113 protein-coding genes, 3 tRNA genes, 1 pseudogene and 1 riboswitch (2 of these 118 running past the window's edge) are annotated in these 113,826 nt (G+C 54.9%); of the genes and pseudogenes, 56 read left to right on the forward strand and 61 right to left on the reverse strand.

Features of this window, described 5'->3' with window-relative positions:
- The 4 genes from QOT07_RS16050 to QOT07_RS16065 all read right to left on the reverse strand — a co-directional run.
- Positions 1-1,171 carry the 5' portion of an amino acid aminotransferase gene (locus tag QOT07_RS16050; RefSeq protein WP_099064755.1) on the reverse strand. Its footprint begins 17 nt before the window's first position, so the window shows 1,171 of its 1,188 coding nt (coding positions 1-1,171); the start codon lies at positions 1,169-1,171; its stop codon lies beyond the left edge, outside the window.
- A gap of 61 nt (positions 1,172-1,232) precedes the next feature.
- Positions 1,233-1,604, reverse strand: a complete 372-nt coding sequence (locus QOT07_RS16055) for a RidA family protein (protein WP_085117432.1) — start codon at positions 1,602-1,604, stop codon at positions 1,233-1,235.
- 3 nt (positions 1,605-1,607) lie between these two features.
- The gene (locus QOT07_RS16060; protein WP_283603533.1) at positions 1,608-2,402 is read right to left on the reverse strand and encodes an alpha/beta hydrolase; all 795 of its coding nucleotides are present in this window, start codon (positions 2,400-2,402) and stop codon (positions 1,608-1,610) included.
- A 155-nt stretch (positions 2,403-2,557) separates the two neighbouring features.
- Positions 2,558-3,463: a LysR family transcriptional regulator gene (locus QOT07_RS16065; protein ID WP_283603535.1), complete on the reverse strand. Its 906-nt coding sequence runs from the start codon at positions 3,461-3,463 to the stop codon at positions 2,558-2,560.
- A 98-nt stretch (positions 3,464-3,561) separates the two neighbouring features.
- Between QOT07_RS16065 and QOT07_RS16070 the strand changes: the two genes are divergently transcribed.
- Together QOT07_RS16070 and QOT07_RS16075 are read left to right on the forward strand one after the other, a co-directional pair.
- A complete protein-coding gene (locus QOT07_RS16070) occupies positions 3,562-4,179 on the forward strand; it encodes a glutathione S-transferase (RefSeq protein WP_283603536.1) in 618 nt (205 codons plus the stop codon).
- 5 nt (positions 4,180-4,184) lie between these two features.
- A complete protein-coding gene (locus QOT07_RS16075) occupies positions 4,185-5,099 on the forward strand; it encodes a pyridoxamine 5'-phosphate oxidase family protein (protein ID WP_283603537.1) in 915 nt (304 codons plus the stop codon).
- A 35-nt stretch (positions 5,100-5,134) separates the two neighbouring features.
- Here QOT07_RS16075 and QOT07_RS16080 read toward each other — a convergent pair whose 3' ends face one another.
- On the reverse strand, positions 5,135-5,347 hold the full coding sequence (locus QOT07_RS16080; RefSeq protein ID WP_283603539.1) for a glycogen synthesis protein: 213 nt from the start codon (positions 5,345-5,347) through the stop codon (positions 5,135-5,137).
- Between the two features lie 217 nt (positions 5,348-5,564).
- Here QOT07_RS16080 and gabD point away from each other — a divergent pair, with 217 nt between their 5' ends.
- The gene (gene gabD, locus QOT07_RS16085; RefSeq protein ID WP_283603540.1) at positions 5,565-7,040 is read left to right on the forward strand and encodes an NADP-dependent succinate-semialdehyde dehydrogenase; all 1,476 of its coding nucleotides are present in this window, start codon (positions 5,565-5,567) and stop codon (positions 7,038-7,040) included.
- Positions 7,041-7,101: 61 nt separating this feature from the next.
- Here the strand turns inward: gabD and QOT07_RS16090 are convergent, their stop codons facing one another.
- Both QOT07_RS16090 and QOT07_RS16095 read right to left on the reverse strand, forming a co-directional pair.
- On the reverse strand, positions 7,102-7,497 hold the full coding sequence (locus QOT07_RS16090) for a (R)-mandelonitrile lyase (protein WP_085117480.1): 396 nt from the start codon (positions 7,495-7,497) through the stop codon (positions 7,102-7,104).
- Positions 7,498-7,582: 85 nt separating this feature from the next.
- On the reverse strand, positions 7,583-8,365 hold the full coding sequence (locus QOT07_RS16095; RefSeq protein WP_283603541.1) for a carboxymuconolactone decarboxylase family protein: 783 nt from the start codon (positions 8,363-8,365) through the stop codon (positions 7,583-7,585).
- 171 nt (positions 8,366-8,536) lie between these two features.
- Here QOT07_RS16095 and QOT07_RS16100 point away from each other — a divergent pair, with 171 nt between their 5' ends.
- The 3 genes from QOT07_RS16100 to QOT07_RS16110 all read left to right on the forward strand — a co-directional run bounded on the left by QOT07_RS16100 (position 8,537) and on the right by QOT07_RS16110 (position 12,688).
- Positions 8,537-9,436 carry a LysR family transcriptional regulator gene (locus tag QOT07_RS16100; RefSeq protein WP_283603542.1) on the forward strand — a complete coding sequence of 300 codons (900 nt, stop codon included), beginning with the start codon at positions 8,537-8,539 and terminating at the stop codon, positions 9,434-9,436.
- Between the two features lie 370 nt (positions 9,437-9,806).
- Positions 9,807-12,182, forward strand: coding sequence for a glucose/quinate/shikimate family membrane-bound PQQ-dependent dehydrogenase (locus QOT07_RS16105; protein ID WP_112349524.1), 2,376 nt, complete (start codon positions 9,807-9,809; stop codon positions 12,180-12,182).
- 311 nt (positions 12,183-12,493) lie between these two features.
- Positions 12,494-12,688, forward strand: a complete 195-nt coding sequence (locus QOT07_RS16110; RefSeq protein ID WP_099064764.1) for a hypothetical protein — start codon at positions 12,494-12,496, stop codon at positions 12,686-12,688.
- Here QOT07_RS16110 and QOT07_RS16115 read toward each other — a convergent pair whose 3' ends face one another.
- Positions 12,689-13,945 carry an MFS transporter gene (locus QOT07_RS16115; protein ID WP_151415425.1) on the reverse strand — a complete coding sequence of 419 codons (1,257 nt, stop codon included), beginning with the start codon at positions 13,943-13,945 and terminating at the stop codon, positions 12,689-12,691.
- Positions 13,946-14,025: 80 nt separating this feature from the next.
- Entirely contained in the window at positions 14,026-15,333 is a 1,308-nt protein-coding gene (melA, locus tag QOT07_RS16120; RefSeq protein WP_112349521.1) for an alpha-glucosidase/alpha-galactosidase, read from the reverse strand.
- Positions 15,334-15,533: 200 nt separating this feature from the next.
- Here melA and QOT07_RS16125 point away from each other — a divergent pair, with 200 nt between their 5' ends.
- Positions 15,534-16,376: an AraC family transcriptional regulator gene (locus QOT07_RS16125; RefSeq protein WP_283603545.1), complete on the forward strand. Its 843-nt coding sequence runs from the start codon at positions 15,534-15,536 to the stop codon at positions 16,374-16,376.
- Here QOT07_RS16125 and QOT07_RS16130 read toward each other — a convergent pair whose 3' ends face one another.
- The 4 genes from QOT07_RS16130 to QOT07_RS16145 form a co-directional block, all read right to left on the reverse strand.
- Complete coding sequence (locus QOT07_RS16130; RefSeq protein WP_219016618.1) at positions 16,377-17,828, reverse strand: EmmdR/YeeO family multidrug/toxin efflux MATE transporter; 1,452 nt, start codon at positions 17,826-17,828, stop codon at positions 16,377-16,379.
- Positions 17,829-17,976: 148 nt separating this feature from the next.
- Positions 17,977-18,375 carry a type II secretion system pilot lipoprotein GspS gene (gene gspS, locus QOT07_RS16135; RefSeq protein WP_283603546.1) on the reverse strand — a complete coding sequence of 133 codons (399 nt, stop codon included), beginning with the start codon at positions 18,373-18,375 and terminating at the stop codon, positions 17,977-17,979.
- A 190-nt stretch (positions 18,376-18,565) separates the two neighbouring features.
- Positions 18,566-18,925 carry a diacylglycerol kinase gene (locus QOT07_RS16140; protein ID WP_262260204.1) on the reverse strand — a complete coding sequence of 120 codons (360 nt, stop codon included), beginning with the start codon at positions 18,923-18,925 and terminating at the stop codon, positions 18,566-18,568.
- Positions 18,926-19,152: 227 nt separating this feature from the next.
- On the reverse strand, positions 19,153-20,277 hold the full coding sequence (locus QOT07_RS16145) for an N-acetyltransferase (RefSeq protein WP_283603547.1): 1,125 nt from the start codon (positions 20,275-20,277) through the stop codon (positions 19,153-19,155).
- A 419-nt stretch (positions 20,278-20,696) separates the two neighbouring features.
- Between QOT07_RS16145 and QOT07_RS16150 the strand changes: the two genes are divergently transcribed.
- The 5 genes from QOT07_RS16150 to spt all read left to right on the forward strand — a co-directional run bounded on the left by QOT07_RS16150 (position 20,697) and on the right by spt (position 25,163).
- A complete protein-coding gene (locus tag QOT07_RS16150) occupies positions 20,697-20,855 on the forward strand; it encodes a hypothetical protein (RefSeq protein ID WP_261426265.1) in 159 nt (52 codons plus the stop codon).
- Positions 20,856-21,061: 206 nt separating this feature from the next.
- Positions 21,062-22,801, forward strand: coding sequence for a fatty acyl-AMP ligase (locus QOT07_RS16155; protein ID WP_283603548.1), 1,740 nt, complete (start codon positions 21,062-21,064; stop codon positions 22,799-22,801).
- Positions 22,798-23,712: an NAD-dependent epimerase/dehydratase family protein gene (locus tag QOT07_RS16160; protein ID WP_283603549.1), complete on the forward strand. Its 915-nt coding sequence runs from the start codon at positions 22,798-22,800 to the stop codon at positions 23,710-23,712. The genes QOT07_RS16155 and QOT07_RS16160 overlap by 4 nt, the downstream gene beginning before the upstream one ends.
- 31 nt (positions 23,713-23,743) lie before the next feature.
- The gene (locus tag QOT07_RS16165) at positions 23,744-24,004 is read left to right on the forward strand and encodes an acyl carrier protein (protein ID WP_099064773.1); all 261 of its coding nucleotides are present in this window, start codon (positions 23,744-23,746) and stop codon (positions 24,002-24,004) included.
- Positions 23,991-25,163 (forward strand): serine palmitoyltransferase, encoded by a 1,173-nt coding sequence (gene spt / locus QOT07_RS16170; protein ID WP_099064774.1) that lies wholly within the window; start codon positions 23,991-23,993, stop codon positions 25,161-25,163. Before QOT07_RS16165 ends, spt begins: the two co-directional genes overlap by 14 nt.
- Positions 25,164-25,282: 119 nt before the next feature.
- Here the strand turns inward: spt and QOT07_RS16175 are convergent, their stop codons facing one another.
- Positions 25,283-26,014 carry a dTMP kinase gene (locus QOT07_RS16175; RefSeq protein ID WP_283603550.1) on the reverse strand — a complete coding sequence of 244 codons (732 nt, stop codon included), beginning with the start codon at positions 26,012-26,014 and terminating at the stop codon, positions 25,283-25,285.
- A gap of 356 nt (positions 26,015-26,370) precedes the next feature.
- On the opposite strand from QOT07_RS16175, the gene QOT07_RS16180 reads away from it, so the two are divergent.
- The 7 genes from QOT07_RS16180 to lptG all read left to right on the forward strand — a co-directional run bounded on the left by QOT07_RS16180 (position 26,371) and on the right by lptG (position 32,994).
- Complete coding sequence (locus tag QOT07_RS16180; protein ID WP_112349511.1) at positions 26,371-27,096, forward strand: nucleoside/nucleotide kinase family protein; 726 nt, start codon at positions 26,371-26,373, stop codon at positions 27,094-27,096.
- Positions 27,097-27,126: 30 nt separating this feature from the next.
- Complete coding sequence (locus QOT07_RS16185; protein WP_207978487.1) at positions 27,127-27,882, forward strand: nucleoside/nucleotide kinase family protein; 756 nt, start codon at positions 27,127-27,129, stop codon at positions 27,880-27,882.
- Between the two features lie 89 nt (positions 27,883-27,971).
- Complete coding sequence (locus tag QOT07_RS16190; RefSeq protein WP_099064777.1) at positions 27,972-29,309, forward strand: lipopolysaccharide biosynthesis protein; 1,338 nt, start codon at positions 27,972-27,974, stop codon at positions 29,307-29,309.
- Positions 29,306-30,148, forward strand: coding sequence for a hypothetical protein (locus QOT07_RS16195; RefSeq protein WP_283603551.1), 843 nt, complete (start codon positions 29,306-29,308; stop codon positions 30,146-30,148). The genes QOT07_RS16190 and QOT07_RS16195 overlap by 4 nt, the downstream gene beginning before the upstream one ends.
- Before the next feature lie 62 nt (positions 30,149-30,210).
- Positions 30,211-30,777 (forward strand): YtfJ family protein, encoded by a 567-nt coding sequence (locus tag QOT07_RS16200; protein WP_283603552.1) that lies wholly within the window; start codon positions 30,211-30,213, stop codon positions 30,775-30,777.
- Positions 30,778-30,847: 70 nt separating this feature from the next.
- On the forward strand, positions 30,848-31,918 hold the full coding sequence (gene lptF, locus QOT07_RS16205; protein ID WP_283603554.1) for an LPS export ABC transporter permease LptF: 1,071 nt from the start codon (positions 30,848-30,850) through the stop codon (positions 31,916-31,918).
- Entirely contained in the window at positions 31,915-32,994 is a 1,080-nt protein-coding gene (gene lptG / locus QOT07_RS16210) for an LPS export ABC transporter permease LptG (RefSeq protein ID WP_283603555.1), read from the forward strand. Before lptF ends, lptG begins: the two co-directional genes overlap by 4 nt.
- 152 nt (positions 32,995-33,146) lie before the next feature.
- Here lptG and QOT07_RS16215 read toward each other — a convergent pair.
- Positions 33,147-33,236 (reverse strand) — tRNA-Ser (locus tag QOT07_RS16215).
- Positions 33,237-33,328: 92 nt separating this feature from the next.
- Between QOT07_RS16215 and mtfA the strand changes: the two genes are divergently transcribed.
- Together mtfA and QOT07_RS16225 are read left to right on the forward strand one after the other, a co-directional pair.
- A complete protein-coding gene (mtfA, locus tag QOT07_RS16220) occupies positions 33,329-34,117 on the forward strand; it encodes a DgsA anti-repressor MtfA (protein ID WP_219016626.1) in 789 nt (262 codons plus the stop codon).
- A 102-nt stretch (positions 34,118-34,219) separates the two neighbouring features.
- A tRNA-Asn gene (locus tag QOT07_RS16225) sits at positions 34,220-34,295 on the forward strand.
- 49 nt (positions 34,296-34,344) lie between these two features.
- Here QOT07_RS16225 and QOT07_RS16230 read toward each other — a convergent pair.
- On the reverse strand, positions 34,345-35,397 hold the full coding sequence (locus tag QOT07_RS16230; RefSeq protein ID WP_413501813.1) for a LacI family DNA-binding transcriptional regulator: 1,053 nt from the start codon (positions 35,395-35,397) through the stop codon (positions 34,345-34,347).
- A 207-nt stretch (positions 35,398-35,604) separates the two neighbouring features.
- Here QOT07_RS16230 and QOT07_RS16235 point away from each other — a divergent pair, with 207 nt between their 5' ends.
- From QOT07_RS16235 to QOT07_RS16250, 4 genes are all read left to right on the forward strand, one after another.
- A complete protein-coding gene (locus tag QOT07_RS16235) occupies positions 35,605-36,633 on the forward strand; it encodes an ABC transporter substrate-binding protein (RefSeq protein ID WP_085117452.1) in 1,029 nt (342 codons plus the stop codon).
- A gap of 107 nt (positions 36,634-36,740) precedes the next feature.
- Complete coding sequence (locus QOT07_RS16240; protein ID WP_283603556.1) at positions 36,741-38,966, forward strand: ABC transporter permease; 2,226 nt, start codon at positions 36,741-36,743, stop codon at positions 38,964-38,966.
- On the forward strand, positions 38,963-40,024 hold the full coding sequence (locus QOT07_RS16245) for an ABC transporter ATP-binding protein (protein ID WP_219016628.1): 1,062 nt from the start codon (positions 38,963-38,965) through the stop codon (positions 40,022-40,024). The genes QOT07_RS16240 and QOT07_RS16245 overlap by 4 nt, the downstream gene beginning before the upstream one ends.
- A gap of 24 nt (positions 40,025-40,048) precedes the next feature.
- A complete protein-coding gene (locus QOT07_RS16250; RefSeq protein ID WP_283603557.1) occupies positions 40,049-40,837 on the forward strand; it encodes an inositol monophosphatase family protein in 789 nt (262 codons plus the stop codon).
- Positions 40,838-40,886: 49 nt separating this feature from the next.
- Here the strand turns inward: QOT07_RS16250 and gap are convergent, their stop codons facing one another.
- The 3 genes from gap to QOT07_RS16265 all read right to left on the reverse strand — a co-directional run bounded on the left by gap (position 40,887) and on the right by QOT07_RS16265 (position 44,051).
- Complete coding sequence (gene gap, locus QOT07_RS16255) at positions 40,887-41,897, reverse strand: type I glyceraldehyde-3-phosphate dehydrogenase (protein ID WP_099064789.1); 1,011 nt, start codon at positions 41,895-41,897, stop codon at positions 40,887-40,889.
- Positions 41,898-41,976: 79 nt separating this feature from the next.
- Positions 41,977-42,951 carry a GlxA family transcriptional regulator gene (locus QOT07_RS16260; protein WP_283603558.1) on the reverse strand — a complete coding sequence of 325 codons (975 nt, stop codon included), beginning with the start codon at positions 42,949-42,951 and terminating at the stop codon, positions 41,977-41,979.
- 77 nt (positions 42,952-43,028) lie between these two features.
- The gene (locus QOT07_RS16265) at positions 43,029-44,051 is read right to left on the reverse strand and encodes an LLM class flavin-dependent oxidoreductase (RefSeq protein ID WP_283603559.1); all 1,023 of its coding nucleotides are present in this window, start codon (positions 44,049-44,051) and stop codon (positions 43,029-43,031) included.
- A 180-nt stretch (positions 44,052-44,231) separates the two neighbouring features.
- Positions 44,232-44,334, forward strand: a riboswitch (TPP riboswitch).
- Between the two features lie 63 nt (positions 44,335-44,397).
- On the opposite strand from QOT07_RS16265, the gene QOT07_RS16270 reads away from it, so the two are divergent.
- From QOT07_RS16270 to QOT07_RS16285, 4 genes are read left to right on the forward strand one after another with little or no spacing between them, the layout of a single operon-like run.
- On the forward strand, positions 44,398-45,078 hold the full coding sequence (locus QOT07_RS16270; protein ID WP_207978266.1) for a TenA family protein: 681 nt from the start codon (positions 44,398-44,400) through the stop codon (positions 45,076-45,078).
- Entirely contained in the window at positions 45,075-45,830 is a 756-nt protein-coding gene (locus QOT07_RS16275; protein ID WP_207978264.1) for an ABC transporter ATP-binding protein, read from the forward strand. Before QOT07_RS16270 ends, QOT07_RS16275 begins: the two co-directional genes overlap by 4 nt.
- Positions 45,827-46,594 (forward strand): ABC transporter permease, encoded by a 768-nt coding sequence (locus QOT07_RS16280; protein ID WP_085117461.1) that lies wholly within the window; start codon positions 45,827-45,829, stop codon positions 46,592-46,594. Before QOT07_RS16275 ends, QOT07_RS16280 begins: the two co-directional genes overlap by 4 nt.
- Positions 46,595-46,610: 16 nt before the next feature.
- On the forward strand, positions 46,611-47,546 hold the full coding sequence (locus tag QOT07_RS16285; protein ID WP_283604375.1) for an ABC transporter substrate-binding protein: 936 nt from the start codon (positions 46,611-46,613) through the stop codon (positions 47,544-47,546).
- Between the two features lie 65 nt (positions 47,547-47,611).
- On the opposite strand, the gene QOT07_RS16290 is transcribed toward QOT07_RS16285, so the two are convergent.
- Positions 47,612-48,343, reverse strand: coding sequence for a transporter substrate-binding domain-containing protein (locus QOT07_RS16290; RefSeq protein WP_283603561.1), 732 nt, complete (start codon positions 48,341-48,343; stop codon positions 47,612-47,614).
- Positions 48,344-48,634: 291 nt separating this feature from the next.
- Here QOT07_RS16290 and opgB point away from each other — a divergent pair, with 291 nt between their 5' ends.
- The gene (gene opgB / locus QOT07_RS16295; protein WP_283603562.1) at positions 48,635-50,938 is read left to right on the forward strand and encodes a phosphatidylglycerol--membrane-oligosaccharide glycerophosphotransferase; all 2,304 of its coding nucleotides are present in this window, start codon (positions 48,635-48,637) and stop codon (positions 50,936-50,938) included.
- A gap of 197 nt (positions 50,939-51,135) precedes the next feature.
- Positions 51,136-52,596 carry an AMP nucleosidase gene (locus QOT07_RS16300; RefSeq protein WP_261416621.1) on the forward strand — a complete coding sequence of 487 codons (1,461 nt, stop codon included), beginning with the start codon at positions 51,136-51,138 and terminating at the stop codon, positions 52,594-52,596.
- 25 nt (positions 52,597-52,621) lie between these two features.
- Here the strand turns inward: QOT07_RS16300 and QOT07_RS16305 are convergent, their stop codons facing one another.
- The 13 genes from QOT07_RS16305 to QOT07_RS16365 form a co-directional block, all read right to left on the reverse strand.
- Complete coding sequence (locus QOT07_RS16305) at positions 52,622-53,875, reverse strand: FKBP-type peptidyl-prolyl cis-trans isomerase N-terminal domain-containing protein (RefSeq protein WP_099064797.1); 1,254 nt, start codon at positions 53,873-53,875, stop codon at positions 52,622-52,624.
- Positions 53,872-54,351: a hypothetical protein gene (locus QOT07_RS16310; RefSeq protein WP_157765467.1), complete on the reverse strand. Its 480-nt coding sequence runs from the start codon at positions 54,349-54,351 to the stop codon at positions 53,872-53,874. The genes QOT07_RS16305 and QOT07_RS16310 overlap by 4 nt, the downstream gene beginning before the upstream one ends.
- Positions 54,352-54,384: 33 nt before the next feature.
- A complete protein-coding gene (locus QOT07_RS16315) occupies positions 54,385-55,152 on the reverse strand; it encodes a helix-turn-helix domain-containing protein (protein WP_283603563.1) in 768 nt (255 codons plus the stop codon).
- 78 nt (positions 55,153-55,230) lie between these two features.
- The gene (locus tag QOT07_RS25945) at positions 55,231-55,608 is read right to left on the reverse strand and encodes a fimbrial protein (protein ID WP_283603564.1); all 378 of its coding nucleotides are present in this window, start codon (positions 55,606-55,608) and stop codon (positions 55,231-55,233) included.
- Between the two features lie 705 nt (positions 55,609-56,313).
- Positions 56,314-56,871, reverse strand: coding sequence for a fimbrial protein (locus QOT07_RS16325; protein WP_283603566.1), 558 nt, complete (start codon positions 56,869-56,871; stop codon positions 56,314-56,316).
- Complete coding sequence (locus QOT07_RS16330; protein WP_283603567.1) at positions 56,868-57,362, reverse strand: fimbrial protein; 495 nt, start codon at positions 57,360-57,362, stop codon at positions 56,868-56,870. The genes QOT07_RS16325 and QOT07_RS16330 overlap by 4 nt, the downstream gene beginning before the upstream one ends.
- A gap of 10 nt (positions 57,363-57,372) precedes the next feature.
- Complete coding sequence (locus QOT07_RS16335) at positions 57,373-57,897, reverse strand: fimbrial protein (RefSeq protein ID WP_283603568.1); 525 nt, start codon at positions 57,895-57,897, stop codon at positions 57,373-57,375.
- 7 nt (positions 57,898-57,904) lie between these two features.
- Positions 57,905-58,501 (reverse strand): fimbrial protein, encoded by a 597-nt coding sequence (locus QOT07_RS16340; RefSeq protein WP_283603569.1) that lies wholly within the window; start codon positions 58,499-58,501, stop codon positions 57,905-57,907.
- Between the two features lie 38 nt (positions 58,502-58,539).
- On the reverse strand, positions 58,540-59,283 hold the full coding sequence (locus tag QOT07_RS16345) for a fimbria/pilus periplasmic chaperone (protein ID WP_283603570.1): 744 nt from the start codon (positions 59,281-59,283) through the stop codon (positions 58,540-58,542).
- Positions 59,284-59,320: 37 nt separating this feature from the next.
- Entirely contained in the window at positions 59,321-61,888 is a 2,568-nt protein-coding gene (locus QOT07_RS16350) for an outer membrane usher protein (protein ID WP_283603571.1), read from the reverse strand.
- A complete protein-coding gene (locus tag QOT07_RS16355) occupies positions 61,888-62,328 on the reverse strand; it encodes a fimbrial protein (protein ID WP_232519128.1) in 441 nt (146 codons plus the stop codon). The genes QOT07_RS16350 and QOT07_RS16355 overlap by 1 nt, the downstream gene beginning before the upstream one ends.
- Positions 62,329-62,493: 165 nt before the next feature.
- Positions 62,494-63,072 (reverse strand): fimbrial protein, encoded by a 579-nt coding sequence (locus tag QOT07_RS16360; protein ID WP_207978242.1) that lies wholly within the window; start codon positions 63,070-63,072, stop codon positions 62,494-62,496.
- 489 nt (positions 63,073-63,561) lie between these two features.
- Complete coding sequence (locus QOT07_RS16365) at positions 63,562-64,155, reverse strand: tyrosine-type DNA invertase (RefSeq protein WP_099064819.1); 594 nt, start codon at positions 64,153-64,155, stop codon at positions 63,562-63,564.
- Between the two features lie 348 nt (positions 64,156-64,503).
- On the opposite strand from QOT07_RS16365, the gene QOT07_RS16370 reads away from it, so the two are divergent.
- Positions 64,504-65,421, forward strand: a complete 918-nt coding sequence (locus tag QOT07_RS16370; protein ID WP_283603572.1) for a bestrophin family protein — start codon at positions 64,504-64,506, stop codon at positions 65,419-65,421.
- Positions 65,422-65,472: 51 nt separating this feature from the next.
- Here QOT07_RS16370 and QOT07_RS16375 read toward each other — a convergent pair whose 3' ends face one another.
- From QOT07_RS16375 to QOT07_RS16385, 3 genes are read right to left on the reverse strand one after another with little or no spacing between them, the layout of a single operon-like run.
- On the reverse strand, positions 65,473-66,879 hold the full coding sequence (locus QOT07_RS16375; protein WP_219016636.1) for an efflux transporter outer membrane subunit: 1,407 nt from the start codon (positions 66,877-66,879) through the stop codon (positions 65,473-65,475).
- Positions 66,876-70,049 (reverse strand): efflux RND transporter permease subunit, encoded by a 3,174-nt coding sequence (locus QOT07_RS16380; protein WP_283603573.1) that lies wholly within the window; start codon positions 70,047-70,049, stop codon positions 66,876-66,878. The genes QOT07_RS16375 and QOT07_RS16380 overlap by 4 nt, the downstream gene beginning before the upstream one ends.
- On the reverse strand, positions 70,042-71,247 hold the full coding sequence (locus QOT07_RS16385) for an efflux RND transporter periplasmic adaptor subunit (protein ID WP_207978235.1): 1,206 nt from the start codon (positions 71,245-71,247) through the stop codon (positions 70,042-70,044). Before QOT07_RS16385 ends, QOT07_RS16380 begins: the two co-directional genes overlap by 8 nt.
- Before the next feature lie 288 nt (positions 71,248-71,535).
- Between QOT07_RS16385 and QOT07_RS16390 the strand changes: the two genes are divergently transcribed.
- A complete protein-coding gene (locus QOT07_RS16390) occupies positions 71,536-72,243 on the forward strand; it encodes a heavy metal response regulator transcription factor (protein WP_099064535.1) in 708 nt (235 codons plus the stop codon).
- Positions 72,243-73,697, forward strand: a complete 1,455-nt coding sequence (locus QOT07_RS16395; RefSeq protein WP_283603574.1) for a heavy metal sensor histidine kinase — start codon at positions 72,243-72,245, stop codon at positions 73,695-73,697. Before QOT07_RS16390 ends, QOT07_RS16395 begins: the two co-directional genes overlap by 1 nt.
- A 1-nt stretch (position 73,698) precedes the next feature.
- On the opposite strand, the gene nac is transcribed toward QOT07_RS16395, so the two are convergent.
- On the reverse strand, positions 73,699-74,622 hold the full coding sequence (gene nac, locus QOT07_RS16400) for a nitrogen assimilation transcriptional regulator NAC (protein WP_112349491.1): 924 nt from the start codon (positions 74,620-74,622) through the stop codon (positions 73,699-73,701).
- A 348-nt stretch (positions 74,623-74,970) separates the two neighbouring features.
- Here nac and QOT07_RS16405 point away from each other — a divergent pair.
- The 5 genes from QOT07_RS16405 (at position 74,971) to QOT07_RS16425 (ending at position 79,751) form a co-directional block, all read left to right on the forward strand.
- Positions 74,971-75,046: transfer RNA gene (locus QOT07_RS16405), tRNA-Asn, on the forward strand.
- 290 nt (positions 75,047-75,336) lie between these two features.
- Complete coding sequence (locus QOT07_RS16410) at positions 75,337-76,245, forward strand: LysR family transcriptional regulator (protein WP_283603576.1); 909 nt, start codon at positions 75,337-75,339, stop codon at positions 76,243-76,245.
- A gap of 162 nt (positions 76,246-76,407) precedes the next feature.
- Entirely contained in the window at positions 76,408-77,436 is a 1,029-nt protein-coding gene (locus tag QOT07_RS16415; RefSeq protein ID WP_283603577.1) for an aldo/keto reductase, read from the forward strand.
- A gap of 80 nt (positions 77,437-77,516) precedes the next feature.
- Positions 77,517-78,503 carry an aldo/keto reductase gene (locus tag QOT07_RS16420; RefSeq protein ID WP_219016243.1) on the forward strand — a complete coding sequence of 329 codons (987 nt, stop codon included), beginning with the start codon at positions 77,517-77,519 and terminating at the stop codon, positions 78,501-78,503.
- Between the two features lie 261 nt (positions 78,504-78,764).
- On the forward strand, positions 78,765-79,751 hold the full coding sequence (locus QOT07_RS16425; RefSeq protein WP_261427524.1) for an aldo/keto reductase: 987 nt from the start codon (positions 78,765-78,767) through the stop codon (positions 79,749-79,751).
- A gap of 48 nt (positions 79,752-79,799) precedes the next feature.
- Here QOT07_RS16425 and QOT07_RS16430 read toward each other — a convergent pair whose 3' ends face one another.
- On the reverse strand, positions 79,800-80,699 hold the full coding sequence (locus tag QOT07_RS16430; protein WP_283603578.1) for a LysR family transcriptional regulator: 900 nt from the start codon (positions 80,697-80,699) through the stop codon (positions 79,800-79,802).
- A gap of 141 nt (positions 80,700-80,840) precedes the next feature.
- Between QOT07_RS16430 and QOT07_RS16435 the strand changes: the two genes are divergently transcribed.
- The 8 genes and pseudogenes from QOT07_RS16435 (at position 80,841) to QOT07_RS16470 (ending at position 86,370) form a co-directional block, all read left to right on the forward strand.
- Positions 80,841-81,164: a superoxide dismutase gene (locus QOT07_RS16435; protein WP_099064542.1), complete on the forward strand. Its 324-nt coding sequence runs from the start codon at positions 80,841-80,843 to the stop codon at positions 81,162-81,164.
- Positions 81,161-81,850 carry a type 1 glutamine amidotransferase domain-containing protein gene (locus QOT07_RS16440; RefSeq protein WP_283603580.1) on the forward strand — a complete coding sequence of 230 codons (690 nt, stop codon included), beginning with the start codon at positions 81,161-81,163 and terminating at the stop codon, positions 81,848-81,850. Before QOT07_RS16435 ends, QOT07_RS16440 begins: the two co-directional genes overlap by 4 nt.
- Before the next feature lie 90 nt (positions 81,851-81,940).
- Positions 81,941-82,888, forward strand: coding sequence for an aldo/keto reductase (locus tag QOT07_RS16445; protein WP_283603581.1), 948 nt, complete (start codon positions 81,941-81,943; stop codon positions 82,886-82,888).
- A gap of 84 nt (positions 82,889-82,972) precedes the next feature.
- Positions 82,973-84,007 (forward strand): amidohydrolase family protein, encoded by a 1,035-nt coding sequence (locus tag QOT07_RS16450; RefSeq protein WP_283603582.1) that lies wholly within the window; start codon positions 82,973-82,975, stop codon positions 84,005-84,007.
- A 148-nt stretch (positions 84,008-84,155) separates the two neighbouring features.
- On the forward strand, positions 84,156-84,731 hold the full coding sequence (locus tag QOT07_RS16455) for an NAD(P)H-dependent oxidoreductase (RefSeq protein WP_283603583.1): 576 nt from the start codon (positions 84,156-84,158) through the stop codon (positions 84,729-84,731).
- Positions 84,732-84,833: 102 nt separating this feature from the next.
- Positions 84,834-85,262 (forward strand): DUF1330 domain-containing protein, encoded by a 429-nt coding sequence (locus tag QOT07_RS16460; protein ID WP_260329244.1) that lies wholly within the window; start codon positions 84,834-84,836, stop codon positions 85,260-85,262.
- Between the two features lie 144 nt (positions 85,263-85,406).
- A pseudogene (locus tag QOT07_RS16465) lies at positions 85,407-85,607 on the forward strand (NAD(P)H-dependent oxidoreductase); the annotation flags it as partial.
- A gap of 46 nt (positions 85,608-85,653) precedes the next feature.
- Positions 85,654-86,370 (forward strand): antibiotic biosynthesis monooxygenase, encoded by a 717-nt coding sequence (locus QOT07_RS16470; protein WP_099064548.1) that lies wholly within the window; start codon positions 85,654-85,656, stop codon positions 86,368-86,370.
- A 202-nt stretch (positions 86,371-86,572) separates the two neighbouring features.
- On the opposite strand, the gene QOT07_RS16475 is transcribed toward QOT07_RS16470, so the two are convergent.
- From QOT07_RS16475 to QOT07_RS16495, 5 genes are all read right to left on the reverse strand, one after another.
- Positions 86,573-87,190 (reverse strand): dTMP kinase, encoded by a 618-nt coding sequence (locus QOT07_RS16475; protein ID WP_099064549.1) that lies wholly within the window; start codon positions 87,188-87,190, stop codon positions 86,573-86,575.
- A 164-nt stretch (positions 87,191-87,354) separates the two neighbouring features.
- Positions 87,355-87,753 (reverse strand): fosfomycin resistance glutathione transferase, encoded by a 399-nt coding sequence (fos, locus tag QOT07_RS16480; protein ID WP_099064550.1) that lies wholly within the window; start codon positions 87,751-87,753, stop codon positions 87,355-87,357.
- A gap of 35 nt (positions 87,754-87,788) precedes the next feature.
- Entirely contained in the window at positions 87,789-88,244 is a 456-nt protein-coding gene (locus QOT07_RS16485) for a GNAT family N-acetyltransferase (RefSeq protein ID WP_283603584.1), read from the reverse strand.
- A 166-nt stretch (positions 88,245-88,410) separates the two neighbouring features.
- On the reverse strand, positions 88,411-89,127 hold the full coding sequence (locus QOT07_RS16490) for an HNH endonuclease (protein WP_122096917.1): 717 nt from the start codon (positions 89,125-89,127) through the stop codon (positions 88,411-88,413).
- A 177-nt stretch (positions 89,128-89,304) separates the two neighbouring features.
- Complete coding sequence (locus tag QOT07_RS16495) at positions 89,305-89,679, reverse strand: winged helix-turn-helix transcriptional regulator (protein WP_099064553.1); 375 nt, start codon at positions 89,677-89,679, stop codon at positions 89,305-89,307.
- 103 nt (positions 89,680-89,782) lie between these two features.
- Between QOT07_RS16495 and QOT07_RS16500 the strand changes: the two genes are divergently transcribed.
- Positions 89,783-90,901, forward strand: a complete 1,119-nt coding sequence (locus tag QOT07_RS16500; protein WP_099064554.1) for an NADH:flavin oxidoreductase — start codon at positions 89,783-89,785, stop codon at positions 90,899-90,901.
- A gap of 328 nt (positions 90,902-91,229) precedes the next feature.
- Positions 91,230-91,829, forward strand: a complete 600-nt coding sequence (locus QOT07_RS16505; RefSeq protein ID WP_261416665.1) for a hypothetical protein — start codon at positions 91,230-91,232, stop codon at positions 91,827-91,829.
- Positions 91,830-91,841: 12 nt separating this feature from the next.
- Here the strand turns inward: QOT07_RS16505 and QOT07_RS16510 are convergent, their stop codons facing one another.
- Positions 91,842-92,774: a LysR family transcriptional regulator gene (locus QOT07_RS16510; protein WP_261416666.1), complete on the reverse strand. Its 933-nt coding sequence runs from the start codon at positions 92,772-92,774 to the stop codon at positions 91,842-91,844.
- Positions 92,775-92,918: 144 nt separating this feature from the next.
- Here QOT07_RS16510 and QOT07_RS16515 point away from each other — a divergent pair, with 144 nt between their 5' ends.
- The gene (locus QOT07_RS16515; RefSeq protein ID WP_261416667.1) at positions 92,919-93,809 is read left to right on the forward strand and encodes an SDR family oxidoreductase; all 891 of its coding nucleotides are present in this window, start codon (positions 92,919-92,921) and stop codon (positions 93,807-93,809) included.
- Positions 93,810-93,870: 61 nt separating this feature from the next.
- Here QOT07_RS16515 and QOT07_RS16520 read toward each other — a convergent pair whose 3' ends face one another.
- A complete protein-coding gene (locus tag QOT07_RS16520; protein WP_099064557.1) occupies positions 93,871-94,314 on the reverse strand; it encodes a DMT family transporter in 444 nt (147 codons plus the stop codon).
- A 22-nt stretch (positions 94,315-94,336) separates the two neighbouring features.
- A complete protein-coding gene (locus QOT07_RS16525; protein WP_207978216.1) occupies positions 94,337-94,858 on the reverse strand; it encodes a GNAT family N-acetyltransferase in 522 nt (173 codons plus the stop codon).
- A gap of 39 nt (positions 94,859-94,897) precedes the next feature.
- On the opposite strand from QOT07_RS16525, the gene QOT07_RS16530 reads away from it, so the two are divergent.
- A complete protein-coding gene (locus QOT07_RS16530) occupies positions 94,898-95,467 on the forward strand; it encodes a helix-turn-helix domain-containing protein (protein ID WP_283603585.1) in 570 nt (189 codons plus the stop codon).
- Positions 95,468-95,494: 27 nt separating this feature from the next.
- Here the strand turns inward: QOT07_RS16530 and QOT07_RS16535 are convergent, their stop codons facing one another.
- From QOT07_RS16535 to QOT07_RS16545, 3 genes are all read right to left on the reverse strand, one after another.
- Positions 95,495-95,788 carry a DUF2623 family protein gene (locus tag QOT07_RS16535; RefSeq protein WP_099064560.1) on the reverse strand — a complete coding sequence of 98 codons (294 nt, stop codon included), beginning with the start codon at positions 95,786-95,788 and terminating at the stop codon, positions 95,495-95,497.
- A 155-nt stretch (positions 95,789-95,943) separates the two neighbouring features.
- On the reverse strand, positions 95,944-96,531 hold the full coding sequence (locus QOT07_RS16540) for a nitroreductase family protein (RefSeq protein WP_283603586.1): 588 nt from the start codon (positions 96,529-96,531) through the stop codon (positions 95,944-95,946).
- Positions 96,532-96,617: 86 nt separating this feature from the next.
- Positions 96,618-97,499, reverse strand: a complete 882-nt coding sequence (locus QOT07_RS16545; RefSeq protein ID WP_283603587.1) for a LysR substrate-binding domain-containing protein — start codon at positions 97,497-97,499, stop codon at positions 96,618-96,620.
- 120 nt (positions 97,500-97,619) lie between these two features.
- Here QOT07_RS16545 and QOT07_RS16550 point away from each other — a divergent pair, with 120 nt between their 5' ends.
- Together QOT07_RS16550 and QOT07_RS16555 are read left to right on the forward strand one after the other, a co-directional pair.
- Positions 97,620-98,255, forward strand: a complete 636-nt coding sequence (locus QOT07_RS16550) for a flavodoxin family protein (protein ID WP_112348978.1) — start codon at positions 97,620-97,622, stop codon at positions 98,253-98,255.
- Between the two features lie 145 nt (positions 98,256-98,400).
- Positions 98,401-99,510 (forward strand): glycosyltransferase family 9 protein, encoded by a 1,110-nt coding sequence (locus QOT07_RS16555; protein ID WP_283603588.1) that lies wholly within the window; start codon positions 98,401-98,403, stop codon positions 99,508-99,510.
- Here QOT07_RS16555 and QOT07_RS16560 read toward each other — a convergent pair.
- The 8 genes from QOT07_RS16560 to QOT07_RS16595 all read right to left on the reverse strand — a co-directional run bounded on the left by QOT07_RS16560 (position 99,507) and on the right by QOT07_RS16595 (position 109,046).
- Positions 99,507-100,673, reverse strand: coding sequence for an O-antigen ligase family protein (locus QOT07_RS16560; protein WP_283603589.1), 1,167 nt, complete (start codon positions 100,671-100,673; stop codon positions 99,507-99,509). The two genes, QOT07_RS16555 and QOT07_RS16560, sit on opposite strands and share 4 nt — an antisense overlap.
- Positions 100,651-101,559, reverse strand: a complete 909-nt coding sequence (locus QOT07_RS16565) for a sugar glycosyltransferase (protein WP_283603590.1) — start codon at positions 101,557-101,559, stop codon at positions 100,651-100,653. Before QOT07_RS16565 ends, QOT07_RS16560 begins: the two co-directional genes overlap by 23 nt.
- 264 nt (positions 101,560-101,823) lie before the next feature.
- Positions 101,824-102,942, reverse strand: a complete 1,119-nt coding sequence (locus tag QOT07_RS16570) for an alkylhydroperoxidase domain protein (RefSeq protein ID WP_283603591.1) — start codon at positions 102,940-102,942, stop codon at positions 101,824-101,826.
- Complete coding sequence (locus QOT07_RS16575) at positions 102,939-103,985, reverse strand: putative FMN-dependent luciferase-like monooxygenase (protein ID WP_283603592.1); 1,047 nt, start codon at positions 103,983-103,985, stop codon at positions 102,939-102,941. Before QOT07_RS16575 ends, QOT07_RS16570 begins: the two co-directional genes overlap by 4 nt.
- Positions 103,975-105,648, reverse strand: a complete 1,674-nt coding sequence (locus QOT07_RS16580) for a dipeptide ABC transporter ATP-binding protein (RefSeq protein WP_283603593.1) — start codon at positions 105,646-105,648, stop codon at positions 103,975-103,977. The genes QOT07_RS16575 and QOT07_RS16580 overlap by 11 nt, the downstream gene beginning before the upstream one ends.
- On the reverse strand, positions 105,645-106,535 hold the full coding sequence (locus QOT07_RS16585) for an ABC transporter permease (RefSeq protein WP_283603594.1): 891 nt from the start codon (positions 106,533-106,535) through the stop codon (positions 105,645-105,647). Before QOT07_RS16585 ends, QOT07_RS16580 begins: the two co-directional genes overlap by 4 nt.
- Entirely contained in the window at positions 106,532-107,476 is a 945-nt protein-coding gene (locus QOT07_RS16590) for an ABC transporter permease (RefSeq protein WP_099064569.1), read from the reverse strand. The genes QOT07_RS16585 and QOT07_RS16590 overlap by 4 nt, the downstream gene beginning before the upstream one ends.
- A 10-nt stretch (positions 107,477-107,486) precedes the next feature.
- On the reverse strand, positions 107,487-109,046 hold the full coding sequence (locus tag QOT07_RS16595) for a TIGR04028 family ABC transporter substrate-binding protein (RefSeq protein ID WP_283604378.1): 1,560 nt from the start codon (positions 109,044-109,046) through the stop codon (positions 107,487-107,489).
- Between the two features lie 241 nt (positions 109,047-109,287).
- On the opposite strand from QOT07_RS16595, the gene QOT07_RS16600 reads away from it, so the two are divergent.
- Positions 109,288-109,536, forward strand: coding sequence for a hypothetical protein (locus QOT07_RS16600; protein WP_219016263.1), 249 nt, complete (start codon positions 109,288-109,290; stop codon positions 109,534-109,536).
- A 17-nt stretch (positions 109,537-109,553) separates the two neighbouring features.
- Here QOT07_RS16600 and QOT07_RS16605 read toward each other — a convergent pair whose 3' ends face one another.
- Positions 109,554-110,183, reverse strand: a complete 630-nt coding sequence (locus QOT07_RS16605) for an alanyl-tRNA editing protein (RefSeq protein WP_283603595.1) — start codon at positions 110,181-110,183, stop codon at positions 109,554-109,556.
- Between the two features lie 84 nt (positions 110,184-110,267).
- On the opposite strand from QOT07_RS16605, the gene QOT07_RS16610 reads away from it, so the two are divergent.
- Complete coding sequence (locus QOT07_RS16610; protein ID WP_283603596.1) at positions 110,268-111,203, forward strand: LysR family transcriptional regulator; 936 nt, start codon at positions 110,268-110,270, stop codon at positions 111,201-111,203.
- Here the strand turns inward: QOT07_RS16610 and alkB are convergent.
- Positions 111,186-111,833 (reverse strand): DNA oxidative demethylase AlkB, encoded by a 648-nt coding sequence (gene alkB, locus QOT07_RS16615; protein ID WP_176979563.1) that lies wholly within the window; start codon positions 111,831-111,833, stop codon positions 111,186-111,188. The genes QOT07_RS16610 and alkB overlap by 18 nt on opposite strands.
- A gap of 140 nt (positions 111,834-111,973) precedes the next feature.
- Between alkB and rarD the strand changes: the two genes are divergently transcribed.
- A complete protein-coding gene (gene rarD / locus QOT07_RS16620; protein ID WP_283603597.1) occupies positions 111,974-112,867 on the forward strand; it encodes an EamA family transporter RarD in 894 nt (297 codons plus the stop codon).
- Between the two features lie 25 nt (positions 112,868-112,892).
- On the opposite strand, the gene QOT07_RS16625 is transcribed toward rarD, so the two are convergent.
- Positions 112,893-113,588, reverse strand: coding sequence for a 4'-phosphopantetheinyl transferase family protein (locus tag QOT07_RS16625; RefSeq protein ID WP_283603598.1), 696 nt, complete (start codon positions 113,586-113,588; stop codon positions 112,893-112,895).
- 103 nt (positions 113,589-113,691) lie between these two features.
- Positions 113,692-113,826 carry the end of a bifunctional glucose-1-phosphatase/inositol phosphatase gene (gene agp, locus QOT07_RS16630; RefSeq protein WP_261255970.1) on the reverse strand. Its footprint extends 1,095 nt past the window's final position, so the window shows 135 of its 1,230 coding nt (coding positions 1,096-1,230); its start codon lies off the right edge, out of view; its stop codon occupies positions 113,692-113,694.

Raw genomic sequence — 113,826 nt, forward strand, 5'->3', positions numbered from 1 at the left:
CATCCAGGATGGCGGCAGTAACGTAGTCGACATTATTTTGGTTCAGGCCAGGCAGACACATGCGGCCGGGGGCCACCAGATAGATGGCGTAATCTTGCCGCAGCCGCTCGAGCTGTTGCGGGTTCAGTCCGGTGTAACTGAACATGCCCTTCTGGTCGCGAATGCGACGGTAGTCCAACGGCGAACCGCCCTTTTCCAGCCCGTTAGCCAGGACTTGGCGCATCTGTTTGATGCGTTGACGCATGCCGGCCAATTCGCTCTCCCACTGCTGCCGCAGGCCGGCGTCTGCCAACAGGGTTTCCACAATCTGGCTGCCGTGGGTCGGCGGGCAGGAGTAGCTGCGGCGGATCAAGGTTTTCAGCGCCCCCTTGACGTTTGCCGCACTCTCCGGGGTGGCACCGCGTACCGAAAGCCCACCCAGTCGCTGGCCATACAGCGCGACATTTTTCGAAAACGAATTGGCGACCAAAAATTCCACATCGGTTTTCAGCGCTTCACGCAGTACGAAACAGTCCTCGTCCAGACCGTCGCCAAAACCCTGATAGGCAATATCGAACAACGGCAGCAGGCGACGACGCTGGACCACCTCAAGGGTGGCACGCCACTGTGCCTGGCTGAGATCGGTACCGGTCGGGTTATGACAGCAAGGGTGCAGCAGCACTACGCTGCCTTCCGGCAGGCTGTCCAGCGTATCCAGCATGGCGTCAAACCGCAGACCGCCGCTGGCCTCATCAAAATACGGATAGGTATGGACGTTCAGCCCGGCGCCCTCAAAGATCGCCCAATGGTTGGCCCAGGTCGGATCAGACACCCAGATGTCACGGCGGGACAGGTAGTGATGGATAAAATCGGCTGCCAGCTTCAGGGCACCGGAACCGCCGACGGTCTGTACCGTGCAAATGGACGGTAACGCCGCCGCGCCGAACAACAAAGTCTGTACCTGTTGAGCGAACAGTGCCGACCCTTCGATCGGCGGATAGCCGTGCGGGCGACGCTGCTCGAGCAACTGCCGCTCGGCCGCCTCAACCGCCTGCATCAGCGGGATCTTGCCCTGCTGATCGTAATAAAGACCAATACCCAGATTCACTTTCTGCGTATTTTCATCCTGTAAATAAGCTTCCATCAACGACATAATAGGATCGGCCGCCGAGCGGCCAATGTGATTAAACATAGCGATTCCTTAATTCATTATTTAATGAATTTGCAGGTGGGTGTTCTGGTTATATAAAGTTTTAGGCCGTAGCGCTGACGGTAATCTCTATTTTCATTCCCGGCACTACCAATTTATCAACGATCACCGTTGAACGATTGGGGTAAGGATAATTAAAGTATTTCTTGTAAATTTCATCGAGTAATTTAACGTCATTCACATCGGTAAGATAAATAATGACCTGCAAGACATTGTCGCTGTGGCTATTTGCCGCTTTTAACGTCTGGGCCAGGTTATCAAAGGTCAGGGTAATCTGCTTTTCCGGCGCGCCGGTTTCAATGCTGCCGTCGGGTCTGACCGGGCCATGAGCAGTGAATAGCATACCGCCGCCTTTAGTTGCCCAGGAAAAGGGTTGTCCAATTTCCGGCAGGCCGGTATCGATGATCGTGCGCATGGTTTACTTCCCCGTAGTGGTTAACTGGTGGATCAGCGCTCCGCCTTTGGCGAACAGCGAATCCAGCACGTTGTAATGGTTGGCACCGTCGACCGCGACCAGGCTGACGGGCAGGTGTTTGGCTTTAAGCGCGGCATAGTAATACTGCGACTGGCCAATCAGCTCCGGCAGCTCGGCATCACCGTAAAATAGCGTCATCGGTTTGATATGCTCAGGGATATTCCGCACCGGGCTCAACTGGGTTATTTGCTGCGGGGTCAACTGCAATTGCCGGTTAACGTAGCTGGTTAACAAGGGATCCAGTTCGAAAATACCGCTGATCGGTAACACCGCGTCGACCACCGCATGATGCTGCCAATAACTGGCCAGATGCCCACCGGCAGAATGGCCACACAGGTAAACCGGCGCAGACTTGTTTGGCGCAAGCCGTTGTTGAATGGCACTCAGCGCCGCGCCGGTTTGCCGACAAATATCGTCCAGATTGGCCTGAGGGGCCAACGTATATTCCAGAAGCACCACGTCAAAACCCAATGACAATGGCACGGCGGCAATAAAGGCAAAATCGTCCTTGCTGCAAAATTGCCAATAGCCGCCGTGAATAAATATTAACGTGCCTTTGGGTTGGCCGTCAGAATATAACCAATCAAAAACTTCCCGGGGAGAATCGCCATAGGGAATATTGCGTTCACTGCGAACTTGCTGATAAACGGCCAGGCTGCGGGTTTGGAATGAGGTCAGGATCTGATCTTCATTGTCCACCGTCGAACCGTTATCGTAACTCCCCGCTAAAAGTTTCATATATTAAACTTCGTTTATTATTTAAGATATGCGTTAACTATTAGCACCGGGAATAATATTGTCAAGAAGGGAACAACAGCAATGCGTGCAGGGTAATATAAATCTTTTCCAAGGCTCAATAAGTTTAACCAGTGAAACTTATTGAGCCCTAATGGCTATTTTATTCCCGGCTGAATTTGCGCTAATTGACTTAATTCTTGCCAGGCATAATCCCAAAAGGTCCTTACCTTTAGCGGCATGCGTTGGATGTTCTGCGCCACCAATTGCACCGGCATTGGCAAAGGTTCAAACGCCGGAAGCAGGCGCACCAGCGTCCCCGCCGCCAAATCCTCTGCCACCTGATATGACAACAATCGGGCGATGCCCTTACCCGCTCGCGCCGCCAGCAGTTGGGTTTCGACTTCATTAAGCAGCAGGCGTGGTGTCAGCCTTACCCTGTCACCGTTCTCCTGCGGGCCAAAACGCCATTCGCGCAGCGACGCCCGTTGGGTGCCGACAATGGTGTCATGATCGGCCAGTTGCGCCGGTTGTTTTGGCTCGCCGCGCAGTGCCAGATAGGCCGGGCTGGCGACCGTCACCCGCGAGACCTGCCCCAACCGCCGCGCCACGCGGGAAGAGTCCTGCAAATGACCGATACGCACCGCCACGTCCAGCCCCTCGTCAATCAAATCCAGGTTGCGATCGTTGAGCACTATTTCAATTTGCATCTGCGGATAGAGATCGAGAAACGCCATCACTACCGGCGCCACGTGCTTGCGCCCGAACTGCACCGGCGAGGTGATACGCAGCAGGCCACTGAGCTGGGTATCCGCCGTGTCCAGCACCGCCGACTGATATTCATGCAGCAGCAAGTGCGCACGCTCCGCCAACCGCAGCCCGGCCTCGGTCGGAGCTAACCTCCGGGTGGTGCGTTCAACCAGTCGGGCACCAAAACGCTGTTCCAGCGAGGCGATAGCCCGGGTCACTGCCGGGGCGGAACGCCGCAGTTTGCGACCGGCGGCGGCCAGACTGCCGTGCTGGATCACCGTCACAAAAATCTCCAGTTCGTCCAACCGATCCATAGACTGTTCCATAAAGTGAAATTATCAATTTCCAGATTGCCGGATTTCGCCTACTGACCGCAAGAGTATGCTAATGAAAATCCTTCAGGAGTGTGAGCATGCAAAAGCTAAAACTGTACGGTACCCCACTTTCCGGCCACGTCCACCGCGTGGCGTTGCTGTTGCGGATGCTCGAGCTGCCGTATGAATTTATCGAAGCGCCTGCCGAGGTACGCCAAAGCGAAGCCTTTCTGGCGCTGAACCCTTTTGGTCAGATCCCGTTGCTGGTCGATGGCGAGCTGACGCTGGCCGACAGTAACGCCATTTTGCTGTATCTGGTCAAACGCTACGCGCCGGGCAGCCATTGGTTACTCGAAGACCCGGCAGCCGCGGCACAGGTGCAAGCATGGTTGTCCAGAGCGGCGGGAGAAGTCCGCTATGGGCCGGCTTCCGCTCGTTTGATCGCCCAGTTTGGGGTGGCGGAGGATTATCAGGCCGCGCTGGCGATAAGCGCCCGCTTCCTGCCGCAGATGGAGCAACATCTGACCGACCGTTCGTTTCTGGCAACGCAACAGGCCACCATTGGCGATCTGGCCTGCTACAGCTATGTGGCGGTAGCTCCGGAAGGGGGCATTTCGCTGGCACCCTACCCGGCAATCCAACGTTGGGTGGCGCGCATCGCGGCACTGCCTGGCTTCTTTGCCATGCCGTCGCTGCCGCATCCCACCGGGAGGTAAATCCGATGATCCCGCAGATGTTCCACCCCGATGAACTGCGTGCCCAGACCCTGGCCGGATTTGACCAGGTGGGCGGCGGCATTTTCCCCAACATGCCCGACCAGCACCGCAAGTTTTTCGAGGCACTGCCTTACCTGTTTGTCGCCACGCTGGACGAGCAAGGTTGGCCGGTGGCGACCCTGTTCAGCGGCCCGCCCGGATTTTTGCGCACGCCGGACAGCACACACCTGCGCATCAGCACGCCCCGCCGTAGCGATGATCCGGCACAGGCAGCCTTGCAATCCGGCAAGCCGGTGGGAGTATTGGGCCTGGACTTCAGCAATCGGCGGCGTAACCGTGCCAACGGTGTGATCGGGCGTACCGACAAAAACCGCATTGAGATCGACGTCAGGCAAAGCTTTGGCAACTGTCCGCAGTATATTCAGCGGCGCGAGCTGTACCCGGCCCCCGCCAACCCCACACCGATTGAGCATCTCACTACGCTGGACGCAGCGGCACAGGCGTTGATTCGCAACGCGGATACCTGTTTCGTCGCCAGTGCTGCCCATACCCAGCTGGCGCAAGGCGGCGTGGATATCTCGCACCGGGGCGGAAAACCGGGGTTTATCCATCTGGAGGGAAACAGCCTGTGGATACCGGATTTTCGCGGTAACCGTTATATGAATACCTTGGGTAACCTGCTGGCGGAACCGCGTGCGGCGTTGCTGTTTATTGATTTTGAAAACGGGAGTATTTTGCACCTGCAGGGGGAAACGCAGATCCTCTGGCAAGCGGAGGTGGGCCAAGGTGTGGCGGGTGCGGAACGTTACTGGCGCTTCGATATACACAGCGCATGGCGCTTTTCACAGACCCTGCCGTGGCGCGGCCGCAATCTTGAGTTCTCCCCGGCAACGCTGAACACCGGCGTGTGGACAGTATAAAAAACCCCGCGTTGGCGGGGTCAGTTGATTGGGTTTTATACGCTGTGTTCCACCGTGGTGGCCGCCTGATAAAGTTGGCGGAAATAGCTCAGGCGTTCAAAGAACAAGCGGCTTTGCGGCTCCGACATATTGCCGGCCACTTTGCCGGCATCAACCGCCCTTCCCTGCCATTCCATCAGCGCAATGCTCGACGCCAGAAAATCCATTTCACCGTCGCCATAGAGATGTCTGTCCACTGATTTCATCATTTGCACACTCCTTTTAATCGCATCGAAAAGGGTCATATGCCTGCTGACTTCAGTATCGTCCCGACTGCGGGTGCTTTTTGTACAGAAGGTGCGCATCACAGCAAATTGATTGGTTGCCACGGATCGGGCAAATGAAGGCGGAAAAGTTTGCTAGGGTAAAGGGGTGCCGTTTGGGATAGGTCACCCTGTGTTGAATTCTGAAAAAGGAAGATAACCAATGAGCAATCACTTCTCTGCCACCCTCAAAGATCCTGCTCTGTTCCGCGAGGCTAACTATATCGACGGGCAATGGCTGCCGATCAAAGGCGACCAGAGCATCAAAGTCCACAATCCCGCCACCGGCGAACTGGTCGGCCAGGTCCCGGCGTTGGGTGCCAAAGAAACCGCCCAGGCGATTGCCGCCGCCAAGAAGGCCCAGCCCGCCTGGCGTGCACTGACCGCCAAAGAGCGCGCCGGCAAACTGCGCCGCCTGTTCGAGTTGATGATGGAAAACCAGGACGATCTGGCGCTGATCATGACCGCAGAACAGGGCAAGCCACTGGCTGAAAGCCGGGGTGAGATTGCCTACGCGGCGTCCTTTATCGAGTGGTTTGCCGAAGAAGGCAAACGTGTCTACGGCGATACCATTCCGCAGCCCCAGGCCGGTCGGCGCATCATCGTGCAGAAAGAACCGATTGGGGTATTTGCTGCCATTACACCGTGGAACTTCCCGGCGGCAATGATCACCCGCAAAGCCGGCCCCGGCTGGGCGGCGGGCTGCACCGGGGTGATCCGCCCCGCCAGCCAGACACCGTTCTCAGCATTGGCGCTCGCCGTGCTGGCCGAGCGAGCGGGCTTACCGGCCGGTGTTTGCAACGTGATTACCGGCCCGAGCCAGGCCATCGGCGCAGAACTGACCGCCAACCCGGACGTACGCAAGCTGTCGTTTACCGGCAGCACCGAGGTGGGTGCGCAACTGCTGGCGCAGTGTGCCCCAACCATCAAAAAGACCAGTATGGAACTGGGCGGCAACGCACCGTTTATTGTGTTTGATGATGCCGATCTGGACGCCGCGGTGATCGGTGCCGTGGCCTCCAAATACCGCAACGCGGGCCAGACCTGCGTGTGCACCAACCGTTTTCTGGTGCAGGACGGCATCTACGACGCCTTTGCCGAAAAGCTGAAAGCGGCGGTGGAGAAATTGAAAGTGGGCAACGGCCTGGACGACGGCGTGACTATCGGCCCGTTGATTAACCCGGCCGCGGTGGAAAAAGTCAGCGAGCATATCGCCGACGCGGTGCAACGCGGCGCATCAATTCTGCTGGGAGGCAAACCTCATGCCTTGGGCAATAACTTCTTCACGCCGACCATTCTGACCGACGTACCACGGCAGGCCAAAATCTTCCATGAGGAAACCTTTGGCCCGGTAGCGCCGCTGATCCGTTTCAATAGTGAAGCCGAGGCCATTGAGCTGGCAAATGATACGCCGTTTGGCCTGGCCTCGTATTTCTACAGCCGGGATATTGGCCGGGTAATGCGCGTCGCCGAAGCGTTGGAATATGGCATCGTCGGCATAAATGAAGGGCTAATCTCCACCGAGGTTGCCCCGTTCGGCGGGGTTAAAAACTCCGGGTTGGGCCGTGAAGGGTCGAAGTACGGTATCGAAGATTATCTTGAGATTAAGTACCTGTGCCTCGGCGGCCTCGGAAGCTAACCGCCCGACCCCAGCAGACGGCCCGCACTGCGCGGGCCGTGATCCGCTAGCCCCGCAGGCATTACTTTTGGTACTGAGCGTCGCTGACCTGCTCCATCCAGTCCACCGGGCTGCCGTTCAGTGACTCGGCGATAGCGATGTGAGTCATGGCGGTGTCCGGCGTCGCGCCGTGCCAGTGTTTGACGTCCTCCGGGATCCAGACAATATCACCCTGGTTCATTTCCTGGATCTCATCGCCCCACACCTGGATCCAACCGCGCCCCTGGGTGACGATCAACGTCTGGCCAAGCGGATGGGTATGCCAGGCAGTACGGGCGCCGGGCTCAAAGGTCACGGTAGCACCGCCTACGCGAGCCGGTTCGCTGCCGGCAAAAGGCGCATCAATTCGCACCTTACCGGTAAAATAATCTTCTGGGCCCGGACGGGAAGGCTGGGAACCGCTGCGTTGAATTTTCACTTGTTTCTCCGTTTCGGCCAATGCGGCCGGGGCTAACATGGACAGAATAATTGTAGTGGCTGCAAGTAATTTCACTGGATAACTCCTAACGGGTGACGGAGGAGACAGAGGAACGTTTGGCAAACACCTCTTTGGCGACCGGAACGGCGGACATGGCGTTGGGCCAACCGACATAGAACGCCAAATGAGCCATCACCTCGCCCGCCTGTTGCTGGGTCAGGCCGTTGTCCATCGCCTTGTTGAGATGGAAGGTGATTTGCGCCACTTGTCCGTTAGCCACCAGCGCACTCACCGTGACCAAACTGCGATCGCGGGGTGCCAGTGCCGGCCGTAGCCAAAGGTCGTGAAAAAGTACGTCGGTGGTATAGGCCACCAGCCCAGGGAATTGCTCACTGCCGACCGCGTTTTCCACCGCACTGACCCGTAACCCTTCCGCCACCTCGTCCAGCGGCAACCGTTGAGGATCCGCCACAGGCAATTCGGCAGCGCTGATGCCACGCTGTTGATAAACCTCTCGCGCTGCCGCCACCGCCGCCATGGCGTTACCCCAACCGGTATAGAAAGCCAGATGAGTGATGATCTCCGACAGCTCGGCGGCGGTTACGCCGTTGTCCAATGCCAGGTTAAATTGCTCAGTCATCAGCGCCGTTTGGTTGCGGGCGATGACTGCGGCGACGGTGATCACGCTACGGTCGCGCGACGAAAGCGCCGGACGCTGCCAAAGATCGCCCTGTAAAGTGTCGCGTTGAAATTTCGCCAATGCCGGTGAGACGCTTTTAACCCGCTCTTCCGACTCAGGGGTTTCTGCCCCGGCGCTGCCAGATATCGCCATCGACAAAGAAAGGGCCGTTGCTGCAAAGTATTTCATTCATCTATCTCCCGATAAAAATGACACGTTAGACAAAAGATAGCGTCACGCCCGCATCACGACTAGATAGCAAAATGCGCAAGGAGCTATGAGCTGAATTCATTAATTGTCTATGGCCGTGGCAAGCGACTAGAATATCGCCATTAATTCAGCCCACACGGCGAGGCCGGGATGTTAAAAGAAAACTTTAACGATTTGATTTCGTTTCTGATGGTGGCCCGCGAACGCAGCTTCACCAGGGCGGCGGCAAAACTTGGCGTTTCCCAATCGGCCCTGAGCCATGCCATCAGGGGGCTGGAAGAGCGGCTGGAACTGCGTTTATTAACCCGCACCACCCGCAGCGTGGCGCCTACCGAGGCCGGTGAAAGACTGTTGAACAGCATCGGTCCGCGCTTTGCTGAAATTGAAAATGAGCTGGATGCCTTAAGTGAAATGCGCGAGCGACCGGCGGGTAATATCCGCATCACCGCCGGCGAACATGCCGTCGATTCGGTGCTGTGGCCGGTGTTGAAGTCATTTCTGGCGGACTACCCGGATATCAATGTCGAAATCACGGTGGATAATACCCTGACCGACATTGTCGCCGGCCGTTTTGATGCCGGAATTCGCCTGGGTGAGCAGGTTGCCAAGGACATGATTGCCGTGCGCATCGCACCGGACATGCGCATGATCCCCATCGCCTCCCCCGCCTATTTTGAGCAAAACGGCACGCCGGACACCCCGCAGGAATTGCAAAACCATCGCTGCATCAATATGCGCTTACCGACCATGGGCGGTCTCTACGCCTGGGAGTTTGAAAAAGACGGCCGCGAGATCAAGGTGCGTGTCGAGGGGCAGCTAACCTTTAACAGCCTGCGCCAACGCATTGATGCGGCGCTGCTGGGCTTTGGCATCGCCTTTGTCCCGGAAGATGCCGTCACCCAGGAGTTGACCGACGGCCGTTTAGTGCAGGTGCTCGACGAATGGTGCCCGCACTTCCCCGGCTATTACCTCTATTATCCCAGCCGCAGGCAGCACACCACCGCCTTTGCGCTGTTTATTGAGGCACTGCGTTACCCGCGTCAAACCTGAACGGTTAGGTTACATGCATAAAACCAACAAATAATCGAAAAAACAGCACAAGCTACGTAATAAAATAATAACAATTAGAGTAACCTGCCCGCGCTTCAGCCGGAGCTGTCTCGCCCGTTGGCGATCATTTCAACGACGACGCAGAAAGCCAGGTCTGACTCAGTCCTTTTTTGCTTTCGCCCCAATGACAGAGATTATTCAATAGCCCAAAACCAACCTCGCCACTTTTAGCGGCCACGGCCTTTTAGCCCTGGCGATGGAGAGGATTTGCCGAACACACGGGATGGATTTTTAGGGAGAAACCGCGTGTTTTTTTGGATATGGCTTAATCTCTAAATCGGGGACTTTTCATTTTGGTAAGGATAATACTATGCAAAATAAAGCATCATTGTCGCCGCTCATCATCATCACGGCGCTGTTTGCCGCGTTGAGCGGACTCTATCTGCTGGGAGGCGGCATCTGGCTGGCCAAGCTCGGTGGTTCACTGTATTACATCATTGCCGGCCTGGTGCTGTTAGTGACGGCCTGGCTGCTGGTTCGCCGCCGTGCGACCGCACTGCTGCTGTACGCGGTGTTTTTACTCGGTACCACGGTGTGGGCGCTGTGGGAAGTCGGCCCGGACTTCTGGGCGCTGACGCCGCGGTTGGATGTCACCTTCTTCTTCGGCCTGTGGCTGGTGTTGCCCTTTATCTATCGCAAGCTTAACGCCCATGGCAAGTTGGCCTACAGCGCACTGAGCCTGGCACTGGTGGTCACCGTGGTGGCACTGGCCTATGCGGTGTTTAACGATCCGCAAGAGATCAACGGCACCCTTGAACCGGCACAGGCCAAGGTTACCCCTCAGGCGTCGGACGCTGACTGGCCGGCCTATGGCCGTACTCAGGAAGGCACGCGCTATTCCCCCCTGAGCCAGATCAATGACAAAAACGTCGGCCAGCTCAAAGAAGCCTGGACCTTCCAGACCGGCGATCTGAAAACCGCCAACGATCCGGGGGAAATCACCAACGAAGTGACCCCGATTAAAATCCGCGACACGCTCTATCTGTGTACCCCACACCAGAAGCTGTTCGCGCTGGATGCGGCCACCGGTAAACAGAAGTGGACGTTTGATCCTCAGTTGAAGTTCAACCCGACCTTCCAGCACATCACCTGCCGTGGCGTCTCTTATCATGAGACCCCTGCCGCCGCGGGTACCGCCACCGACACCTCTCCGGCACAGTGCGCACGCCGCATTATTCTGCCGGTGAATGACGGCCGCCTGTTTGCGCTGGATGCAGAGACCGGCAAGCCTTGCGCCGACTTCGCCAATAACGGTGAACTCAACCTGCAAAGCAATATGCCGTATGCCACCCCGGGCCATTACGAGCCGACCTCACCGCCGGTGATCACCGACAAGGTGATTGTCATTGCCGGTGCGGTGACCGACAACTACTCCAATCGCGAACCTTCGGGCGTGATCCGCGGTTTTGACGTTAACAGTGGCAAACTGCTGTGGGCGTTTGATCCGGGTGCAGATGAACCCAACGCCATCCCGGCGGATGAGCATCACTTCACGCCGAATTCGCCTAACTCCTGGGCACCTTCCGCCTACGATGCCAAGCTGGATATCGTTTACCTGCCAATGGGCGTCACCACGCCGGATATCTGGGGTGGCGATCGCACGCCGAACATGGAGCGCTACGCCAGCGGCCTGCTGGCGCTGAACGCGTCTACCGGTAAGCTGGTGTGGTTCTATCAAACGGTGCACCATGATCTGTGGGATATGGACGTACCGGCCCAGCCAACGCTGGCGGACATTACCGACAAGAGTGGCAACAAGGTGCCGGTGATTTATGTGCCGACCAAGACCGGTAACATCTTCGTACTGAACCGCACCAACGGCGAGCTGGTGGTACCGGCGCCGGAAAAACCGGTTCCGCAGGGCCCGGCCAAGGGCGACCGCCTGTCACCGACTCAGCCTTTCTCTGAACTGACTTTCCGCCCGGAGAAAAAACTGACCGGCGCGGATATGTGGGGCGCCACCATTTATGACCAACTGGTTTGCCGGGTGATGTTCCACAGCCTGCGTTATGAAGGCACCTTCACCCCGCCTTCCGAACAAGGTACGTTGGTATTCCCAGGTAACCTCGGTATGTTCGAATGGGGTGGCCTGTCTGTCGATACTGACCGTCAGGTGGCCATCGCCAACCCTATCGCGCTGCCGTTTGTGTCAAAACTGATCCCACGCGGTCCGGGCAACCCTATCGAGCCCCCGGTCGGCGATAAAGGCGGCAGCGGTACCGAAGCCGGTGTGCAACCACAGTACGGTGTGCCATTCGGCGTGACCCTGAACCCGTTCCTGTCACCGCTTGGCCTGCCGTGTAAACAGCCGGCCTGGGGTTATATTTCCGCGGTGGATCTGAAAACCAACGACATCGTGTGGAAAAAACGCATCGGTACCGTGCGCGACAGCTCTCCGCTGCCGTTACCGTTCAAAATGGGTATGCCGATGTTGGGCGGACCGGTCTCTACCGCCGGGAATGTGTTCTTTATTGGCGCAACGGCGGACAACTATCTGCGAGCCTTCAGCGTGACCAACGGTGAAAAACTGTGGGAAGCGCGGTTGCCGGCCGGTGGCCAGGCGACACCAATGACCTATGAGGTCAACGGCAAGCAGTACGTAGTGATTTCCGCAGGCGGTCATGGCTCATTCGGCACCAAGTTGGGCGACTATATTGTCGCTTACGCCTTGCCAGATGAGAAATAATCGTCGAGGATAGCCCTATCACAGAGCACGCCACCCGGCGTGCTCTGTCTCCACAAAATACCCGCCAGATCCTTTCCTGCCTGATCGCACCAACCGCACAATAAATTTCACCTTACATATTGATAATGATTATCATTCGCAATATTATACCCACGTAGGCCCCGGCAGTGGCCGACAATCATCTCTATATCACAGGCAGTAAACTGGCGGCCGCCTTCGGGCGGCCCTATTCGGAGGCACATGACCAAACAGCGCAGCAGGCAAACAACCCCTATCACCCCAGCTATCCACACCGGCGCGGAGGATCTCATATGAGCCAACAACCCCTGACCGCCATGTTGATGCTGATTTATCTGCTGCTGATGGTACCGGCGCTGTTCGCTATCGATAACCGCCTGAGCACCACCCGCTGGGGCCAGGGCCGCCTGGTTCGCAAAACGCTGCAAACCGGGTTTATCATTGCCCTGACCCTGCTGTTCTTCGGCCTCATGACGTTATTGTATTGATTAATTCGCCGCCACCGGCAGCACGGCTTCCTGTTTTACCACCGCAACCTTGCCGCTCAGCGCGAAGGCCGAGATCAGGGTAAACAGCAAGGCAATGCAGCCGAGGATCAGATACGAGGTTTTGAAGCCGTAGTTGACGTACATCAGGCCCGCGGCATAGGACATGCCGATAGCCGACAGCTGCTTGAAGAAACAGAAGCCCCACAGGTAAATTGATGCCGAGAGGTTAACGTTAAACTGGGTGGTAATGTATTTGAAAATGCCCACCAGCAGGAACGGCACTTCAAACATATGCAGGGTTTTGAGGAAGATCACCGCGGTCACCGAATCTGCCTGCGAAGAACCGATAATCCGCACCGACATAATCACCCCGGCAATCAGCAGCGCGTTCTTGCCGCCAATACGGTTGATGATCAACGGCGCAAAGAACATGATAAAAGCGTTAAGAAACTCGCCCAGCGTGGTCACATAGCCAAACGCCTGGGTCCCCGCATGTCGGTCGCTGAAAAACGAAGTGAAGAAGTTGGCGAACTGCTGATCGAACACGTCGTACACGCAGGCTACCCCAACGATATACATCACCAGGCACCAAAATTTGCGCATTTTCAGCAGGCTCAGCGCCGCTTTCAACTTGACGGGTTTATGGTTCAGCGCTAATCCGTCCGCCACCGCCAGCGTGTTATTTTGCTCCGGTTTGAACATATACAGCAGACCGGCCAGTACCAGTGCAAAGCTCGACGCCAGCCAAAAAGCGAACTGGTTGTTAATCGTAAACATATAGCCGACGATCGAGGCGCAAATCGCCCAGCCAATACAGCCAAACAGGCGCGCCCGGCCATACTCAAATTGACTGCGGCGGCTCACCTTCTCGATATAAGCTTCAATCGCCGGCGAACCCCCGCTGCACACCAGTCCCAGATAAATACCGCACAGCAGCGCCCCGAGCACAAAGTTGGTTTTCAGCAACGGCGAGAACACATAAATAAACAGCGGCGCCAGAAACAGCAGCAGGAAAATGATCATCCACAGCAGGTGTTTCTTCAGGCCAAACTTATCGGTGACAAAACCAAAGATCGGCTGGAACACCAGGGCAAATAGCGCCATGCTGGCGAATACCAGGCCGGTTTGCTGCTGATCGAGCTGATTGACGTCATGCAACCAAATCGGAAAGAACGGCAGCACCGCGCCCATGATAAAGAAATAGAAAAAACAGAAGGCACCGAAGATCCAAAAGTTCTTGTTTCTTAAATAAAACATGGCTCACCATCCCATTTATGACGGCGCAGGAAGCCCCGCGCCTTGTGCGTTTTGAGGAGGTAATACAGTCAGTTCAGCGATCAACGGTAGGCGGGAAGCCAGTTACCGTGAGCCTCAATCAGTTCATCGCAAAGCTTGCGAATATCATCAATCGAAAGCTCGGCAGACGTATGCGGATCCAACAGCGCCGCGTGGTATATGGCCTCACGTTTATGGGTTACCGCTGCTTCAATCGTCAGCAGTTGGGTATTGATATTGGTGCGGTTGAGCGCAGCCAGTTGCTCCGGTAAATGCCCGACATAGCATGGCGAGATCCCCTGCCCATCCACCAGGCAAGGCACTTCGACACAGGCCTCGGCAGGCAAGTTGGTAATTAAACCGGTATTGAGCACATTGCCGCCAATCTTGTACGGGCGATCGGTTTCCATCGCTTCGATAATATAGGACGCATACTCGTGCGTACGGGTATGCGTCAGGTTAGCGTCATTCGTCAACGCCAGCTTGCGCTGTTGCCATTGGTCGATCTGTTCAATGCAGCGGCGCGGATACTCATCCAGTGGAATATTGAAGCGCTCAATCAATTCCGGATAATTGCGCTTAATCCAGTAAGGCATGTACTCGGCATTATGCTCGGAAGACTCAGTGACGTAATAGCCAAAGGTTTTCATGATTTCATGGCGCACCATATCATCATGCTTGCCCTGCAGCGCGTTGGCGCGGCGCTTGATTTCCGGGTACAGATCCTCGCCATGACGGCGAACATCCAGCAGCCAGGCCATATGGTTGATGCCCGCGATATGGAACTGCACGTCATCGGTAGGCATATCCACGCTTTTCAGCAGCGTCTCCGCGCAGACCTGAACGCTGTGACATAACCCCACGGTTTTCACGCCGGTATGACGCAGCATGCCGCCGGTTAAAGCTGCCATCGGGTTGGTGTAGTTCAGCAGCCAGGCATCCGGGCATACCGCTTCAATATCCCGGGCGAAATCAAACATCACCGGCAGGGTGCGCAGTGCGCGGAAGATCCCGCCTATCCCCAGAGTATCGGCAATGGTCTGTTGCAGGCCGTACTTTTTGGCAATGGTGAAATCTGTGATGGTGCAAGGATCGTAACCGCCGACCTGGATGGCATTCACCACATAATTGGCATTTTTCAATGCCGTGCGGCGATTTTCCACCCCGAGATAAGGGGTGATTTTCGCCCTGCCGGCGTTAATATTGCGGTTGATATTGCTCAGCATGGCGAAAGATTCGTTGAGACGGGCGCTGTCTATGTCGTACAGCGCGATATCCACTTCTTTCAATGCCGGGGTCGCCATGATATCGCCGAGGACGTTCTTGGCGAAGATGGTGCTGCCCGCGCCCATAAAAGTTACTTTAATCATCGTATTTCTCCGCTGCACTGGTTTTCGATAGGCTGAAATTACCCTGCAATGCCGAAGCGAGATATGGATGAATGTGACCTCATTATGGCGAAAAATGACGCAGCGCAAAAACTGTGAGCCAGGTCTGGATTTGGTGGTACCCCAACCCTTATACGGCAACTACACTGCTACAGTGGGTAAGAAAACCAGGACAATAACTGATGCACAAGAGTTTTACCCTAAACCGCACCGACAATATTGAGCTAAACCTGTACCAATATGGTGAGGAGAACTGTGACAAAGGGCATAGCTTTGGCCCCGCCGTACGCCAGCACTATTTATTTCATTATGTGATAAGCGGCACCGGGGTGCTGCACAGCGAATACGGTGCATTTCCGGTGGTGGCCGGAGAAGGTTTTTTGATCCACCCGCACGACGTGACCACCTATTGCGCCGATAAAAAAGATCCCTGGCATTACATGTGGCTGGAAGTCGACGGGCTGATGGCCGGCAAGCTTTTCGAAGAGTGCCACCTGAGTCGCCAGTTCCCGATTTATCGCGCCCGCCCCTCGGATGAGACGCCCCAGGCCCTGCGCTACCTGCGGCGACTGGTCACTCATGACGATGAACACCGCCTGAAAACGCTCGGCCTGAGCTACCTGTTTTTTTCGGCGCTGATCGACCATAGATTACAGGGCAGCGACGAACACCCCAGTGACAAGGCGCAGCATCTGCACAAAGCGGTCAAACTGATTGAAAACCGCTACCACGAACAGCTGACCATTGCGCGCCTGGCCGCCTACTGCAATATCAACCGCAGTTATCTGTGCCGCTTGTTCAAAGGGGCATACGGTATTGGGCCAAAGGAATATTTGCTTAACTTCCGCATGACGCTCGCCACCAGTCTGTTACGCAACAGCCAGACGGCGATCAAAGTGGTGGGAATTTCGGTCGGTTATGAAAACCAGCTGCACTTTTCCAAAGCCTTCAAGCAGGTCCACGGTATCTCACCGGCCAAATGGCGGCAGGAGAACTGCCCGCTAACGCCGGTGGACGCGGAATGATCACTTCACCCGATCCTTTTCCTCAGCGACTTTCGATTTTATCCGCGGGTACTTCCACAGCCAGCGCCCGCTGACCATTCGCCAGTAGAACAACGCACCGCGCACCGCCCAATCCATAAACATGCCCAGCCAGACGCCGACCACGCCCATTCCCAGCAGGATACCCAGCGTATAGCCGGCCACCACGCGGCAGCCCCACATACCCAGCATCGACACCCACATGGCGAACCGGGCGTCACGCGCGCCTTTCAAACCGGCGGGCAGCACCCATGAGGCGGCCCAAATGGGCATAAAGGCGGCGTTGAGCCAGACCAGCACCTTCACCACTTCCTTCACGTCATCTTGCTGGCTATAAAATGAGGCGAACACCCCAGCCAGCGGTGCGGTACCCCAGGCGAGCGCCGTCAGGCCAATGGTCGCCAACCAGAAGATATGACGCAACTGCCTTTCCGCCTGGGCTATCTGCCCTTTCCCCAGACGTTTGCCGACAATAATGGTCGACGCCGACCCCAGGGCGTTGCCCGGCAGGTTAATCAAGGAGGCAATAGAGAAAGCGATAAAATTGCCGGCGATAACGTTGGTGCCCATGCCGGCGACAAACATTTGCGTCAGCAATTTACCGCCGTTGAACAACACCGACTCGATGCTGGCGGGAATGCCGATCCCCAGCACTTCCCACAGGATCGTCAGCTTTAACGGGCTAAAATAACTTTTCAGCGTGATGTGCAACGCCGGGTTAAAGCCGATCATCAGCACATAAATAATCGCTATCGCACCGATATAGCGGGAAATGGTCAGCCCCAGTCCAGCCCCGACAAAGCCCAGGCCATGCCAGCCCAACATGCCGTAAATCAGGATGCTGCTGATGATGATATTCAGGATATTCATGCCGCCGTTGATCAACAGCGGGATTTTGGTATTCCCGGCACCGCGCAGCGCCCCACTGCCAATCAGTGCAATGGCTGCCGCCGGGTAGCTCCAGACCGTGGTTTGCAGGTAAGAAAGCGCCAGCGCCTTCACCTCCGGCGTGGCGGCACCGGCAATCACATTAATAATCTGCTCGCCCGCCAAATGGATGCCCACAGCCAGCACCAGAGCCACCAGCGTCATCAACACCAGCGACTGACGGGCCGCCGAACGGGCTCTTTTGCGATCCCGCTTGCCGAGGCTGAAGGCCACCACCACCGTGGTGCCCAGATCCACCGCGGCAAAGAAAGAGATAATCACCATGTTGAAGCTGTCTGCCAGCCCCACTCCGGCCATCGCCTCCTTGCCAATCCAGCTCACCAGAAAAGTACTCAGCACCCCCATCAGCAGGACGCAGGCGTTCTCCATAAAAATCGGCACCGCCAGCGGTGTGATCTCACGCCAAAACAGGACGCGGTAGCTTTTGCGTTTGGGGTACCAGGGCGTGTTTTCCACACGCTGACGCAGGGCAGCATATAAGTTCAAGATCGGCTCATGGGATAAAAGTGAAACAACATTTCAAATAATGAGTGACAGATGCTTATCCTGCAAAGAATTTTTTGCCAATGCGCTGCGGATTAGGAAAATGGCTGGGGCAGAGCTGTATGCAGCGCCCACCTCAGCCAGGCATAGACTACTCCATGTAGTCTTCCTGATCGGACTTGGCTGCGGCAATAAAGTTTGCGGTGCGATTGTTCATCACGGCACATTTGTCCGTCAGCAACTGACGATCCTCCAACACGGCCAGGTAGCGTGCCTGAGCCAGTGCCGGCAACTGCTGATAGCCCGCCGCCTTTGTATCCCAGCCGCGATGCTCTGCCACGCGCATCGCGGTGCGTTGCAGTTTGACATCATCTGGAATATCCGCACGACCACAGTTTTGCCGCAGGAAATGGCTGCCCGCCAACAGGGTAGAAAGCTGATCCAGCTGCGCTTGCAGTGCCGGTGGTGGCTTATGCGCCGTTTGCTGGCAACCCACGAGAAAGACCAGGGCCATAGCGCCCCAAACTGAAGTACCTAACACCCTAAGCATAGCGATTACCCTTAAATAAAAGATGGTTAACATCAGCTTAGGCGAGCGATGAAATACTGCAAGCCGACGGATAACGGGCGTCTTGGATAGCAATTCAAATCAACGGCAAAGAACACTTTTCGTTGTTGGTACGGTCTTTCAAATTCTTGCATGTTGCGCAGGGAATATCGGCGCACGGTGCGATTGGTGATCAAAATAACACGACTAGCCAAAGGGCTATTGTCATAATAACCGTGACCAACTGTGCCGCACCGCCTAAATCCTTGGCTCGCTTCGATAAGGGATGTATATCCAGAGAAATGCGATCGACGACGCTCTCAATCGCAGTGTTGAGCAACTCAACAACCAGTAAAAGGAAGCAACTTGAAATCAATAACAGCCTTTCCATTTTTGTAATATCTATAAGAAATGTAACTATCAGTAAAATTAAGTTAATAATGAGTAACTGACGAAAAGCGTCCTCTGTGATAACGGCATCAACAAAACCGTCCAATGAGTTTTTTATGCTACTGGTTAAGCGTCTTATTCCTTTTTTCTTTTCAAATGACATGCATTTACTCTTATAAAAATCAGGGTGATTTATAAAACCAATAAATAACGCACCGGTAGTTATTGGTTAAATGATTAATAAAATAAAACAATCACCCTGGTAACAGGGTTAATCCGGCAACGTTGAGTCACAAACGACAAAAAAGGAATTTCGGCCATGGGTGTCCTCTGACCACAGCACGTATTGCATCATCTTGCGCGCACCTTAAGTGCCCTCTATCAGACGAGTTAGAGTTGCTTTTCGTATAAACGATAACGCTTGTAAGGCACTGCCCCAATTCGCTCCAGGATCGTACGCATACCGCTATTGGACTCCAGGATCCATGACATCTCTAATGCATCGATATTGCGCTTCGCAAAAGGGTCACGTAACGCCTCAATAAGTAACAACGCGATAATCGGCCCTATCCGGCTAAATTGATACTCTTGGCGAACCCCCATCAGAGGGACTCTGGCAGTACGTACGCCACTCACTTTCAGACGCCATAACAGCTTCGCCCAGCCAAAGGGCAATAAACGCCCGTTCAGATCGGCTATAGCCTCATTGATATTGGGCAGCCCCACAATGAAGGCACAAGGGACTGAATCTACTTCAGCAATATAAATCATGTCGTCAGGGACCAGAAACTTCAACTGGTCCCCCATGGTGGCGAACTCATGCTCGGTAAAGGGGACAAAGCCCCAGTTATCTTGCCAACCCGAGTTAAAAATTTCGCGAAGTACCTGCATTTCCTCGTTAAAACGTTTGCGATTGAGGCGGCGAAGGGTCACCTTTTTACCTGCCTGCGCCATCATTTTGGTTAATGAAGGCGAGAAATTCAGGTCAGTTCGTTTCATCCAATAAGCCAATAAATCTATGCCTTGTGTATATCCCTGGCGCTCTAAATTGGTGGCATAGTAAGGTTTGGCGTGTGTCATCAGGGCTGACGGCGGAGTATCAAATCCTTCAACCAATAAGCCGCTTTCCTGATTGATATTAAGGCTAAATGGCCCGGTGATTTTTAATGCACCTTTTGACTTCAACCAATCTTCCGCTGCAGTAAATAACGCTCTAAAAACCTCCGGATCATCGATAGCATCGATCATGCCAAAATGGCCGGTATCTTCGCCATAGCGTTCGCGGTGTAAGGAATCAATTTGAGCGGTTATCCGCCCGACGACCTTCCCCTCTTTTTTGGCTACCCATGCCTGCCATTCTATATGTTCAGTGCCAGGGTTCTTCTTGGAAAGATGCTCTTCACGCTCTACATACAAGGGAGTAATCCAGCTAGGATCATTGCGATAGAGTGAGGAGGGAAAATCGATAAATACCTTAAGATCACGCTTATCCAGGACAGTCTCAATGCGAATCATAAATAACCTTAAAATTTAATAACATAATCAAATGAAATCACTATTACGCCAGTGATATTTTCTGACCGGGGATCCATTATTGACGATGTCTTATTCCTATAAGAGATAAGAAAATTTAATTAATGTCTAAAGTCAAAAAAGATGTTACCCGGCCAGAGTTTACCCTGGCTGTTGCTGTTCTTTATCCAAAGAGCTACCTGACAGGGACGTGCAAACGCTAAGGAAACCACTCCTTTTATTATTTAGTGCTATTTCTGGCGAGAAAAAACTTACCGTTTTTAGTTTACTAATTCTAGTCTGGGGAAGCATTGTCATATTTTACCATTAAATGCTCTTTCTATCCTTCCGACTAAATGAGGCTTTCACTTTTCGACGTCTTCCGGATACTGTTTATGATATGTTTAAGTACGGAGATAACCATGCGCAAGGTCAGATCATATAAACCGGCGATTATTCCCATCCAAAAATGTGTCGACGACAGGCATTGGATGAAGGTTGTCGACCAAAGGGCCATGATATCCGGAGCCAATGATAACAGCCCGTACATCCACCGTTCGCTGGGCATGATCCTCACGTGAAATAGACATGGAATATCGACAACCAATCTCTCATCTTTAGTTCAGAGTAGACATGGTGGTTATTAACCATCGCATGCGCTATTTGTAGAATGAAAGAAAATGATTGAATAACAGATATATTCAAAGCATTTTCATTGTAAAACGCTAACTCTCACGCCAATAGTCTTTTGTCTTTTTGGTGATTTTAATCTATGGCTAATTTGTCTATGTCTGAAACAAGCTCAACTGATTCTCTTCCCATGCGTTATGCAGATTTCCCCACGTTGGTGGAGGCTTTAGATTATGCAGCGCAGGGCAGTACAGGAATGAATTTTTACGATCGTCGTAATCAGCTCGTGGCCGTACTGGAATATCGTACGCTGAAACAGCGGGCGGCAGCGGGTGCACGACGTCTGTTATCACTGAATCTCAACAAAGGCGATCGCGTTGCGCTTATCGCGGAAACCAGTGCGGGTTTCGTCGAGGCGTTCTTTGCCTGCCAATATGCCGGCCTGGTTGCCGTACCCCTGGCCATTCCTATGGGGGTCGGACAGCGTGAGTCCTATACCATCAAGCTTCAGGGTCTGATCAATAGCTGTAAACCTGCAGCCATTATCAGCGGTGAAGAATGGGTGCCGTTGATTAGCTCGGCGGCTCTGGATACACCACCGGCACATATTCTTAGCAACGCAGATTTTAACGCATTACCTGAGCGGGATATTGAACTGCAAGCGCCGTCATCCGACGACATTGCCTATCTCCAATATACATCGGGCAGCACTCGCTTTCCGCGCGGAGTCATAATTACCCAACGTGCCGTTATGGCTAACCTGCGTGCTATCAGTCATGACGGCATCAAATTACGTGCAGGCGATCGCTGCGTCTCCTGGTTGCCCTTCTATCACGATATGGGGTTGGTCGGTTTCCTGCTCACCCCCGTGGCAACCCAGTTGTCGGTTGACTATCTGCGCACGCAAGATTTTGCAATGCGCCCAATGCAATGGTTAAAACTGATTGCCAAAAATCGCGGTACCGTGTCCGTCGCCCCCCCATTTGGTTACGATTTGTGCTTACGTTACAGCCACAACAAAGAGCTGACCGGGTTGGATCTTTCCAGTTGGCGGGTTGCTGGCGTGGGGGCGGAGCCTATTCCGGCAGAGTTACTTAATCAGTTTGGTGAGCACTTTAGCCACCTCAACTTTGACAGCAAGGCACTCATGCCCTGTTATGGTTTGGCCGAGAATACCCTTGCGGTAAGTTTTTATGACGAAGCCTCTGGCGCACCAATCAACGCAGTCGACCGCGAGATTTTGGAATACGAGGGCAAAGCGGTAGCTCCGGGCAAAAAAACGCGTGCCACATCAACGTTTGTCAATTGCGGCAAGGCGCTTCCAGGCCATCGTATCGAAATTAGAAATGAAACCGGGCTCCCCCAGCCAGAGCGGCAGGTCGGCCGTATTTTTATCTCCGGCCCCAGCCTGATGAATGGATATTTTCGTGATGATGCATCGCAGCAAAAAATTCAGGCGACGGGTTGGATGGATACCGGTGACCTGGGGTATTTGCTGGATGGGTATCTTTACGTCACCGGCCGCAAGAAGGATCTGATCATTATTCGGGGCCGTAATATTTGGCCTCAGGATATTGAATATGTCGCGGAATCCGAGCCTGAAATCCGCTCAGGTGATGCCATTGCCTTCGTCACGGAAGAGCACGCTGACGGCGCCAGAATTATTCTGCAAATCCAGTGCCGGGTCAGTGCGGAAGAGCGGCGGGAACAAATCGTCCATACGCTGAGCGCACGCATACAAAGCGAATTCGGCATTGCGGTGGATATTGAACTGCTGCCACCCCATAGCATTCCTCGTACATCTTCGGGGAAACCGGCCCGCGCCGAAGCCAAGAAGCGTTGGCTAAGCGCATCAATCTGTCCGCCGATGCATCAGTTGGCAGGTTTTGCGCAATGATCGGCACCGTTGCCATTACTGGCGCCACGGGTTTTATTGGCCAACACGTCGTGCAGAACCTGCTTTCGCAGGGTTTTACCGTGCGGGCCCTAACCCGGCGTACCGGTAAAACGTCGACCGATAACCTGACCTGGATCCAGGGGGCTCTGGAAGATCGAGACTCTCTCAGCGAGTTGGTTAGTAACGCGGAATTTGTGGTTCACTGTGCGGGACAGGTCCGTGGGCAGACCGAAGAAACCTTTACCCATTGCAACGTTAGCGGCAGCCTGCACCTGATGCAGGCGGCGAGACAAAGTGGCAGTTGTAAGCGTTTCTTGTTTATCTCTTCCCTTGCTGCCCGCCATCCTGAGCTGTCTTGGTACGCGAATTCAAAACATATTGCCGAACAACGGTTAATGACCATGGCCACGGACATTTCACTGGGCATTTTTCGTCCGACCGCAGTTTACGGGCCCGGTGATAAAGAGCTTAAACCGATATTTAGCTGGCTGCTACGCGGCGTCCTCCCCCGGTTGGGTTCGCCGGAAGCCAAGCTGACTTTCCTGCATGTGAGCGATTTAGCTGAAGCAGTGAGTCAATGGTTATTAACCGAACGTCCCCAGGCGCAGACTTATGAATTATGCGATGGGATAGCCGGTGGTTATAGCTGGCGGCGCTTACGGGAAATAGGTGCCGCGGTGCGTAATGGCCCCGTACGGCTACTGGGGATCCCGCTGCCTCTGCTGAATATCATGGCAGACATCAGCATTTTGTTGAGCCGTTTGGCAAAGAAAGAACCCATGCTGACGCACAACAAAATACGTGAATTAACCTATCCGGACTGGTCTGCGAGCAATCATCGCTTATCCGAGAGTATTAATTGGTTTCCCAAGGTCAGTTTGGAGCGCGCGCTGCGTGAAGGTCTATTTTAATTATCTTAATTAGAGGTTTGCCAAAGTTCTTATGCTAAATCGCGACGCTGTAATGGATTATATTCTTACTTGCTTACAAGGTCTCGTCGAAGGCGGATTAGAAATCAAACCTGATAGTGATCTCGTCAATGATCTTGGCCTGGAGTCCATCAGGGTCCTGGATCTGCTGATGATGTTAGAAGATGAATTGGATATTTCTATTCCTATCAATATATTACTTGATGTCAGAACGCCAGAGCAGTTGCTGAACGCACTACTCCCTCGCCTGGAGGCAACGAATGGGCCTGTATGATAAATTTTCACGGCTTGCCAACGATCGTGAGCAATTCCAGACTTCTGGCCTAAATCCCTTTGGTACCTGCATTGACGAGATTTACTCCGCGACCGAAGGACGGATTGGTAACCAGAAAATTGTCCTGGCAGGGACAAATAACTACCTTGGCCTGACTTTCGATGCGCAGGCGATTGCCGATGGGCAGGCTGCGTTAGCCGCCCAGGGCACCGGTACAACGGGTTCGCGCATGGCGAATGGTAGCTACAGTGCTCACTTAATGTTAGAGCAAGAACTGACTGCTTTCTTTGACCGCCCTACCGCCATTGTATTTCCCACTGGGTATACCGCAAACCTCGGGGTAATCAGCACGTTAGCGGGCCCTGGCTCAGTGGTGCTGATAGACGCAGACAGCCACGCGAGTATTTATGATGCCTGTGCCTTGGGCGGTGCTGAAATCATTCGTTTCCGCCACAATGATGCGAAAGATCTGGAGCGCCGTATGGTGCGCCTCGGCGAGCGTGCTCGAGAGGCAATCATAATCGTTGAAGGCATTTACAGCATGCTGGGTGACGTTGCTCCGCTGGTCGAAATCGTCGACATCAAACGGCGTCTTGGCGGTTATCTGTTGGTAGACGAAGCTCACTCATTTGGCGTGATGGGGGCTAACGGACGCGGTCTTGCAGAAGCGCTGGGTGTTGAGCAAGATGTTGATATTGTTCTGGGCACATTCAGTAAAAGCCTGGCCTCTATCGGTGGCTTTGCCGTCGGCAGCAAGGCAATGGAGGTGCTGCGCTACAGCAGTCGCCCCTATATTTTTACCGCCTCACCTTCACCATCAAGTATCGCTTCGGTGCGCTCATCTTTGAAAAAGATCGCACAGCATCCTGAACTGCGGGAAAAACTCTGGAGCAACGCGCATCGGCTTTATCAGGGTCTTGCCACGCTGGGCTATGAGCTGGGCCCGCGTATCAGCCCGGTCGTTCCGGTCATGATTGGTTCGAAAGAAGATGGCCTGCGTTTCTGGCGCGACCTGATCGCAAAGGGTGTTTATGTCAATCTGGTATTACCACCGGCAGCGCCGTCAGGAATGACGCTTCTGCGTTGCAGCGTTAATGCTGCACACAGTGAAGAAGAGATTGATACGATCATTCAGGCTTTTGCCGCACTGAAAAAGTAATTGCCTTCATATTGCCCATGAGAGAGTCATGGTTAATATTCAAAGAGACGATGCCCTTCTCTTGGTATTACAGATTATACCGGCCTTTCTTAATTGTCTGGCAGAAAGGCCGGTGATAATTAGTAGGTTACGACTGAATCATTTTCGACAGCATAGCGATATCCATGCGCTTCCATAAATTCATCAATGGCTTTTTCAGCGTCAGATAACACTTCATCAAGCGACTTATTAGCATCAATATTTGCAATTTCCGCGGCTTCAAAAGTGAGTAGCGGTGTCAAGGCAACCTTTTTTTCCAATGACTCTTTCTGATGATCAGGCTTACGCGCACAAGCGACATCAATATCAACATTTAACTTTATGACCAAGTCCGGTTTATGATCTGCCATCCATTGGAAAGCTGCGCGCTCACGTCCCGCCAACCATTTGACAAAGCGGCTGCCTTTTACATTTACGGGAAATACGGTGCCATCATATCCGCCAGGGATTTGCACCTGTGGGAAACGGTCGGTTAATACGATGAGCCCTTGCCGACGAAAAGCCAACATTCGGCGAAAACGTATCAATCGACGTAAAACGAAAGTGATAATGACCAGTGCCGGCAATAAACCAAGCCTGGCCTTGGTGGATTTGACTTTTTTTGTATTACGTTCAATGGCCTTGCCAAAAAAACTCCCCATGAGTGGGAATTGTGAGACAGCACGTCCGACATTTCCTGCCTGCTTGCCCAGATGAACCCTTACTGCCGGGCCGTATTTTTTTACATGAACGATAAGAGATTCACAGACAGTAGACTTACCAGAGCCATCACTGCCAATAACCGCAATCAGCGGCGGTAATTTTGAATTCATAATAAGACTCGCTTTTAAGACACCTGATAAAATGTACCATTTCGCAAGAAAAAAGTCGCTTAAAGCCGTGACCAGCCCGACAAGAAATAAACATCCTTAATCCAATGAGATTTCACACAAAATATTAAGAAAATAATGAAACACTCGTTCCTTCCCCCGTCACTGTGATATCTCATTAGCAATAAGAGCCATAGGGTAAATCTCGGTAACAATTAGCACAAAAAAACAAGACTGCCATGGTGAAATGTAATTAACGGCAAAAATAAATTTGATAATTATCGAGATAGAGCACAATAAATACCTTGAACCCAAGACTGATTACAATACAATGGTTTCTTTGTATTGGACCCATTACTGTGAGTCAACAGACAATATCCATTGCTAATCATCCCCCTGTGCGCGTAATAGCAATAACGGGTTGTGATGGTTCAGGAAAATCGACTTTGGCTGCCAGTCTGGTCAATCATCTATCAGCGCAAGAGCCGACGGAATTACTTTATCTCGGCCAGTCTTCGGGACGTATAGGAGAATGGATCAGCGGCTTGCCCATTATTGGTGCACCCTTTGGTCGTTATTTACTGGCGAAGTCTGATCGTGTTCATGAGCACCCTTCAACACCTCCTGGCAATGTAACGGCGCTGGTGATCTTTTTATTGTCATATTGGCGAGTTTATAAGTTTCGCAGAATGTTGGCGAAAAGTCGCAAGGGGCAATTGCTGGTGACGGATCGTTACCCACAAGCGGAAGTGGCGGGTTTTCGTTTCGATGGTCCGCAACTTGCAAAAACGGTTGGCGGTAATCGTTGGGTACAAAGGTTGAGAAAACATGAGCAAAAGCTGTATCAGTGGATGGCGTCTTATCCACCTTTCTTATTGATTCGTCTCGATATTGATGAAAAAACCGCGTACTCACGTAAACCCGATCATAAGCTTTCGGCTCTGCGTGAAAAGATTGCCGTCATCCCTCACCTTACGTTTAATGGCGCAAAGATACTGGATTTAGATGGGCGCGAGCCGGCGAGTAAAATTCTCGATGAGTCACTGCGTGCAATTCGAACCTCACTGACGACGTCAGAGGTTTAGTCTTTTGATGACCTTTTCATGCTGAAAAAAATGCAAAAAAATAAATCAAATACACAAAACGATCCCTCATCTGCATGCATTACCGGCCTTATTGCGGTGGTAGGCAGCGACGGCACTGGAAAGTCCACGCTTACCGCCGATTTGGTCAAAAATCTGCAAAAATACCGGACAACCCAGCGTCGTTATTTAGGGCTTATCTCCGGGGAGGATGGCGATAAAATTAAGCGCCTGCCTTTCATTGGCGTATGGCTTGAACGGCGCCTGGCCGCCAAATCTGACAAGACTCAGCGCATGAGCAATAAACCACCGGCACTCTGGGCGGCATTGATTATGTACGGTTTTTCATTGTGGCGCGCGGCCAATTTACGCAAAGTACAGCGTCTGGCACAGAGTGGGGTATTGGTGATCAGCGATCGTTTTCCACAGGCAGAAATTTCCGGTTTTTACTATGACGGACCGGGCATTGGTGTGGAGCGCGCAAAGGGCTGGCTAATGACTCGTTTAGCGGCTCGTGAACGACGACTGTATCAGCGGATGGCTTTATGCCGCCCCGAACTTATCATTCGTCTTGATATTGATGTCGATACCGCCTTTTCACGTAAACCCGACCACAGTTATGAAGAACTGAAGGACAAAATTTCAGCCATGGTTCGGCTAGAGTATAATGGCTCCAGAATTATCGAGTTGGATGCCAAAGCCCCCTACGATGAAGTACTGGAAAAAGCACTGAATGCGATAACTTCAGTTTCAATGCTTCCATCGCGTACCCATTCCACTCTCGGCTAGCGAAATCACTCTTATATGCCGGGATCCCAACAATATTACTCATTCTCAAGTCAGAGTGGGTACATGTGGTTAGTATGGCTGGTTTGACTATGAAGCATTGGTTTTCCGATGGTGCTTTTCGCTCCATCTTACGTAACGCCGCCTATTTAGGCTCCGGCAGTGTGGCTAGTGCATTGCTTGGGTTACTTGCGCTTTCTTGTGCCGGTAAAGGCATGTCGCCCGAAATGTTTGGTGTACTTGTAATCATTCAGGCTTATACAAAAGCGATCAGTGATTTTATCAAGTTTCAGACATGGCAATTCGTTGTTCAATTTGGCACTCCCGCATTAGAACGCCAAAACATTCAACGCTTTCGTGACGTCATTTCATTTTCATTCGGTCTGGATATCGCGAGCGGAACCATTGCCGTGCTTGGCGGTATGTTATTACTCCCCTTCCTCTCTCACGCCTTAGGCTTGGATGAGGAAAGTTTTTGGCTCGCCATTCTTTACTGCACATTAATCCCGTCCATGACGTCGTCAACCCCTACGGGGATTTTGCGGGCGTTTGACCGCTTCGATCTGATTGCCGTTCAGCAGGCTATAAAACCCTTTTTGCAGGCGATCGGAAGTGTCCTGTCTTATTATTTTGACCTGGGATTTCCGGGTTTTATCATCACATGGTATGCCTCCAACTTAATCGGAGGAACCCTGTTTTGGTGGTTTGCCGCGCGTGAATTACGCCGCAGGGATATTCATAATGCGCTGAAACCACGGCTATTTAAGACCGCACGCCGCATTGAGGGCGCCTGGAATTTCGTATGGACAACCAATTTTGCACATACGATTTGGGCTACGCGTAACTCGTGCAGTACCGTTTTAGTTGGCGTCGTTTTGGGTCCGGCAGCGGCTGGGTTGTTCAAAATTGCAATGACCTTCTTTGATGCCACAGGCACCCCGGCCAAGTTGCTGGAAAAGAGCTTCTATCCTGAGATCATGCGCCTGGATCCTCGCACGACAAAACCCTGGCTACTGGGCCTCCGATCGGCATTGTTAGCCGGAGGTATTGGCCTCGCCGTGGCCCTTCTGGTGATCGTCGTTGGTAAGCCATTAATTTCAGTTGTTTTCGGTTACCAGTACTTGCAAGCCTATGATTTAATCCAAATCATGCTGGGTGCCATTATCGTGTCCATGCTGGGCTTTCCTCAGGAGTCCCTATTGTTTATGGCAGGTAAACAGCGGGCTTTCTTGATAGTGCAAACCATCGCCGCAGTCTCATACATTGGGCTCTTAATCGTCATGTCTCATATCTTTGGTGTGCAAGGCGCGGCATTCGCTTATTTGGCAGGCCAATGTCTAGACGTTTTGTTGACGCTAATTCCGACTATAAGTGCTTACCGTAATCGCTATTTACTGGGATTCAATGTATCCAGAGAGAGTAATCAATGACTAATAGCAGCAACAGGAAAAAATTCTCAACAGAAACGATCCAATTACTGTTTACTGCGGTAGAGACAGATGACATCGTTGAGGCGGATATCCATTTACCTCAGCATATTGACTTGCAATGTTCCTATGAGAGCATTCAGGATAATTATGCCTTGTGTCTGCAGTTTTGGCAGGACGGTTTCACCCGACAGGAGCTATTACGCTTAGTCAATGATTTTCTTAAAGATGTAGAATTATCTGCGGCAACGCGTATGCGCTATAAGTATATTCGTGCGCGTTATAAACATTTACGCTTTGCTCAGCGCCTTTACAGCAAGCAGCATAATTCCAGTCATCTTTTTCACTTAACAACCGTAGTTCTTGGGCATTTTCAGGATGCTTTTCGCAACGGCAATAAAGAGAACCTTAAACTCTACGGTAATATTCTCCGGATCCTCCTCAGCAAGCCGATTTGGTCGCTGGTGAATTATGCTTTGCGTCATATTCACTTAGAAACCGAGAGCAATTTTATTGCGTATCGCCAGGAGCAAATGCGCGAACTTCAGAGGCTAATTGCTGATCCACAGCTCACTGGAAAGCAGTTCCACGATGTGCGGAAAATTATTAGCCAACAAGTCTCATTTTACGACACGCTGAGATCTATAGATCCCAGCAACCGGGAAGCCCGTCAGATTTCCAGATTTTTGGCCGCTATTAATGGGTTAATGGGAGATCGGCATGATGTGATGGTGGCGGATAAACTGGCCGGTGGGAAATCCTATGATGAGCCAACGATGCTGGATGTCGATATTCGCCAACGTCTGGAGTTACTTCTCGAGCGATATCCTATGCAACTTTAGCCGCAATGGGAGATTACCACCCTCCTCTGCAGCCACAATTTCTATACATTATGGTTATTTTCATGACGTTATGTAGATTACTGACAATTTCGCTGCTGCTGTTCCCACTGGTCACATCAGCGCATAATTTTGTTCAGGGTGAACCTGTCGCACCGGTAGTCATAGCCGATCGCGGAGAGTTACTGCTTGAAAATGACAATTTTCGCTATAAGAAATGGGGTAGTTCAGAACTGACAGGAAAAGTTCGCGTCATCCAGTGCATCGCCGGCCGCACCTCTGCCAAGAAGAAAAACTCGATGCTGATTACCGCCGTCAAGGAAGCGAATTTTCCGAACGACCGTTTTCAGCCGACCACTATCGTCAATACTGACGATGCAATTCCGGGCTCGGGCTTCTTCGTGCGCAGTAAAATTGAGAAAAACAAAAGGCATTATCCCTGGGCACAATTCATTGTCGATAGTCATGGGCTGGTCCATAACGCCTGGAAGCTGCCAGAAGAAAGTTCAACAATTGTAGTACTGGATAAAGCAGGACGCGTCCAATGGGCAAAAGATGGAGCTCTGACCCCGGATGAGGTTAATCAGGTGATCGCCCTGCTGCGAAAGCTGATTGCCAATGATAAATCATGAAGAAAAACGTGCTGGAAGCGGGCCTTTTCTCAGCAAACATGCGTTTGATATTAAGGGATATAACTAGCTTATGGCTTTGATTGAGCGCTATATCATGGTTGAAATCCGCCGATTAGTGATGATCATCGTGGGTTTTCTCATCTTTATGTTTGCCAGCTACTCAGCCCAACGGTATCTCACAGAAGCTGCCAATGGGACATTGGCTCTGCAAATCGTATTTGATGTCGTTTGTTATAAGATATTGATTGCATTGGAGATGCTTCTACCAGTAGGCCTTTATGTTGCCGTCGCGGTTGCGCTGGGCCAGCTCTACAGCGATTCTGAAATAACCGCCATTCACGCCTCTGGCGCCAGCCCGTGGCGGCTATACAAAGCGGTATTGGTACTTGCCATTCCTCTGGCCCTGTTAGTAACACTTCTTTCTCTGTACGGCAGGCCCTGGGCTTACGCCAATATTTATCAGTTGGAACAACAGTCACAATCCGTGCTGGACGTGAGTCATCTGCAGGCGAATAAGTTTAACGTTAATGGCAGCGGCAGAATGATCCTCGCCTCTCGTATTGACCCAACGTCAAATCATCTTACAGACGCATTGATTTATTCACGCTCGACCAACAACACCAGTTTATATCGGGCTCATTCGGTTGAAGTTATAGACCCTTCACCTTCAAGCCCCTCCGTGATGCTAAAATCCGGAACCGCCTATGTGTTAGATCGCCAAGGCACAGATGATAACATGCAGAATTATAATAATTTAAAAATATCGCTTAAACCTTTTATTGAAAGCATAGAAGTCAAGCGGAAATCAGCATCATTGGCAGCGTTATCACGCTCCACTGACCCTGCGGACAGGGCGGAATTACAATGGCGGGAAAGTCGTGGTATCAGCACCCTACTGATGGTGTTATTGGCGATTCCATTAAGCCGCATAAAACCTCGCCAGGGTCGCTATACAACACTGCTCCCCCTCACGCTCTTATTTACCGCTATTTTTTATGGTGGGAATATCTGCCGTACGTTGGTGGCTAACGGTACTCTTCCCATTACTCCAGGTGTCTGGTTAGTCCCGCTATTAATGTCCATTGGCCTGTTAATTCTAATTGCACGTGATTTCTCACTGCTACGGAAACCATTTCGATGAATATCTTCAGTCGTTATTTGATCCGTAATCTCTTTATCGGATTTGCAGCCGCTGCCGGATTGTTAATTCCATTATTTACCACCTTTAATCTGATCAACGAGCTAGAGGACGTCACTCCCAATGGATACCACTGGACTCAGGCTCTGTTAGTTGTGTTAATGACATTACCCAGAAGCCTCGTTGATCTCGGCCCGTTTATCGCCTTGCTGGGTGGCATCGTCGGACTTGGACAACTGTCAAAAACGCTTGAATTGACGGCGATGCGTACCGCTGGCTTTTCAATATTCAAAATTGCTTTGGTGACTCTTTATGCCGGCCTTTTTATCAATCTGTCATTAGGTGCTCTCGACGAGTGGGTAGCCTCACCGATGCAGCAACAGGCCCAGGAACTTAAAGACACCGCCCTGGCTAAAACCAATAATACCGCTGACTCCGGCAATGCCTTGTGGGCCAGAAGTGGCAATGAATTTGTTACCGTAAAATCCCTGGATAAGCAAAACCAACCCGTCGGGATTGAGATATTTCGCTACCAATCCGACCTCGCCCTTGAATCCTACGTTTACGCTGAAAAGGCTACCACCGCCAATAACGGACTGTGGACCTTGCATCAAGTCATGCAAAAACAATGGAAAAACAAGAAAGAAGTCGTACAAACCTATGATGATTTACCCTGGCAATCTCTATTTGCCGGGATGAACCTGAAAGGCCTGACCATGCCTGTTGATAGCTTCTCTACCAAACAACTGAAGCAGTACATTCATTATCTGCAAAATTCAGAACAACCCAGTAATGAATATCAGATCGCTTTATGGCAAAAACTAGGCCGACCAATTTTAGTCTTGGCCATGATTTTATTAGCCATCCCATTCACCTTCAGTATTCCACGTGCGCCAGGGTTGGGTAGCCGTTTAGCCATTGGTGTCATTGTTGGGCTGCTTACGTATATCATATACCAGATAATTCTTAACCTTGGATTGCTGTTTTCTCTCAACGTTCAATTAACGACCCTTGCCCCACCTATTTTATTGTTGATGGTATCTTTAGCGCTGGTTCATCGATTTAATAAGCAACATTAAAATATATCCCAATCGCGGATTGTTGTTAAACAACCGATAGGTAATATCCCAAGGTTTGAATAGATAAAAATGTTAATCCAGAGTCTGGTCTGGATGAAGATGCTATGTGTGACGGGGATCGTTGAAAGAATTTTAGCTAAGTGCTTGAATAATGGCGGAGAGAGGGGGATTTGAACCCCCGGTAGAGTTGCCCCTACTCCAGTTTTCGAGACTGGTCCGTTCAGCCGCTCCGGCATCTCTCCTTCAAGTGCTTGCTATCATGCCCCTTTTTGCGGCATTTTTACAGGGTTAGCCTCCTGCCGAATGTTCAAGTGACGACTTAACGAGCAATGCGATGATTAAATGGCCGTGGAAAACGCATCAACCGCAGGCGGAAACGCTTGCCCAGTGGCAAGACGCGCTGGCTATTCCCCTGCTCTCTCCACTGGATGAGCAGGAACAACAGCGGCTGATTGCCGTTGCCGGGCAAATTTTACAACTAAAACGCATTGTCCCCTTGCAGGGGCTGGTGCTGACCTCACAAATGCAGGCACGTATTGCCCTGCTGTTCGCTTTGCCGGTGCTGGAACTGGGGGCCGAGTGCCTCGACGGTTTCAATGAGATCCTGCTCTACCCTACGCCGTTCGTGGTGGAGGACGAATGGCAGGACGACTTCGGCCTGGTTCACTCCGGGCCGGTGGTGCAGTCCGGTCAAAGCTGGGAACAGGGGCCTATCGTGCTTAACTGGCAGGATGTGCAGGACTCTTTTGATCTCTCCGGCTTTAACCTGGTGATCCACGAAGCGGTGCACAAGCTGGATATGCGCAACGGCGGCAGCGCCACCGGCATCCCACCGATTCCGCTGCGCGATATCGCTGCCTGGGAACATGACCTACATGCCGCGATGGAAAACCTGCAGGATGAGATCGACATGGTCGGCGAAGAGGCCGCCAGCATGGACGCCTACGCCGCCACCGATCCGGCCGAATGTTTTGCGGTACTGTCGGAGTATTTTTTCAGTGCGCCCGAGCTGCTGGCCAACCGTTTCCCACTGCTGTACCAGCATTTCTGCCGCTTCTATAAACAGGATCCGCTGGCACGCTTGCAGCGGTTGCAGGCCGAAGATGGCGCAGAATTGCCATAAGCCGACCCGCATTGCTCATATGCTGAGCAGTCGCACCGAATCGGCGATTTTAGCGTTGACACATTCTGGGTGGCTGGATATGATGCGCCCCGTTCAGACAATTCCTCTGTAGTTCAGTCGGTAGAACGGCGGACTGTTAATCCGTATGTCACTGGTTCGAGTCCAGTCAGAGGAGCCAAATTCGAAAGACCCGCTTAAGGAAACTTAGGCGGGTCTTTTGCTATGGGTCATCCTCCCCGGATGGTCTCGCGCCAGACAAAATCGGCATGGTACAGCCGGGTTTCACCCGGCATCTCGTGGCCCAGCGCCGGCATCATACTCTCCTCTTTCTTCTCTTCCGCCATCAGCCAGGCAACCGAATCCTGAGCAAATAACGCCACCGGCTGGGTAAAGGTGGTGAGGTTGTAAGAGGACCAGGCCGCCTGGGGAATATCGTCGTAGCCCGCCACGCAAAGATCTTCTGGAATACGCAGTCCAAAGCGGTGACGCGCCTCGTCCATAAAGCCACAGGCCAATAAATCCGTGACGCAGAACACCGCATCGGGGCGCTCGCGACGGGTCAACAGCCGGTGCGCCAGGATCTGACCGCTCTCATACGACGTCGTGCCAAAGCGCTCGACGCTTACCTGCAGCCCCGCCTCTTCCGCCGCCTGCAGAAAACCGCGTTCACGCGCCATCAGGCTGGGCGTCCCGGCCAATGAGTTGGCAAAAGCGATGCGTTGGCAGCCCGCTCGGGCAAACGCCATCACCACCCTGCCGGCCGCCTCTTCGTTATCCAGCCGGATACTGAGTGAGCCGGGCAAGGTGTCATTACGGTTGATCAGCACCAGCCGCTGGCCGTGTTTATGGCACAGACGGGCAATGGCGCTGTCCGGCATGCCGGAAAGCACAAAGGAAGCATCGGCACGGAAGTTGATCGCCTGCTGCAACGCCTGGGAGACGCTGTCATCGGAGCGATCGGTGTTAATCAACATGGCGATCTTGCCCGCATCCTGCAAATGCTGGGTCAGCAAGCGGACCAGGCTGGCTCGATAGGGGGTCGCCAGTTCCGAAACGACCAGGCAGACAATGCCGCTGCGGTTACGCACCAATCCCCGCGCCAAGTGATTCACGTGATAACCCAGTTCTTCAGCCGCCCGCATCACCCTTTCGCGGGTGGCCGCCGACACGCTGGCACCGGGCGTATAAGTCCGCGAAACCGCCGAGCGGGAAACCCCGGCCAACTCCGCTACGTCTTTCGCACTGATCATCGCCTTGTCCATCGCCATCTTCACATCCATCCGTTTCGCATTCTGAGAAAAGTTTGCCGCACTTTGCAAAGCTGTGCAAATTTTTGTCGGTAAAAATGTTTCATTTTTGTGACGAGTAGGTTGAATTGTTTCACTGCGCGATTGACAGCGCAATTTATATCCTCTAGTTATTTGCACACACGTGCAAAAAGAATAGGCGACAACGTATCGCCACCCTACACAACCAAGGAGAACACCATGCATCGCGTTACTCTGATGGCGGTCCTCGCCGCCGGCTCTGCACTCTCTGCCCTGCCTGCTCACGCAGCCGGGAAACTGAATATGATCTGCTCCGCCGACGTCGTGGTCTGCGAGCAAATGACCAATCTGTTTGAGAAACAACACCCGGATATCAAAGTCAGTATGGTGCGCCTCTCCGCCGGGGAAGCCTATGCACGTATTCGTACCGAAGCCCGTAACCCACGCACCGATATTTGGTGGGCCGGCACCGGCGACCCGCATATGCAGGCCGCCGACGAAGGGTTAACCCAGCCCTATAAATCCCCGCTGCTTGATCAACAGCACGACTGGGCGCGTAAACAGGCAGAAAGTGCCGGCTACCGCACCGTCGGTGTCTACGCCGGGGCGCTGGGCTGGGGGTACAACACCAAGTTGCTGGCAGAGAAAAAACTCAAGGTTCCGGCCTGCTGGAGTGACCTGCTGGATCCGGCCTACAAAGGCGAGATCCAGATGGCCAACCCGAACTCGTCCGGCACCGCTTACAACACCCTCGCCACACTGGTGCAAATCATGGGTGAAGAGCCGGCCTTCGACTACCTGAAAAAGCTCAACGCCAATATTTCACAGTACACCAAATCCGGCTCAGCACCGGTGAAAGCGGCTGCTCGCGGTGAAACCACCGTCGGTATCGTGTTTATGCATGATGCCGTCGCGATGCAGGTCGATGGCTTCCCGATCAAGGCGGTCGCCCCTTGCGAAGGCACCGGCTTTGAAATTGGCTCGATGTCGATCGTTAAAGGCGCACGCAACCTCAGCCAGGCCAAGGTGTGGTACGACTGGGCGCTCAGTGCCGATGCCCAGTCACACATGAAAGACGCCAAATCCTTCCAGTTGCCGTCCAATCGCAACGCGGCGATTTCCGAATATGCGCCACGCTTCGAGAACATCAAACTGATCGATTACGACTTTAAAACCTACGGCGCGACAGAAAAACGCAAGGCACTGCTCAGCCGCTGGGATAAAGAGATCGGCGCCAGCGCCCAATAATTCACGCCCTTTTCCTCCCATATGTGACGCGCTCTGCGATAAACCGGGCGAGGCAACCCTCGCCTGTACAAAGCGCGGTAACGGAAATATGAACTCTCGAGGTTACGATGAATGCTCAAAACCGCCGCCTTGACGGGGCCCTCGTGCTGGGCGCACTGGCCGTGTTATTGCTGCCCTGGTACAGCCAGGAAGCCGGGTTCTTCGACTTTGGCTGGCTCAGTACTCTGTGGCAGGATCAGGCAAGCGCACCTGCGCTGTGGCAAATAATCACCTTTCAACGGCCCTGGCTGCTGATTGCTCTGCTGATGCTACTGGTTTGCGCACCGGCTCGTCTGTTGCCGGTGAGTCGCCTGCGTTCGCAATTGCTGATGGGGGCCAGCGTCATCGGCATCCTGTTTTTGCTGTTTGAAGGCCATGCCATTGGCTACAGCGGCTGGAACTGGCAGTGGAGCGAACAGCTGTTTGGCGCGCTCAGCGACGGCCAACCCGCCTTTGGCGCCGGTGCCATTTTGCTGATCACCACCTTTTTGCTGCTGCTCTCTTTTGCGCTGGCCGAACGCGGCGTGCTGAAGGGGGATGCCTTTGTGGTGGCCGCCATTGTGTTGCTGGTCGCGCTGGTGACCACCTTCGTGCTTTATCCGGTGCTGAGCATGTTTGTCTCATCGGTACAGGACGTGGATGGATCGTTTAAGCCCGACGGTCTGATCGCCAATATGCAGGATCCGGCCATCTGGAGTCTAGGCTGCCTGAAGGGCGGCAGTTGCGGCACCGCCTGGCGCACCCTGACGCTGGCGCTGATGACCGCCAGCGGCTCTACGCTACTCGGCCTGGCTTTTGCGCTGGCCGCCACCCGCACGCCGCTGCCGTTCAAAAAAGGGCTGCGCCTGCTGACCATACTGCCGATCATCACGCCGCCGTTTGTGATTGGCCTGGCGCTGATGCTGTTGTTTGGCCGCGCCGGGGTGGTCACCGAACTGCTCGCCAGCCTGTTTGGCATCGAGCCCGGCCGTTGGTTATACGGCCTGACCGGCATCTGGATTGCTCAGGTGCTCTCCTTTACCCCGATTGCCTTCCTGGTGTTGATTGGCGTGGTGGAAGGAGTCAGCCCCTCGCTGGAAGAAGCCTCACAGACGTTGCGCGCTAACCGCTGGCGCACTTTCCGCTATGTTTCACTGCCGCTGATGGCACCCGGCCTGGCCAACGCCTTCCTGATCAGCTTTATCGAAAGCATGGCGGACTTCGGTAATCCGATGGTGCTGGGGGGCAGCCACGGCGTGCTGTCGACCGAGATCTTCTTCTCGGTGGTCGGGGCGCAGAACGATCCAAGCCGCGCCGCCGTGCTGGCCATCATCCTGCTGTGCTTTACCCTCAGCGCCTTTATTTTGCAGCGCCTGTGGCTGGCAGGGAAAAACTTCGCCACCGTCACCGGCAAAGGGGACTCCGGCACGCACTGCGGGCTGCCACGCGGCTTGCGCTATGGCGTGTACGCGTTGGTGATCCCCTGGGGTCTGTTCACGCTGGTGGTTTACGGCATGATCCTGATCGGCGGCTTTGTCCAGTCATGGGGGTTGGATAACAGCCTGACGCTGGGGCATTACGCCCGCGCCTTCGGTTTCCAGTGGAACAACGGCCAGATAGCCTGGACCGGCGTCGCCTGGAACTCGTTCTGGACCACCCTGGAGATCGCGCTGATCGCCGCGCCGCTTACCGCCATCGTTGGCCTGCTCACCGCCTGGCTGATCGTGCGGCAGAAGTTTGCCGGTCGTCAGACCTTTGAGTTTATGTTGATGCTCAGCTTTGCCATCCCCGGCACGGTGATCGGCGTCAGCTACATCATGGCTTATAACCTGCCGCCATTGGAAATCACCGGTACTGCGCTGATCCTGGTGGCCTGCTTTGTGTTCCGTAATATGCCGGTCGGCGTACGCGGCGGGATCGCCGCCATGAGCCAACTGGATCGCAGCCTGGATGAAGCCTCGCTGACGCTGCGAGCCAGCAGTTTCCGCACCCTGCGCAAAGTGATCCTGCCGCTGCTGAAACCCGCCATCAGCGCAGCACTAGTGTATGCCTTCGTGCGGGCCATTACCTCGATCAGTGCGGTGATCTTCCTGGTCAGCGCTCAGTACAACATGGCCACTTCCTACATTGTCGGGCTGGTCGAAAATGGGGAATACGGCGTGGCTATCGCCTACTCCTCGGTGCTTATCGTGGTGATGCTGGCGGTGATCCTCACCTTCCAGCTGCTGGTTGGCGAACGTCGCCTGCGCCGCGCCATCACTGCCACTCCGCCGGTGACGCCACCCGCGGCCTTACATCAGGAGAATGCCCTATGACCGCCATTCGTTCCGGCTCGGTGGTGTTTGAAAACGTCACCAAACAGTTTGCCGACTTCACCGCCCTGCCCGGCCTTTCGCTCACCGTCGAACCCGGTACGCTGGTGACGCTGCTCGGTCCTTCGGGCTGTGGCAAAACCACCACCCTGCGCCTGTTGGCCGGTCTGGAGCACCCGACCTCGGGGCGCATTCTGATTGGCGGCAAAGACGTCACCCATCTGCCGGCCAATGAGCGCGACGTCGCCATGGTGTTCCAGTCCTACGCGCTGTTCCCGCATATGAACGCGCTGGACAACGTCATGTACGGCCTGCTGGCCAGCGGGCTGTCACGTAAAGAGGCGCAGGATCGGGCGCGCGAAGGGTTAAAACTGGTGGGTCTGGAAAATATGGGCCAACGCCTGCCCGCCGAACTGTCAGGCGGCCAACAGCAGCGCATCGCCGTGTCGCGCGCACTGGTCCTGGAACCCCAGGTGCTGCTGCTCGATGAGCCCTTATCCAACCTTGACGAACGGCTGCGTCGCCGAGTGCGCACCGAGATCCGCGATTTGCAACAGCGCCTCGGCTTCACCGCAGTGTATGTCACCCACGATCAGGAAGAAGCGCTGGCGGTTTCCGATAAGATTATCGTCATGAAAGAAGGGCATATTGCTCAACAGGGTGCGCCTCAGGAGCTGTATCACTCGCCGGCTTCAGTGTTTATTGCCGACTTTATGGGTGAGGCTAACATCCTGCCCTGCGACATTGAGCGGGTAGACAACGGCGAAGCGCTGATCACCCTCGGCAGTCGTCAGTATCGTGTACCGGGTGCCAAAGCGCGCCCCGGTGCTGCGCAGCTTTCGGTGCGGCCACAGTTTATTACCTTACAGCCCGAGCAGAGCGGCGCATTAAACGGTGAAGTGACCCACAGCGCCTGGTTGGGGGACCATATCGAATATGAAGTGAAAACCGATCTCGGCGCGTTGTTTATTGTCGATGTGCAGATGGAACGCCAGCTGACGCCGACCACCCGCGTGGCCATTGATTTCAAATCTCAGGGACTGGCGCTGATTGCCCAGTGAACCTCAATACCTTAAGGAGCAAAGATGAATGAGTCCATTTCCCAGCGTTTGACGCTGGCCGAACAGGCGGCACGAGCAGCGGGCAACAAAGCGCTGGACTATTTTAACCGCCGCGAAAGCCTGGTGATCGAAACCAAACGCGATGCGCAAGATGTGGTATCGATCGCCGACCGCGAAGTTGAACTGCTGATCCGCGAGCAGATAGCCCGCCAGTTCCCGGACGACGGCTTTCTGGGAGAAGAATTTGGCCTGCAGCCTGGTGATTCTGGCTACACCTGGGTGGTAGACCCGATCGACGGCACCAGCCCCTTTGTTAACGGTATGCCGAACTGGTGCGTGTCGATTGCGGTGATCCATCAGGGTGAGCCGGTGATCGGGGTGATCGTCGCCCCCTGCCAGCAGGAATGTTTTGTCGCGGCGCGCGGCGCGGGTGCTACCCTCAACGGTAAAACGCTGCAGGTGGACCCACAGCGCACCATGCAAAACCACGTCACCGGCTTTGGTGCCAACAGCTATGTGACACCGGAACGCGTTGGGGAAATCGCTGCCCAGATCACCGCTGTCGGCGGCAATTTCTTCCGTAACGGTTCCGGCGCCATGATGTTAGCCTGGGTGGCCGCAGGACGATTGGTGGGTTATTACGAACCTTATATGCATGCCTGGGATTGTCTGGCGGGTTACTGCCTGGTCAACGAAGCCGGTGGCTGGACCCATGCATTTAACACCGAAGGGGAACATTTGCTGCACGGCGGGCCGGTGCTGGCGGTCGCGCCAGGGGCCAAACAAGATTTAATGCGCATCGCGCAGCTGTAAATTGGCTGGATTTCAACATCGGGGCGCAGCCTGCAGCGCCCCTACTCGTCTATAACCCGCGTTTATCCATCAATACCGCCAGATCCACCAGCCGGTTAGAGAAGCCCCACTCGTTATCATACCAGGCCAGGATCTTGACCAGCTTGCCGCCAATGACCAGCGTGGAAAGCCCATCAATCACGGAAGAGCGTGGATCGCCTCTGTAGTCGCTAGACACCAACGGCTCATCGCTGTAGCCAAGAATATCCTTGAGAGGGCCGGATTCGGCTGCCTGGCGGAAAGCGGCGTTGATCTCTTCCACCGTCACCTCACGTTTCAGCGTGACCGTCAGGTCAACAATAGACACCACCGGTACCGGCACCCGCAGCGAGTAACCGGTCAGACGGCCCTCCAGCTCCGGGATCACCTTGCCGAGCGCTTTGGCCGCGCCGCTGGAATAAGGCACAATCGACTCTGCTGCGGCGCGGGCACCGCGTAAGTCTTTTTCCGGTTGGTCATGCAATGCCTGACTGTTGGTGTAAGCATGGGTGGTATTCATCAGGCCGTATTCAATGCCGAAAGCCTGATGCAATACCTGAGCGGCGGGTGCCAGACCGTTAGTGGTGCAGCTGCCGTTACTGACGACAAAATGTTTGGCCGGATCGTATTGCTGATGGTTAACACCCAGCACCAGGGTAATGTCGTCGCCTTTGGCCGGTGCCGAGATAATGACTCGCTTGGCTCCGCCTTTCGTGATGTGCACTTCAGCCTTGGCTTTGTCGGTAAAGAAACCCGTCGCCTCAATCACCACCTCGACACCCACGCTGCTCCATGGGATGGCCGCCGGATCTCTTTCGGAGAATACATGAATCGGACGACCATCGAGCAGCAACTGGTTTTCACCGGCTTCAACCTGGGCGGCCAGAGTGCCCGAAAGCGAATCGTATTTGAGCAGGTGCGCCAGGGTTTTGCTGTCGGTCAAATCGTTAATCGCCACGACTTCAAAGTCATCGCGACCTAATGCCGCACGCAAAACATTCCTGCCGATCCTGCCGAATCCATTAATGCCTACTTTGACCATGATCTACTCCTTCGTTATTGGCTCTGCTGCCAATTTAAGCCTGAGGGATGTGTGTCGTAAATGACGTTTACAGATCAATTTAGGCCAAAGTACGTGCATGAAAACGTTCGCGGTACTCGGTCGGGGTCAGCTGCAAATGCCGTTCGAAGACACGCCGCAGATTGAGGCTATTGCCGAAACCGCTGGTGAGGGCAATTTGCTCAATGCCTGCCGAGCTCTGTTCCAGACGCTGTCGGGCGCTGTACAAACGCCCTTCTTCGACAAATTTGGCCGGAGGAATACCGGCCTCACGCGTGAACACGCGGGTAAAGTTGCGTGGGCTCATGGCAACCCGTTCGGCCAGTTTCTCGACGGAAAGATCTTCCGCCAGATTTTCCAGGATCCAGCACTGGAGATCGCGGATTGGGCCGGGGGTTTTAGCCTGATTTAACGGGTAACGGCTGAACTGCGCCTGCCCGCCGGGCCGACGCAAAAACATCACCAGGTCCTGCGCCACTTCGCGGGCCTGAGTAAAACCGTAATCGTCTTCCACCAGCGCCAGCGTCAGATCGAACCCGGAGCTGACGCCGCCGGAGGTCCAGACACTGCCGTCCTGCACATAGATCGGCCCATTTTCGACCAGCACTTTGGGGAAACGAGATTGCAAGGTGTCCAGCAACCGCCAGTGCGTGGTGGCACGACGGCCATCCAGCAACCCGGCTTCAGCAAGCAACAAGGCCCCGCCACAAACGGAGGCAATTCGGCGCGCTTTGGGTGCGGCACGACGTAGCCAATCCACCACAAAAGCACTTTCTTCCTCGGTCGCCCCTTTGCCGGTGACGATGATGGTGTCACGCGCTTGTTCTGGATCCAGATCGCAAAGGCGATGGTCGGCCAATAGGTTCAAGCCGGAGGACCCATGCACCACGCGGTGAGACTGGGTAGTGACTATCGCTATCTGGTAGAGCGGCGCGTCATCAGGCCTCAAGCGGTTGGCTTGCATCAGGATGTCGGCGATCCCCGCCGACTCAAACAACATGCCCCCTTCAGGGACGATAATCAGAAATGTATGCATGTCGTTAAAATACAAATTGAGCAAAATAAGTCAAGCCCGCCGCAGAAACCTCAGGCGGGCTTTTGGCTATGACCTAATTAGCGCCAGTCCAGCGCAGGGGCGATATGGGTCAGGATCGACTCAATCACATGGGCGTTATAATCAACACCCAGCTGGTTTGGCACGGTCAGCAGCAAGGTGTCCGCCTCGGCAATTGCTTCGTCCTGCGCCAGTTGTTTGATCAACAGCTCCGGCTCGGCGGCATAGCTGCGGCCGAATATCGCCCGGGTCTGATCGCCGATATACCCCACCTGATCGCCGTCTTGCCCGCTATTGCCAAAATAGTTGCGATCCCGCTGGTCCATCAACGCAAAGATGCTGCGGCTGACCGACACGCGGGGTTCCCGTTTATGCCCGGCGACCTTCCAGGCTTCGCGATACGCGCGGATCTGCTTCGCTTGCTGCACGTGGAACGGTTCGCCGGTTTCGTCGTTTTTCAGCGTTGAGCTTTGCAGGTTCATCCCCAACTTCGCCGCCCAAACGGCCGTAGCGTCTGAGCTGGCGCCCCACCAGATGCGATCCCGCAGTCCGGCGGAGAAAGGCTCCACCCGCAGCAAGCCCGGTGGATTCGGGAACATCGGCTGCGGGCTAGGTTCGGCGAACCCTTCGCCACGCAACGCATCAAGCAGCACTTCGGTGTGGCGGCGCGCCATATCGGCTTCGGTCTCGCCTTCGGCCGGGGTATAGCCAAAGTAACGCCAGCCATCAATCACCTGCTCGGGAGAGCCGCGACTGATGCCAAGCTGCAAGCGCCCGCCTGAAATCAGGTCGGCGGCGCCGGCGTCTTCCACCATATACAGCGGGTTTTCATAACGCATGTCGATCACGCCGGTGCCGATCTCAATGCGCTGGGTTTTGGCACCGATGGCGGCCAACAGCGGAAATGGCGAACCAAGTTGGCGCGCGAAGTGGTGTACGCGGAAATAGGCCCCGTCCGCCCCCAGCTCTTCTGCCGCGACGGCAAGATCGATGGATTGCAACAGTGCATCGCCAACCGAGCGGGTGCCCGACTGCGACGAAGGCGTCCAGTGACCAAAAGAGAGAAATCCAATTTTCTTCATGGGTAGTGTCCTTAGAGTGAATTATGACCGGAATACAGTGACAAACATGCCCCCCTGCAAGCCAGAAAAATTGTATTGGACCGCACTAAACGAACCGTTTTCGGCTAGGAAAAACCTTAACGCCGGGTGCCCGTGGCCGCCGCACGGGCATTGTAATCAAAAAGTAAATATCGTATAACAGGCTCCTCCGAGGGGTGTCCTGTCAAGGGCTGAGATGGCGTAAGCCGAACCCTTTGAACCTGATCTGGGTCATGCCAGCGAAGGGACGGGTCGGCAATAACACCATCAGTTATTGCCCGTTCTTACCTCAGCACGCCCGGATCTCCACTTAATTTTTGGAGGTCCCATGTTTACCCCCCAATTCGACGACGGTCTTTACGGACGGCTACGCCAACAGGCCGGTAGCCACTGGCAGGACTATGTCGCTCATCCCTTTATTCAGCAACTGGCCGCCGGTACCTTGCCGGAACCCGCTTTCCGTCGCTACCTGACCCAGGATTATCTGTTTCTGATCCACTTTGCCCGCGCCTACGCGCTGCTGGTCAGCAAGCTGCGCACCCTGCCGGAGATGCGCGCAGCCACCGCCTCGCTCAATGCGATTGTCGCCGAACTGCCTTTGCATCTGGCCTACTGCGCCGACTGGGGGCTGAGCGAGCCGCAGATTGCCGCCGAACCCGAGGCAGCGGAAACCCTCAACTACACCCGCTATGTGCTCGATATCGGCCACGCCGGTGATGCTCTGGATCTGCTGGCGGCCCTGCTGCCCTGTGTCGCCGGCTATGCCGAGATTGGCCTGCGCCTGCTCAACGACCCCGCCACGGTGATGGAAGCTAATCCTTATGCCTCGTGGATCCGCAACTATGGCGATCCGGCCTATCTGGCCGGGGTGCAGGCCGCGCTCGACCTGCTGGAAAACGTTGGCCGCCAGCGTGGGGCTGAGAGCCGCCTGGCCGAGCTGTCGGTGATTTTCACCACCGCCACCCGGCTGGAATCCGCCTTCTGGCAAATGGGGCTGAATGCCCAATGAGTATAGGCAATGCGCAGCACGATGGCGTCCGGCCGGGTATTCAGGTGCGGGATTTAACCCTGCGCTTTGGTCAGCAGGTGATTTTCGACCGGCTTAGTTTTGATATCGCAGGCGGCAGCTTTGTCGCCCTGCTCGGTGCCAGCGGGGCGGGGAAAACCAGCCTGTTAAAGATTATTGCCGGGCTGGCGAAACCCACTTCCGGTACGGTCATCGGCAGCGATGGCCAGCCGATTGCCGGGCGCATCGCCTATATGGGGCAAAAAGATTTGCTCTATCCGTGGCTGACCATTGACCAGAACATTAGCCTCGGCGCGCGGCTACGCGGTGAAAAGGCCGATCGCCCCTGGGCGGAGCACCTGCTGGAACGCGTGGGGCTGAGTGGTTATGGCAACACTCTGCCTGCCGCGCTGTCCGGTGGCATGCGCCAGCGCGCCGCCATCGCCCGTACCCTGTATGAACGCCAGCCGATTGTGCTGATGGATGAACCCTTTTCGGCGCTGGACACCATAACCCGCGCCATGATCCAGACGCTGGCCGCCGACCTGCTGGCGCAGCATACCGTGTTGCTGATTACCCATGACCCGATGGAGGCCTGCCGCCTTAGTCATCGCCTGCTGGTGCTGTCCCGCCACCCCGCCGGTATCGACGATAGCCATATTATCGAAGGTCTGCCGCCGCGCGCACCGGACGATCCTCAACTGCTGAAAAGCCAGAGTGAGTTACTGCTGCAACTGGTGAGGGCCGCCGGATGACACCGCAGGTAGAAAGCCGCCTGTCACGGATGCGCCGCAGCCTGACGGTGTTTGCCGGCCTGTTACTGCTGTGGGGGCTGGTCACTTTGGGCGATATTCCCGCCTTTTTGCTGCCGTCCCCCTCTGCGGTAGCGCAGGCGCTGTGGAATGACCGGGCCTACCTCGCTTATCACACGCTGATCACCGCCGCCGAGATCGCCTGCGGCCTGCTGGCCGGGGTGTTACTCGGTGCCGTGCTGGCGCTGTGCATGATTTATTCCCCACGGCTACAACGCTGGCTGATGCCCCTGGTGCTGACCAGCCAGGCGATACCGGTGTTTGCGCTGGCCCCCCTGCTGGTGCTGTGGTTTGGCTTTGGCATGAGCGCCAAGGTGGTGATGGCGGTGCTGGTGATCTTCTTCCCGGTCACCTCGGCCTTCTTCGATGGGCTGCGCCGGGTCAATAACGATTATCTCGATCTGGCCCGCACCCTGCGCGCCTCCCCCTGGGCCCAACTGCGGCACGTGCGGCTGATGGCGGCGCTGCCGGCCTTTGGTTCCGGGCTGCGGATGGCCGCTGCAGTCGCCCCGATTGGCGCGATTATCGGTGAATGGGTGGGCTCGGCGGAGGGGCTGGGTTACGTGATGCTTAACGCCAACGCGCGCATGCAGACCGACGTCTGTTTCGCCGCGTTGTTTATTCTGGTGCTGATGACCGTCTTGCTTTGGGTGACGGTGGACGCGCTGCTGCTGCGCCTGATCAACTGGGCGCCGGAACATGACTGAAAATAAGGGATCCACCTTGATTAAAAATACCCTGTGCGGCCTGATGCTCAGCACCACGCTGGCCGGGCAAGCCACCGCCGCTGAAAAACTGACGCTGGTGCTCGACTGGTATATCAACCCTGACCACGCGCCGATTATGGTGGCCGAGCAGATCGGTGCCTTCAAGGCCGAAGGGCTGGACGTCAAGATCGTGCCGCCTTCCGATCCGGCGCTGCCACCGCGGCTAGTGGCGGCAAAACAGGCCGATCTGGCGATCACCTATCAGCCACAGCTGCATTTCTTCGCCGATCAGGGCCTGCCGTTGGTGCGCGTAGGCACCCTGATTAATTCACCGCTGAATACCGTGATTACGCTGGATAAAAGTATCACCACCCCGGCGGGTCTTAAGGGCAAAAAAATCGGCTACTCGGTCAGCGGTATCGAACAGGCCACGTTGGCAACCATGTTCAAACATGAACACCTCAAGCCTGACGACGGCAAGTTGATCAACGTTAATTTCCAACTGACCAGCGCCCTGATGGCAGGCCAGGTTGATGCGGTGATTGGCGGTTATCGCAATATTGAAGCGCTGGAACTCAAGCTGCAGGGCAAGGATCCGGTGGTGTTTAACGTGGAAGACTACGGGGTTCCGGCTTACGACGAGCTGATTATTGTCGCCAATCGCGACGCGGTGACCGAGCCGAAAATCAAAAAATTCCTCGTGGCACTGAAAAAAGGCAACGACTACCTGCAGGCCCACCCGCAGGAAAGCTGGCTGGCCTTCGCCAAGGCCCACCCGGAACTGAATACCGAGCTGAACAAACAGGCCTGGCAAGCCAGCCTGCCATTGTTCGCCCGCGATCCGGCCAGGCTGGATAAAGCGCGCTATCAGGCCTACGAACAATTCCTGTTCGACAATAAGCTGATCAAGAAAATCACCCCGGTAGAGCAGTATGCGGTGGAGCTGCACTAAGGGCTCGCATTGCCTGTTTCCCCTCCCCTAACCTTCTCCCCTGGGAGAAGGTATATTTTGCACTATCAGGCAGAGGGGGCCAGGGTCACATCCCCCTGGCCGCTGCGCTGCAGGGCCTGCTGCACCAGTCCGTTCGCCTTGCACCGCTCCACAAATTCGCGCACATAGGCCGCCCCGGCTGTTTTTTCTCGCGGCACTGCCATCGCCTGGTGGATCGCGGTGAAGTGCCCGGCCAGCACCCGGTAAGCCGGATTTGCCGCTGCGGCGGCCAGCAAGGGTTGACGCACACCTGCTACGGCATCCAGGCCCTGCTCCAGAAACAGGGTTATCGCCTCGGCGGAGGTCTCTGCTCGCACCAACTGCGCATGCTTTAAGGTGCGCGACAAATACAGGTCATAGGCCGCGCCCTTGCCCACCGCGATGCGCACCTCAGGCCGATCCAACTCGGCCACCTGCTGCCAGGGTGACGCCTGTGCCAGCAAATAAGTGCCTTCAATGATCACATAAGGCGCGCTGAAAGCGATTTGTTCCGCCCGCACCGGCTCGATAGCCATAAAGGCCACATCCCAGGCCGAGGTTGCCAACGCGGCGAAAACCTTGCCCGCCGCGTCGTAAGTCACCAACTCCAATGCCACGCCCAGTTCATGCGCCAATGCGCTGGCTAAAACCACGGACACGCCCTGCGGTTCGCCATCCGGCCCCGTCTGCGCCAAAACCGGATTGCCAAGATTGATCGCCGCGCGCAGGACACCCTGTGGGGCCAGGTCAGCAAGTACGGCTGCGGGAATAGGGTCCATGGTTATCTCCTTAATAATGAGTCACCGCGCCTCTTCAACGCGTCCCATTAATGTTATAGCCCAATATCGGCTGAGCAACATTTAACCGTGGCTCCCCCTGGAGACGTGACTGGTGTCACAGTATTGTCACAAAAATGACCAATCGCCCCCCGCCGCACCGGGCCGCTGCAAACACGCATTGACCCTGTCGCGGTCAATGCGCTATACCCTTCCTCTTTCGCGCTGTGCGCGGTTCAGCCGCGTTTCTCAGGGCAGTTAAGATTTTCTTTTTAATCAGACAGGGTACGGTGGATGGTTTCAGCATTAATTTCGTTTGCACTTTTTTTAGCCTCAATTCTCATCTACCGGACCCGGGCCGCCGCTAACCGCTGGTGGCTGGCCGCCCTGCTGACGCTGCTGGGCAGCTATCTGATCCTCAACGTGGTGCTGATCGCCAGTAACTACTTTACCGGCGACGGCATTACCGATGCGGTGCTCTACACCCTCACCAGCAGCCTGAAGGGCGCCGGCGTCGGCAAATATCTGCTGCCGTTTATTGGGCTGTTGGCGGTATTGGCGTTGATCTTCTCCGTGCTGACCTGGAGCCTGGTGCGCCGCAAGGCCAAAAGCAGCAGCGTGGTATATAGCGTGCTTGCCGTACTGCTGGCGCTGTTTTCCGTCGGCACCACCCCGGCCTTTCAGGATATTTCCCTGCTGGTCAGAAGCCAGATTAGCGGCGACACCGCCGACTTTGATACCTACTACAAAGCCCCGAAGAAAAGCGTACAGGGTAAGGCGCCGAACCTGGTGTATATCTACGCCGAAAGCCTGGAAAGAACCTACCTGGATGAGGATGTTTTCCCCGGCCTGGCCGATGAACTGAATCAGCACCGTGAAAACAGCATCGACTTCAGCAACACCCAGCAGTTGCCGGGCACCGGCTATACCATTGCCGGAATGGTGTCTTCACAGTGCGGTATCCCACTGTTTGCCCCCTTTGATGGCAACGCCTCCAGCGCGGTGTCCACCTTTTATCCGGAAAACGTCTGCCTGGGTGACGTGCTGAAATCCGCCGGTTACGACAACTACTTCTATCAGGGTGCCGAACTGGCCTTTGCCGGTAAGGACACCTTCCTGAAATCGCACGGTTTTGATCATGCTTACGGCTTCAAGGAATTGCGCGGGCAGGTCAGCGACCCTGGCTACAAGAATGACTGGGGCTGGTACGACGATACCGTGCTGGATCTGGTGTTCGACAAGTTTGTCGAGCTGTCGAAACAGGATAAAAAGTTCTCGCTGTTTGCACTGACCGTCGACACCCACCATCCGGACGGTTTCATCTCCGCCAGTTGCAGCAAAAAGTCGTTCAGTTGGCAGAACAAGGAAAACCGTTCGCTGAGCGCGGTGGCCTGCAGCCAGCAGCACATTGCGGCGCTGATCGACAAAATCAAAGCATCCGACTACTTCAAAAACACCGTCATCGTGGTGTCCTCAGATCATCTGGCGATGAACAACACCGCCTATGACATTCTGACCAAACAGAAACGCCGCAACCTGTTCTTTATCATTGATGGCACCCACCCGCAGACCGCGCTGCATAACGAAAAGCGCAGTACGCTGGACAACGGTGCCACGGTGCTGGATGTGATGGGCGGCGATAACTACATCGGCCTCGGCCGCAGCAGCCTGTCCAGCCCAACGCTGGCCACCGTGTTCCTGAATATTGATGAAAAGATCAACGCCTGGAAACCGGCGGTGGTGAAGCAATGGGGCTTCCCCAACAGCATTAGCAACTTTAGTCTGGACGACCAGGGCAGCCGTTTTAGCTTCTCTGGCATCACCTTTAAGGTGCCGTTTATCCTGAAGGTAACGGACAACAAAATTGAGCCAATGTTTAACGTCTACCTGTCCACGCCGCTGAAGAAACAGCTGGCCGGTCTGGGAGCAGGTGAAAAATTTGTCTGGGTCGACAAGTGCTATGAAATCGGTCGGGTGTGGGCACCGGAACTGGCGCTAAGCACCGAAACCTGCGTCGCCTCCGGCAATCTGGCCGCCCCACCGCAGATTGTGCAGGCCAAAGCGGGCAGTTATCGCGGCAAGGTCAACTTTACTGCGCCAGAAGCGGACAGCGTTGCCGCTTACCAACAGGCCGTCGAGCGGCTGAAAGTGGACGACAGCGCGGTTAAATATCACGCGGATGCCATCGCCTTTATGCTGCCGGGGATGCCGGAACAGGTGAAGGCCATCACCGGCGTTTCCAGCATCGAGGATTGGGGCCGCTGGTCAGACGCCAATCTGGCTCCGACGGTGAACATTGACTACGTTGACCCACTGCCATCCGCCTTCGATCTGGTGCTGCGCGCACGCGCTTACGGCAAAAATGTCGGTGAGCCGATCTCGGTACGCGTTGGGGATCAGGAGCAGTTTGTGACGCTCACTGAGCAGGACACCACCGTGACCCTGCGCTTCGACAACCCCGGCGGTGCGCAGAACATCAGCATCACGCCACCGGCACCGACCGAGCCGCAGGAAGGTGCCAGCGGGGGCTTTATACCGAAAAAACTGGGTATTGGCCTGGTCTCGCTGAAGGTCGAACAGGCCGCCCCCGCTTCCTGATCATCTCCTTGTTGGGGGCGAATTTATTCGCCCCCAACAGCAAATCTACCGGGCGCAGATTTGAACGCTGCGTTTTCTTTCCTCCGGTTCTATTTCTGCAAAGCTTTTGCGCCCATCTTCAGCTAACCTGTTGCTGTGAATTGATATCGGCATCCGCATGCCTCCCGCCGCAGAGCCGGGAGAACCCAGGAGAGAGTATGAGCAGTCAGCAATCCGGCACCGGCCTCACCCCCGCTCAGGCGATTGAACAACTGGAAGCGCTGTATGAAGCCTCGGTTGAAGCGCTGCGCCAGGCGGTTGGGGATTTTATCAGTCACGGCGGGCTACCCGACGCGCAGACCCGTGCCGCAGGGCTGTTTGTTTACCCTGAACTGCGAGTCAGTTGGGATGGCAAATCGACCGGTCAGACCAAGACCCGCGCCTTCGGCCGCTTCACCCATACCGGCTGCTACACCACCACCATTACCCGACCACAGCTGTTTCGGCACTATCTGACCGAACAATTGACCCTGTTGGCGGGGGAATATGATGCACATATTGAAGTGCGGCCATCACAACAGGAAATCCCCTTCCCATACGTGATCGACGGTTCCAATCTGATGCTGGATCGTTCGATGAGTGCCAGTCTGGCGCAGCATTTCCCTACCACCGAATTGGCGCAAATTGGTGACGAAACCGCTGACGGTCTGTTCAACGCCACCAGCACTTTCCCGCTTTCACACTTCGACGCATTGCGGGCCGATTTTTCACTGGCGCGGTTGCGGCACTACACCGGCACCCCGGTGGAGCATTTCCAGCCGTTCGTGCTGTTCACCAACTACACCCGCTACGTGGATGAGTTTGTCCGCTGGGCCTGCGCCGAGATAGCCGATCCGGCCAGCCCTTATATTGCGTTGTCCAGCGCCGGTGGCATCTATATCACGCCGGAAACCACCGCGCCGGACCAGGCCGTGTCCGATCTGGCCTGGAAGAATCACCAGATGCCGGCCTACCACCTGATTTCCCGTACCGGCCAGGGCATTACCCTGATCAATATCGGTGTCGGTCCGTCTAACGCCAAAACCATCTGCGACCATCTGGCGGTATTGCGCCCCAGCGCCTGGCTGATGATTGGCCACTGTGGCGGCCTGCGTGAAAGCCAGTCGATTGGCGACTATGTGCTGGCCCACGCCTACCTGCGCGACGATCACGTGCTGGATTCGGTACTGCCACCGGACATCCCAATCCCCAGCATTGCCGAAGTACAGCGCGCGCTGTATGACGCCACCAAAATGGTCAGCGGCATGCCGGGCGAAGAGGTCAAACAGCGCCTGCGTACCGGCACCGTGGTCACCACCGACGACCGCAACTGGGAGCTGCGTTACTCGGCTTCGGCACTGCGCTTTAACCTTAGCCGCGCCGTGGCGGTAGACATGGAAAGTGCCACCATCGCCGCTCAGGGTTATCGGTTCCGGGTGCCTTACGGCACGTTGCTGTGCGTGTCCGACAAGCCGCTGCACGGCGAAATCAAACTGCCCGGCCAGGCCAACCGCTTCTATGAAGGCGCAATCTCGGAGCACCTGCAGATCGGTATCTGCGCGATCGATCTGCTGCGTGCAGAAGGCGATCGTTTGCACTCCCGCAAGCTGCGTACCTTTAACGAGCCACCTTTCCGCTGACGGGTAGCCCCGCTGCAACTGCCGGTCATTTCTTGGCCGGACGTGGCGGGGTTAATCCTTTCAGATCGTAACTCAGCACGGTGAACGCCTCTACCCCACGCGGCAACGGCAGCGAGCCATAGACCGATTTGGCTAGCGCATAGGCTTGTACTTCACTCCCCTCACCGAGCAATGGCAGGGCTTCGCGCACCACCGCCGGCATTTCATCAGTGACCGTTAATACCAACTGCGGTAACTGACTGACCGTGCGTCCATCGGCGATGGCTTCGGTCAACGACAGCATCACCGGCGCATCCGGATCGGTAATCGTCTTGCCCTTTTTCACCACAAAATAGGTAATGCCATCCACCTGTTTCACCGGCGTGCGTCCCCGGCTTTTCTTGGCGATCAGCGCCTCACCGTCACTGACCTGCTTGCTCACCTGCTGCTGCAACCGGGTCGCGAACTGGAGATAAACGGCATCCATATCCGCTTTTTTCATCTGCATACTGCCCTTCAGTCCGTCGCTGATACCGGCCAGCACACCCTGTTGATCCAACGTCAAACCGGCGCTGGTGTAACTCTGCAATCGCTCACGCAGGTTGGCGGCAATGCTTTGCCCCACCACATAATCCTGTTTGCCGCTGGTGGTGGTCAGATTGGCCTGCGGCCCGGCAGGTTTGGCGCGTAACGCGGCCAGCGCAGATTGCGACACCGCCAGCTCGGCCGTGCGAGCGGTAAGCTGTTTTTGGTTATCCCCACGCAGGGTCAATTGGGACTGCAGCGCTTCCAGTTGCCGCTGCTGTACCCGCAACTGGCTGTCACGTTCTTTGAGTGCCTCTCTGGCAGTCGCAAGATGTCCGGCCACCGAGCGTTCCTTGGCCAATTGGCTCTCTAGCTGCTGTTGCAGGGCGGTTTTATCGGCTGTAAGAGTGGCGCGTGCCGCTTCACTGCTCGCCAACTGCTGATCATCCCGGCTGCCTGCCGCCAGTTGCGCCTTGAGACCGGCAATTTCCGCCTGCAACGCGCTGGTCTGGCGGCGGGCGGACTGCGCCTGGCGCGCAGCCGCCGCGGCGGCTGAAACTGACACCGGTGCTGTACCACGCTCCTTTTCACCTCGCCCTTTTTGTTGTGACTCAATCAACGCGCCCAGCCCATAGCCGTTATCCTGCTGCGGACGCACCAGCGCATCGACCGAAGACAGGGGTTCCGGTGGGGTGTAAGCCGCCGTCGCCGTACCGGCGAAGCACAGCGGAACCGCCAACAAGGTGCAGGCCGTTACTGACCACGTCTTGATCATTGCCCACGCCCCTGCGGGATATCCGCCTGCGCCATCAGCGATTGCGACAACGCATTACGAATTCCCCAACACAGTCTGGCCATACCGTATTGGTAACGTGGTGTCATGATGTCGTTGATGTCGTTACTGATACCCGTTTTGACCTCCATATAGCGCCGACCGCTGGCCACCAGATGGTCCATTTCGCTGCGATAACGAGCATACTGCGCCGCATTAACCGTTTTCAGCGCGGCCAGTTCGTTATTGCACTGCGTGACCTTGCTGTCTTTCTCCATGACCGGTGGCGCTTCCGGTGTGGCATTGGGGTTAGTGGCAGTCGCGGTGACTTTCATCGGTACCGCCGCTATGTTGGGTGCGTCCTGCGGGCGCAGTCGTGACTCCGGCGAGGTGGTACAACCGCCAAGAAGAAGAAAACTGCCGACCATTCCCATCATCACACTGCGACGCAAGGCGCCGGACCTAAAGTAAGCATTCATATTCTGGTTAAAGCCCTTATAAATTCTCGATAATTAACGTTCTGCTTTTTGCCACCCGGCATCGAAATAAGCGACGCTATGCACTGGCGGCGGTAAACAACATGACGGTAACGGGTACCCGACCAGGGTCAGGCGGAAAAACTCATCCATCAACGAAAACAGCAACATCATTTCCCGCCCGCCACGGATATGCAGGCGCTTAAAGACATCCACCTTGTGGCCGCTGACCGTTTTTTCATGGATTTGCAGCCGCCGGGCAATGTCCTGCTGCTTCACGCCCTGGCGCAACAGGCGCAATACCCCCCGCTGACGAAAGCTAAGATCAATATCGGCCTTGGGTAACGGCGGCAGGTAAACGCCCCTCGCTGGCGAAGGCTCCAGCAACGATGACAATACCTGTAGCAAAAGCTCACGCGTCATATGTGCGTCCAGCACCGTCAGGCTGGGGATGCGCTGAGTCATCGCCGCAAACAGCGGCTGCAGCTCATCGGTCATTACCACTTGTCGGCAAAACGGTGACAGATCGGCCACCTGTTTAAGGGTCGCAAGCGCCCCCTGTAATGAAGCGACGCCATACGAATAGGCGTAAATCACCAGCATCGGCAATTTGCTCTGTTTGACCGTGTGGACTACCTCGGACAGCGAAGACACCACGACCGGCACTACATTGGCAGGCAGCAGTTGACTGGTTAGCGCCAGCAACCCCTGTCGCCAAAAACCGTCGCGCGAATAAATCACCACCTGCGTAATGGCATCGGGTGCCGGACCGTCAACGACGGTTGGTCGATAGCTGAACTCCATGATCTTGCTCCATGATTAACGGTCTCCCTGTTCGCCGCAGGTCTGGCCTGCGGCGAGTCATTCTGGCTTTGACGCGGGTTATAGCTCGGACACCACCAGCGTTCCCGAGGCGCTAAAGTCACCGGTGGCAATATCACGAGCTTTGGTTGCCGGGTTGCGCAGCACCGAGAAGCCAAGGGTTTTGCTGCCCGACCCTGTGACCTTCATGGCGAACGACTCCCCCAGCTTTGCCGCGGTTCCGCCCACGGTGACCTGTACCCCCAGGTCGGGGTTGCTGGTGGCCAACTGCGACGTCGACCAAGAGGTCGCAGTCATATTGAGCTTGACGGAGAAGTCGTGGGTCTTGGCTCCAAGGCATGACAGGGTCAAGGCTTTGGTTTTTTCGGTCCCGCCGGTGGTAGGGATATCCATACGTTCCACCGTGCCAAAGGAGATATCCCAATCGCTTGAGCTCATCACCATACAATGGTCAGGTGAGAGAGGCGGTTCATGTGCAGTCCCACATAGCCCCCATGTAGTTTCATGCCCCCACCAGCGCCCATTTTGGTCTTTGTATTCAATGCAGGCCGATGACTCTCCGGGTAAAAATGCCCCCTCTACAAGATTGGCCCCACTGCTTCTTGATATACAGTCAACCCAAGGTTCACCCGCTGTACACGACCAAGTTCCTCCTAGCCCCACCAATCGACCTTCAACACCTCTTGGGCACAATGCCGCACCTGGTCCGGCACCGCCTTTGCACGCAAAGATTCCGGCGGTTATCTTTTCAACTTCAGGCGGAACATACCCTTTTATATTTCCTCCCCATGGATGATATTTGAGATCCATCGATACCCCAGAGTTTGTTGTCGACCCAGTTCCGGTACGAACCCATGGCCCACCACCAACGCAATTCTTCAGATAATATGAATTCCCATACCCACCCTGATCGCAGGCATAATCATATCCGTAGTACCCTGCCTCAGCACGCGTGACCGATGCGAGGAACACGATCATTATCAATCCTACGAAGACGAACATCTGCCTCCTACCCAATCTATCTTGTATATCCATCCATCCTCCTTATTCCTATATCCGGCGCCCCAGCTATCGACTAACTTCAAGCAAAAAACCAAACGGGCACCTGTAGTAATCAGTCGTGTAGGGTATTAGTCATCCCCATCACGGGTAGTCCAGCGCAAAGGTGGCTACCGCAGTAAAGTCCCCGGTCACAATCTTGTGGTCCTTTATCGCCGTGGGCTCACCCTGCACATAGTTCATCAGCGTTAGCGTGGTGGTGTCTTTGGTTAGCGCCATTAACGGCGTGGCCTTGTTGAGCGGCAGCGGCGTGCCGTCCGCCAGCTCCATGCCGATGGCAATACCGCCCGCCCCCCCGGTGCTCACCGCCAGCAAGCCCGGCAATGCCACAGACTCGGTGCCCTTAAAGGTCAGCGATACCGTCTTGCCCAGCGACAAATCACAGCCCAATAGCCGGATGGTGATCGGCTTGCTGTGGGTGCGGGTGTTGAGATACAGGTACTTGTCGATCACCGTGCCGAAATCCAGTGAGATATCGGTGGTTTTCGGGTCCAGCTCGCACGGGTCGGCTACCAAGGTGCCGTCAAACCGCAGGTTATCGGTGGTTGCCGCCTGCACACCCGCCGCCATTAACAGGGTCAGCAACAAAGCCGGTAACCACGTTCCCCACTGCGGGTTGGTTCTGTGTTGTCGTTGCATCATTCATACTCCGCCAGCAGGGTTGCAGTGGCCGTAAACGGGCTTTCAACCAGCGTGACGCTGGGATCCTTGACCGGTACCACCTCCAGCTTGGGTGGACTTTTATCATCAATCTTCATCCGGCTGTTGAGGGTAAAGGGCTTGCCATCCTGCAAAATACGGATCCCCAGACCATTGGCGCTGGTGCCCACCGCCGCCTGATCAAAACTGGTTGCTATACCTTTCACCACCAGGGTCATTGCGGCGCTGTCGTCCGGATCGTCACAGCTCAGGCTATAACTCACCTTTTGCAGATAGCGACTGCCATCAACTTTGTTGACACCCACATCGCCAAAATGCACTTCGATATCCCGGTCGCCATTAATGTGGCAAGGGCGCTGTTTCAATACCCCGTGGAAGGTCACGTCGATCTGGTCGCCAGTCGGAGCGGCGGCAGTCTGAAAGCTCAGCGCAATCATCAGCATCACCGCCGATAGCCCTCTGTGTTGGTTCATCTCACTGCCCTCAGTTAAAACCGACAATTAAGGTCGCTGCCCCGTTGAACGCCTGACCATTTTGAAAGCTGGCGTCCTTCCCCTTCACTAATACCGCATCAAACTTCGGCGGTGCAGCGGGATCAATATCGATCCATTGGTTCAACGTCAGGGATTTGCCATCTTTCTGCAGGCGAAGCCCCAGGCCCTTGGCATCGGTTTTCAGCAGTGTGCCGTCAAAGTCCGCAGCGATACCCGTCAGCTTCATTTGGATGCTTTTACCTTCCGGATCGCCCTGGCAATCCAGGGTGTACGGCAGGCTTTGTTTGTAGGCGCCGTCCTTGATGTCACGGATAAACACATCGCCAAACTCGACTGCGATAGGCCGGGTGCCAATAAAGGTGCAACTGCCTTTTGCCACTACCGTGCCGCTGATCTTCACATTCACCGTCGAATCATCCATTTTGGCCAGCACCGTGCCGGACAGCAGCAGTGACGCCAGTGCCCACACTCGCGCTGCCTGACCGCGTCGCCGCCTGAAGGTGTTTTGCATCATTCGCGCCTCAGTCATAATTCAGCCGAAAATCGACGCTGGCGCGAAACGCCCCCGGCGCCAACGCCGCCCGGGTGCGCTCCGGCACCACGTAATAGGTCAACTGGTCGTTGTACGGCGTCAGAAATTGCGGTGCGCCGCGCGCCCCCAGCCGGACATCACGCTTTTGGCTGTCCAACAGCCGCAGGCCCAGTCCTGATGCACCGCGCGCCTGCACCAGAGCCGGGTTGTCATCGTCCATGCGAGCGGCAAAAGACACCGATACCACCGGCTGAATGCCGTCCCAGGTCAGGCTGCCGGTGCGGTCATCACGCTGACGCCCGCCGACAGGCAGGCAGTCGCGCAGTTGCAGTTGCACCGCCACCGGCTCGCCCCGGTCTCCCGGACGCTGCAGCGGCGCAGTCGGGACAACCCCCATCTCCACCTGCTGAAACAGCGACGTCATATCCAGCCGGCAGGCCCCGGCCGACAGCGCACCGCTGATATGTAACTCACCGTGAGCACCCTCTACCCCCCAGTTGTCCGGCGCGGCCTGTGCCGATATCGCCGTGCTCATCAACACCAGCGCGGCAACCCAGGCGGGCGGGGTTCTATCAATCCTGTTCATACACTTCTCCTTGTTGATTGCCGCATTCCGTGCCGCGCTTAGCCGGCCTTGCTGCTGCGCACGCTGCAGGCGGCACCGTTACAGCCAAATACCAGCTTCGGGCGGCCACCGTAGTCGTTGATGTAGGTCAGCACCGGGGCAGAACCCAGCGCTGCCGCCGATCCGCCCAACATCACGTTAGCCTTGGGGGCGATCATCACCGGGTTAACGCCCGGGATGTCTTTGCCACCCAGGCTGGCCGAGGCACTCGCCAGCGTGATGAAGTACGGCGTCGGGTTGTTGACCTGATACTGATCCCCTACCCGCGTCAACGTCAGCTTTTCCTGCCAGGCCTTGGCATCTCGCGTCACCAGCGTCGCCGGGCGGTAAAACAGTTTGATGCGCGTCTGCAACGCGATCTGCAGAGTGTTCGGCTTGCTGCTCTTGGGTGGAATTTCGCGCAGGTTGAAGTAAAACAGGCTCTCCCGATCCTGCGGCAGGCTTGCCACCTCCGGGCTGGCCTGAATTTTTACCTGGCTTTTCGCCCCCGGTTCGACGCGCTGCAGTGGTGGCAACACTATTAATGGCGAGGTCACTTTGTTGCCTTCGGCATTCTCTATCCAGCCCTGTGCCAGATAGGGTAATTCCTTGTTCTGATTACTGATGCTCAGGCTGATGGATTTCTGGTCACCGTTAAAGATGACGCGGGTACGATCCAACGCGATGGCGGCAACCGCCTGCTGCATGCTCAATACACCGGTCAATAAGACGGCAGTTACCGCTACGGAAGTCTTTAGTTTCATCTCTGTTACTCACTGTTATCGGCTTTCAGAATTCGGGTTATGATTCAACCGGCGTCAGAGCAGGGTCGTCCGTGGCTTTAGCCACCACCGGGCCTGACACCGTCTGGCAAGGCAGTAACAGGGCCGATGCCGGCAGCGGGCTGGGTAAATGCACCCGGCACTGGGTCTGGCCGTTCCAGCGCACGTCCATCCCTTCCCCTGGATTCAGCCCGGTCAGCCATACGCTGCCTTCGTCATTGACGATGCCGGTCTGATAGTGGTGGTCATTGACCACGATGGCGCCAAACGGCGGCGCGCTGCCGTCGGCCAGTTTGATCACCGCCATGGCTTTCTCCCCTGCGACTACGCTGAACTTGCGGTAGCCGATCGCCCCTTCGGTCAGGGTGCCTTGCACCACCGACTGGTTGGCGTCGACGTTATCCGGCAGCTTGTTGACGTCCACCGACACGCTGTTGCGGTAATAACTGTTGATGTCGCTGACCACCGCCTTGCCAAACATGTTGGTGTTCGAGGTACCACCGTATCCCTGCACCGGTACACCGCTAACACCGGCGGTGTCGACCATCATACGAGTGCCCCCTAGCGTATTGACCCGGTGCAATGCGGCCCCTTTTGGCGTCACTGTCGCACCGCCTTGCAAGGACAAACCGAGCGAGCTGTACTGGCTACCCTGATAACTGGCATTGGCGGTCACTTCAGCAAGATCGCCGTCATGGGTGAAGTAGCCACTGGCCGTACCGCGCCCACCGTTACCCACGCCGCCAGTCAGGCGGTAGGTATTGTTGTCGTCGATGCGATCGTAATAGCCGAGGGTATTGGTGCTGCCGGCCCGTGTGGTCTGGTTGTTGTAGCTCATGGTCCCGGTTCTGCCCCAGGGCACGCTGACCCCCAGGTAAACCCCGTCGTCGTGGCTGTTGTTGAACACCGTGCGGTAGGCCGACAGGCTCAGGCTGATGTTCTTGAACGAGCCAATGTCGAAATAGCGCGACAGCGACAGGTTATAGTTATTGTTGGCAGGTCTATCCCAATAGGTTTGATGGCTGGCAGTCAGGAATGCACTCAGCCCCAGCGTTCGGAACTGCTTGTTCAGCGAGACGGTATACATCTGCTTGCTGTTGCTGTAATTGCCGCCGTGGTAACGCGCGTCCAGGTATTGCGACATGCTCATATAATTGCGTTCGGAGAAGCGGTAGCCGGCGAAGGTCACCTGGCTGTCATACTCGTCAAAACGCTTGGAGTAGTTCAGTCGCCAGGAGGTGCCGGACGGCGTCCCCTTGCCCGGCAACTCGGCGCGCGACTGCGTGGCGTCCAGCGATAACGCACCAAAGGCCAGCAGATCACGACCTACCCCCAATGCCAGCGCTTTATAGCCGGCGGAAAGCAGCCCACCGCCGAACAGTGACCAGCCGTTGCTGACCCCCCAGGAGAATTCGCCGCCGCTGAACACCTGGCCTTCACTGTTGTGCCGGAGATTGGACGGTTTGCCGGCCATCATCTTGTAACGCACCAGACCCGGGCGCGTCAGGTAAGGCACGTCCGCCGTGTCCACCTGGAAAGTGCGTTCGCTGCCGTCCTGTTCCTGAATGCGTACATCCAGTTTGCCCATGGTGGCGGAGTTCAAATCCTGAATGCGAAACGGCCCCGCCGGTACCTGAGTTTCATACAGCACTCGTCCTTGCTGGCTGACCGTCACCTTGGCGTTGGTTTTCGCCACCCCGGTCACTTCCGGCGCATAGCCGCGCAGGTTGGGTGGCAACATGTTGTCGTCCGAAACCAAGCTGGCACCGGTGTAGCGGAAGCTGTCGAAAATGCTGGAGTTGAGGTAGTCCTCACCGAACGTCAGCTTGGCGCGCAGCGCGGCAATCGCGCGGTACAGGTAATAACGGCTCCAGTCCCAGCGTTGTTGTGAGCTGCTGTTTTGGCCGGTGGTGTGGTCATACTGCGCCTGCCAGTCGGCACGAAAGCGCCAGGCCCCAAGATTGGCCCCGGTGGTGCCGTTGCCACTCAGCGACTGATTATTTTGCCCCTGACTTTGGCGGACAGTTTGCGCGTTGACGTTGTAGTCAAATAACATGCCGGCGATACCCTGATCCCAGCGCGACGGCGGGTCCCAGTTCTCGTCGGTGTACTCCAGGTAGGCCTGTGGCACATTCAGATACAGCGAACCGGACCCCAGGTCGGCCCTCGTCTGCATGCCCTTCAACGAGTCGAGCGCCAGACATTGCCCATGGTTCCACCAGGCCAGATTGCGCTGCACCGAGGCTTTCAGCCCCAGTTGATCCACCATGGCCGGTGTCAGGCAGGGGACGCTGCCCTTGGCATCGTCCGGGGGGGCCAAAAAGGTGATCTGCTGCTCCGGCAGTTCCTGTTTGTTGACCCGTAATACCAATGCATACTGCCCCGGCATCATGTAACCGGCACGGGAAAACTCACTCAGATCAATGGCGGTTCTGTCTTTGACGTCCAGTACGTCGGTGTTGAATTCAATGCTGTCGGCTGCCAGCACCTGCCCGGCATGGCCCAACATCAGACCCATCCACACCGCCAGGGGGCGCAATATCCATTTTGCCCGTGGGGAAAGCAACAACACGGCATGTTCCTTCATCAGTAATAATCCATTTTGAACCGCACCGTGGTGCGATAGGCCCCCACGCGCAGTATCTGATGCGTACCCACCAGCCGCAGGCTGTAGTCCAGCCGCGTATCCCCAGGTACCAGTGCGCCGGGCGGCATTGGCACGCCAGATTGCGCCACGTTGCCGGCGGCATCGGTAATTTGTATCCCCATCCCCTCAGCCTGACCTGTGCTGCCAAACAAGGCGCTGTCGGTCACATCACCGGCAAAGGTCACGCGGAATTGCGTCCAGTCGGCACGGCCGGGGCGCATCTGTTGTAACGAACAGTTGACCAGTTGAATGCTGAAGGGGCTGACCGGGCCCTGGCCGTCTCGCATGAGTTGCCCGACCGGCAGCACCGCCAGATCGATGCTCTGGTCACGGCTGCTGACGGCAATGGCACAGGGCACGTCGACAATCGAGCCTTGCATATTGACTAACCCCTGCCCCTGATGGGCAGAAGCTGCAACGGAAAACCCGCAAATAGCCCACAGGCAAGGCGTGAAGCATGAAGACCTAAAGCGGAACATGAGGCAACCTCACTTCAATCGGGCTGGCGACAGAAAGGGACGGGCGCAATAGCGCCCGTGCGAGGCTTACTGATAGGCCAGCGTGAAGTTGGCGACCGACTTGAAATCACCGGGAACAATCGGGGAATAGGTGGTTTTGGCTGGAGTCCCCCCACTGGCGGCGGTGGTAGTGGATTCACCCTGCAAGAAGGCGGCAAACGTCAGAGTATTATTGCCGTCACCCACTTTAGTGGCGGTGGTAGGTTCGCCGAGTTTAATGTCGGTGCCGCCCTGGGTCAGCACAATGGCCGCGCCGCTGGCGGTGCCAGTCAGGCCCAGATTGTTGGCATTGATTTTAGACGGGGTACCAGTGAAGGTGGCGGTGACGGTGTTATTGGTCAGACCGGTAATGTCGCAGTCCTGCAGCTTGATGTTGAAAGATTGTGGGCTGGATTTGCCGCCGTCCTTCAGTGCCTTGTTGGCCACGCTGCCCAGATTGACGGTTTGGTCAACGGAGTCCGGCGCAATCGAGCATGGTGCGTTGATGATTGACCCAGTAAAGGTCACGGAGCCGCTGCCCTGGTTGGCCGCATTAGCCGTGGAAACCATTGAGCCCATCGCCATGGTAGCCAGTACTGCCGCAATCAGATTTTTGTTCATGTTCATGCTTTGTAATCCCTTAAAAGACGTGATTTTCGATTCCGGTTCCCAACGAACCGGGAATAAAGTTGGTGATAAATTCCGGCAGACGGGCATCCCTCCGCCGCCACCAAATTCACCCCGATAAAAAACGGCCACGCCATCCAGGCAATGTTCCATTTTGTATCAAAGTGACACATTAAGTTTTAATGCCTGTAAATTAATAATTAATTGGCTTTTTATTTCTAAATAAATAAAACAAAAAGAATATAATTCTAGAAATATACCCAAAGAAGAGTTCTAAGCGTTACTCAAGCAGAAATGAGGGGGTAGAAAATAAGCTACGGAGATGACACACACGAGGAGGTTGAAAAAATAATCCTTGATTATCAATATGATACAACAATCCACTGACAAGGCTTGACAAAATAGGGGGGCATTCTTAATATGGCGACACTTTGATACAAAATGACACATTTTTATTAAAGTAACCTACTGATTAATAACCAATTCCGATTATTCCGCTTTGACTCTTGCCCTTAAGTTTCTCGCCCCATTTCGTGTCCAAATTTCATTGAAACGCTGCGAATTGCTGGCGGTATAGAGCACCGTATGGTTGATATTACGGTGGCCAAGATAATCCTGTATCAGGCGTGTATCCGCCCCCAAATCGGCCAGCGCAAACCCGCAGGCATGGCGCAACATATGCGGATGAGCGGTCACATCCACGCCGGCCAATCGGCCGAGTCGCTTGAGCAAGCTGTACACCGCCTGCCGACAAAGCGGACCGCCCTTTTGCGACAAAAATAGCCAGGGCGCAGAGCGGTCGTCCAGCGTAAATCGGTGTGCCAGCCAGGCATGCAAATAAGGCAACTCCTCCGGTGTTAAGGGATGGGTAGTGGAAAACCCGTTTTTCAACCGCCTGACATAAACGATGCCAGCCTCCAGATTAATGTCCGACAATGTCAGACGAACCAATTCACTGACCCGAAACCCGTGAATAAAACACATTTTTAACAGACAGGCATCCCGTTGCGGATGACGCCCCTGTGCCGTGGCGCGTAAGATTTTTTCAATCTCATTGCGGGTTAAATATTTACGTTGCTTCACCATAGCCTCACTTTACTAAACAGATTTATCTTCTCCTATGTTGATGCCGAGCAGACAGTCTGACCCATGATCGCCTTCCCCCGCTCGCCGGGAGCATCCCGCGCCCACGCTATTACCTTAGCTTAAGCATCATCAGAAAATGTAATGTAAACGAAATAAAAATCTGAGGGTTATGACGGATGGAGACTGAGATCGGCACGAATGTAGCTTACTTTTCGCCTCCCGGAAATTAACGGGACAGCATTCCGTCTGCTGGGAGACTTTTAACTTTTAGCGCTCAGACCGTTGATGAACGGGCCGCAAATCTGTTACAACTGCGGCTTCTATTCCCCAGTCAGCCCCACACCTATGATTGTCAGACCTCAGCAACACTGGTTCAGACGGCTTTTCGTCTGGCACGGCTCGGTGCTCTCCAAAATTTTGTTCCGCCTCAGCCTTAACGTGGCAATGTCGCTGGTCGCGGTGCTCTGTTTCCAATGGTACGAACACCTGGGCGTCAAGCTGACCCTGGCCCCCTTCAGTTTGTTGGGCGTGGCGATCGCTATCTTTCTCGGCTTTCGTAACAGCGTCAGCTATGCACGCTTCACCGAGGCGCGGTTGCTGTGGGGCAGCCTGTTGATCGTCCAGCGTTCGCTGCTGCGCCAGATTAAAAGCCTGCTGCCGCAGCAGGACCAGGCGACACATGAGTTTGCCGCCCTGCTGATGGCGTTTAGCTACTGCCTGAAACATCAGCTGCGTGGCACTGATATCAGCGCAGACCTACAGCGCCTGCTACCTAATGCCGACCTGCGGGCGATTGAAAGCAGCGCGTCACCCTGTAACCGGCTGCTACTGATGATGGGTCAATGGTTGGGTGAGAAGCGGCAATCGGCCCAGTTGTCGGACGTGCTGTTTCATAGCATCGATCAGAATCTAAACCGACTGTCGGAGATCCTCGGCGGCTGCGAACGCATCGCCAATACGCCGATCCCCTTCGCCTACAGCCTGATCGTTCACCGTACGGTTTATCTGTTCTGCACCCTGCTGCCCTTCGCGCTGGTGCCGGATCTGCACTATATGACGCCGCTGGTATCGGTATTTATCTCCTATACCTTCATCTCACTGGACTCGCTGGCGGAAGAACTGGAAGATCCTTTTGGTACTGCAGCCAACGATCTGCCGCTCAATGCCATGTGCAATACGATTGAGATCAACCTGCGTGAAATGAATGATGAAACAGACTTGCCGGCCGCCGCGCAGCCAGACAGTCGTTACCAGCTCAGTTAATCTGTTACCGCTTCAGGCCGGTGAAAATCGCGCCTGAAGCCCCAGTGACCGTTACTCCCGCCAGCCGCCACCCAGCGCACGGTAAAGATCGACCAGATTGGTCAACCGCGCCAAACGCGTCTCTACCAATACCTGTTGCGCCGCATACAACGAGCGTTGGGAATCCAGCACGTTAAGGTAGTTATCTACGCCCTGTTGAAAACGCTGCTGCGACAGGCTGTAGGCCCGCTGGTTTGCCGCCACCAACTGCGTCTGTGCCAGGATCTGCTCATCCAGCGTGTCGCGACCGGCCAGGGCATCCGCCGTTTCACGGAATCCTTGCTGTATCACCTGCTCATAACGCGCGACTTCAATACGCTTTTGCACCTCGCTCAGGTCCAGCCCAGCACGTAAAGCTCCTCCAGAGAAGATCGGCAGTGAGATTTGCGGCGTAAAACTCCAGGCACCGGAACCGGCAGAGAATAACCCGTCCAAACCCGCGCTGGCCGTGCCGCCGAAACCGGTCAGGCTGATAGCCGGAAAGAATGCCGCTCGTGCCGCGCCAATATTGGCATTGGCAGCGCGCAGTTGATGCTCCGCCGCGCGAATATCGGGTCGCCGGGTCAGTAGCTCTGCCGGTAAACCCGCCGGGATCGCCTCAGGCAACAGGCCGTCTGGCAAGCTGTTTGCCTGAGTTAACTGCGCGGAAACCTCTGGTGTCAAAGGCTGCCCGATCAACAACGTCAGGGCATTATTGTCCTGCCGAACCTGCCGCCGATACCGTGCCAAATCGCGCTGCGCCGTTCGCACCCCGATCTCTGCCTGACTGTGATCCAGTTCGGTCGCCACGCCGAGCCGGAAGCTTTGATCTACCAGCTCATAGGCCGCCTGCTGTGAGTTCAGTGTCTCCTGCGCCAGCGCCAGGAGTTCGCTATCGGCACGCAACGCCAGATAAGCGTTGGCGGTTTCGGCGATCAAGGCCAGTTGTGCCGCCGTCCGCGTTTCATCCTGCGCCAGATACAATTCCAGCGCCTGCTGATTAAGGCTGCGCAGACGACCAAACAGATCCAGTTCCCATGCCATGACCCCGCCAACCTGATAGCTGCGACCGATAGCGGATTGCCCCCCAGCGGCCAGATCGCCCGGCGTGCGCTGCACCGCAGCATCCCCCTGTGCCGCCAGTGCGGGCAGAGAATCTGCCCGTTGAATACGATAACGAGCGCGAACGGCCTCCACGTTCAGCGCCGCAATACGTAAATCGCGATTATTGGCCAATGCCTGTGCGAGCAGAGTTTGCAGCAACGGATCGCGGTAAAACTCGCGCCAACCGCTATCCGCAGTCACCGCACTTGCGGTTTGCACCGTGCCATAGGCTGGATACTGTGATGCAACCGGCGCGGTGGGCCGTTGGTACTCTGGCGTTAGCGAACACCCCGCCAAAGTGGCGGCTGCCAGCATCATGCCCACAGATTTCATCATGACGGCTCTCCCGGTGCCGGGGCGCTGAGTTCGGCTTCTTCCTCTTGCTGACGTCGTTCACTAGCACGTTTCACCCGGAACAACCGCAGCATGATGACGAAGAACGCCGGCACGAAGAAGATCGCCAGGAAGGTGCTGGTCAGCATGCCGCCAATCACTCCGGTGCCAATGGCATTCTGGCTGCCCGAGCCGGCGCCACTGGCAATCACCAGTGGTACCACACCAAGGATAAATGCCAGCGAAGTCATCAGGATCGGTCGTAACCGTTGCCTGGCAGCCTGTACCGCTGCCTGCTCCGGGCTGGCCCCAGCCTCAAAATGCGCCTTGGCGAACTCCACGATCAGAATGGCATTTTTGGCCGCCAGTCCAACGGTGGTCAGTAAGCCCACCTGAAAATACACGTCGTTGGCCAGGCCCCGTAACAGCGTGGCCGCCACGGCACCGATCACCCCAAGCGGCACCACCAGCATCACCGCACTGGGGATGCTCCAGCTTTCATACAGCGCCGCCAGACACAGGAACACTACCAACAGCGAAATGGCATACAACGCCGGGGCCTGTGCGCCGGAAAGCCGCTCTTCAAACGATAACCCAGTCCAGTCGTAGCCCACGCCAGGTGGCATCGTGGCGGCAATCCGTTCCATTTCTGCCATGGCGTCGCCAGAGCTAAACCCCGCCGCCGGTTCACCCTGCAGGTTAAACGACGGTGCACCGTTATAACGATTGAGTTTCTGCGCGCCATAGGTCCATTCGGCGCTGGCAAAGGCGGAGAACGGCACCATATCGCCGTTGTCGTTACGCACAAACCACTGTTCCAGGTCCTGTGGCAGCATGCGTGACGAAGCATCGCCCTGTACGTAAACCCTTTTCACCCGGCCACGATCGATAAAGTCATTCACATAGCCCGACCCCCAGGCCAGTGACAAGGTGCGATTAACCTCAGAGATCGGTACGCTGAGTGCCCGCGCCTTCTCCCGGTCGATCAACAGTTCATACTGTGGCGCATCCTCCAGACCGTTGGCACGAACGTTGTTCAGCACCGGGCTTTGTCGGGCAGCCGTCAGGAAGCTATCGCGTGCTGCCAGCAACCGCTGATGCCCAATGCCGCCGCGATCCATCAGTTGAAAGTTAAAGCCCGCTACATTGCCCAATTCACGCACTGCCGGCGGTGAAACCACAAAGGTGCGGGTATCGCGGAAGTCGCGCGCGAACATGGCATTCAAACGGGCCGCAACCGCTTCGGCCTTCTGCGATGCGTCCGGTCGCTGATCCCAGTCGTGCAGGCGAATAAACAGTGTGCCGACGTTCTGTCCGCGCCCCCCAAAGTTAAAACCAGAGATGGCAAACACCGATCGCACACTGTCCTTCTCCATCTCTAGCAGGTAGTCGGAGGCACCACGTAGCATGGTTTGTGTACGTTCCGCGCTGGCACCGGCCGGCGCCTGCACCTGGGCAAACAGCACGCCCTGATCCTCCTGGGGCAGGAACGAGGTGGGGATGCGGGTAAACAGCCAGCCGGTGGCGATAGCAATCACCAGATAAATCAGCATCAACCGACGTGGGCGACTTAACCCACGCATCACCGAAGCCGCATAGCTATGATTGGCCCACTCAACGCGGCGGTTGAACCAACCGAAGAAACCTTTTCGCGCAGCGTGATCTGCCGGTTTAACCGGTTTGAGCAGCGTGGCACACAGCGCTGGGGTAAATACCACCGCCACGATCACCGACAGCACCATAGAAGAGACAATGGTTATCGAGAATTGACGGTAGATCACGCCCGTTGAACCGCCAAAAAACGCCATTGGCACAAACACCGCCGACAGCACCATGGCAATCCCCACCAGTGCGCCAGTGATCTGGCTCATCGATTTTCGGGTCGCCTGCTTCGGCGACAATCCCTCCTCATGCATCAATCGCTCGACGTTTTCCACCACCACAATGGCGTCATCGACCAGCAGGCCGATCGCCAGCACCATGCCGAACATGGTCAGGGTATTGATTGAATACCCGAAAGCCGCCAGTACGCCGAAGGTACCCAGCAGCACCACCGGTACCGCCAGCGTCGGGATCAGCGTGGCGCGGAAGTTCTGCAGGAACAGGTACATCACCGCAAACACCAGCACCACTGCTTCTATCAGCGTGCGTACCACGTTTTCGATCGACAGACTGATAAACGGAATGGTGTCGTAGGCATCGACGGCCTCCATCCCCGGCGGGAAGAAGGGTTTCAACTCCGCCAGCGTGGCGCGCACCGCCTGGGCGGTTTCCAGCGCATTGGCACCGGTTGCCAACCGAACCCCCAGCCCCACCGCAGCGTCGCCGTTGTAGTAGCTGTCAATAGAGTAGTTCTGCGCTCCCAGCTCGATGCGCGCCACGTCGGCCAAACGTACCCGCGAACCGTCCGGGTCGGTTTTCAGCAGGATTTGGCCAAACTCTTCCGGCGTCTGTAAACGTGAAGGGCCAATCACGGTGGCATTAAGTTCCTGTCCGGGCAGCGCCGGTTGTCCGCCCAATTGGCCGGATGAAACCTCAACATTCTGCTCCTGGATTGCGTTGCTGACGTCGGTGACCGTAAGGCTGTAGTTCACCAGGGCTGCGGGATCCAGCCAAATGCGCATCGCATAAGGCGCGCCAAACAGTTGGAAATCCCCCACGCCATTGGTCCGGCTGATCGGGTCCTGCACATAGGAGGCGACGTAATCCGCCAGATCCTGACGGGTCATACTGCCGTCCGTTGAGACAAACGCCAGCACCATCATAAAGTTGGCGGTAGACTTGGTGACGCGGATCCCCTGCTGTTGTACCTCCAGCGGCAACAGCGGTTGCGCCAGCGCCAGCTTGTTTTGCACCTGAACCTGAGCGGTATCGGCGTCGGTGCCTTGGGCAAAGGTCAGCGCTATGCTCATGCTGCCGTCGGAATTACTTTCAGAGGAAATATATTGCAGGTTATCGAGGCCGTTCATTTGCTGTTCGATCACCTGCACCACCGTATCCTGCACCGTCTTTGCCGACGCGCCGGGGTAACTGACCTGAATGCTGACGGTGGGCGGCGCGATACTCGGGTACTGGGCTACCGGCAAATTGGCAATCGACAACAGGCCACACAGCATCATGATGATCGCCAATACCCAGGCGAACACCGGCCGATCGATAAAGAATTTAGCCATGAGCCGGCTCCTTGCGCGTGCTGTCTCGTTGCGCCGTTATGGTGGCCGGTTCCCATTCCACCGCATTCACCTGCACCCCGGGCCGAACCAATTGCACGCCCTCAACAATCACCCGCTCGCCCGGCGACAGCCCGGCCGAAACCAGCCAACTGTCCCCCAACGCCCGTTCGGTGGTCAGCTCACGCAGTTCAACCTTGTCTGCGGCATTCACCACCAGCGCGGTTGCCTCACCACGCGGGTTGCGGGTAATACCGCGTTGTGGCACCAGCACCCCTCCCTGTGCCGCCATACCCTCGATTAGCCGCGCCCGCACAAACATGCCCGGCAGCAGCTTGCGCTCCGGGTTGGGAAACACCGCCCGCAGGACTACCGAGCCAGTGGAGCGGTCTACCGTAATCTCTGAGAATTGCAGTTTGCCGCTGTGGGCGTAGCGCGAGCCATCTTCCAGCGTCAGGCTGACCGCAGCGGACTGCGGGCCCTCGGCCTGGGCGACTGCACCACTGTCCAGCGCATTTCTCAGCCGCAGCAACTGGGCGCTGGACTGGGTAACATCCACATAAATCGGGTCGATCTGCTGTACTGCCGCTACCGCCGCGGCCTGCTGCGCCGTCACCAGAGCCCCTTCGGTGACCAACGAACGCCCAATAATGCCGTCGATGGGCGACAATACCCGGGTATAAACCAAATTGATGCGCGCCGTTTCCAACTGTGCCTCAGCCGCCTGTACATCTGCCACCGCCTGTTGATGAGCGGCCACCGCGTCGTCATATACCTGACGGCTGATGGCGCGGCTATTCGCGAGGGGGCGATAACGTTGGATCAATAATTCGGCGGTACGCAACTGCGCCCGTACCCGTGCCAGCGCAGCATTGCTGCGATTGTATTCCGCCTGAAACAGTGCGGCGTCAATCTGGTAAAGCGGCTGCTGCGCCTTGACCTCTTCCCCTTCGGTAAACAGGCGTTTTTGCACAATCCCCCCCACCTGCGGCCGCACCTCGGCATTGCGGAAAGCCGCGATACGGCCCGGCAGTTCGCTGGTCAATGCGATCGGTTCGCTTTTCAGCGTCACCACCCCGACTCGCGGCGGCGGCGGAGGGGCCGCAGGCGGTGCCTCTCTGGCAGCCACCACCAGCCACAGGGAAAGCGAGGTCGCGATGACCACCACGCCGACAGCAAGAGAGGCGATTTTGAGGCTCATGAATGCGTTTCCTTTTGCGTATTGGATCTGGAGTTTTGCGGCACACCACCCGGCAGCCAAAGGTTACTGTACGAGCGGGGAACTGACCTCAACGTGACCGCCAGATAACATTCATGTCAGTTAACCGGTTTTTCCCCCAGCCGCGTCCTTAACTGACAGAAATGTCAGCCAGCCGTCAGCTTGACGACCCTATGGCTGTCATAAACTCATCACAGAACGTGATGCCTTGTGGTATGGCTGCAGGTTTCATGATTAATTAAACCCCAGGCAACCATGACGGGAGTGGCCATGCGATTACTGTTGGTTGAGGACGAGGAAAAGACTTCGTCCTACGTTAACCGCGCGCTAAGCGAACTGGGCTATACCCTGGACGTCGCTGGGGACGGGATTGAAGGCTTGCACCTGGCGGTGCAGCAGGATTATGACGCGGTGATCCTGGACGTCATGTTACCGGGCAAGGACGGTTACGCGGTGCTGGAAGGCCTGCGAGCCAGCAAACAAACGCCGGTGCTGATGCTGTCTGCTCGCGGTTCGGTAGACGAACGCGTCAAGGGCCTGCGCCACGGAGCGGATGATTATCTGCCCAAGCCCTTCTCGCTGATCGAACTGGTCGCCCGCATTCAGGCGCTGTTGCGTCGCCGTACCAGCGACGGCATTGATGTGACCCAATTACAGATCGACGATCTGCATGTGGATTTGCTGGCGCGTAGGGTGACTCGCGACGGAGACCGCATCGATCTGACTGCCAAAGAATTCGCCCTGCTCAGCCTGCTGGCCCGCCATCAAGGGGAGATCCTCTCCAAAATGATGATCGCCGAACAGGTGTGGGACATGAATTTCGACAGCGATGCCAACGTGGTTGAAGTGGCGATTAAGCGGCTGCGCGCCAAAATTGACGCCCCTTATCCGCAAAAGCTGCTGCACACGGTGCGCGGCATGGGCTATGTGTTGGAAAATCGCCCGCTGCGCCATGATGCCCCACGGATCACCCCTTAATGAAAGTTTCTATTTCCAGCCGTATGGCCTTAATGTTTGCGCTGACCATGGCGCTGCTCATGTTGGTGCTGGCACTGTTTCTGCGCAGCTCGCTGCTGGCCTCACTGCAAAACCAGATGCACAACGAACTGCATTTTCGCCATTCGCTGATCTCGCCGTTTATCGAAGCCAAAGGCACCGCGCGCGATTGGCCGATGGTGCAGCAAAAGCTCAATACTCTGTCCAACAGTGAAGGCAACCAGGTGAAATACTGGGTGATCAGTAACGATCCTCGCTACCGTATCGGCGGCCCCCCACCGGCAGGCACCCACTGGTCGAAACTGCCGGACGGTTTCGCTACCGCGCCGGATCCGCAGGGTGGCTGTCCGCTGTATATGTTGATCGCTACCCTGCCGTCGTTAGGGGATCGCCCTGAAGTGCGCTATGTGGTGGCCATTGATTCCACCCCCTACATGGGCACCCTGAACGAGTTTACCCGGGCGCTGGTGGTCATTTCACTGCTGGGGATTGGGCTGGCGGCCATGCTGGGTTACGCCATCTCACGCATCGGCATGCGCCCGGTGCTTAATCTCAGTGAACAAGCACACAGTCTGGTGCCCGGCACCAGCGGCCAACGGCTGGACAGCGCCGCGTTGCCCGCCGAACTGCGCAATCTGGCAGAATCCTTCAATGGCGTCCTGGCAAGGCAAGAAATCGCGTGGCGGCAACTGGAGAGCTTTAACGCCGACGTGGCGCATGAATTACGCACTCCGCTCACCAATTTGATCGGCCAAACTCAGTTGGCACTGGCGCGGGAACGTGGCGTGCATGAACTGGAGGAACTGCTGCAATCGAACCTGGAAGAACTGGATCGCATGACTTCTATCGTCAACGACATGCTGTTTTTATCTCACGCGCAGGCGGGCCAATACGCCACCCAATTGAGTGAGGTGTCACTGCGCGAAGAGTCACTGAAAACCGCCGAATATGTCGAACCCTCGTTTATGGAAAAGGATTTGGTTATTGAGATTTCCGGGGAGGTACGGGCGCAGGTCGATCGCCGGCTGTTTCATCGTGCGCTGGCCAATCTGTTGGAAAACAGCGCGCGCCATGCGGCGACAGGCAGCGCGGTGTCGGTACGTCTACAAGAACAACGCGGGTTTGCCGTGGTGGCGGTTGCCAATCAGGGAGAGGCCATCGCCCCGGAGCATCTGACGCGGTTATTTGAACGCTTCTATCGCGTTGATTCTTCGCGCGTGCGCAGCGATATGCACCACGGTCTGGGGTTGTCCATCGTTCGTGCTATCGCGTTAATGCACCATGGCGAAGCATTCGTCCGCAGCGTCGATGGCGTCAATACCTTCGGTTTCTCACTGGCACTGTCACTTCCCGAAGAAAATCCTGGCCCCCCGACTTCCGGGCCAGTGCAGGTCATCCCCGCCATCGGCAAGATTAAGCGGGAAAGTCTGTCCTGATTTATTGCACCAGCGCCAGCACGCGTTTTTCCTGACTGCGGCTGGCAGCGATCGACAGCAGGATCTCTTTCACCACCAGCGCCGGGGCCGACAGGGATTGCTGGCCGGAAATGCACAGCGAAAGTGGCACGCTCAATGACGGGGCATTGATACGCGCCATCCATGCCTTGGCCGGGCCAATCATCGCGCGGGCCACCGACTCTGGCAAAATGGTGGCGCCCAGGCCGCTGGCGATGGCCGCACTCAACGTGCCGGGGGATTCAATTTCACCAATCACGTTAGCGGCCAATTTACGCACCGCCATGGCTTCATCCACCTGGCTACGTACTACGTCCCCCTCACGCGGCAGGAACAGATTCAGTCGCGCAACGTCCAGTAGTTCAACGCTGTTGCCGGGATTCGGTACCGCACGCGTCGCCACCAGATAAAGATCTTCCCGCATTAACGCCGTGGCCTGCAAACCAGCAGGCATTTTAGCGCCGTAGATCACCGCCATATCCAAATTCTGGTTGGCGACCTGCCCGGCCAGCGTCGAACCGATGTTTTCATTCAGGCTGAGCAGAATACCCGGATGCTGATCGCGTACCGCCTGCAACAGCGGCAAAGCCAACTGTGACGCCAGGCTCCCCGGCGCCAACCCGACCGACACATGACCGCTCATTGCCTGCCCGGCGCTATTGACCGCGCTCTGCGCCTGTTCGCACTGGCGCAGAATAGTCTGGGCATGGGCATATAGAATATTACCGGCCTCGGTCGGCATTACGCCGCGCTTGGTGCGGATCAACAATTGCTGTTTCAGCTCGCCTTCCAGCGTGGCCAATTGTTGGCTGAGCGCCGGTTGAGCGATATGCAACACTTCTGCTGCCTGCGTCAGGCTACCGATATCGACGATTTTCACGAAATACTTAAGACGTCTGAAATTCATATTGCCTCCGTCGTGCCACTTAACTGCGTATCGCTAAACAGCAGCAAGATCCGGGCCAGAGCGACGGAATAAGAGAAAGCCTGAACTAATCGACGGAAAAATAAGAAAAAATGATAGTGGCCGATTTAATGGCTCTCTCCACAACCTGCGAGAATAGCCCAAGCTTGCACCAGCATAAGGCATGCTGACGCGACCCAGTGGCAGGAGCTGAACCACTGCGCAGCAGTGCAGCAATAAAAGCCATAAAAAGCAGCAGGTTGAATAATCTTGCAGCAAACGAAACGACAAGGCGTTTTCAGGCTTTACAAGCCCAGGCCACCCCGTTATTATTCGCCCCGTTCAAACGATTCCTCTGTAGTTCAGTCGGTAGAACGGCGGACTGTTAATCCGTATGTCACTGGTTCGAGTCCAGTCAGAGGAGCCAAATTAGAGAAGCCCGCTCAGGGAAACCTGAGCGGGCTTTTTGCTTTTGGGTTTTGCTGGAAGACCACCAAGAGCGTGAAGCTGAGACAACGTAATCATCAGGATCTTGTACCGTTTCTAATATTCCATGGGCTGGCGCTCAGTGTCTCATTACAGGCTGTAGTGATATAGGGGATGAACAACATCGATATTTATTATCGAGCGGTAGAAGTTAATATCGTGATTGCATGCAGCCCCTGGAGGAGCCATCATAAAAAATCTTGCGTATCTCTCTTCAGACCCAGAGGCTGTATGAATTTAAATCGTGCCGACATGGCAGACCTGATCTATTTTTTGGCCATTGCACGACATCACAGTTTTACCAAAGCGGCTATTGAGCTTGGCGTTAGTGCTTCTACGCTGAGCCACGCCCTGAAGGGATTTGAGGCACGATTGGGTGTCCGGCTTCTGAACCGGACAACCAAAAGCGTTACCCTGACGGCTGCTGGGGAAAGTCTTGCCACCACAATATGTTTGCCATTAGAAACTATTGACTCTGCACTGGAACAATTAAACTTTTATCGCGATGCTCCAGCAGGAAGGATAAGGCTCAATGTTGCAGTCGAAGCCGCGACGTTATTACTTGGGCCCGTCCTGCCTGTTTTTTTTGAACGTTATCCCAATATTGAGCTGGATATCGCAGCGACTAATCGTATTGTTGATGTCACTGAAGAACGGTTCGATGCAGGAATTCGTTATGGTGGGACTGTACCGGAAGATATGATCGCACAACGTCTTTCAGCCGATATTAGTTGGGTTGTGGCCGCATCTCCGGATTATCTCAACCGATTTGGAACACCTCAACATCCTAACGACTTAATGAATCATCGTTGTATCAGCAACCGACTCGGCGATAACAGAATCTACCAGTGGGAATTTGAGCGAGGAGAGGAAGAAATTACGATAAAAGTTCCACCTCTGCTTACCATCGACCAAGCTGAAACGGGTTTAGTGGCTGTACTCGGCGGATTGGGTCTGATGTATTGCCCTGAACCTCTCATCTCTCAATACCTTAAAGAAGAGCGATTGCGTCTGGTTCTTACTGAATGGGCCTCTCTCGGGCCAGGATTTCATATCTATTATTCCAGCCGACATCAGCTTCCTACCGGTCTTCGTTTGTTAATTGACCTGGTGAAAGAGTTAAAACCCCTGGGTCTTTAGCGAATTAGACCCATTTATGTAAAAAGCTCACTGCTCCATTCGACGGCGGCTACTGGTTCAGTCGCTACCGCTGCCTTAACCTTACCTCTAATAAATCATTGGGCTGATAGCGCTTTCATTGTTTAGGTTCGCGACCTACAGCCAGGTTGTAAGGAGAGGAATATGCAATATGTGAATCTTGGCCGAAGTGGGTTGAAAGTGTCACGACTTTGCCTCGGTTGCATGAGTTATGGTGAACCAGAGCGTCTTCCTCAACCCTGGTCTCTGGATGAAAAGGTTTCACGGCCTCTGATTCGCCAGGCACTTGAAGCCGGTATAAATTTTTTTGACACAGCCAATATTTACTCCGGCGGTAGCTCAGAGGAAATTGTGGGTACGGCATTGAGAGAGATGGCCCGCCGTGACGAGATTGTCGTTGCTACGAAAGCATTTTTCCCATGGAGAAACTCACCAAACACCGGCTTTCTTTCCCGTAAAGCTCTGCTTCAGTCCATCGACGACAGCCTGAACCGGTTAGGTATGGATTATGTGGATCTTTATCAGATTCATCGCTTCGACCCTGGCACCCCAGTGGAAGAAACCATGGAGACACTGCATGATTTGGTGAAAGCAGGAAAGGTTCGCTATCTGGGTGCTTCATCAATGGAAGCCTGGCGCTTCGCTAAAATGCAGCATATCGCTGACCGTAACGGCTGGACGAAATTTATCTCCATGCAACCGCAATACAACCTCCTGTATCGGGAAGAAGAGCGGGAAATGCTCCCCTTGTGTGAAGATCAGGGTGTTGGTGTGATCCCATGGAGTCCAATGGCGCGCGGCAGGTTGACACGTGACTGGAGCGAAACCACCCCGCGAACGCAGAATGATGCGTATGCGCTCAAAATGTATCAAAACACCGCTGAACTGGATCGTAAGGTTGTCGAAGTCGTCGCGCGCATCGCGGCCGAACGGAACGTACCGCGCGCTCATGTTGCCTTGGCATGGCTGCTTTCAAAATCGACGGTAACGGCACCTATCGTCGGTGCGACAAAAGCAGAGCATCTTGCAACAGCAATTGACGCGCTCGATTTTACGCTTTCACTTGACGAAATAGTGGCACTCGAAGCGCTCTACATGCCACATCCTGTTGATGGCATTGTGCCGCCGCTGCCCGGGGAGCAGCCAACCCTTTCTATAACCCGCTCAAATTAAGCCGCTGCCACGGAAGGCAAACATTATCTTTTCAATTTTTAATTCTGACTGAACTTCTCATCTGTAAACAGGATAATGACATGCAATACACCCATCTTGGCCGCACAGGCTTAAAGGTCAGTCGACTTTGTCTCGGCACCATGAATTTCGGTGACATGACCGATGAAAAAACAAGTCATAACATTATGGATGCTGCATTAGATGCTGGCATCAATTTTATAGATACGGCGGATGTATATGGTTGCCCGCAGTCTCCTGACATTACTTCGGGAAACGGCTTATCGGAAGAGATCATTGGTCGGTGGCTGTCCAGAAGCGGCAACAGAGACAAAATTGTACTCGCTTCCAAAGTTTATCAACCAATGGCAACCGGGCCGAATGATAAGTATTTATCGGCATATCATATTCGTCGCGCCTGTGACGCGAGTCTGAAACGTCTCAAAACCGATCACATTGATATCTATCAAATGCATCACGTAGACAGAGCGACACCGTGGGATGAGATATGGCAGGCGATGGAACAGTTGATCCGCGAAGGAAAAATTACTTACGTAGGTAGCAGTAACTTTGCCGGGTGGCATATCGCCTGCGCTCAGTCCGCTTCAGCGTCACGCCATCTGCTGGGACTGTCATCTGAGCAGAGTATTTACAATCTCGCCCAGCGCGCGATTGAACTGGAAGTGATTCCTGCTCTACGCCATTACGGTATGGGTCTTATCCCATGGAGCCCATTGAGTGGTGGTTTGCTGGGTGGAGTGCTAGAAAAGGCCAGAACCGGGCGTCGAGCCACGCCAGAAATGAAGAATAATATCGCTCACCATTTTGAAGCATTGCAGAAATGGGAAACACTTTGCCTGGACTTGGGTGAAAAGCCGGCAGATGTGGCTTTAGCCTGGCTGCTGCACAATCCTTCAGTTACCGCGCCTCTTATCGGCCCAAGGACACGGGAACAACTTACCCTGGCTTTACGTGCTGTTGAAATTACTCTCTCCGAAGATACCTTGCGCTGTATTGATAAAATCTGGCCCGGGCCCGGAGGTGAGGCTCCCGAAGCCTATGCATGGTAGGCGTGTATTAGCAAAAGGCAGGACTCGTTTGACGCGAATTAATAGAGATACTTAAGAATGGGGAAAAGCTCAATGCCAAATAATTCTGAAAATAAAACATCCACAGAAAATCTACATTCCTTAAGCCGTCGTAAGTTTATTGGAACAGGACTTATGACGGGTATGGCAATAGTATCAATGTCGACTATCAATCGAGCGTTTGCCCAAGCTTCACCGTCTTTGAATTCTGTCGGACAGCAAGATATCCATTCCGAACGGCGGCTGCCCCGGCGAAAACTCGGTTCCCTGGAAGTGTCGTCGATTGGAATGGGATGCCTGCCGATGGTGGGATATTACGGCGGGGGACCGCGAGACCGCCAAGCCATGGTGTCACTGATACGGGCTGCGGCAGACAATGGCGTGACTTTTTTTGATACGGCGGAAGTGTATGGCCCCTACCTTAGCGAGGAATATGCAGGTGAGGCGCTGAAATCCATACGCGACAACGTTGTCATTGCCACAAAATTTGGATTTGGCGTTGAGGAAAATCATCCAACCGCTCTTAATAGCGAACCAGGTCACCTGCGTCGGGCCGTGGAAGGGTCTTTGAAACGCTTAAAAACAGATCGTATCGATTTGCTGTATCAGCATCGGCCTGATCCCAAAATACCCGTTGAAGAGGTCGCCGAAACGGTCATGGCACTCATCAAAGAGGGGAAAGTTTTACATTGGGGCCTCTCTGAGGCAAGTGCAAGCACCATACGTCGGGCCCACGCGGTTCTCCCTCTTACAGCAGTTCAGAGTGAATACGCCATGTGGTGGCGTGAATCTGAAACCAAAATCTTTCCGGTACTTGAAGAACTGGGTATAGGTTTCGTCCCCTACTGTCCGGTAGGACGGAGTTACTTTGCCGGAGCAGTTAATTCCCGTCAGCGTTTTGATAAAACCGATCGTCGCCATAATCTACCTCGTTTTACCCCGGAGGCAATGGTCTTTAATCGCCCTCTCTTGCAGTATGTTCAGGATTGGGCGACGCAAAAAAACACGACCAGCGCACAACTCGCTCTGGCATGGACGCTGGCGCAAAGACCGTGGATAGTGCCGATTCCAGGGACTACGCAATATCCACACCTTATAGAAAATGCAGGTGCGGCTCATGTCGTTTTTACCAGTAATGAACTTCGCGAATTCAATGCGGGACTTGCACGCATAGACATTATGGGAGAGCGAGCAGACCCCTTTACAGATAGTCAGTTTGATAAAAGCTGAGCGAAAAATCGTCGCTCACGTTTGAAATTTTCGTGAGCGATCTTCATTTTAAGCTGCGGTTCTTTTGATTAGAAAATCAATCAATGTCTTCACTCTTTTGGTCTTGCCCGCGTTTTTAGGATAGTAGAGATAAACGGGTGGGTATGTTTTCCAGTATTTCTCCATCACGGGAATAAATTGCTCTTTATCCGGCTGTAGGCCGTGAATGGGTTCAAACAATCTTCCGATACCCAGTCCGCTACGTATTCCATCGGCCATAACGTCAATATCGTTGCTAATTAACTGGCCAGGCATTTCAACAGTCAGCTGTTCCCCATGGTGATCCAAAATCAGTGGAAGAATGCGGTTATTGGTGATGAACCGATAACCGATAAGGTTGTGCTGATAGAGCTCGGCGGGCACCGTTGGAGTACCGAATTCCTTAAGATAGGACGATGACGCATACAACCCTTCCCGAAACGGCTTCATCAACTGGCGGGCCACCACGCCGCCCTCCAGAATATCGCCAAAGCGGATCCCCAGATCGAAACGGTCATCAATAATTTTAACTGTGCCGTCGTAGACAGAAATTTCAAGTTGAACGCCTGGAAATTGCTGACAAAAGGCCGCCATAACCGGTTTGAGTATAAGCAGGTAAGCAAAACGAGAAAGCGTAATTCTGACCAGGCCTGATGGTTCCTGGCTCTGATCGCGGATATTTTCCAGCGATTTTTCAAGCGAGTCCACCGCCGCTGTAGTCTGTTCCAGCAGCTGTTGCCCGGCATCCGTCAGTTCAATACGCCGTGTTGTACGCACAAAAAGCGGATGACCGATATGTTGCTCAAGCTGCTTAAGCGCCTTGCTGACGGAGGGAGGAGTAATCTCGAGCTTTCTGGCGGCAGCAGTGATACTGCCTTCGCGGGCAATGCTCTGAAAGATGCGTAGCTGGTTGTAAATCACGTTATTCATTACATCATCCTTAAGCAATGGCCTGTTGATTATTAACTACAGGCTAAAAATCCTTGAGTCAAGGATGACCTAATCTTATCTAAATCTCGTGCTTATACTTCTTGTCTGTTCCCAACGAGTAGTTAAATGAAGGAGACTGAAATGCGAATTTTGTGTCTGGATATTCCCACTTCCGACGCCACGCTGGAAAAATACGCTCCCCATCTAAATTCAGAAGCATTACATGCCTGGGGTTTATATAAATCCGGCGTTATTCGGGATATCTATTTTCGTCAGGATCGACCGGGCGTAGCGATTTTTCTAGAGTGTGACTCTGTTGAAACTGCCCGCACGGTGATGGCTGACTTCCCGCTGGCAAAAGCCGGTCTGCTTGCCTTTGAGTGTATTCCCCTAGATTCATTTACCAACTGGGAAAACCTCTTTGCTGAAGAGTTCAAGAGTCAGTCAGAGGAAACAATTAAATGAAATCAGATCATAAACCCGTACTGTGCGTCGTCACCAGCCATCCTATCAAAGGAGCCTCAGGTGTCCCCACTGGCTTCTATATGGCCGAACTCACCCACCCTCTGAAGATACTTGAGGAGGCTGGGTTAGAAACAGTCATCGCCAGCGTTCGCGGGGGCCAGCCGCCGGTTGACGGTTTCGATCTCAGCGATCCCGTTAATGCCTGGTTCTGGAACGAGACTGATTTCCAGCATCGCCTCGCCACCACGCCGCCATTATCTGAGCTGAACGGTGTCGATTATTCCGCCGTCTTCTTTGCTGGCGGGCACGGCACTATGTGGGACTTCCGAGATAACCTGGATGCACAACGCATCATCCGGGAAGTGTACGAAAACCGTGGGATCGTGTCAGCGGTATGCCATGGCCCTGCAGCGCTGGTTGACGCAAAACTCAGCAACGGTGAATACCTCGTGAACGGCAAAAATCTGGCTGCCTTCACTAATAAAGAGGAAGACGAAGTTCAGGGAACAACTGTGGTTCCCTTTTTGTTGGAAACCGCCCTGCGAGAACATGGTGCACTTCATCATGAAGCGCCCAACTGGTCTGAAAACGTGGTGACAGATGGCCGTTTGATCACCGGTCAGAACCCAACTTCAGCACACGGCGTTGGCATAGCGCTGGTAAACGCGCTGCGCCAGGTAGTTTGACTGCGGACACTACATTTTGTCATCGCGGGTTAAACCTCATTCTGGCCGGCCGGTGAGTGCTTCCTCCGGCCCTTTTTTCAGGAGGATATAATGAAAAAATCACCCAAAATAGCCTTAGGAACCTGGTCCTGGGGAGTGGGATTTGCGGGTGGAGATACCGTATTCGGAAACCATCTTTCCGACCAGCAGATGGAAGAGGTCTTCAACAATGCCATGGATAAAGGACTTTATCTGTGGGATACCGCCGCCGTCTACGGAATGGGAAGTTCCGAAACAGCGTTGGGTAAGTTAATCAGCCAGTATCCGCGTGAAGAGATAATCTTATCGACTAAGTTTACGCCACAAATTGCCGACAAGCAGTCAGCTATGCCTGTGAGTGACATGCTTGAGGAAAGTCTCGGCCGTCTGGGCGTGGAAGAAATTGATATCTACTGGATCCATAATCCTTCCGACGTGGAAAAATGGACGCCAGATCTTATTCCGCTTTTGCAGAGCGGCAGGGTTAAACAGGTTGGGGTATCCAATCACAGCCTGGAACAAATAAAGCGTGCAAATGCGATCTTGAAACCGGCCGGTTTCTCTGTGAGTGCCGTTCAAAATCACTACAGCCTGCTCTACCGAACCTCGGAAGATGCCGGGATCCTCGACTATTGCCACAAAAACAATATCACCTTTTTTGCCTATATGGTGCTGGAGCAAGGTGCGCTGAGTGGTCGTTATAACTCGCAAAATCCTATGCCCGCTGGCAGCGGGCGTGCTGAAACTTATAACAACGTTTTACCGCAGTTGGAAAAATTAACGACGGCGATGAAGACGATGGGAAACGCCAGAAACGCCAGCGTGGCACAAGTTGCCATCGCATGGGCAATAGCCAAGGGCACCCTGCCGATCATAGGTGCGACCAAGGTTCATCATGTCCTGGACGCTGCCGGCGCAGTGGAAATTCAGCTTAACGCTGAGGAAATGGTAACGCTGGAACGCCTTGCTCAAGAAGCAGGTGTGGATACACGCGGGGCATGGGAAAAACCTATGGTCTAGCGAGCGGCTCGGAGAAGGCCGTCAGGTTGCACCTTTACCTGTCGGCTTTACGCCGTCCAAATAAGCCGTGAACAGGAGCAAGCGATGAAAATTATTTGCCTTGAAGAACATACTCTGGATAAAGCGCTGGGTATGGCATCCATGCCCGCAGCACTTGCACAGGCTCCCTTTCTGAGCGACTGGGGAAAGACGGTTACTGATGGCAATCATCTGGACCGAAGTCGACCCCAAATTGAACAAAACGATCGGATTAACATTAAAGGCACAGACATCGGCAGTGGGCGTCTGGACGATATGGACAAGGCCGGTATCACCATGCAGGTTCTTTCGGTGGGAGGATTTCCGCACCTGGCTCCAGCCGCTGAGGTGGTAGATTTAAACCGCGTGGCTAACGATCGTCTCGCTACTGCAGTTAACGAACATCCAGACCGCTTTGCTGCATTCGCCACACTTCCATGGACTCAGCCCGATGCGGCAGAGAAAGAACTTGAGCGAGCGGTTAAAACGTTAGGCTTTAAAGGCGCTCTGCTGAATGGCAGGCCATCAGACAATTTTCTCGACCATCCGGATTTCGACGGACTGCTGGCCCGCTTCAACACTCTGGGCGTCCCGCTTTATCTTCACCCCGGACTTCCTGTTAGCAGTGTGCAACAGGCTTATTACTGCGGCTTCAGTGATGAAGTCACCGCCAGGCTATCGATGTTTGGCTGGGGCTGGCATCACGAAGCGGGCATTCACCTGCTTCGGTTAATCCTGTCTGGCGCTTTTGATAAATATCCAAATCTGCAGGTCATCAGCGGTCACTGGGGAGAGATGCTGCCATTCTGGTTACAGCGTTTGGATGACAGCATCCCACAGGCCGCTACGGGTTTACGGCGCACCATTACCCAGACCTTTCAAGAACAGGTTTATGTGACGCCATCCGGCATGCTGACGTTGCCCTATTTTCAATTTATCCATGCGTTGATGGGGACCGAGCGGATCCTTTTCTCTGTCGATTATCCCTACCAGACGCTGGATGGCGTGAAGACATTTATCCAAAGCTTGCCCGTTTCAGAAGAGGATAAAGAAGCGATAGCCTTCCGCAATGCTGAGCAATTGCTCGGATTAAGATCTTGATGAAAACGGGCCTGCATGAGCATTGCGCCATCAGGGTTAATTATTAGCTTTTAGCTAAAAGTCATTGAGCTATTAATACCCTAAAAAACAAAATACGGTCGTTCTATACTGGACACTTGTTAAACACTTAACCTTTAATTAATTAAAAATGACAAATATTCTAATTATTTCCGGTCATCCGAATCTGAGCGAGTCAATTGGTAACGCAACTATCCTCAACGAGGTTGCCTCGGCGCTACCAGAGGCTGAAATTCGCCGTCTGGACTGGCTCTATCCTGACTACAAAATTAATGTTAACGAAGAGCAGGAGAGCCTGCTGAAAGCTGACGTGATCGTCTGGCAATTCCCCTTCTCCTGGTATTCACTTCCAGGAATAATGAAGCTATGGCTGGATGAGGTTTTTGTTCACGGATTCGCACACGGTTCAACGGCCAAACTTGGCGGTAAAAAACTTATTCTTTCATTTACTACCGGTGCACCACAGTCTCTCTATTCATCGAATGGATTATTTGACCATGACGTTGATGATTACCTTACCCAGTTTAAAACCACCGCCAAACTTTGCAGTCTGGATTTGCAAAAACCTGTGTATACCTGTGGCATTAGTTACGCAGACAGGGATGAAAATAAAATAGCGCAACAAAGAATAATGGCCAAGGAACATGCATCCAGATTGATAGCGCTTTTGAAAAAATCGTCCCAGGAATTAAAATTGACGGTGTAAAGTAGCGGTACCGATTGTTAATTGTCACCCGGTGAGGAAAAAACATTGCAATGCTTAGCGAGCATGCCTTCTGTCTGGAAATATTTAAGGGGTGGAAATACGATGCAACATATGCAACTGGGTAAAAGTACCTTAACAGCATCTCGTAATAAGGCAGGAGGATATATAGTGAAAAAAATGATACTGGCTTGCCTTGTAGTATTTACCGGGGTTTCATCTGCGCTGGCAGTGACACCTGCCTATTATGTTGCAGAATTTCAGTCTACCGATCGAGAAGCGATCAAGCCCTATAGTGCTCAGGTTGAATCTACTTTCAGTCCCTACGGTGGACGTTTTATCGTTCGTGGAGGCGAGCCTGACATTAAGGAAGGGTTTGGCGCACAAGGAAGGCTGGTAATTATTAAATTTGACAGTTTGAAACGCGCTCAGGATTGGTACAACTCTCCAGAGTATCAGAACATCATACCAATACGTCATCGTTCAGGGAATTCTCGTACCTATATCGTTGAAGGTTTACCTGAGCATGAATGAGATAAACCATAGAAATATCACCAGTTCGAGTCGTTTATTTCACCCAGAAAGTTAAAGGAGAAGGGAATGAACTGGATTGAACCAGGCAAGTTTGCAAAATTCATTACGTTATTTTTTATGTTTACGGTACCGGTCTGCAAAGCTATCAGCACTGCCTCTGGAGGAGCATCAACTTACGGAAATGAAGGTAGAATTGGTGTTACGCTTGCCGATGTCTTCCTGCCTATGAAAGCCAGCGCCCTCCATGCCGGTATGACTTACCTCCCTCCGCTTGTCTTCCAGGGAGCCAGTAGCGATAAGTTACCTCAATATCAGCGCCAGCTTATTGAGCGTCTGAAGATGTAATCAACAACCGATTACTCTATAACAAAATAATAGAAAAAGGTATTTTATGAAAAACATCGTAACCATGACACTCTGTCTGATGATAGGTAGCCCCGCATTTGCAAACAGTTCGATCTTACTGGATAAAACCGTTATGAACATTTTTGAACTTGGCATCAAAACAGGGAAAGACCAACAATATGATGAAATAGCCAGAAACAATATTTCCAAATCTGTTGCGAATGAAAGCGGCACACTGGCAATGTACTCACTCAAACGCAAGGATGATCTCAGCCATGCATATATGATTGAAATATATAAAAACAAATCAGAGCACAATCAACATTTAAATTCAGAGCAGTACAAGGAATTTATTTATCATGCTCCTGAAATTATAAGCCATAAACGAAAAATTGATGTCATACCACAATTTATCGGCGATAAGAGAATCGTACAAAACGCAACAACGATAAATAACCTGGTGATTGTCGATGTAAAACCCGAGTACCAGCAAGCGTTCAAAAAAATCGTCTTGACGGAAATGGCTGAGTCATTGAGGCTTGAAAATGGTGTGCTGGCCATGTATGCCGCAATCGAGGTAAATAATGAAAACCGCTGGTACTTCTATGAAATTTACGCCAGTGCGGTTGATTATCAACGGCACAGAGAGACGCCGCACTTTCAGGAGTATATAGAACAAACGGCAGCAATGACAACCGGGAAGGAGTCAATCCCTATTGTGCCGGTCTTTCTGAAAAATAAAGGCATTCTGCATGTCGATTAAAGATTCTGTAGATAATATGAGGATCCAGATTAGCAAAGATGTCAAATTAACTGCCTTAAGCAAGAGCAGGGGCACCCTTTGAGTCAGAACCCGTTGGAAGCGCTGCCTTTTGTGGCAGACAGCGGATTTCATCCGATTAAACCGGATTCTGGAATTCAGCCACAGGCTATGGCAGGTCAAACTCTGCCCGCAAAACCGGTGCCTATGGGCATCCAAGCACTCTGTAGATCTCAGTGATCACCTGCATCGTTGCGTCTTCGATGGTTCCTTCATTACGGCATAAAACCCAGCCGTGATTGGCAATTTCTCGCTCGAACGCCTTGGTACAAGCGACTTGTTCTTCCAGCTTATAAATCACCGTACTACTTAGCCCACGCGATCGGGCCGCAGCCCTCGCCCATGAAATATCAGGCGCAGTAACCACCCCGACATGCAGATCTGGCGTTCGCACGTTTCGTTCCATGTTAAGCTGTAAAATCTCTGCAAATGGCACCATCCGGCGAAACGCGGCGTCCGACGGGTACCAACGATCCATCAAGATAATACTGTCCGGTGGCTGTTTAGTCAGCACTTGCTGGGAAATCCAGGCACGGCTATCTGCAAGGCGCTCACAAACCTCCAATTCCAAATCCAGGGTGGGATTTCTGGCGAGCTGGTTAACGAGGGCCATTGTTTCCCCCCTGTAGGGATCGCTTTTTTTCTCGCAAAGTCGGACCACCTTCTTGTTGTCTGCCCTTAGTACTTTCGTCATGGCCTCCAACAGTGTGGTTTTACCGGCTCCTTTGGGCCCATCCAGAGAAACAAACAGCTGACGACTCATGCTTGAAATGACGATTGATATAGGTTTTTTGTATAGCTTGCATCTGGCAAAAACATCTTATTTCCTTCGTATGAATAGCTGCCCCCCTCTTCGTTCGTTGGAGCCGCTTGGCACGTCAGCGCGAACCTAATCGAGAGCACTTATAAACAGACATTGATGAACATTCAGAAGAACTCCATTCCTTCATATGGCTGAGTGCGGCAAGCACGGATGCGGCTCTCAAGGTCTCCATCATGGATCTCAAGCCTGTGGCCATCGGGGTCTAAAAAGTAGACGGACTTTCCCTCGCTCTTGTTAGTTTTCCATTCTGTAACACCAGACGCTCTCAACCGTTCAACAAACACATCGAATTCTTCGGTAGGAATACTGAATGCATAATGCGTGTAGTCATCACCAACAGAGACTTTATCCACTGAAAGACACAGCCAGAGCTCACCCAGCGAAAGATAAGCTCCATGAGCCCATTTGGCTTTAGGTGTGAACCCAAGCGTCTCAACATAAAAATTCAGACTGTTTGCTACGTTACTCACTGCAAGGGTGATGTGATTTATTCCGGTCAGCATGCAGAACTCTTTAGCAAGGCGCAGAGGGATTTAGTTTATATTTCTTTGCACATAAAGACACTTAATGGGTCTGCAGCATAAGGGGGGAAGGCCTCACAAATCTCATACCCGCATCTGCGATACAGTGCTATGGCAGGTTGCTGGTAAACCCCTGTTTCAAGACGCAAAAGGCGGTAGCTGTTTACTGAAGCAATACTCTCAATTGCGCTAACAATCTGCTCTCCAAGCTTCAGGCCCCGAAATTCCGGGCGAATGTAAACCCGCTTAATCTCAGCTGAACCCTCGCCCTGAAAGACCAAGGCTCCACATCCTGCAGGAGTACCCTTCTCATCGCGTGCGATGACACACCGGAGCTGTTCATTGCTGACCGTTGAAAGGTTGAGGCAGTGATTACTTTCTGCGGGATAAAGTTCGCTTTGAAAGGCATCAAGCTCACCGATTAGGCCCCCTAACTCAAGGTCGCCCTTATCAACTTCTGAAATGTGAAACATCAGCTATCCCTGATTTATTTTTAGCTTTTAAATCTACCATATCTTTTCTAATTGGCCTGCTCACCATTGATGTCAGCTACGTCCGCGTCTGGCACAAAGTGGTCAGGCAGAAGTGACCTACTGGTCCGTGATGAGCGAGGAGCAGACGTTGAGGGCTATAAGAAGACTACTTAATGTTAGCCGGCTTCAACACAAGCGCGCCGTAGTGTGCTTCGCGGTGACAGTTCGGACAGAGTGCAATAGCATTTTCAACAGAGTCCTCTCCACCGTTAGCAAGCCACTCCACATGATGCACTTCAAGATACGGTCTACCATCTTCCCGCTTGAATGGTGCGTCACGTAGGCAGCTTTGACACTTACCTCCAGCTAAGGCTAATACCTCTGCTACAACGAGGGGATTACGCTTGAAGGTATAGCTCTTTATAATGACCCTTTCTGGCGTGGTGTTGGCTGTAGCCAGCTTCTCTCTACGTTGTTCTGAGGTAAGTTGAGACGCTGTTTCTATGGCCTTTTCAAACTCACTTTTAACCGGACGTGTTAGCCATTTGCCGTCTGAAGCTTCATAGATTTCAAACACACCATGAAGTGCGGAATCATAGACCTCGAAAACGTTTCCGCGCTTGAAAAGTCGATCATATTCATGGTGGCGATGGGTGGCATCATCTGTTCGTCTGGCAGTCCTGTTAAAACTCCAGTGACCACGATTGCAGTTAACTGCGTTAACTATCAGATTCAAATAAGTATTGTCTTTGTAATGTGGAAATCTTTTCTTTAAAATTGCATCGACCTGAGCAGCCGTAGCCTTTCCAGCAAACTCGTTTTCAACTATCTCAGCGGTTGTTGTACGGATTGGTTTATCACCATAAACATACTTACGAGCCATTTCTCTATTCCTTGAAAAGTTCTGGAAGGTGTTGCTGAAGCATAGGCGCAGTGAACATCTTGACCTGCTCCCAGCAAACTAACATAGCATGATGTAAGCAAGTTCCGCTTCTGGCACTGAGCAGACCGTCAGATCGCTTTGGAAACAGCCCCACGACGGGCAGACTCCCCCCTCTTCTCATTTCACCTCAGCAGCCTGATCAAACTGCAATCTGGCAGCTTCGACTTCAGGCAATTTATCGAGCGTCCACAGGTGTAGTGCACGAAACGGTTGCAGCAAGGTCCGACCCAGTTGCGTGATTTCGTATTGCACCGCCACAGGCGAGAACGAGATAACCTGTCGCAATACCAGACCATTGCGTTCCAGCCGCCGCAGACATTGCGTCAGGGCTTTCTGAGTCACGCCCTCGAGTCGGCGCCTGAGGGCGTTAAAACGCTGAGGTTCGTCATCAAGCGCGACCAAAACCATCATCGACCACTTGTCTGCAATTTGATCAAACAATGCCCGACTGGGGCAATCCGCCGAAAAGCATTGTGGGTGTAAAGTCAGCATACGAGGTTTCCTTTGGTATACCTGGGCTACTCAAGGTGCCTAATTGACAGCAGGTATATAAAATATACCTAATAGGACTCCTAACGCAATGGAGTCGATTTGTATGTCACAAAATAAATCCAGTATTTTATTCAGTCCTTTTTCCGTCCGTTCTCTTCAGCTTAAAAACCGGATCGTGATGGCCCCCATGACGCGGCTTTTTGCACCGGACGGTATCCCTGGTGAAAATAATGCTGCCTACTACCAGCGCCGGGCCGAAGGGGGAGTCGGTCTGATCCTGTCAGAGGGCACCGTCGTTGATCGCCCTGCGTCACGTAACGATTCCGGCATTCCTTTTTTCCATGGGCAAGCGGCACTGGCAGGCTGGAAAAACATCATTGATGCCGTTCACCATGCGGGGGGTCGCATGGCACCGCAGATCTGGCATACCGGTGCAGCACGTTACATCAACGGCTGGGAACCTGATGCACCGGTCGAGAGTCCCTCCGGCTTTGATGCACCCGGAGATCCACGCGGCGTTGCGATGAGTGAAGAGGATATCGCTGATACCGTCTCAGCGTTCGCAAAAGCGGCGGCAGATGCCAAGCGTTTAGGATTCGACACGGTCGAAATCCATGGTGCCCATGGATATCTGGTCGATCAGTTCTTTTGGTCTGGGACCAATCTGCGCACCGATCGCTACGGTGGACCAACGATCAGGGAGCGTTCACGCTTTGCCAGTGAAATCGTGACGGCCGTTCGTCATGCGGTCGGCCCTGAATTCCCTATCATCATGCGTGTAAGCCAATGGAAACAGCAGGATTACGGGGTACGCATTGCCGAAACACCCGCTGTTATGGAAGACTGGTTATTACCCTTGGTTGAGGCGGGTGTTGATGTGCTGCACTGTTCGCAACGTCGCTTCTGGGAGCCTGAGTTCCCGGAGATTGACGGCGAAAACGGCCTTAACTGTGCCGGTTGGGCGAAAAAAGTAACCGGGGCCGCGACAATAAGCGTGGGTTCGGTTGGCCTGGATAATGATGTTACTCATGCTTTCTCCGGAAAAGGATCGGCGCCAGCGAGCCTGGATCGACTCATTGAGCGCATGGAGCGCGAAGAGTTTGATCTGATCGCCGTTGGCCGTGCCCTGCTGAGTGATCAAGATTGGGTAACCAAGGTGGAGAATGGCGAGTTCACGGCTTTGAGTGGATTTAACCCAGCATCCTTGGCCGAATTGGTTTAGGGCTGTCATAAGGCGGGCCCTGTGAAGCAGGGCCGCCTGGCGAATGCCGTTAGTTGCGTAGGCTATTACCCGTCTGGACGCTTGAGCTCCATCTGAAAACCCAAGCCCGTTACATTAGTCTGCGAGACATCTCGCCTTTTCATCTTTTGCCCCGGCCCTCCCCCCATATCACTTGGCTTCCCAGCCACCTCCCCCAGTAGACTTGTCTATCATGAAATTCTTCAGACAGCTTGACTGTACGATGAGCATCGTACAACATAAGGAGGTGGTATGGGGTTCAGGGACGTAAAACAACTCGCTATATGCTGTCTTCAGCAAGGGGCTCACAATGAGAATTGTCAAAGAAGGCGATACGCGCACCGTTCTGTGTCAACACTGCGGAAAATCAATGGCGACTTATCGTTTACGCGATGTGGAGTTCAGCGATCGTCGCGGCACGGTAAAGAACATACTGGCTGCCGTCTGCAACCAGTGTGATGCGGTAGTCAGTATTCCCGCCCAGTCTACGCCACGTGTTAAAAGCGAGTTTGAACAAACAAAGTCAGCGCTGGAAGTCAGAGTTCCGGCGCACTATCTCGATATTCTCAACGTTGCCACGCAGAAAATAGATGCTTCGCTGGACGAAGATTTTCATAAGATACTGATCCTTTACTATCTCCATGCGCTAACCACCGGCCGCTATCAGCAGCAAGAGCTGAAAACGCTGTTGGGCAGTGAACTGGCGAAGGCCAAATCGTCGAAACGCCTGTCGATGAAAGTCAGTAAAAAACAGCTGGAAGAATTAAACAGCATAATGGAACAACAGGGCCTGACACGAAGTTCCGATGTGGTAAAAGCGGTGATCCTTAAAATTTATCAGGACCTGGTGCAGGAAAAAAACTTAGGTATATTGCCGGAATTACGCAATGTCGCCGCCGCGTTTTCCTAAACCTTGTACTCCTCAGGACTGATTCAGTGTGCTACCTGACGGCCCCAGACTGTCAGTCAGGATCTTCAGCAGCGCGCGGACTTTGGGCAGTGTCTGACGGCTTTTGAGCCAGGCCAGATTAATGGGTAATCCCTCGGTCGCCAAATGGGGCAACACCTCAACCAAGCTGCCATCTTCGAGCTGCCGCGCCACCAGCCAAGTGGGCAATTGTGCGATGCCGTGCCCGGCCAAAACCGCCGTGAGCTGCCCTTCCGCATCACCGATCGCCACTCGCGCCGGCAATATCTTTTTCTCGCTGTTATTCGGCTGCACGCCAGCAAAATGCCAAGGGGTGAGCATGCCGTTTCCCTCGCCATAAACCACACAACTGTGATTTTCCAAATCGTGCTCGGTTTTCGGCTCCCCTTGTTTTTTCAAATAAGCGGGCGAAGCGCAAAAGATATGCCGCTGAGCACCCAGATAACGGTGCCCCAAAGCGTTCGGCCAAATATCAGCGCCACCGATGCGTACAATGATGTCGATGCCTTCGATCACGGGATCAACAAAGCGATCGGAAAACGAAATATGCGGCATCAACAACGGATGATCTTCAATCAGTTTGAGGATCACCGGCAAAACATGCAGGCGGCCATAAGCCGCGGGAAGATCGATACGCACCTTCCCCCGTGGCTCAGAATTTTCGGCCTGCATTGAAAGTTCCGCCTCCTCCAACTCACCCAGTACGCTGGTGCAGGTGCGATAGAAAGCCGCCCCAGCATCGGTCAGCGACAGACGCCGCGTGGTGCGGTTAAACAACCGCACCTGCAGCCGGCTTTCCAAACGGGCGATGCCTTTGCTGATGGCGGAGCTGGTCAAATTCATGCGTTCCGCGGCGGCAGTGAAGCTACCCATATCCGCCACGCAAACAAATAAGTCGATACCTTTAAGTCGTTCGGAAGAAAACATAGCCCGCCACATTAATGAATTTAATTCCATAAACTTGGTAATTTATAGCCTAAATAGGAAAAAAATTCTCAGTAAACTCCTTCTTGCAGCAAGTCATTCGGTCTATGCCTTATTCAGCAACAAACTACAAAAAGGGGTTATTTCGTGAGCATCATAAAGAAACCAAGGGTACTGATTACCGGCGCCACCGGCCAGATAGGCGGCGATACTTTGCGCAACCTTCAGGCGGACAACTCCATCACCCTAGTGGCAGCCGTACGCTCCCCGTTAAAAGCCGCACCTTTGGAAGCTCAGGGCATTCACACCGTCATTATGGATTTTGATAAAGAAGAAACGCTGGCGCCAGCGCTGCAAGGCATTGACCGCGCCTTTTTGGCAACCGGTTACACGGTAGATATGCTGCGCCAGAGTAAGGTGTTTCTCGATAAAGCGAAGCAAGCCGGCGTGCAGCATATTGTGCACTTGGGTGCCTGCGGCCGTGACGACACGACTATTGCGCACTGGGCCTGGCACCAACTGATCGAACGCTATATTGAGTGGTCTGGCTTCTCCTTCACGCACTTGCGGCCGGAGTGCTTTATGCAAAACCTGATCGGCTACGGTGGCGTCCCAGCAATCGTCAATGGCGTCATTCAACAATACACCGGCGATGCGCCCTTCAGTTGGGTGGATGGCGAAGACGTTGCGCTGGCGGCGGCGTATTCGTTGCTACATCCTGAAAAACACGCGGGAAAAACCTATCGCTTGGGTTATGACGCCAGATCTTATGGCGAGATCGCCGCAATGATGACCGAAATGCTTGGCCTGCCGTTCCGCTATGAAGCACTGGATCACGGCGTTTTCATTGAGAACATGCGGCAATCCGGCGCCGAAATGGCTTATATGAGCTGCGTTGGTGACAATCTGCGTCGTATTGCCGAACGCGACATCCCCGGCGTTGAAGAGACTTTTGATAATTTCCCGGAGATAGCCGGTAGAGAACCGGTGCGCTGGCCAGAGTTTATCCGCAAGCACCGGGCCGCCTTCATCTATTGATGGTAATACCGGCGTTTTTATCAAAGACCGTTCAGAGAAACCTGAGCGGGCTTTTTAGCGCTCAAAAACTTCTTCTGGCCACCAGAAAAGCGCCAATCACCAGCAATATACCGCCCAGCAGTGCCGGCAGGTTTTCGCGCAGTGCCTCCGGGCCGGCCTTGTAGATATCGGCCATCAAGCCCGCCACCAGTTGGCTGGCTACCAGTACCGCAATGGTGGTTGCTGCGCCCAGTTTCTGGTACCCCAGAATGCCGGAGAAGACAAAGAACGAACCCAGCAGGCCGGGCAATAACATCCACGGCCGGAGGGTGCCCGTTACCTCCGCCAGGGCGCTGACGCCATTTTTGGCGAACAGCAGCCCCATCAGCAACACCAGACCAACGCTGGAGTTGATCACCAGCGTAATCAGCACCGTCGAAACGCTTTCGGTGATACGCACCATCAACAGATTCTGGATAACCAGGCTGACCCCGGCCGCCACCAGCAGCAATAGCATGATATTCATAGAGGTTCCGTTCTTTGCAACGTCATTGGCGGGCTGGCGGTGCGTTGCTGTCGTCTAGTTTTAACTGCAGGAAGGTCAAATCCAGCCATTTGCCGAACTTGGCCCCCACTTCACTCATCCGACCGACCATTTCGAAACCCAGATTGATATGCAGCTGTACAGAAGCCTGGTTGCCGGACTCAATGCCCGCCACCATCACGTGTTTGCCCATCGCCCTGGCGTGTTCAATCAGCGCAATCAGCAGCGTTTTCCCCACCCCGCCACCACGGCTGTCTTGCCGAACATAAACCGAATGCTCCACCGTGTGACGGTAACCGTCCCATGCCCGCCAATCGCCAAACGAGGCGTAGCCCATCACCTCGCCTGCCTCATTGCTCGCCACCAGCACCGGATAGCCTGCCGCCTGCCGCTCCGCCATCCACGCGGCACGGTTTGCCTCGTCGACACTAAGTTCATTCCAGATCGCGGTGGTATTAAGCACCGCGTCGTTATAGATAGCAGCAATGCCTGCGCTATCGGTTATAGTCGCGTTACGGATAAGCATGTTGACCTCTTGGTTGACCGTCTACTATCATACTACGATATGAATAATAAATTAGACAACCTAAATCAGCGCATCGGTGCGAGGATCCGCATCGAACGTGAAGCACGCCATTGGTCGTTGTCCGATCTGGCCGAACGGGCCGGCGTTTCGCGGGCGATGGTGCACAAAATTGAGCGCGGTGACAGCAGCCCAACGGCGATGTTGCTGGGCAGGCTTTCCGGCGCGTTTGGCCTGAGCATGTCCAAACTGATCGCCCGGGCGGAAACGCAGGAAGGTCGATTGATGCGCCGCCAGGACCAACCGCTGTGGGTCGATCCCGACAGTGGCTATGTGCGTCGTCATGTGTCACCGCAGTCAGATATCCCGCTCGATCTGGTGCGCATTGAACTGCCTGCCGGTGCTGCGATCCCCATGCCGGCTTCGGCCTATGCCTTTATGCGGCAATTAATCTGGGTGCTGTCCGGCTCACTGGTGTTCCAGGAGGGTGAAACCCACCATGAAATGGCCGAGGGCGATTGCCTGGAACTCGGGCCTCCGACGGACTGCGTGTTCAAAAATGAGAGCGCCGAAACCTGCATTTATCTGGTGGTGGTGATGAATAAGGCCTGAGCCCGTCAGGCCATACGACGGCGGCGCTCAGTTTTGCCGGTCGCGGTTATATCCTGCGCAGAAGAACTTTTCGGCCAGGCGATTGGTGCCGCCAGAAAAGAATTCGCTCATCACTTCCCCATTGAGACTGTACGCCCGACACAGCAACCCGGCTTCGAATGCCGCCTGGTTTTCGTCACCCAGGCTTTGGGCCAAATGGTGAGCATAACCCAGTACAAAGCCACGTTTGTAGTCACAGCAGAACCGGGTAAGCTCCGATGCCGGTCCGGCGTTTTGTGCAGCCAAACCGGCCATCAGCCCCTTACCGAAGTGATTGTTCATGGCACCTCCTCTATCATTAATCGCTATATAAAATATTATATAACGATCATTGCGAGCATGGACATACTCACAAAGTTTTACCTGGTTACCTGAGCGCATAAAAAAACCCGCAGAGCGAAAACCCTGCGGGCGGATGAACATTTAGACCAGGATAATTACAGGGTAAAGTTCAGCCCTTCTACCACCGTCTGCTCCAGCGGCAAGCGCCCTGAAGGGATCTCTTTTTGCTGCAGGAACTCCGGCAGCAGGGATTTGTCGCCCGCTTTGCCGATCGCCACCATGCCGTGCACCTGATAGTTATCCGGCAGGTTCAACGCAGCCTTGATTTTGTCATGGTGAACACCGCCCATGCAGTGGGTCAGCCAACCTTTCAGATGCGCCTGCAGCGCCAGGTTGGCCCAGGCGGCACCGGCATCAAAGGCATGACTCGGGTTACTGACTTCCTGCTCACCGTTCAGACTGGTGGTTTTAGAGATCACCACCACCAGCGCCGAAGCGTGCTGCGCCCAACCGCGGTTGAACTCAATCAGGAAATCCAGATAGCTGTCCCAACTGGCCGAGCCGTGTTTGCTGTAGGCAAAACGCCATGGCTGAATGTTATAGGCCGAAGGTGACCAACGCGCGGCTTCAAAGAAGCTCAGCAGGGTCTCATCGTCGATAGCATCATTGGCCAGCGCGCGCGGCGACCAACGTTCAATAAACTGCGCATCAATCGGGTAATCAGAAACTCTTGGCTCGCTCATGGACATCTCTCTCATGGGAATGGATAACAAAGTTATCTGATATTCCCATGTCTCACGCCAGAAAAACTTTTATTTTGTGCCCTGACTCAGCGCCGAACCTCCTGTTGCAGCCAGTCCAGAAACGCCCGCACCGGCGGGTGCCGTTCGCGGCCAGGCACGCACAGCGCAGTATAAGCCGCACCCGGCACGCAAATGTCCGGTCGATAAGATGCCAGCAAACCGTTACGCACCAGCTCGGACACCATTACCGAGCTGGCCAGCACCAGCCCCTGCCCGGCTACTGCCGCCTGCAGCGCGTAATGCTCTTCGTCATAAGCCCGTAATGCGGCATGCTGCTGCCACCAGTCGACTCCCGCAGCCTGGCACCACTCACGCCAGCCAGTTTCATACAGGGTGGAGTCATGCCAATGAACGGTGATCAGCGTGGGCGCGGGTTGCTCCATTGCACACAAATCCGGGGCACCGTAGACACCAAAGCTCTCCTCCAGCCGCGCCGCCTGATGCAGTTGCGGGTAGCTTGCGCGGCTGTAGCGAATGGCAATGTCCACGCTGGCGTCCTGTTGCAGATCAATCACCTCGCCGCAGGCCTCCAACCGTACCAGATAATGCGGATGGGCCTGATAAAAACGTCCCAGGCGCGGCACCAGCCATAAGGCCGCAAAAGAATGGGTGACGGAAACACTCAATGATCCGGCGCTGGGCTCCGGTCGCAAAGCATCCAGCGTGCTGGCGACATCAAGCAGCGCAGTGTGAACCCCTGCAAACAAACGCTCGCCCTTCTGCGTCAATCTAACGCCACGCGGCAGCCGTTCGAACAAGGCAAAACCCAACTGCTGCTCAAGCGCCTTGATCTGATGTGATACCGCCGTCGGCGTAACCGCCAGCTCCTGCGCCGCCTGTTTGAAACTGCGCAGGCGGGCAGCGGATTCGAAAGTTCGCAATGCAGTTACGGGAAGCGAGGCAAACATGAACAAGACCCATACAGATGAATTTATCTCATCCTGACAGAGTAGCCGTCATTTGTCGCTTGCGCTGTATTCAACGTAAATTGACAGCCGTATTCCCCTACTCAGCAGACGGAGAGTGACATGAATTCATCTCAACAACCCAAACGCCTTATCGTCCTGGTGGGCAGCCCACGCCGCGACGGCAACAGTGCCACCCTGGCACAAGCCGTCATGGCGGGTGCCGCCGAAGCCGGGACCGAAGCCAGCCTGCATTTTCTCGATGACTACATCAGTGGTTTTCTGGTGGATGGGCGCCATGCCGAGCCGCCTGCCGATCGCTATGGCGAACTGTTTCTGGAGCACTTCTTGCCGGCGGATGGGGTGGTATTTTGCACCCCGCTTTACTGGTACGGCATGTCGGCACAAACCAAAGCCTTTTTCGACCGCTCTTTCAGCTATTACTCCAACGCCTATCCGGATGCGGAACAGGTGCATCAGCGTATGAGCGGCAAACGCATCGGGCTGACGGTGGCCTCGGAAGAAACTTACCCCGGCGGGGCAATGGGGATCGTGCATCAAATTCAGGAATTCAGCCGCTACTCGCATTGCGAATTCATCGGTATGGTCCAGGGGGCGGGCAACAACCGGGGCGAAGTCAGCCGCGATCCGCGCAATCCACTACAGGCCGCCCGCGACTTGGGGCGCGAGATTTTCACTCGCCACTATTCGGATTACCGGATGGATACGCCGCGCAGCACACAGGTTTGGCAAGATTGACTCAACACAGGGGCGGTCTGCTGCCCCTTTATCAAGGTTACGCAAGCATATGTAGCAAACTATTGCCGACCATTGGCCCACCAGGACAAACATCATATGATGCAGATGCCAGACTGGCGCACTCATTAACTCGAAGCGAAACACGATGTCAAAACAGTGGAAAATAACGGCGGCCAACGCCTGTCTGCAGGTGTACACCCGGTTGGGCGGCAACTTCAAAGAAAAGGCCAGTTTTACACCGGAGCTGACTTTTGAACGCATCGTTATTTTTTCCACCACCGCCCTCGGTGACCTGATGTTTAACACGCCGGCCATTCGCGCGGTGCGTGAACGTTACCCCATGGCGAATATCACCCTGATTTCCAGCCATAAGAATAAACAGCTGGTCGCGACCAGCCATTACTTTAATGCTGTTATTTATTGGGATCATAAAGCCAAAGACATGCTCAGTATCATTCGCCAGTTGCGTAAGCATAAGCCGCAACTGGCCGTCATCCTGCACTCCAAATCCCCTTACGATGTGATTGTCGCCATCACGGCCGGTTGCCAGTATCTTTTCAAAGACGTCTACGGCAATAAAGCCACCGGCATGGAAACCTGGCTGAGCGGCGTAAGCCAGAGTACCGGCGGGCATTTAATTCAGCGCAAGCTGGATCTGGTAGCGCAACTGGGGTGTAAAACCGACAACACCGAGATGTTTATTCCCGTTGAATTTTCGCCGGTTAATAAAACCGCGGATAAAATCCCAATCGGTTTTCAAATGGGCGCGTCTGAAACGCTGCGCTGCTGGCCCGTCGGCCAGTTTATTCGCCTGGCGAAACTGTTGCTGGCACAGTCGCCACACCACCAAATCGAATTAATCGGCTCCCCGAAAGAACTGGCTATCGAAAAGGAATTTATGGCGGGGCTAACGGCGGACGAACAGCGACGCGTGGTCAGCCATATTGGCAAAACCACCCTGCCGCAGTTGCTGGCAGTGATGTCAAACATGCGGGTGCTGGTGACCGGCGATACCGGCCCATTACATCTGGCCATTGCCCTGAAAACACCGACCATCAGCCTGTTTGTCACGGCCAATCCGCAGCACACCGGCCCCTATCAAAATAGCGAACTGCATCAGGTGATGAACGTATCGGTGGATGCGCAAAAGCTCACCACGGCTCAACGTCGCCAACCGCTCAGCATCATCACCGAAAATGAGGTATTTGAAAAAGTGACGAGCGCGCTGGAGTTCACGCACCCGCAGGCTGACTAACGAACCCTTTGGGTCGGCTGGGCAAAAACCATCGCCAATGGGAACCAGAACAGGTACCAGAACTCGGCCGGATTGGCGATGACAAACATGCCCTGCGAGAAGTAGAAGATCAGCATAAACAGGTATAAAGCCGCCTCCAGCCGCCGCCCGGCCCTGAGGTGACGCGCGGCAAGCTGCGCGCCAAACGCCAGTAACCCAGCGAACAAACAAAAACCAACCAACCCGCCTTTGAGCAACGCCCCCAGATACAGGCTGTGAGTGGTATGAATAAACTCGCCGGTATAATTGGTAAAAGTCAGTTCTTTATCAAATCCATAGCCGAAAAACGGCGCCTGTTCTATCAACGCCAGGCTGTGCCGCCAAATGCTCATCCGCACGAAGCTCTGCTGATACAACTCGGCAAAGCGCGTAATCAGCATTTCCCCGATAGACGACCATAGCACCATGCCTGCGGTAAATATGATCATTGCCATAATCAACATCGCCAATTTTTTATTCAGCGCCCGGTAATGCGTGGTTAACACCAGCTCCGCCATTAAGGCAATCAAAGGCCCACGGCTTTGTGTCAGTACCATAAAGGCAAAAAGTAGTGGGATCGTCAGCAGGACCTTTTTTTGTTGGGTATCACGAAAAACCATCAGGCTTAAAATAATGCCCAAAGCGGCATAACCGGCAAGATCGATCACATTACGCGGGCCGGGATTGGCGTCAGAGGTTTCTCTGAGGGTATAAATTTCTTGGTAATCACTCCATGCCAGATACAGGCATAGCAACGTGATACCGGCGATCACGCAGCAGAGCAAGAGATTGCGCCGGGGGCTATCCAGCACGCTGACCAACAGACCCAAATAAAGCAGGATATAAACGCTATGCGTCAGGGCAGACAGCGCATCTCCCGGCGTGCCTCCCCAGAAATTACTGGCGGAGTAATACGCCAGAAAATACGCCGCCAAGGCTATTCCGGTGACCGCAGCACGTCTGCTAAACCAGGCCTGACGAAATTCCGGCCGGGTGAGCAGCGTCAGCAGGAAAAAAAATGCCGAGATATGGAATAGATTATTCACCCGGGTATGGCCGCAAAAAATGGCGCTAAAGAAGCAGAATGCCAGGAAGACGTAAACAGCGATCGCTGTGGTTACATCAGTTTTTTTTGAAAAAATCACTGCAATCAACCTTTTCAAAAATACGGGTATCTATGGCGCTCGCCAATGAAAAATTCTTTACGGCGATATTGTTGATTTTCATTCTTTCAGCGGCATGGCTAAAAGCCGGGATGATCATATCCTCGACCTTTTCGGGTAAAAATGTCGGCAGTTTGTTTTCTGGCGTTTCATAGAAGCGTGGCAAATGGAAATTGTTCATATCCAGCCCGACAATAAAGAGCTGTTTAAACCCCAGGAAGGCGATGATCTGAAACACCCAATAAACCACCGTGCCGGCATCAAAAATTCCATGCCGAATATCATGACTAAAGGCGATGGATTTACAGACAGCAGAGAAATAGACGTTACTGTCATGGCGGTAATGTTCCCACAATGCCGGAGGATTTATTTTTGGGCTGTAAATTTTGAAAGCCGCATCTTCGATGACGGCAAACTGGCACTTCACGCCTGCCAGCGTGAAACGGTCAATGATTTTCGCCACGCCGTGGACCGTCGTAAACAGGATTAAATCCTCTGCCAGAACAATGTCTTCTATAATATCTGGCCGTTGATCAATAAATCCCATATCGACAATGACGTAAAAACGAAAGCTCACCTGTTGGCTTAAGAAATAGGCCCCATTGACCCCGATGGCCGGCATATCAGGAATATCGCTAAAGCAAACAGAATTCACCGATGGCCCGGTGGCCGTCAGCAATATCGGTCCCTGAAAGCGGTCTTTTAACGCTGAGAGCTTCACTATAGGAATCATCTGGCTTTTATAATGAAACTCGACAATCTCGCCACTCTCCGCACGTTCAATTTTCACGTAAGGCCAGAGGTTTTCATTATGCCGATAAGGGCGGGAATGTGAATAACGGTATATCTGCTTAAAAAAACTTCCCATCGAGCCAATTTCCCATCAAAAATGCATCCACGCCAACAAAGATTCGTCTGATCTAAATTAAATCCATTGATGGGATGAGTATCGGAGCATTCATGACGGCGAGCAATTTATGCAATTTGAGTTATTCGTTATATTAACGACAAGAGATATGTCTATTTGTTAATAACGTTAAAAACCTGCCTTAAAAGGTAATTATTATCTTGAATTGCATAGGGGCGAAAATTTTCGCCCCGTTTTACACGGCGGTTATTGGCGGAAGACTTATTAATCGTCGAAGGGTTCACCCAAAGTCAGCATCAACCGGTTTGCCCAGGCAAAGAACGCCGTCGACTGCACCAGATCCAGCAACGCCAGCTCATCCAGCCCTTGCTCACGCAGCACTGCCAGATGTTCGGCGTTAACCTGCGGCGGCGTGGCGGACAACGCCGCAGCAAAATCTATCTGTGCCCGCCACGGCTCCCCTTGCCCCTCACTCAACACGCCCCCTGGAGCCACCTCCAGCAGACGCTGCACCTCATCCGTCTGTTTGGACAACTGTGCCGCCTTGCGCGCATGCACCGAAGCGCAATAGATGCAGCCATTCACCTTGCTGGCCACCGTGGCCGCCAGTTCGCGATCCTTACGTTCCAGCCCGCCTTGCGTATAGAAAATGGCCCGATCCGCCAGCGTTCGCTGCTCCAGCACCGGATGGTTACGTGCCAGCAGGCGGAAATAATCCGAGTCGCTATGCCCGAAGCGCGTCAACAGCGCCTGACCCGATGCATCAAACTCCGCCAGCGGCTTGGCGGCGATCCACGGCTCCCAACCCAGTTCCTGACGGGTAAACACCGGCGGCGCATGGCGGCCACTCAGGGTGACGGACTCGGTGCGCCAACTGCCGGCTCTGACCGGTGAGCTGCTGCTGCCCCCCTCAACCGGCTGACCGCCAAGCAGCCGATAGCCGGTTAACAGACGGCTTTGGAAACTGACAAACGCGATCAGTTGCGACAGGGTGACGATAGCGTCCAGTGACCAACCGGCCTGCTGCAATGCCTGCAAATGCTGGGCATCGGCGCTGGCGGGTTTGAACGCCAACCGTTCGGCATGATCCAGCGCCGCCTGCAAACGCGGGCTATCCTCTGCGCCGCCCTGTTGTTGCAGCAACGCCGCATAATGGGCCGCCAGTGATCTATCCGCATGCCATTCGCTGATGCGCTGGGCGACTTGCAACCGCTGCGCTACAGGAAAATCGCCGGCATCGGCGGGAGCAAACAGCGCAAGGTAGCTGGCCTGAATCGCGTCTGTCGCCGCCTGCCGTGTCACTCTGGCCTGTGCCAATGCGGAACCGGGTGCGATCACTGCCAGCACGGCCAGCAGGTCGTCATTATTCAATGTTGCAGTCATACCTTTTCCTCAGCGTGATGTTCGTGGGAGATGGAAGCGGGAGTGCGACGTTGCCAGCCCAGTTCCGGAGCAACGTGGCGGGCGATCAGCTCAATAGAACGCAGAATGTGGGCGTGCGGTGGATCGATGGAATGCACCTGGAATGCCAGGTCGGTGACCCGCGCCAACGCGCTGTCTTTCTGCAACGAGGCGATCACCTGATCCGGGGTACCGAGATGCACGTCAAAGGCCCGGATCAGCCCATCGAGCGACTCATCGGATGGCCGATGGCCACTGGCGCGCAGGCGTTCAAGCCCACGGCCCAACCCTTGCGCGGCAAAGTCCCGCGCCTGTTGGCTATTATCGGTCACCAGAGCGGTGCGCGACCCCATAATGCGCGGTGCGATGCCGGGCGGCAGCGCCGCCAGATAGGCGTCGATAATCGGGTTCTGTAATTCGTCCAGCGGCAAATCCGGCGCATCCGCCGGGCGCGGTTGGGTACGCGACAGCATTAAGCCGTCACCGGCACGTCCGGCGCGTTCACCACCTTCCACCGAAAAGGTCGCCTGCCAAACCCGCTCCGCCAACTGCGGCGCGGCCGGGTACAAACGGTTATCCTCACCGCCCAATGCCTCACCACGCCAGGCGCGCAGCAGCGTGTTGAAGTTGTCGGCAAACACCGCGTGGCGCTGCTGAGCATCAAAACCGAAGGCGCTGAACGATGACGGCGTGCCACCGGCGGCAATCCCCACCTCCAGCCTGCCGTCAGACAGCAGATCCAGCACCGCAGTATCCTCCGCCACCCGAATGGCTGACTCCATCGGCAGCGTGATCACCCCGGTGCCCAGCCGGATATGGCGAGTTCGTGCCGCCACCTGAGCCAGGAACACCAGGGGGGAAGGCAAGCCGCCCTCATCCTCATGAAAATGGTGCTGCGCCACCCAGGCGCTATCAAAGCCGACCCGTTCGGCATACACGATTTGCTCGGTTGCCAGCCGGTAACGCTGTTGTGCACTGCCCTGATCCAGCAGGCGGGTGAAAAAACCCAGTCTTTTACTGCTCATTAATCGCATCCTTAATCTTGGGCTGTTCGGCATAAAACTGACGGCCGGGAATGGCCTCAATCAACTGGCGGGTGTAATCACTGCCCGGCATGGCGAACAGTTCACCGGTCGCGCCGCTGTCCACCTGTACCCCTCGGTGCAACACCGAAACGCTGTGTGAAATCTGCCGTACCCTGGCCAGATCGTGTGAGATAAACAAATAGGTCAGCCCCAGTTCCTGCTGCAAATCCTGCAACAGCCGCAGGATCTGCGCCTGTACCGTGACATCCAATGCCGAAGTCGCTTCGTCCAGCACCAGTACCCGTGGTTGCAACACCAGCGCCCGGGCGATCGCCACCCGCTGACGTTGGCCGCCGGACAGCTCGCGCGGCTTGCGGCTCAGCAATTCGTTCGGCAGCGCCACCCGTTCAAACAGTTCTCGTACCAGCCGATAACGCTCGGCTTTGCCCAGCGGTTCAAAGTTCAGCAACGGCTCTTCAACCACCTGATACAGCGTCTGCGACGGATCGAGCGAGCCGAACGGGTTCTGGTACACCAACTGAATGCGGCGACGGAACTGCCGCAGCGCTTCGCCCTTCAACTGGGTGAAGTCAACGCCGTCGATAATGATTTGCCCGGCGTCCGGCCGTTGAAAACCGAGCAGGCAGCGTGCCAGCGTGGTTTTGCCGGAGCCGGATTCCCCTACCAGCGCATGGGTGGTGCCACGCGGCACGCTAAACGACACCTGATCCAACGCACGGTAAGTTTTGCCCCCCACACCGGCCAGGCGGAAATCTTTCACCAACCCATTAACCTGGATCGCCAGCTCTTGCGTACTGTTGCTGGGTTGCGGCAGCGCCGCACGGGTCAGCGATGGCACGTCGGCAAACAGTCGGCGGGTATAATCGCTGGTGGGGGCACGCAGCACTTCGGCGGTCACACCCTGCTCCTGAACCCGACCATGGCGAAACACCAGCAGCCGGTCGGCACGCTCCGCCGCCACCGCCAGATCGTGAGTCACCAGCAGCACCGCGGTACCAAACTCCTGCCGCAGTTCGTCGATCAGATCGAGAATGCGCTTTTGCACCGTGACATCCAGCGCGCTGGTTGGCTCATCGGCAATAATCAGCGCCGGTTGCAGCGCGATAGCGATGGCGATCAACACCCGTTGTTTCATGCCGCCAGAAAGTTCGTGCGGATACTGACGCGCCCGCAGCTCCGGGTGGGTCAGGCCAACCCGGGTCAGTAATGCCACCACCCGCTGCTGCACCTGTTTGCGCGATAAGCGACGGTGGATATTGAGGATTTCCGCCACCTGTTCGCCGATCGTTTTCACCGGGTTGAGCGAGCTGGACGGATCCTGTGGGATCAGACTGATTTGTGCGCCCCGCACCGCATCCAGACGTCGTGACGACCAATGGCTGATATCGGTGCCGTTGAGACGGATAGCACCCTGCTCCAGCCGGCCATTTTCCGTCAGCAGGCCAATGATCGCCTGCGCGGTGGTGGTTTTGCCCGAACCGGACTCGCCGACCAACGCCACCACTTCCCCCGGCTGAATGGCGAACGACACCTGATGCACCACTCGCTGGCTGCCTGTCGCGCCCTGATAGGCAATCGACACCTGCTCCAGCTCCAGCACCGGCGTGGCCGCCGCCCGTTGTAATGCCGTCTGAATACTCATGGCTGCGTTCTCCCCAATGCACGGCTGATGCGATTGGCCGCCAGCACCACCGCCACCACCGCCAGCCCTGGGAAGGTCGTCAGCCACCAGGCGGTGGAAATGTAGTTGCGCCCTTCGGCGATCAGCAGCCCCCACTCCGGCGTCGGTGGCGGGGTGCCATAACCCAGGAAGCTCAGGGTGGCGATCGCCAAAATAGCGCTGCCAAACTGCAATGCCGAGAAGGCGACCACCGAAGTCAGCGAGTTCGGCAGGATGTGCCGCCACAGCACCGCCCAGAAGGTACCGCCGCTGCCATAGGCCGCTTCAACGTAATCACTGTGCCGCACCCGCACTACTTCTGCGCGCGCCAGGCGGGCAAAGTTGGCGACCGAAGTAATCCCGACGGCGATGGCGGCGTTAACCGTACCAAACCCCAGTAAAATAATAATGCTCAGCGACAGCAGCAGGCCGGGAATAGACAGCAAGACGTCGACAAAGCGCATCACCGCTTCGTCCGCGATGCCCCCGACCGCACCGGCAATCATCCCCAACGCGGTGCCCAACAATAAACCCAACGCGACTGCCACCAGCGCTGCGGACAGCGTCTGTGAGGCACCATAGACAATGCGCGCATACAGGTCACGCCCCAGTTGATCGGTCCCCAGCCAGTGTTCGCCGCCCGGCGCCAGCCGCTGCGCACCGGCGATACCTTCGGTGCCGCTGTAGGCAGTGAATAACTGGGGCGCCAGCGCCCACAGCACCGCAATGGCGATCACCGCCCAGGCCAGCAGCAAGGTCAACGGCACGCGACGACGGCGTGGACGGCTGGTCGGTAAGGTTCCTTCACTTTCCAGGCCGCCCAGATCGCGTTCCGGGACGACCGCTTTTTCATAGGAGATACTGCTCATACGGCGACTCCTGTGTGGGTTTTCAATCGTGGATCCAACAGCGGGAACAGCAGATCCACCAGCAGATTGAGGGTGACGAAAGCGGCGGCGGAGATCACCACGATCGCCTGCAGTACCGCCACGTCCTGATTCAGCACCGCCTGCAGGGTCAGTTGTCCCAGCCCGCTGCGGCCAAACACGGTTTCGGTGATCAGCGCACCGGCAATCAGTTCGCCAAGCAGAATGCCGGCGATGGTCAGCGCCGGCAGCATGGCGTTGCGCGCCACATGCCGCCACAGCACCCCGCTACGGCTGGCACCTTTGGCGCGTGCCACGGCGACAAACGGCTGGGTCTGCACCTGGTCAATGCTGCGGATCAGGATCTGCGCCAGCGGGGCGGAGATCGGCACCGCCAGGGTCACAATCGGCAGGATAAGCCCTTGCCACTCACCCGGATTGATCACCGGGATCAGCTTGAGTTGGAACGAAAACACCTGGATCAACACAATACCCAGCCAGAAGGTCGGCACCGAAACGAACAGTGACGGCAGCGATTGCAGCGCCGATCTCAGCCAGCCAAAACCGGTCAGATTGGAGATAAAGGCAATCGCCAGCGCCAACAGCAGCGCCAGCGTAAAGCCCAGCACCGCCAGTTGCAGCGTGGCGGGCAGGTTGGTGGCCAACAGTTCGGTGACCGGTACCCCGGCCTGAATGGAGTAGCCCAAATCCCCCCGCAGCACGTTACCCAGCGCATGCAGATACTGCTGCCACAGCGACACATCGGCACCATAGGCGGCACGCATATCGGCGATCTGCGCCGGACTGAGTCCCATGTCCGGATTCTGGAACTTAATCAGGATCGCATCGCCCGGCAGCACCTGCAGCAGGAGAAACGACAGGCTAAAGGTCGCCCACAGCACCAGTAGCGCCTGTGCGATACGCCGCGCCAGATATCGGCTCATCATGGTCTCCTTAATGGTTCTCTAACCAGGCGCCGTAGAAACTCGGGCGACCCACGGCTTCGAAACTCACCCCTTTCAGATAAGGCGCACCGGCAAATACCTGCGGCTCCTCAAAGAATGGGATCACATAGGCCTGATCGAGCAGGTAATTTTGTGCCTCGCCGGCAATCTGCAGGCGTTTTTGCGCATCCACCTCAGAGGCAATGCCCAGCAGTAGCGTGTTCAGCTTGTCGTCGCTGAACTGGCTGTTTTTACCGGAGCCGCCTTGCTGCAACAGCGCATCGCGGTTGGTCGGGTAGAACTGGCTTTTAATCACGTCCGGATCGGCCCGCCCCACTTCCACCACCGCCGCCGGGGTTTTCTGCGGGTCGAGGTTATCGGCCACCCGGCTGCCGGCGTCACCGGCCAGAATGTTCAAACGCGCGCCGACCTTGCCCCACTGCTGCGAAACCAGTTGCAGCACCGCCTTGTTCTGCGGTTGCGGCAGCGATTCGTAAACATTCAACAGCAGTTTTTTACCGTCTTTCTCACGCAGGCCGTCGCTGCCCTTTTTCCAGCCCGCCTCATCCAGCAGGCGGTTGGCCAGTTGCGGATCGAATTTCAGCTTGGCGGACAAGTCGACAAAACCAGCGGCGGAAGAGGCAATCACCGATTTGGCCTGTGGGTAGTTAACCGAGAACAGCGTATCGACGATCTGCTTGCTGTCGGTGGCATGCAGTAGCGCCTGACGCACGCGCAGGTCGCTTACCAGCGGGTTATCCGGTCGGAAGGCGATGCTGTCATTAACGCCACGCGTTGGGGCCGCGTAGATTGTGAACCCCTGATCCTGAGTCTGCTTCTCGTCGTAGGCCTGGATCTGGCGAATAAAATCCGCCTGCCCGGCTTGCAACGCACCAATGCGCACACTGTCCTCACCGGTAACAATTACCTTGATCGCGTCCAGATTGGCGCGCCCTTGTTGAGCCAGCCTGGCCGGCCCCCAGTGATAATCTTTGCGAACGCTAAGGCTGACCTCACGCCCCAGCGTCTCGGCGCTGACCACAAACGGGCCGGATCCGATGATATGGCGCGCATCGCCGAGTTGGTCATAGTTGCGGTTCAGGGTGCTGAGCGAAACCAATCCCGAGCCAATAGTGGCGGTACCCTGCAGGAAACCTGGCGACGAGTGCTTGAAGTAAAATTTGACGGTTAACGGGTCGATCACTTCGCTGTGGTCGTAGTTATTGATGACTTCAGACACCGGCAGGCGTTTCTCTTTATTGCCCAGGCCATAGGTATCGAAGTTTTTTGCCACCGCGTTAGCATCCAGCGGAGTGCCGTCGGAGAAGGTCACACCCGGCCGCAGCTTGAAGGTGTATTCGGTTTTGTCGGCGTTGCTGCTCCAGGATTCGGCGATCCACGGCTCAATCTCCAGCGTTTGCGGGTTCTGGTAGGTCAGTTTGTCAGTGATTTGATTGAGGATGCCGCCATTGGGGTAGAAACCGCCAGAAGGCGGATAAAGGTTGGTGTGCGCCTGCTGTTCCAGGTAGACCAGCGTGCCGCCCTGCACCGAGGCCAGCGCCGGGTTCATCACCGCCGCCAGGCCCAATGCCACTGTTATCCCGCGGGTTAATCTATTGAAAGAGAAATTAAACATCGTATGCCACGCCTTCTTTATTTCGGAATGTTATGGGTTAGATAACAAACCAAATCGGCGGGGAGTTGAACGAACTAATTTCGCTAACCAATGGCGGAAAATGCACAAGGCATCGGTGGTTGGCAGAAAGGATGTTTTGTTATAACGTATCAGAAATCAAACCGGGAAGACCAAAATGAAAATTCAGCTCTCGCTGTTGTTCCTTGGCTTGTTAGCCGGACGCGCCGCCGCGTTTCAGTCCAGGGTGCCAGAACCCCAGCCTGAACAGACGCGCGCAGCAGAAAATAATATCGAGCATAGGTTCTACGGCTTTCATGCGCTGGATGCGCAAACGGTCAATGTCGGCACCTGCGCCGCCTTGCCGCAGGCCGGATGCCAGTGTGCTTTCTGCACCATGCTGCGGCAGGCCGGACCGGCAAAATAACCTGGGCGAACTAAAACTCAGCCCAGTTGGTACTGCACGATCAACTGCCCCTTTTTCATCTTGAGCGCGGTGATGTTTACCGCCCCCAACTCACCCAGTGAAGATACATGGGTGCCGCCGCAGCCATAGGCAGGCAGCTCGCCGAACCCCACCTGACGCATGCCGTCGACTTCTACTAGCTTGCGAGGTAAATCCGCCGCGATCAGCCGCTCCAGCTCCGCGTCCAGAAAATCCTGATCCAGAGTTTGGGGCTCAGCGCCCGGTGCAAAAGTAATGCGCCCTTCACCCGGCCAGTGGTGCGCCTTGACCGGTTGCCAGCCGCGCGTTTCGCCCAACCAGCCAATCAGGTGCCCGGCGGAGTGCCAGCGGGTATGTAACCGACGCTGCTCGCCCTCAACCTGCACGCTGACCGGGCCAAGAGGCACGGGGTCGGCGGTAAAATGCAGCACCTGATCCCCCTGTTGTGCCACACGCAGCACCGCAATAGCACCCAGCCTGCCACCGTCTGCCGGTTGTCCGCCGCCCTGAGGATGAAACAGCGTGGCGTTCAGTGTTATCGCGTATCCGCCGTCTTCAACCGGAGTACAGGCCAGCACCTGCGCTTCAGCCTGTAAATCGTCGCTGTAAAAATAGAGTCGTTCGGTCATGGTTTTTCTCCTGGTTAGTGGCTCCATTATATTCATGCCATAATCAAAGCATAATCCATCCAAGATACAATGGACCTTTGCGCTGTGAGCACAAATCTCTCTCATTCACTGCTGGCCGAAATGGCCGTGTTTGTTCAGGTGGTGGAAAGCGGCAGTTTTTCCGCCGCCGCTCGTCAACTGGGCACCTCTCCCTCTGCCGCCAGCCGTAGCGTGGCCAAACTCGAACAGGCGTTGGCGTTGCAACTGCTGCACCGTACCACCCGTAAGCTGCGCATGAGTGAACAAGGTGAAGAAGTGTTTCTGCGCTGTCGCAGCATGCTGGACGCCGCGAACTCGGTGATGGCCTTCAGCGGTCGGGGAGCGGTAGAACCGGAGGGGCTGGTCAGCGTCAGCGTGCCCAAAGCCGTGGGCCGCTTTGTGTTGCACCCGCATATGCCGGAGTTTCTACGCCGTTACCCCAAGGTGGATGTTCGTCTGCGGTTGGAAGACCGCTATATGGATCTGATTGACGATCGGGTCGATCTGGCGCTGCGTATTACCGAACGCCCTTCTCCCGGCTTGATCGGCCGCCAGTTGATGACCATCGAACACCTGCTGTGCGCCACCCCCGGTTATCTGGCGCAGCACGGTACGCCGCAACATCCGCAGGATTTGGCGCAGCACAGCTGTATTTATCTGGGGGAAACGCCCAACGACGCCCGCTGGAAATTCCGTCGCGCCGGTAAAACGGTCACGGTGCATGTGCACGGGCGCTATGCCGCCAACCACACCGGCGTGCGGCTAGACGCGGTGAAACAGCACATTGGCATTGGCAGCCTGCCGTATTTTACGGCCCGGCAGGCGCTGGACAGCGATGAAGTGGTGCAGGTGCTGCCTGAATGGGACTTTCTCAGCAGTTATCACGGCGGCCTGTGGCTGCTGTATGGCCCAAACCAGCATCTGCCGCCCAAACTGCGGGTGTTTATCGACTATCTGGTCGCCTGTCTGGCGAAAGAGCCACAGCTAAAGCGCCTTGCGTAGGGTGATATTGATCCGATGTGGGCCCACCAGCGAATGGTAGCCCTCTTTGATCGGCATAATACCGTGGAAGCACAGCCGCGACGGGCCCCCCCACACCACCACGTCACCGTGTGCCAACGGAATGCGTTGGGCGCGGTCACTGCGCTGCATGCCACCAAACTGAAACACCGCCGGTAGCCCCAGTGAGACCGAAACGATCGGTGAGCCGAAATCATGCTCGTCTTTATCCTGATGCAACGACAGCTTGCTGCCCGGATCGTAACGGTTCATCAGGCAGGAGTCCGGCACGAAAGGGGCAAAGCCCGCTTGCTGCGCCGCTTCATCCGCCAGCGCCATCAGAATCGCCGGGATCGGTGGCCAGCGTTTGCCGCTGCGCGAGTCGCGTTCAGAGTAACGGTAGCCCCGGCTGTCACTGCTCCAGCCATTGCCACACCAACTCATCGCCACCGACATCACGTGGCCACCCGGCGTGGTCATGTGCCGCCAGGGCACCTGGGCGATCACCCCATTCACCGCGGCCAGCAACTCCGGGCCGTGATCGCGCACAAAACCGTGCATCACCACCGCCCCTGGGGCAATCTGCTCCCGCCACGGCGGCGGTACGGCGTCTTCAAAAAGATCGAGGGTCATCACAAAACACCTGTATTAATACACAGTATTTATTTTAACCTGCCGACGCCGATTGTCCAGTGTGATGCGCGGCATTGTTGTCGGCACCAAACTTCACTAGAGTAGACGGCAATAAAATCAATCACTTTTCAGGACAGTCCGTGATTAAAGGAATAGCCCTTTCCGTCTTCGCCTCGATATTGTTCGGCGTGATGTATTACTACACCTCCACCCTGACCCCGCTCGACGGCGAGCAAGTGTTTGGCTGGCGCACGCTACTGACCGTGCCATTTTTGACCCTGTTTATGGTGATTTCCGCCGACTGGCGCAAAGTCAGCGAGACCCTGTGCTGGATAAAACAACGGCCGCGCCGCCTGCTGTTTCTGCCGCTGAGTTCGGCGCTGCTGGGGGTTCAACTCTGGTTGTTCCTGTGGGCACCCTTGCACGGTAAAGCGCTGGAAGTCTCACTCGGCTATTTCCTGTTGCCACTGACCATGGTGCTGGCGGGTCGTTTGATCTTCCGCGACAGGCTTTCTTTGCTGCAAAAATTGGCGGTTGCCTGCGCGATCGTCGGCGTTGGTAATGAACTGTATCAGGTGGGCGGCGTCTCCTGGACCACCCTGGTGGTGGCGCTGGGCTATCCGGTTTACTTTATTCTGCGCCGACGTTTCGGCACAGATAATCTCGGCGGATTGTGGTGTGAACTGACGCTGATGCTGCCGGTCGCCGCCTGGTTTGCCTTCGGGGGGAACGGGCCGCTGGCCGCGCTGAGCGTCAGCCCGACGCTGTATTGGCAAATCCCGCTGTTGGGGGTGATCAGCGCCGCTGCACTGGTGTGTTATATCCTGGCCAGTCGCCTGTTGCCGTTCAGCCTGTTCGGGTTACTGAGCTACGTGGAGCCGGTGCTGCTGGTGATCGTGGCGCTGTTGCTCGGCGAGAGCATCGGCCGGGATGAATGGCTGACCTATATTCCGATCTGGCTGGCCGTGCTGTTACTGGTGTCGGAAGGTGCTCGCCACCTATTGCGTCGTCAGCGGATAAAATCAACTACGTGACAGTGCAACGCATTTATTACATTGATTACAAACAAATAAATGTAGTGACGTCGTCACTTTCATGCCAGTAGCGCCCGCTAAAACGTCGGCCGACATGGCAATGCGGCGTGAGCTGTTTGAGCAGTTCCAATTCAAAAGTCTGCTGTTGTGGATTGAGTGTCACCAGGTGCGCATCGAGAAAATCAAAATAGCTGCGCACCTGTGGGTACAAGGCCTTGAACAAGCTTTCTTTGGCGGAGAACACCAGCGTCAACAGTGGGTTAAATGCCTGTGGCTGTGCGCGCAGCAGCTCACACTCCGCCTCGCTGACGATAGCGCGCCACAACTCCTCCGCCCGTGCGGCAGGGATTAGCGTTTCAACGTCCAGCCCCACGCCACCCAACCCCGTTTCCCGATGTACGGCGCAAAGCGCAGTATTCACATTATGACTGAGCGCACCGGCAATGCCCGGCGGCCACTGTGGCGCACGGTCCTCGCCACGCAATAAGGTGAAGTTGGCAAACCCCAGCGACGTCAGTAACTCTCGTGCCAGGTAACGCCCGGCCAGATACTCCGCCCGCCGCTTCGGCACCGCCCGCGCCAGATGATCGGGCAGTGTCATGCCGATTTCGTCAAAACAGCTGTCCTGATAATGGGCCAAAGAAAAGTGGCAACGCGCGACCTGCCCCGGGTAATCATCCAGGTTCAGCCATTCCATACTGGGGATAAAGGAAGAGAACACTTGTCGTCCATGTTGGGTGTGTAGGCGCTAATTTTAGACGCCGAATCCATGGGCAACAATGATTATTCCTCTCCCCCGCCATTGAGGGAGAGGAACGGCAAGATTACAGAATGCCTTTCATGGTTTTTTCGAAGTCGCTCCAGGCGCAGTAACCCTGTTTATCTATCGGGCAACCTTTCAGCGCCAACGTTACGCGCTGTGGCGGGGTTTTCAGCGTCAGCGGGCTGGCATTACGCAA

This window comes from Serratia proteamaculans, assembly GCF_949794035.1.
Taxonomy (GTDB): domain Bacteria; phylum Pseudomonadota; class Gammaproteobacteria; order Enterobacterales; family Enterobacteriaceae; genus Serratia; species Serratia proteamaculans.

Bases quoted from the DNA above. Each gene is read 5' to 3' on its own strand.
- QOT07_RS16350 (WP_283603571.1), bottom strand. From the start codon at position 61,888: ATGAAGGAACATGCCGTGTTGTTGCTTTCCCCACGGGCAAAATGGATA.
- QOT07_RS16150 (WP_261426265.1), top strand. From the start codon at position 20,697: ATGCGCAAGGTCAGATCATATAAACCGGCGATTATTCCCATCCAAAAA.
- QOT07_RS16605 (WP_283603595.1), bottom strand. From the start codon at position 110,183: ATGACCGAACGACTCTATTTTTACAGCGACGATTTACAGGCTGAAGCG.
- QOT07_RS16310 (WP_157765467.1), bottom strand. From the start codon at position 54,351: ATGAATGCTTACTTTAGGTCCGGCGCCTTGCGTCGCAGTGTGATGATG.
- QOT07_RS16290 (WP_283603561.1), bottom strand. From the start codon at position 48,343: ATGGACCCTATTCCCGCAGCCGTACTTGCTGACCTGGCCCCACAGGGT.
- QOT07_RS16435 (WP_099064542.1), top strand. From the start codon at position 80,841: ATGCGAATTTTGTGTCTGGATATTCCCACTTCCGACGCCACGCTGGAA.
- QOT07_RS16485 (WP_283603584.1), bottom strand. From the start codon at position 88,244: ATGTTTCACATTTCAGAAGTTGATAAGGGCGACCTTGAGTTAGGGGGC.
- QOT07_RS16075 (WP_283603537.1), top strand. From the start codon at position 4,185: ATGATCCCGCAGATGTTCCACCCCGATGAACTGCGTGCCCAGACCCTG.
- QOT07_RS16600 (WP_219016263.1), top strand. From the start codon at position 109,288: ATGAAAATTCAGCTCTCGCTGTTGTTCCTTGGCTTGTTAGCCGGACGC.
- QOT07_RS16580 (WP_283603593.1), bottom strand. From the start codon at position 105,648: ATGAGTATTCAGACGGCATTACAACGGGCGGCGGCCACGCCGGTGCTG.
- QOT07_RS16145 (WP_283603547.1), bottom strand. From the start codon at position 20,277: ATGATTCGCATTGAGACTGTCCTGGATAAGCGTGATCTTAAGGTATTT.
- gabD (WP_283603540.1), top strand. From the start codon at position 5,565: ATGAGCAATCACTTCTCTGCCACCCTCAAAGATCCTGCTCTGTTCCGC.
- QOT07_RS16190 (WP_099064777.1), top strand. From the start codon at position 27,972: ATGAAGCATTGGTTTTCCGATGGTGCTTTTCGCTCCATCTTACGTAAC.
- fos (WP_099064550.1), bottom strand. From the start codon at position 87,753: ATGCTGACCGGAATAAATCACATCACCCTTGCAGTGAGTAACGTAGCA.
- alkB (WP_176979563.1), bottom strand. From the start codon at position 111,833: ATGACCCTCGATCTTTTTGAAGACGCCGTACCGCCGCCGTGGCGGGAG.
- QOT07_RS16125 (WP_283603545.1), top strand. From the start codon at position 15,534: ATGCACAAGAGTTTTACCCTAAACCGCACCGACAATATTGAGCTAAAC.
- QOT07_RS16445 (WP_283603581.1), top strand. From the start codon at position 81,941: ATGAAAAAATCACCCAAAATAGCCTTAGGAACCTGGTCCTGGGGAGTG.
- QOT07_RS16415 (WP_283603577.1), top strand. From the start codon at position 76,408: ATGCAATATGTGAATCTTGGCCGAAGTGGGTTGAAAGTGTCACGACTT.
- QOT07_RS16245 (WP_219016628.1), top strand. From the start codon at position 38,963: ATGACCGCCATTCGTTCCGGCTCGGTGGTGTTTGAAAACGTCACCAAA.
- QOT07_RS16430 (WP_283603578.1), bottom strand. From the start codon at position 80,699: ATGAATAACGTGATTTACAACCAGCTACGCATCTTTCAGAGCATTGCC.
- QOT07_RS16550 (WP_112348978.1), top strand. From the start codon at position 97,620: ATGAATTCATCTCAACAACCCAAACGCCTTATCGTCCTGGTGGGCAGC.
- QOT07_RS16545 (WP_283603587.1), bottom strand. From the start codon at position 97,499: ATGTTTGCCTCGCTTCCCGTAACTGCATTGCGAACTTTCGAATCCGCT.
- QOT07_RS16575 (WP_283603592.1), bottom strand. From the start codon at position 103,985: ATGAGCAGTAAAAGACTGGGTTTTTTCACCCGCCTGCTGGATCAGGGC.
- QOT07_RS16060 (WP_283603533.1), bottom strand. From the start codon at position 2,402: ATGAAACTTTTAGCGGGGAGTTACGATAACGGTTCGACGGTGGACAAT.
- QOT07_RS16590 (WP_099064569.1), bottom strand. From the start codon at position 107,476: ATGAGCCGATATCTGGCGCGGCGTATCGCACAGGCGCTACTGGTGCTG.
- QOT07_RS16275 (WP_207978264.1), top strand. From the start codon at position 45,075: ATGAGTATAGGCAATGCGCAGCACGATGGCGTCCGGCCGGGTATTCAG.
- lptF (WP_283603554.1), top strand. From the start codon at position 30,848: ATGGCTTTGATTGAGCGCTATATCATGGTTGAAATCCGCCGATTAGTG.
- QOT07_RS16195 (WP_283603551.1), top strand. From the start codon at position 29,306: ATGACTAATAGCAGCAACAGGAAAAAATTCTCAACAGAAACGATCCAA.
- QOT07_RS16520 (WP_099064557.1), bottom strand. From the start codon at position 94,314: ATGAATATCATGCTATTGCTGCTGGTGGCGGCCGGGGTCAGCCTGGTT.
- QOT07_RS16340 (WP_283603569.1), bottom strand. From the start codon at position 58,501: ATGAACAGGATTGATAGAACCCCGCCCGCCTGGGTTGCCGCGCTGGTG.
- QOT07_RS16185 (WP_207978487.1), top strand. From the start codon at position 27,127: ATGCAAAAAAATAAATCAAATACACAAAACGATCCCTCATCTGCATGC.
- mtfA (WP_219016626.1), top strand. From the start codon at position 33,329: ATGATTAAATGGCCGTGGAAAACGCATCAACCGCAGGCGGAAACGCTT.
- QOT07_RS16265 (WP_283603559.1), bottom strand. From the start codon at position 44,051: ATGAAGAAAATTGGATTTCTCTCTTTTGGTCACTGGACGCCTTCGTCG.
- QOT07_RS16160 (WP_283603549.1), top strand. From the start codon at position 22,798: ATGATCGGCACCGTTGCCATTACTGGCGCCACGGGTTTTATTGGCCAA.
- QOT07_RS16505 (WP_261416665.1), top strand. From the start codon at position 91,230: ATGAGAATTGTCAAAGAAGGCGATACGCGCACCGTTCTGTGTCAACAC.
- QOT07_RS16360 (WP_207978242.1), bottom strand. From the start codon at position 63,072: ATGAACATGAACAAAAATCTGATTGCGGCAGTACTGGCTACCATGGCG.
- QOT07_RS16345 (WP_283603570.1), bottom strand. From the start codon at position 59,283: ATGAAACTAAAGACTTCCGTAGCGGTAACTGCCGTCTTATTGACCGGT.
- QOT07_RS16115 (WP_151415425.1), bottom strand. From the start codon at position 13,945: ATGTTTTATTTAAGAAACAAGAACTTTTGGATCTTCGGTGCCTTCTGT.
- QOT07_RS16055 (WP_085117432.1), bottom strand. From the start codon at position 1,604: ATGCGCACGATCATCGATACCGGCCTGCCGGAAATTGGACAACCCTTT.
- QOT07_RS16375 (WP_219016636.1), bottom strand. From the start codon at position 66,879: ATGATGAAATCTGTGGGCATGATGCTGGCAGCCGCCACTTTGGCGGGG.
- QOT07_RS16240 (WP_283603556.1), top strand. From the start codon at position 36,741: ATGAATGCTCAAAACCGCCGCCTTGACGGGGCCCTCGTGCTGGGCGCA.
- QOT07_RS16475 (WP_099064549.1), bottom strand. From the start codon at position 87,190: ATGAGTCGTCAGCTGTTTGTTTCTCTGGATGGGCCCAAAGGAGCCGGT.
- QOT07_RS25945 (WP_283603564.1), bottom strand. From the start codon at position 55,608: ATGAGCTCAAGCGATTGGGATATCTCCTTTGGCACGGTGGAACGTATG.
- QOT07_RS16440 (WP_283603580.1), top strand. From the start codon at position 81,161: ATGAAATCAGATCATAAACCCGTACTGTGCGTCGTCACCAGCCATCCT.
- QOT07_RS16450 (WP_283603582.1), top strand. From the start codon at position 82,973: ATGAAAATTATTTGCCTTGAAGAACATACTCTGGATAAAGCGCTGGGT.
- lptG (WP_283603555.1), top strand. From the start codon at position 31,915: ATGAATATCTTCAGTCGTTATTTGATCCGTAATCTCTTTATCGGATTT.
- QOT07_RS16530 (WP_283603585.1), top strand. From the start codon at position 94,898: ATGAATAATAAATTAGACAACCTAAATCAGCGCATCGGTGCGAGGATC.
- QOT07_RS16455 (WP_283603583.1), top strand. From the start codon at position 84,156: ATGACAAATATTCTAATTATTTCCGGTCATCCGAATCTGAGCGAGTCA.
- QOT07_RS16385 (WP_207978235.1), bottom strand. From the start codon at position 71,247: ATGAGCCTCAAAATCGCCTCTCTTGCTGTCGGCGTGGTGGTCATCGCG.
- QOT07_RS16175 (WP_283603550.1), bottom strand. From the start codon at position 26,014: ATGAATTCAAAATTACCGCCGCTGATTGCGGTTATTGGCAGTGATGGC.
- QOT07_RS16070 (WP_283603536.1), top strand. From the start codon at position 3,562: ATGCAAAAGCTAAAACTGTACGGTACCCCACTTTCCGGCCACGTCCAC.
- QOT07_RS16555 (WP_283603588.1), top strand. From the start codon at position 98,401: ATGTCAAAACAGTGGAAAATAACGGCGGCCAACGCCTGTCTGCAGGTG.
- QOT07_RS16065 (WP_283603535.1), bottom strand. From the start codon at position 3,463: ATGGATCGGTTGGACGAACTGGAGATTTTTGTGACGGTGATCCAGCAC.
- QOT07_RS16095 (WP_283603541.1), bottom strand. From the start codon at position 8,365: ATGAAATACTTTGCAGCAACGGCCCTTTCTTTGTCGATGGCGATATCT.
- spt (WP_099064774.1), top strand. From the start codon at position 23,991: ATGGGCCTGTATGATAAATTTTCACGGCTTGCCAACGATCGTGAGCAA.
- QOT07_RS16235 (WP_085117452.1), top strand. From the start codon at position 35,605: ATGCATCGCGTTACTCTGATGGCGGTCCTCGCCGCCGGCTCTGCACTC.
- nac (WP_112349491.1), bottom strand. From the start codon at position 74,622: ATGAATTTCAGACGTCTTAAGTATTTCGTGAAAATCGTCGATATCGGT.
- QOT07_RS16140 (WP_262260204.1), bottom strand. From the start codon at position 18,925: ATGTCATTTGAAAAGAAAAAAGGAATAAGACGCTTAACCAGTAGCATA.
- QOT07_RS16460 (WP_260329244.1), top strand. From the start codon at position 84,834: ATGCAACATATGCAACTGGGTAAAAGTACCTTAACAGCATCTCGTAAT.
- QOT07_RS16250 (WP_283603557.1), top strand. From the start codon at position 40,049: ATGAATGAGTCCATTTCCCAGCGTTTGACGCTGGCCGAACAGGCGGCA.
- QOT07_RS16080 (WP_283603539.1), bottom strand. From the start codon at position 5,347: ATGATGAAATCAGTGGACAGACATCTCTATGGCGACGGTGAAATGGAT.
- QOT07_RS16525 (WP_207978216.1), bottom strand. From the start codon at position 94,858: ATGCTTATCCGTAACGCGACTATAACCGATAGCGCAGGCATTGCTGCT.
- QOT07_RS16110 (WP_099064764.1), top strand. From the start codon at position 12,494: ATGAGCCAACAACCCCTGACCGCCATGTTGATGCTGATTTATCTGCTG.
- QOT07_RS16305 (WP_099064797.1), bottom strand. From the start codon at position 53,875: ATGATCAAGACGTGGTCAGTAACGGCCTGCACCTTGTTGGCGGTTCCG.
- QOT07_RS16230 (WP_413501813.1), bottom strand. From the start codon at position 35,397: ATGGATGTGAAGATGGCGATGGACAAGGCGATGATCAGTGCGAAAGAC.
- QOT07_RS16410 (WP_283603576.1), top strand. From the start codon at position 75,337: ATGAATTTAAATCGTGCCGACATGGCAGACCTGATCTATTTTTTGGCC.
- gspS (WP_283603546.1), bottom strand. From the start codon at position 18,375: ATGCTTAGGGTGTTAGGTACTTCAGTTTGGGGCGCTATGGCCCTGGTC.
- QOT07_RS16355 (WP_232519128.1), bottom strand. From the start codon at position 62,328: ATGCAAGGCTCGATTGTCGACGTGCCCTGTGCCATTGCCGTCAGCAGC.
- QOT07_RS16300 (WP_261416621.1), top strand. From the start codon at position 51,136: ATGAGCAGTCAGCAATCCGGCACCGGCCTCACCCCCGCTCAGGCGATT.
- QOT07_RS16330 (WP_283603567.1), bottom strand. From the start codon at position 57,362: ATGAACCAACACAGAGGGCTATCGGCGGTGATGCTGATGATTGCGCTG.
- QOT07_RS16490 (WP_122096917.1), bottom strand. From the start codon at position 89,127: ATGGCTCGTAAGTATGTTTATGGTGATAAACCAATCCGTACAACAACC.
- QOT07_RS16595 (WP_283604378.1), bottom strand. From the start codon at position 109,046: ATGAACCCGGCGCTGGCCTCGGTGCAGGGCGGCACGCTGGTCTACCTG.
- QOT07_RS16395 (WP_283603574.1), top strand. From the start codon at position 72,243: ATGAAAGTTTCTATTTCCAGCCGTATGGCCTTAATGTTTGCGCTGACC.
- QOT07_RS16315 (WP_283603563.1), bottom strand. From the start codon at position 55,152: ATGGAGTTCAGCTATCGACCAACCGTCGTTGACGGTCCGGCACCCGAT.
- QOT07_RS16335 (WP_283603568.1), bottom strand. From the start codon at position 57,897: ATGATGCAAAACACCTTCAGGCGGCGACGCGGTCAGGCAGCGCGAGTG.
- QOT07_RS16495 (WP_099064553.1), bottom strand. From the start codon at position 89,679: ATGCTGACTTTACACCCACAATGCTTTTCGGCGGATTGCCCCAGTCGG.
- opgB (WP_283603562.1), top strand. From the start codon at position 48,635: ATGGTTTCAGCATTAATTTCGTTTGCACTTTTTTTAGCCTCAATTCTC.
- QOT07_RS16380 (WP_283603573.1), bottom strand. From the start codon at position 70,049: ATGGCTAAATTCTTTATCGATCGGCCGGTGTTCGCCTGGGTATTGGCG.
- QOT07_RS16390 (WP_099064535.1), top strand. From the start codon at position 71,536: ATGCGATTACTGTTGGTTGAGGACGAGGAAAAGACTTCGTCCTACGTT.
- QOT07_RS16200 (WP_283603552.1), top strand. From the start codon at position 30,211: ATGACGTTATGTAGATTACTGACAATTTCGCTGCTGCTGTTCCCACTG.
- QOT07_RS16270 (WP_207978266.1), top strand. From the start codon at position 44,398: ATGTTTACCCCCCAATTCGACGACGGTCTTTACGGACGGCTACGCCAA.
- QOT07_RS16565 (WP_283603590.1), bottom strand. From the start codon at position 101,559: ATGGGAAGTTTTTTTAAGCAGATATACCGTTATTCACATTCCCGCCCT.
- QOT07_RS16510 (WP_261416666.1), bottom strand. From the start codon at position 92,774: ATGTTTTCTTCCGAACGACTTAAAGGTATCGACTTATTTGTTTGCGTG.
- QOT07_RS16165 (WP_099064773.1), top strand. From the start codon at position 23,744: ATGCTAAATCGCGACGCTGTAATGGATTATATTCTTACTTGCTTACAA.
- QOT07_RS16100 (WP_283603542.1), top strand. From the start codon at position 8,537: ATGTTAAAAGAAAACTTTAACGATTTGATTTCGTTTCTGATGGTGGCC.
- QOT07_RS16260 (WP_283603558.1), bottom strand. From the start codon at position 42,951: ATGCATACATTTCTGATTATCGTCCCTGAAGGGGGCATGTTGTTTGAG.
- QOT07_RS16585 (WP_283603594.1), bottom strand. From the start codon at position 106,535: ATGAGCAGTATCTCCTATGAAAAAGCGGTCGTCCCGGAACGCGATCTG.
- QOT07_RS16470 (WP_099064548.1), top strand. From the start codon at position 85,654: ATGAAAAACATCGTAACCATGACACTCTGTCTGATGATAGGTAGCCCC.
- QOT07_RS16280 (WP_085117461.1), top strand. From the start codon at position 45,827: ATGACACCGCAGGTAGAAAGCCGCCTGTCACGGATGCGCCGCAGCCTG.
- QOT07_RS16570 (WP_283603591.1), bottom strand. From the start codon at position 102,942: ATGACTGCAACATTGAATAATGACGACCTGCTGGCCGTGCTGGCAGTG.
- QOT07_RS16540 (WP_283603586.1), bottom strand. From the start codon at position 96,531: ATGAGCGAGCCAAGAGTTTCTGATTACCCGATTGATGCGCAGTTTATT.
- QOT07_RS16500 (WP_099064554.1), top strand. From the start codon at position 89,783: ATGTCACAAAATAAATCCAGTATTTTATTCAGTCCTTTTTCCGTCCGT.
- melA (WP_112349521.1), bottom strand. From the start codon at position 15,333: ATGATTAAAGTAACTTTTATGGGCGCGGGCAGCACCATCTTCGCCAAG.
- QOT07_RS16420 (WP_219016243.1), top strand. From the start codon at position 77,517: ATGCAATACACCCATCTTGGCCGCACAGGCTTAAAGGTCAGTCGACTT.
- QOT07_RS16535 (WP_099064560.1), bottom strand. From the start codon at position 95,788: ATGAACAATCACTTCGGTAAGGGGCTGATGGCCGGTTTGGCTGCACAA.
- gap (WP_099064789.1), bottom strand. From the start codon at position 41,897: ATGGTCAAAGTAGGCATTAATGGATTCGGCAGGATCGGCAGGAATGTT.
- QOT07_RS16370 (WP_283603572.1), top strand. From the start codon at position 64,504: ATGATTGTCAGACCTCAGCAACACTGGTTCAGACGGCTTTTCGTCTGG.
- QOT07_RS16105 (WP_112349524.1), top strand. From the start codon at position 9,807: ATGCAAAATAAAGCATCATTGTCGCCGCTCATCATCATCACGGCGCTG.
- QOT07_RS16325 (WP_283603566.1), bottom strand. From the start codon at position 56,871: ATGATGCAACGACAACACAGAACCAACCCGCAGTGGGGAACGTGGTTA.
- QOT07_RS16155 (WP_283603548.1), top strand. From the start codon at position 21,062: ATGTCTGAAACAAGCTCAACTGATTCTCTTCCCATGCGTTATGCAGAT.